The sequence below is a fragment of the Alteromonas sp. H02 genome (genome assembly GCF_059682525.1).
Map to the genome: position 1 here is coordinate 345,765 of NZ_CM185021.1, position 115,343 is coordinate 461,107.

At 50.0% G+C, this 115,343-nt stretch carries 103 protein-coding genes and 1 tRNA gene (2 of these 104 cut by a window edge); 51 read left to right on the forward strand and 53 right to left on the reverse strand.

Going from position 1 to position 115,343, the window contains the following annotated elements; genetic code table 11:
• A protein-coding gene (locus AC566Q_RS01580; protein ID WP_499617326.1) for a hybrid sensor histidine kinase/response regulator crosses the window boundary here: on the reverse strand, window positions 1-1,642 show its 5' portion. The gene continues 1,493 nt to the left of window position 1, outside the view; the window shows 1,642 of its 3,135 coding nt (coding positions 1-1,642); the start codon lies at window positions 1,640-1,642; its stop codon lies off the left edge, out of view.
• Window positions 1,643-1,874: 232 nt separating this feature from the next.
• Between AC566Q_RS01580 and parC the strand changes: the two genes are divergently transcribed.
• From parC to AC566Q_RS01595, 3 genes are all read left to right on the forward strand, one after another.
• Window positions 1,875-4,127 carry a DNA topoisomerase IV subunit A gene (parC, locus tag AC566Q_RS01585; RefSeq protein WP_499612927.1) on the forward strand — a complete coding sequence of 751 codons (2,253 nt, stop codon included), beginning with the start codon at window positions 1,875-1,877 and terminating at the stop codon, window positions 4,125-4,127.
• 158 nt (window positions 4,128-4,285) lie between these two features.
• A complete protein-coding gene (locus AC566Q_RS01590) occupies window positions 4,286-4,828 on the forward strand; it encodes a heme NO-binding domain-containing protein (protein ID WP_499612929.1) in 543 nt (180 codons plus the stop codon).
• Between the two features lie 5 nt (window positions 4,829-4,833).
• A complete protein-coding gene (locus AC566Q_RS01595) occupies window positions 4,834-6,981 on the forward strand; it encodes a putative bifunctional diguanylate cyclase/phosphodiesterase (RefSeq protein WP_499612931.1) in 2,148 nt (715 codons plus the stop codon).
• A gap of 40 nt (window positions 6,982-7,021) precedes the next feature.
• Here the strand turns inward: AC566Q_RS01595 and AC566Q_RS01600 are convergent, their stop codons facing one another.
• The 8 genes from AC566Q_RS01600 to rpe form a co-directional block, all read right to left on the reverse strand.
• Window positions 7,022-7,828 carry a DUF1338 domain-containing protein gene (locus AC566Q_RS01600; protein ID WP_499612933.1) on the reverse strand — a complete coding sequence of 269 codons (807 nt, stop codon included), beginning with the start codon at window positions 7,826-7,828 and terminating at the stop codon, window positions 7,022-7,024.
• Between the two features lie 15 nt (window positions 7,829-7,843).
• Window positions 7,844-9,319, reverse strand: a complete 1,476-nt coding sequence (gene astD / locus AC566Q_RS01605; RefSeq protein ID WP_499612935.1) for a succinylglutamate-semialdehyde dehydrogenase — start codon at window positions 9,317-9,319, stop codon at window positions 7,844-7,846.
• 38 nt (window positions 9,320-9,357) lie between these two features.
• On the reverse strand, window positions 9,358-10,395 hold the full coding sequence (gene astA / locus AC566Q_RS01610; RefSeq protein WP_499612937.1) for an arginine N-succinyltransferase: 1,038 nt from the start codon (window positions 10,393-10,395) through the stop codon (window positions 9,358-9,360).
• Between the two features lie 17 nt (window positions 10,396-10,412).
• A complete protein-coding gene (locus AC566Q_RS01615) occupies window positions 10,413-11,621 on the reverse strand; it encodes an aspartate aminotransferase family protein (RefSeq protein WP_499612939.1) in 1,209 nt (402 codons plus the stop codon).
• 360 nt (window positions 11,622-11,981) lie between these two features.
• On the reverse strand, window positions 11,982-13,142 hold the full coding sequence (locus AC566Q_RS01620) for an HDOD domain-containing protein (RefSeq protein ID WP_499612941.1): 1,161 nt from the start codon (window positions 13,140-13,142) through the stop codon (window positions 11,982-11,984).
• Between the two features lie 111 nt (window positions 13,143-13,253).
• A complete protein-coding gene (locus AC566Q_RS01625; protein ID WP_499612943.1) occupies window positions 13,254-13,907 on the reverse strand; it encodes an anthranilate synthase component II in 654 nt (217 codons plus the stop codon).
• 15 nt (window positions 13,908-13,922) lie between these two features.
• Window positions 13,923-14,930: a tryptophan--tRNA ligase gene (trpS, locus tag AC566Q_RS01630; RefSeq protein ID WP_499612945.1), complete on the reverse strand. Its 1,008-nt coding sequence runs from the start codon at window positions 14,928-14,930 to the stop codon at window positions 13,923-13,925.
• A gap of 25 nt (window positions 14,931-14,955) precedes the next feature.
• Entirely contained in the window at window positions 14,956-15,633 is a 678-nt protein-coding gene (gene rpe, locus AC566Q_RS01635) for a ribulose-phosphate 3-epimerase (protein ID WP_499612947.1), read from the reverse strand.
• A 424-nt stretch (window positions 15,634-16,057) separates the two neighbouring features.
• Between rpe and AC566Q_RS01640 the strand changes: the two genes are divergently transcribed.
• From AC566Q_RS01640 to AC566Q_RS01650, 3 genes are all read left to right on the forward strand, one after another.
• On the forward strand, window positions 16,058-16,777 hold the full coding sequence (locus AC566Q_RS01640) for a TorF family putative porin (RefSeq protein WP_499612948.1): 720 nt from the start codon (window positions 16,058-16,060) through the stop codon (window positions 16,775-16,777).
• A gap of 154 nt (window positions 16,778-16,931) precedes the next feature.
• Window positions 16,932-17,189, forward strand: a complete 258-nt coding sequence (locus tag AC566Q_RS01645) for a hypothetical protein (protein ID WP_499612950.1) — start codon at window positions 16,932-16,934, stop codon at window positions 17,187-17,189.
• Window positions 17,190-17,210: 21 nt separating this feature from the next.
• Window positions 17,211-17,402, forward strand: coding sequence for a DUF2970 domain-containing protein (locus tag AC566Q_RS01650; protein ID WP_499612951.1), 192 nt, complete (start codon window positions 17,211-17,213; stop codon window positions 17,400-17,402).
• Window positions 17,403-17,423: 21 nt separating this feature from the next.
• Here AC566Q_RS01650 and AC566Q_RS01655 read toward each other — a convergent pair whose 3' ends face one another.
• From AC566Q_RS01655 to pilM, 9 genes are all read right to left on the reverse strand, one after another.
• Window positions 17,424-18,281, reverse strand: coding sequence for a Dam family site-specific DNA-(adenine-N6)-methyltransferase (locus tag AC566Q_RS01655; RefSeq protein ID WP_499612952.1), 858 nt, complete (start codon window positions 18,279-18,281; stop codon window positions 17,424-17,426).
• 201 nt (window positions 18,282-18,482) lie between these two features.
• On the reverse strand, window positions 18,483-19,862 hold the full coding sequence (locus AC566Q_RS01660) for an SPOR domain-containing protein (RefSeq protein WP_499612954.1): 1,380 nt from the start codon (window positions 19,860-19,862) through the stop codon (window positions 18,483-18,485).
• Between the two features lie 38 nt (window positions 19,863-19,900).
• Window positions 19,901-20,968 (reverse strand): 3-dehydroquinate synthase, encoded by a 1,068-nt coding sequence (gene aroB, locus AC566Q_RS01665; protein WP_499612956.1) that lies wholly within the window; start codon window positions 20,966-20,968, stop codon window positions 19,901-19,903.
• A gap of 20 nt (window positions 20,969-20,988) precedes the next feature.
• Entirely contained in the window at window positions 20,989-21,504 is a 516-nt protein-coding gene (gene aroK, locus AC566Q_RS01670; protein WP_296044187.1) for a shikimate kinase AroK, read from the reverse strand.
• 290 nt (window positions 21,505-21,794) lie between these two features.
• Window positions 21,795-23,570: a type IV pilus secretin PilQ gene (locus AC566Q_RS01675; protein ID WP_499612957.1), complete on the reverse strand. Its 1,776-nt coding sequence runs from the start codon at window positions 23,568-23,570 to the stop codon at window positions 21,795-21,797.
• A 15-nt stretch (window positions 23,571-23,585) separates the two neighbouring features.
• Window positions 23,586-24,110 (reverse strand): pilus assembly protein PilP, encoded by a 525-nt coding sequence (locus AC566Q_RS01680; protein ID WP_499612958.1) that lies wholly within the window; start codon window positions 24,108-24,110, stop codon window positions 23,586-23,588.
• The gene (locus tag AC566Q_RS01685) at window positions 24,110-24,718 is read right to left on the reverse strand and encodes a type IV pilus inner membrane component PilO (RefSeq protein ID WP_499612960.1); all 609 of its coding nucleotides are present in this window, start codon (window positions 24,716-24,718) and stop codon (window positions 24,110-24,112) included. Before AC566Q_RS01685 ends, AC566Q_RS01680 begins: the two co-directional genes overlap by 1 nt.
• Window positions 24,715-25,296 carry a PilN domain-containing protein gene (locus AC566Q_RS01690; protein ID WP_105936213.1) on the reverse strand — a complete coding sequence of 194 codons (582 nt, stop codon included), beginning with the start codon at window positions 25,294-25,296 and terminating at the stop codon, window positions 24,715-24,717. The genes AC566Q_RS01685 and AC566Q_RS01690 overlap by 4 nt, the downstream gene beginning before the upstream one ends.
• Window positions 25,284-26,354, reverse strand: coding sequence for a type IV pilus biogenesis protein PilM (gene pilM / locus AC566Q_RS01695; RefSeq protein ID WP_499612961.1), 1,071 nt, complete (start codon window positions 26,352-26,354; stop codon window positions 25,284-25,286). The genes AC566Q_RS01690 and pilM overlap by 13 nt, the downstream gene beginning before the upstream one ends.
• Window positions 26,355-26,471: 117 nt before the next feature.
• On the opposite strand from pilM, the gene AC566Q_RS01700 reads away from it, so the two are divergent.
• The 3 genes from AC566Q_RS01700 (at window position 26,472) to AC566Q_RS01710 (ending at window position 32,212) form a co-directional block, all read left to right on the forward strand.
• The gene (locus tag AC566Q_RS01700; RefSeq protein ID WP_348681020.1) at window positions 26,472-27,671 is read left to right on the forward strand and encodes an IS4 family transposase; all 1,200 of its coding nucleotides are present in this window, start codon (window positions 26,472-26,474) and stop codon (window positions 27,669-27,671) included.
• A gap of 154 nt (window positions 27,672-27,825) precedes the next feature.
• Window positions 27,826-30,477 carry a penicillin-binding protein 1A gene (locus tag AC566Q_RS01705; protein WP_499612963.1) on the forward strand — a complete coding sequence of 884 codons (2,652 nt, stop codon included), beginning with the start codon at window positions 27,826-27,828 and terminating at the stop codon, window positions 30,475-30,477.
• A 43-nt stretch (window positions 30,478-30,520) separates the two neighbouring features.
• Entirely contained in the window at window positions 30,521-32,212 is a 1,692-nt protein-coding gene (locus tag AC566Q_RS01710) for an NAD-dependent malic enzyme (RefSeq protein WP_499612964.1), read from the forward strand.
• Between the two features lie 325 nt (window positions 32,213-32,537).
• On the opposite strand, the gene AC566Q_RS01715 is transcribed toward AC566Q_RS01710, so the two are convergent.
• The 8 genes from AC566Q_RS01715 to AC566Q_RS01750 all read right to left on the reverse strand — a co-directional run bounded on the left by AC566Q_RS01715 (window position 32,538) and on the right by AC566Q_RS01750 (window position 40,409).
• Entirely contained in the window at window positions 32,538-33,398 is an 861-nt protein-coding gene (locus tag AC566Q_RS01715; protein ID WP_499612966.1) for an alpha/beta hydrolase family protein, read from the reverse strand.
• 123 nt (window positions 33,399-33,521) lie between these two features.
• Complete coding sequence (argA, locus tag AC566Q_RS01720) at window positions 33,522-34,832, reverse strand: amino-acid N-acetyltransferase (RefSeq protein ID WP_499612968.1); 1,311 nt, start codon at window positions 34,830-34,832, stop codon at window positions 33,522-33,524.
• A gap of 6 nt (window positions 34,833-34,838) precedes the next feature.
• Entirely contained in the window at window positions 34,839-36,221 is a 1,383-nt protein-coding gene (gene argH, locus AC566Q_RS01725) for an argininosuccinate lyase (protein ID WP_499612970.1), read from the reverse strand.
• A gap of 2 nt (window positions 36,222-36,223) precedes the next feature.
• Window positions 36,224-37,432, reverse strand: coding sequence for an argininosuccinate synthase (locus tag AC566Q_RS01730; RefSeq protein ID WP_123327301.1), 1,209 nt, complete (start codon window positions 37,430-37,432; stop codon window positions 36,224-36,226).
• A gap of 14 nt (window positions 37,433-37,446) precedes the next feature.
• A complete protein-coding gene (locus AC566Q_RS01735) occupies window positions 37,447-38,358 on the reverse strand; it encodes an ornithine carbamoyltransferase (RefSeq protein WP_499612972.1) in 912 nt (303 codons plus the stop codon).
• A 1-nt stretch (window position 38,359) separates the two neighbouring features.
• Complete coding sequence (gene argB / locus AC566Q_RS01740; RefSeq protein ID WP_499612975.1) at window positions 38,360-39,151, reverse strand: acetylglutamate kinase; 792 nt, start codon at window positions 39,149-39,151, stop codon at window positions 38,360-38,362.
• On the reverse strand, window positions 39,144-40,163 hold the full coding sequence (argC, locus tag AC566Q_RS01745) for an N-acetyl-gamma-glutamyl-phosphate reductase (protein ID WP_499612977.1): 1,020 nt from the start codon (window positions 40,161-40,163) through the stop codon (window positions 39,144-39,146). Before argC ends, argB begins: the two co-directional genes overlap by 8 nt.
• Window positions 40,164-40,286: 123 nt before the next feature.
• The gene (locus AC566Q_RS01750; protein WP_499612980.1) at window positions 40,287-40,409 is read right to left on the reverse strand and encodes a hypothetical protein; all 123 of its coding nucleotides are present in this window, start codon (window positions 40,407-40,409) and stop codon (window positions 40,287-40,289) included.
• 241 nt (window positions 40,410-40,650) lie between these two features.
• On the opposite strand from AC566Q_RS01750, the gene AC566Q_RS01755 reads away from it, so the two are divergent.
• Entirely contained in the window at window positions 40,651-41,067 is a 417-nt protein-coding gene (locus AC566Q_RS01755) for a methylglyoxal synthase (protein ID WP_499612982.1), read from the forward strand.
• Between the two features lie 7 nt (window positions 41,068-41,074).
• On the opposite strand, the gene AC566Q_RS01760 is transcribed toward AC566Q_RS01755, so the two are convergent.
• The gene (locus tag AC566Q_RS01760) at window positions 41,075-41,467 is read right to left on the reverse strand and encodes an energy transducer TonB (RefSeq protein WP_499612985.1); all 393 of its coding nucleotides are present in this window, start codon (window positions 41,465-41,467) and stop codon (window positions 41,075-41,077) included.
• Between the two features lie 104 nt (window positions 41,468-41,571).
• Here AC566Q_RS01760 and AC566Q_RS01765 point away from each other — a divergent pair, with 104 nt between their 5' ends.
• Both AC566Q_RS01765 and trmL read left to right on the forward strand, forming a co-directional pair.
• Window positions 41,572-42,552, forward strand: coding sequence for an alpha/beta fold hydrolase (locus AC566Q_RS01765; RefSeq protein ID WP_499612987.1), 981 nt, complete (start codon window positions 41,572-41,574; stop codon window positions 42,550-42,552).
• 55 nt (window positions 42,553-42,607) lie between these two features.
• The gene (trmL, locus tag AC566Q_RS01770; RefSeq protein ID WP_499612990.1) at window positions 42,608-43,072 is read left to right on the forward strand and encodes a tRNA (uridine(34)/cytosine(34)/5-carboxymethylaminomethyluridine(34)-2'-O)-methyltransferase TrmL; all 465 of its coding nucleotides are present in this window, start codon (window positions 42,608-42,610) and stop codon (window positions 43,070-43,072) included.
• Between the two features lie 101 nt (window positions 43,073-43,173).
• Here the strand turns inward: trmL and gpsA are convergent, their stop codons facing one another.
• From gpsA to AC566Q_RS01790, 4 genes are read right to left on the reverse strand one after another with little or no spacing between them, the layout of a single operon-like run.
• Window positions 43,174-44,175, reverse strand: a complete 1,002-nt coding sequence (gpsA, locus tag AC566Q_RS01775; RefSeq protein WP_499612993.1) for an NAD(P)H-dependent glycerol-3-phosphate dehydrogenase — start codon at window positions 44,173-44,175, stop codon at window positions 43,174-43,176.
• Between the two features lie 7 nt (window positions 44,176-44,182).
• Window positions 44,183-44,689: a protein-export chaperone SecB gene (gene secB, locus AC566Q_RS01780; RefSeq protein ID WP_499612996.1), complete on the reverse strand. Its 507-nt coding sequence runs from the start codon at window positions 44,687-44,689 to the stop codon at window positions 44,183-44,185.
• Window positions 44,690-44,728: 39 nt separating this feature from the next.
• Window positions 44,729-44,986 carry a glutaredoxin 3 gene (gene grxC, locus AC566Q_RS01785; protein ID WP_105936197.1) on the reverse strand — a complete coding sequence of 86 codons (258 nt, stop codon included), beginning with the start codon at window positions 44,984-44,986 and terminating at the stop codon, window positions 44,729-44,731.
• Between the two features lie 20 nt (window positions 44,987-45,006).
• A complete protein-coding gene (locus AC566Q_RS01790; protein WP_499612999.1) occupies window positions 45,007-45,432 on the reverse strand; it encodes a rhodanese-like domain-containing protein in 426 nt (141 codons plus the stop codon).
• A gap of 345 nt (window positions 45,433-45,777) precedes the next feature.
• Between AC566Q_RS01790 and gpmI the strand changes: the two genes are divergently transcribed.
• The 4 genes from gpmI to AC566Q_RS01810 all read left to right on the forward strand — a co-directional run bounded on the left by gpmI (window position 45,778) and on the right by AC566Q_RS01810 (window position 49,981).
• Window positions 45,778-47,313, forward strand: a complete 1,536-nt coding sequence (gene gpmI, locus AC566Q_RS01795) for a 2,3-bisphosphoglycerate-independent phosphoglycerate mutase (protein ID WP_499613002.1) — start codon at window positions 45,778-45,780, stop codon at window positions 47,311-47,313.
• Window positions 47,314-47,321: 8 nt separating this feature from the next.
• Entirely contained in the window at window positions 47,322-48,479 is a 1,158-nt protein-coding gene (locus tag AC566Q_RS01800; RefSeq protein WP_499613005.1) for a murein hydrolase activator EnvC family protein, read from the forward strand.
• Between the two features lie 125 nt (window positions 48,480-48,604).
• A complete protein-coding gene (locus tag AC566Q_RS01805) occupies window positions 48,605-49,423 on the forward strand; it encodes a divergent polysaccharide deacetylase family protein (RefSeq protein WP_499613008.1) in 819 nt (272 codons plus the stop codon).
• 141 nt (window positions 49,424-49,564) lie between these two features.
• On the forward strand, window positions 49,565-49,981 hold the full coding sequence (locus AC566Q_RS01810; protein WP_123327288.1) for a MerC domain-containing protein: 417 nt from the start codon (window positions 49,565-49,567) through the stop codon (window positions 49,979-49,981).
• Here the strand turns inward: AC566Q_RS01810 and AC566Q_RS01815 are convergent.
• The 4 genes from AC566Q_RS01815 to rsgA form a co-directional block, all read right to left on the reverse strand.
• Entirely contained in the window at window positions 49,978-50,682 is a 705-nt protein-coding gene (locus tag AC566Q_RS01815; RefSeq protein WP_499613011.1) for a glycerophosphodiester phosphodiesterase, read from the reverse strand. The genes AC566Q_RS01810 and AC566Q_RS01815 overlap by 4 nt on opposite strands.
• Before the next feature lie 5 nt (window positions 50,683-50,687).
• Window positions 50,688-51,563, reverse strand: a complete 876-nt coding sequence (locus AC566Q_RS01820; RefSeq protein ID WP_499613014.1) for a DMT family transporter — start codon at window positions 51,561-51,563, stop codon at window positions 50,688-50,690.
• Window positions 51,563-52,429: an archaetidylserine decarboxylase gene (asd, locus tag AC566Q_RS01825; RefSeq protein WP_499613017.1), complete on the reverse strand. Its 867-nt coding sequence runs from the start codon at window positions 52,427-52,429 to the stop codon at window positions 51,563-51,565. Before asd ends, AC566Q_RS01820 begins: the two co-directional genes overlap by 1 nt.
• A 104-nt stretch (window positions 52,430-52,533) precedes the next feature.
• Entirely contained in the window at window positions 52,534-53,580 is a 1,047-nt protein-coding gene (gene rsgA, locus AC566Q_RS01830; protein ID WP_499613019.1) for a small ribosomal subunit biogenesis GTPase RsgA, read from the reverse strand.
• Between the two features lie 88 nt (window positions 53,581-53,668).
• Between rsgA and orn the strand changes: the two genes are divergently transcribed.
• From orn to AC566Q_RS01855, 5 genes are all read left to right on the forward strand, one after another.
• Window positions 53,669-54,214, forward strand: a complete 546-nt coding sequence (gene orn / locus AC566Q_RS01835; protein WP_499613022.1) for an oligoribonuclease — start codon at window positions 53,669-53,671, stop codon at window positions 54,212-54,214.
• Window positions 54,215-54,313: 99 nt separating this feature from the next.
• A tRNA-Gly gene (locus AC566Q_RS01840) sits at window positions 54,314-54,389 on the forward strand.
• A gap of 251 nt (window positions 54,390-54,640) precedes the next feature.
• Window positions 54,641-56,446 carry a tetratricopeptide repeat-containing sulfotransferase family protein gene (locus tag AC566Q_RS01845; protein WP_170308547.1) on the forward strand — a complete coding sequence of 602 codons (1,806 nt, stop codon included), beginning with the start codon at window positions 54,641-54,643 and terminating at the stop codon, window positions 56,444-56,446.
• 238 nt (window positions 56,447-56,684) lie between these two features.
• Window positions 56,685-59,807 (forward strand): TonB-dependent receptor domain-containing protein, encoded by a 3,123-nt coding sequence (locus AC566Q_RS01850; RefSeq protein ID WP_499613025.1) that lies wholly within the window; start codon window positions 56,685-56,687, stop codon window positions 59,805-59,807.
• A 178-nt stretch (window positions 59,808-59,985) separates the two neighbouring features.
• A complete protein-coding gene (locus AC566Q_RS01855) occupies window positions 59,986-60,477 on the forward strand; it encodes a DUF4442 domain-containing protein (protein WP_499613028.1) in 492 nt (163 codons plus the stop codon).
• 165 nt (window positions 60,478-60,642) lie between these two features.
• On the opposite strand, the gene AC566Q_RS01860 is transcribed toward AC566Q_RS01855, so the two are convergent.
• Genes AC566Q_RS01860 through AC566Q_RS01885 form a run of 6 tightly spaced genes read right to left on the reverse strand, consistent with a single transcriptional unit; the run spans window position 60,643 to window position 67,894 of the window.
• Complete coding sequence (locus AC566Q_RS01860; protein WP_499613031.1) at window positions 60,643-61,953, reverse strand: sensor histidine kinase; 1,311 nt, start codon at window positions 61,951-61,953, stop codon at window positions 60,643-60,645.
• Complete coding sequence (locus tag AC566Q_RS01865; RefSeq protein WP_499617329.1) at window positions 61,950-63,284, reverse strand: sigma-54-dependent transcriptional regulator; 1,335 nt, start codon at window positions 63,282-63,284, stop codon at window positions 61,950-61,952. Before AC566Q_RS01865 ends, AC566Q_RS01860 begins: the two co-directional genes overlap by 4 nt.
• A 60-nt stretch (window positions 63,285-63,344) precedes the next feature.
• Window positions 63,345-64,550, reverse strand: a complete 1,206-nt coding sequence (locus tag AC566Q_RS01870) for an ABC transporter permease (RefSeq protein ID WP_499613035.1) — start codon at window positions 64,548-64,550, stop codon at window positions 63,345-63,347.
• Between the two features lie 10 nt (window positions 64,551-64,560).
• Window positions 64,561-65,874 carry an ABC transporter permease gene (locus AC566Q_RS01875; RefSeq protein ID WP_105936181.1) on the reverse strand — a complete coding sequence of 438 codons (1,314 nt, stop codon included), beginning with the start codon at window positions 65,872-65,874 and terminating at the stop codon, window positions 64,561-64,563.
• A 1-nt stretch (window position 65,875) separates the two neighbouring features.
• The gene (locus tag AC566Q_RS01880; RefSeq protein WP_105936180.1) at window positions 65,876-66,592 is read right to left on the reverse strand and encodes an ABC transporter ATP-binding protein; all 717 of its coding nucleotides are present in this window, start codon (window positions 66,590-66,592) and stop codon (window positions 65,876-65,878) included.
• 42 nt (window positions 66,593-66,634) lie between these two features.
• Complete coding sequence (locus tag AC566Q_RS01885; RefSeq protein WP_499613039.1) at window positions 66,635-67,894, reverse strand: efflux RND transporter periplasmic adaptor subunit; 1,260 nt, start codon at window positions 67,892-67,894, stop codon at window positions 66,635-66,637.
• A gap of 809 nt (window positions 67,895-68,703) precedes the next feature.
• On the opposite strand from AC566Q_RS01885, the gene AC566Q_RS01890 reads away from it, so the two are divergent.
• Together AC566Q_RS01890 and ilvN are read left to right on the forward strand one after the other, a co-directional pair.
• Window positions 68,704-70,422 (forward strand): acetolactate synthase 3 large subunit, encoded by a 1,719-nt coding sequence (locus AC566Q_RS01890; protein WP_499613042.1) that lies wholly within the window; start codon window positions 68,704-68,706, stop codon window positions 70,420-70,422.
• Window positions 70,422-70,919 (forward strand): acetolactate synthase small subunit, encoded by a 498-nt coding sequence (ilvN, locus tag AC566Q_RS01895; protein WP_105936177.1) that lies wholly within the window; start codon window positions 70,422-70,424, stop codon window positions 70,917-70,919. The genes AC566Q_RS01890 and ilvN overlap by 1 nt, the downstream gene beginning before the upstream one ends.
• A gap of 24 nt (window positions 70,920-70,943) precedes the next feature.
• Here ilvN and AC566Q_RS01900 read toward each other — a convergent pair whose 3' ends face one another.
• Together AC566Q_RS01900 and AC566Q_RS01905 are read right to left on the reverse strand one after the other, a co-directional pair.
• Entirely contained in the window at window positions 70,944-71,282 is a 339-nt protein-coding gene (locus AC566Q_RS01900) for a hypothetical protein (RefSeq protein ID WP_499613045.1), read from the reverse strand.
• A 244-nt stretch (window positions 71,283-71,526) separates the two neighbouring features.
• Entirely contained in the window at window positions 71,527-72,495 is a 969-nt protein-coding gene (locus tag AC566Q_RS01905) for a hypothetical protein (RefSeq protein WP_499613048.1), read from the reverse strand.
• A 300-nt stretch (window positions 72,496-72,795) separates the two neighbouring features.
• Here AC566Q_RS01905 and tatA point away from each other — a divergent pair, with 300 nt between their 5' ends.
• The 7 genes from tatA to hemB are packed head-to-tail and all read left to right on the forward strand — an operon-like array spanning window position 72,796 to window position 78,396.
• Window positions 72,796-73,032: a twin-arginine translocase TatA/TatE family subunit gene (tatA, locus tag AC566Q_RS01910; protein ID WP_105936174.1), complete on the forward strand. Its 237-nt coding sequence runs from the start codon at window positions 72,796-72,798 to the stop codon at window positions 73,030-73,032.
• Entirely contained in the window at window positions 73,032-73,331 is a 300-nt protein-coding gene (tatB, locus tag AC566Q_RS01915; protein WP_123327274.1) for a Sec-independent protein translocase protein TatB, read from the forward strand. Before tatA ends, tatB begins: the two co-directional genes overlap by 1 nt.
• Entirely contained in the window at window positions 73,332-74,093 is a 762-nt protein-coding gene (gene tatC / locus AC566Q_RS01920) for a twin-arginine translocase subunit TatC (RefSeq protein WP_499613051.1), read from the forward strand.
• Between the two features lie 47 nt (window positions 74,094-74,140).
• Window positions 74,141-74,716 (forward strand): hypothetical protein, encoded by a 576-nt coding sequence (locus AC566Q_RS01925; protein WP_499613054.1) that lies wholly within the window; start codon window positions 74,141-74,143, stop codon window positions 74,714-74,716.
• A gap of 1 nt (window position 74,717) precedes the next feature.
• Complete coding sequence (locus AC566Q_RS01930; RefSeq protein ID WP_499613057.1) at window positions 74,718-75,488, forward strand: TatD family hydrolase; 771 nt, start codon at window positions 74,718-74,720, stop codon at window positions 75,486-75,488.
• A gap of 13 nt (window positions 75,489-75,501) precedes the next feature.
• Window positions 75,502-77,385, forward strand: a complete 1,884-nt coding sequence (locus AC566Q_RS01935) for a sensor domain-containing diguanylate cyclase (RefSeq protein ID WP_499613060.1) — start codon at window positions 75,502-75,504, stop codon at window positions 77,383-77,385.
• A gap of 9 nt (window positions 77,386-77,394) precedes the next feature.
• On the forward strand, window positions 77,395-78,396 hold the full coding sequence (hemB, locus tag AC566Q_RS01940; RefSeq protein ID WP_499613062.1) for a porphobilinogen synthase: 1,002 nt from the start codon (window positions 77,395-77,397) through the stop codon (window positions 78,394-78,396).
• Between the two features lie 19 nt (window positions 78,397-78,415).
• Here the strand turns inward: hemB and AC566Q_RS01945 are convergent, their stop codons facing one another.
• Both AC566Q_RS01945 and rhlB read right to left on the reverse strand, forming a co-directional pair.
• A complete protein-coding gene (locus AC566Q_RS01945) occupies window positions 78,416-79,927 on the reverse strand; it encodes a Ppx/GppA phosphatase family protein (protein ID WP_499613064.1) in 1,512 nt (503 codons plus the stop codon).
• Window positions 79,928-79,946: 19 nt separating this feature from the next.
• Window positions 79,947-81,230 carry an ATP-dependent RNA helicase RhlB gene (gene rhlB / locus AC566Q_RS01950; RefSeq protein WP_499613067.1) on the reverse strand — a complete coding sequence of 428 codons (1,284 nt, stop codon included), beginning with the start codon at window positions 81,228-81,230 and terminating at the stop codon, window positions 79,947-79,949.
• Between the two features lie 99 nt (window positions 81,231-81,329).
• Between rhlB and trxA the strand changes: the two genes are divergently transcribed.
• The 7 genes from trxA to AC566Q_RS01985 all read left to right on the forward strand — a co-directional run bounded on the left by trxA (window position 81,330) and on the right by AC566Q_RS01985 (window position 92,086).
• Entirely contained in the window at window positions 81,330-81,656 is a 327-nt protein-coding gene (trxA, locus tag AC566Q_RS01955; RefSeq protein WP_105936165.1) for a thioredoxin TrxA, read from the forward strand.
• Between the two features lie 521 nt (window positions 81,657-82,177).
• Window positions 82,178-83,566, forward strand: a complete 1,389-nt coding sequence (gene ltrA / locus AC566Q_RS01960; protein WP_499613070.1) for a group II intron reverse transcriptase/maturase — start codon at window positions 82,178-82,180, stop codon at window positions 83,564-83,566.
• A gap of 110 nt (window positions 83,567-83,676) precedes the next feature.
• The gene (locus AC566Q_RS01965) at window positions 83,677-84,714 is read left to right on the forward strand and encodes an IS110 family RNA-guided transposase (RefSeq protein ID WP_105933382.1); all 1,038 of its coding nucleotides are present in this window, start codon (window positions 83,677-83,679) and stop codon (window positions 84,712-84,714) included.
• A 343-nt stretch (window positions 84,715-85,057) separates the two neighbouring features.
• The gene (gene trhP, locus AC566Q_RS01970) at window positions 85,058-86,392 is read left to right on the forward strand and encodes a prephenate-dependent tRNA uridine(34) hydroxylase TrhP (protein WP_499613073.1); all 1,335 of its coding nucleotides are present in this window, start codon (window positions 85,058-85,060) and stop codon (window positions 86,390-86,392) included.
• A gap of 199 nt (window positions 86,393-86,591) precedes the next feature.
• On the forward strand, window positions 86,592-87,857 hold the full coding sequence (gene rho, locus AC566Q_RS01975) for a transcription termination factor Rho (protein WP_105936163.1): 1,266 nt from the start codon (window positions 86,592-86,594) through the stop codon (window positions 87,855-87,857).
• A 107-nt stretch (window positions 87,858-87,964) separates the two neighbouring features.
• On the forward strand, window positions 87,965-89,263 hold the full coding sequence (locus AC566Q_RS01980) for an amidohydrolase (protein WP_499613076.1): 1,299 nt from the start codon (window positions 87,965-87,967) through the stop codon (window positions 89,261-89,263).
• Window positions 89,264-89,269: 6 nt separating this feature from the next.
• On the forward strand, window positions 89,270-92,086 hold the full coding sequence (locus tag AC566Q_RS01985) for an ATP-binding protein (protein WP_499613078.1): 2,817 nt from the start codon (window positions 89,270-89,272) through the stop codon (window positions 92,084-92,086).
• Here AC566Q_RS01985 and AC566Q_RS01990 read toward each other — a convergent pair.
• The gene (locus AC566Q_RS01990; RefSeq protein WP_499613080.1) at window positions 92,031-92,915 is read right to left on the reverse strand and encodes a LysR substrate-binding domain-containing protein; all 885 of its coding nucleotides are present in this window, start codon (window positions 92,913-92,915) and stop codon (window positions 92,031-92,033) included. The two genes, AC566Q_RS01985 and AC566Q_RS01990, sit on opposite strands and share 56 nt — an antisense overlap.
• Before the next feature lie 241 nt (window positions 92,916-93,156).
• Between AC566Q_RS01990 and purE the strand changes: the two genes are divergently transcribed.
• From purE to AC566Q_RS02015, 5 genes are all read left to right on the forward strand, one after another.
• Window positions 93,157-93,642: a 5-(carboxyamino)imidazole ribonucleotide mutase gene (gene purE, locus AC566Q_RS01995; protein WP_123327263.1), complete on the forward strand. Its 486-nt coding sequence runs from the start codon at window positions 93,157-93,159 to the stop codon at window positions 93,640-93,642.
• A 2-nt stretch (window positions 93,643-93,644) separates the two neighbouring features.
• Complete coding sequence (locus AC566Q_RS02000; RefSeq protein ID WP_499613083.1) at window positions 93,645-94,799, forward strand: 5-(carboxyamino)imidazole ribonucleotide synthase; 1,155 nt, start codon at window positions 93,645-93,647, stop codon at window positions 94,797-94,799.
• Window positions 94,800-94,866: 67 nt separating this feature from the next.
• Window positions 94,867-95,343: a copper chaperone PCu(A)C gene (locus AC566Q_RS02005; RefSeq protein WP_499613086.1), complete on the forward strand. Its 477-nt coding sequence runs from the start codon at window positions 94,867-94,869 to the stop codon at window positions 95,341-95,343.
• An 86-nt stretch (window positions 95,344-95,429) separates the two neighbouring features.
• Window positions 95,430-95,900, forward strand: coding sequence for a Dps family protein (locus tag AC566Q_RS02010; protein WP_499617332.1), 471 nt, complete (start codon window positions 95,430-95,432; stop codon window positions 95,898-95,900).
• A gap of 72 nt (window positions 95,901-95,972) precedes the next feature.
• Window positions 95,973-97,040 carry a PQQ-dependent sugar dehydrogenase gene (locus AC566Q_RS02015; RefSeq protein ID WP_499617335.1) on the forward strand — a complete coding sequence of 356 codons (1,068 nt, stop codon included), beginning with the start codon at window positions 95,973-95,975 and terminating at the stop codon, window positions 97,038-97,040.
• 34 nt (window positions 97,041-97,074) lie between these two features.
• On the opposite strand, the gene AC566Q_RS02020 is transcribed toward AC566Q_RS02015, so the two are convergent.
• Window positions 97,075-99,138: a S9 family peptidase gene (locus AC566Q_RS02020; RefSeq protein ID WP_499613089.1), complete on the reverse strand. Its 2,064-nt coding sequence runs from the start codon at window positions 99,136-99,138 to the stop codon at window positions 97,075-97,077.
• Between the two features lie 25 nt (window positions 99,139-99,163).
• On the reverse strand, window positions 99,164-99,475 hold the full coding sequence (locus tag AC566Q_RS02025) for an Mpo1-like protein (RefSeq protein WP_279318888.1): 312 nt from the start codon (window positions 99,473-99,475) through the stop codon (window positions 99,164-99,166).
• Window positions 99,476-99,596: 121 nt separating this feature from the next.
• Here AC566Q_RS02025 and AC566Q_RS02030 point away from each other — a divergent pair, with 121 nt between their 5' ends.
• A complete protein-coding gene (locus tag AC566Q_RS02030; RefSeq protein ID WP_499613092.1) occupies window positions 99,597-100,457 on the forward strand; it encodes a tetratricopeptide repeat protein in 861 nt (286 codons plus the stop codon).
• 34 nt (window positions 100,458-100,491) lie between these two features.
• Here AC566Q_RS02030 and AC566Q_RS02035 read toward each other — a convergent pair whose 3' ends face one another.
• Entirely contained in the window at window positions 100,492-100,908 is a 417-nt protein-coding gene (locus AC566Q_RS02035) for a hypothetical protein (protein ID WP_499613095.1), read from the reverse strand.
• 107 nt (window positions 100,909-101,015) lie between these two features.
• Here AC566Q_RS02035 and AC566Q_RS02040 point away from each other — a divergent pair, with 107 nt between their 5' ends.
• The 5 genes from AC566Q_RS02040 (at window position 101,016) to AC566Q_RS02060 (ending at window position 105,075) form a co-directional block, all read left to right on the forward strand.
• Complete coding sequence (locus AC566Q_RS02040) at window positions 101,016-101,204, forward strand: DUF2065 domain-containing protein (protein WP_499613097.1); 189 nt, start codon at window positions 101,016-101,018, stop codon at window positions 101,202-101,204.
• 113 nt (window positions 101,205-101,317) lie between these two features.
• On the forward strand, window positions 101,318-102,616 hold the full coding sequence (locus AC566Q_RS02045; RefSeq protein ID WP_499613100.1) for an adenylosuccinate synthase: 1,299 nt from the start codon (window positions 101,318-101,320) through the stop codon (window positions 102,614-102,616).
• A gap of 96 nt (window positions 102,617-102,712) precedes the next feature.
• Window positions 102,713-104,095: an aldehyde dehydrogenase family protein gene (locus AC566Q_RS02050; RefSeq protein ID WP_499613103.1), complete on the forward strand. Its 1,383-nt coding sequence runs from the start codon at window positions 102,713-102,715 to the stop codon at window positions 104,093-104,095.
• 36 nt (window positions 104,096-104,131) lie between these two features.
• A complete protein-coding gene (locus AC566Q_RS02055; protein WP_499613106.1) occupies window positions 104,132-104,551 on the forward strand; it encodes a VOC family protein in 420 nt (139 codons plus the stop codon).
• 230 nt (window positions 104,552-104,781) lie between these two features.
• Window positions 104,782-105,075 (forward strand): hypothetical protein, encoded by a 294-nt coding sequence (locus AC566Q_RS02060; protein WP_499613108.1) that lies wholly within the window; start codon window positions 104,782-104,784, stop codon window positions 105,073-105,075.
• A gap of 34 nt (window positions 105,076-105,109) precedes the next feature.
• On the opposite strand, the gene ggt is transcribed toward AC566Q_RS02060, so the two are convergent.
• The 3 genes from ggt to pbp4b are packed head-to-tail and all read right to left on the reverse strand — an operon-like array spanning window position 105,110 to window position 110,682.
• On the reverse strand, window positions 105,110-106,795 hold the full coding sequence (gene ggt / locus AC566Q_RS02065; RefSeq protein ID WP_499613111.1) for a gamma-glutamyltransferase: 1,686 nt from the start codon (window positions 106,793-106,795) through the stop codon (window positions 105,110-105,112).
• Between the two features lie 4 nt (window positions 106,796-106,799).
• Entirely contained in the window at window positions 106,800-108,176 is a 1,377-nt protein-coding gene (locus AC566Q_RS02070; protein WP_499613113.1) for a Na+/H+ antiporter NhaC family protein, read from the reverse strand.
• A 34-nt stretch (window positions 108,177-108,210) separates the two neighbouring features.
• On the reverse strand, window positions 108,211-110,682 hold the full coding sequence (pbp4b, locus tag AC566Q_RS02075; RefSeq protein WP_499613115.1) for a penicillin binding protein PBP4B: 2,472 nt from the start codon (window positions 110,680-110,682) through the stop codon (window positions 108,211-108,213).
• Between the two features lie 345 nt (window positions 110,683-111,027).
• On the opposite strand from pbp4b, the gene AC566Q_RS02080 reads away from it, so the two are divergent.
• The 3 genes from AC566Q_RS02080 (at window position 111,028) to AC566Q_RS02090 (ending at window position 114,823) form a co-directional block, all read left to right on the forward strand.
• Window positions 111,028-112,863 (forward strand): glycoside hydrolase family 3 protein, encoded by a 1,836-nt coding sequence (locus tag AC566Q_RS02080; RefSeq protein ID WP_499617338.1) that lies wholly within the window; start codon window positions 111,028-111,030, stop codon window positions 112,861-112,863.
• A gap of 5 nt (window positions 112,864-112,868) precedes the next feature.
• Complete coding sequence (locus AC566Q_RS02085; protein WP_499613118.1) at window positions 112,869-114,011, forward strand: acyltransferase family protein; 1,143 nt, start codon at window positions 112,869-112,871, stop codon at window positions 114,009-114,011.
• A 77-nt stretch (window positions 114,012-114,088) separates the two neighbouring features.
• Window positions 114,089-114,823, forward strand: coding sequence for a substrate-binding periplasmic protein (locus AC566Q_RS02090; RefSeq protein WP_499613121.1), 735 nt, complete (start codon window positions 114,089-114,091; stop codon window positions 114,821-114,823).
• Here the strand turns inward: AC566Q_RS02090 and AC566Q_RS02095 are convergent.
• A protein-coding gene (locus tag AC566Q_RS02095; protein ID WP_499613124.1) for a M14 family zinc carboxypeptidase crosses the window boundary here: on the reverse strand, window positions 114,820-115,343 show its end. It continues 826 nt past the right edge of the window; only the last 524 of its 1,350 coding nucleotides appear in the window; the start codon falls outside the window, past its right edge; the stop codon is at window positions 114,820-114,822. The two genes, AC566Q_RS02090 and AC566Q_RS02095, sit on opposite strands and share 4 nt — an antisense overlap.

The window sequence follows — 115,343 nt, forward strand, 5'->3', positions numbered from 1 at the left end:
TGTTAAGGATTTGCCGGATACGGAAGACGTCGCCTATTAGTTTTTCCGGTAACGGGCCCAGTTCAAGAATAAACTCCAGTCCTTTCATGTGTGCCGATTTCGACATAATGGTTACCATCTCTTCAATCAAAGAGTTGGGTGAGAAAGGCTGGTTGTTGATTTGCAGTTTACCGGCTTCGATTTTTGAGAAATCCAGCACGTCATTAACAATAGTCAGCAGGTTGTCGGCCGCCGTGTTGATGATCCGCACCTGTTCCATTTTATCCACCGGCAGGGTCAGGTTAGTGAGTTCTTTACTGAAACCTAAAATGGCGTTCAGGGGGGTGCGGATCTCGTGACTCATGTTGGCCAGAAATTGTGACTTAACATTACTGGCTTTAATGGCGTCTTTGCGGGCGATGTCGAGCCGGGCGTTTTGCTCTTCTATCAGCTCCATATTATGGCGCAGTTCGTCGGTGGCCTGGCTGACTTCGTTTTCAAGCTGGCTGCGGCTTTTTTCCATCAGAGCTATTGAAAACAGGCCGGCTTCGCAGAATACCGCCACCTGAAAACAGTAGGTGGTAAGCAGGTTCGAGGGCAAAATACCTACCAGACTAAGCATGCCAACAATGGCGCCGGTGGCCAGAATACCCCAGGCGAAAATAAAATAGCGCGCCGGTTTGTAGCGTTTACCATAGGCTTCAAAACCCGCGGCGATGTAACTGGTAATCGACAACATGCCAATGCCATACACCAGGTTATGCTCCCACACCGGTGGGAAGATATCGATCAGCGTAGCCAGCCCCATAAAGCCCTGTAACCACAAAAAGGCCACAACCATCGGATGCATGGAAGGTGAGTTGGTTTTGGTTTCCAGGAAGATCAGCGAGAAAATACCGGAACTAATGCCTATCAATGAGAATATCAGTGACGTATAGGGAGACAGTAGTGGTGACAAAGTATCGGCAAAGAAAAAATCGATATGACCGCCCCACACAAATTGCCAGACCAGCACGGTAACGATATAAGCCACATAGGCAATCAGGCTTGGCTCACGGGAACCAAAATAGAGCACCAGGTTATAGATGGCCAGGATGAATAGTCCGCCATAAAACAGGCCCCAGATGAGGTTATCCACCTGGCTGATGCGAATTTCGGCCGTCTCAGACATGACATAAATTGGCGCGATCAGGCTGGAAGAATCACTTTGTACGCGAATAAATAGTTCAGCTTCTTCACCAATGGGTATGCTGGTATTAAAGGTCGGCACGCGGTAAAGCTGTTCGCGCTGCAGTTTGCCCTGGTGGCTCTGTGATACCACCTCGTTGTTAATGACCAGGTAAAAATCAACCGTATCGAGCTGACTGAAGTTTAATGAGAATACCCAGTCGGTGTTATGCGAAAGGTTGGACAGTTCAGCATGCAACCACAGGCCTTTATCGCTGAAACCATAGTTGGGGTTATTATCCGCCTGGTAAATAAACTCGTGGCGACGTTTAAGGATTTCGCTAATAGTAAAGGGCGAAGCCTGTTCATGCTGAATAGCGAAGTTGTCGGCCAGCAGCTGGGTTTGTTCGCCGTCATACAGATGCACACCGGCGTGCACTGGCAGGCTGAGCCAGATAAGCAGGAGTAACCAGCGGATAACCGAGAATTTGCCGATCAAAATGTGTGCGCCTTTAAATACAGATGGCGGTTGCCGAACGCTTATTAAACCCTAACTTTGGCTCGTCTGCAAAAGCTTGATTGAATAAGGATTAATCTGCCCGGGGTGACGGCGATGATCTATTGCGCTTCATGGCGGATTCACTCACAATGGGGTGAGATCCATTGCGGCAACTCACACTCCCACGGCGGATTGGTGTAAATAATAAGACGAGAATAAAACAGTACCCATGAGCGACGAAATTACCATTAACCAAGACGGTGTCGAACAGCTCCCCATTCGACGATTTACTGAAGACGCTTATCTGAACTACTCCATGTATGTCATCATGGACCGTGCCTTACCCAACATTGGAGATGGCCTCAAACCCGTGCAGCGGCGGATTATTTATGCGATGTCCGATCTGGGCCTTAGTTCTACAGCAAAGTACAAGAAGTCCGCCCGTACCGTGGGCGATGTACTGGGTAAATTTCACCCTCATGGTGATTCGGCATGTTACGAAGCTATGGTCCTCATGGCGCAGCCTTTTTCCTATCGCTATCCGTTGGTCGACGGGCAGGGCAACTGGGGTGCACCGGACGATCCTAAGTCGTTTGCCGCCATGCGTTATACCGAGGCACGGCTGTCTAAATTCAGTGAAGTACTGTTGTCGGAGCTGGGGCAGGGAACCGTCGACTGGATCCCGAATTTTGATGGGACGTTGAATGAGCCGCAGGTGCTGCCGGCGCGATTACCACACATCCTGCTTAATGGGGTAACCGGTATCGCCGTGGGGATGGCCACCGATATTCCACCGCATAACGTGCGTGAAGTGGCTAATGCCTGTGCCAGATTGCTGGATAACAGCAAAACTGAGTTACAGGAGTTACTCGAGGATATTCAGGGCCCTGACTATCCCACCGATGCCGAAATTATTACCCCGCGCAGTGATATTCGTAAGCTCTACGAGACCGGGCGTGGCAGTATCAAAATGCGCGCTAAGTATCATGAAGAAAATGGCGATGTCGTTATTACTGCACTGCCGCATCAGTCTTCCGGCGCCAAAATTCTGGAACAGATTGCCGGCCAGATGCAGGCCAAAAAGTTACCCATGGTCAGTGATTTGCGCGATGAGTCAGATCATGAAAATCCTACGCGGCTGGTGGTTGTGCCACGTTCTAACCGGGTGGATACCGAACAATTGATGCAGCACCTGTTTGCCACCACTGACCTGGAAAAAAGTTACCGCGTTAACCTGAATATGATTGGCCTGGATGGCCGGCCGCAGGTCAAGGATTTGCGAACTATCCTGAGTGAGTGGCTGGTATTCAGAAAAGATACCGTCACCCGTCGTTTGCAATTCCGCCTGGATAAAGTGCTGGCCCGGCTGCATATTCTTGAAGGTTTAATGATTGCCTTTTTGAATATTGATGAGGTGATTGAAATTATCCGCTTCCACGATGAACCGAAAGCGGAGTTAATGCGCCGCTTTAGTCTGAGTGATAAGCAGGCCGAAGCCATTCTGGAATTAAAACTGCGCCACCTTGCCAAGCTCGAAGAAATGAAAATTCGGGGTGAGCAGGAAGAACTGGAAAAAGAGCGTGACCATCTACAGCAGTTGCTCGGTTCCGACCGCCGTTTAAAAACCCTGATTAAGAAAGAAATTCTGCAGGATGCTGAAACCTATGGTGACGACCGCCGTTCACCTATTGTGGAACGAGCTGAAGCTAAGGCATTGAGTGAGAAAGAGCTGGTGCCAAGTGAAGCCGTTACCGTAGTGCTATCCGACAAAGGCTGGGCACGTTGTGCCAAAGGGCATGATATTGATGCTGAGGCCTTAAGTTATAAGTCAGGCGATAAGTACCTCGCCAGTGCTCAGGGGCGCAGTAATCAGCCAGTGGTATTTCTCGACACTTCAGGGCGGGCATTCTCCTGTGATGCGCATGGCTTACCATCGGCCCGAAGCCAGGGTGAGCCGCTCACCGGTCGCTTTAGTGTGGTGGCAGGCGAGCAGTTTAGTCATGTCGTCATGGGCGCCGATGATGGAAAGTATCTGATGGCCTCTGACGCTGGTTACGGTTTCGTTGGCACCTTTGCTGATATGATTAGTAAAAACAAAGCGGGTAAAGCTTACCTGAACCTGCCGACTGGTGCCAAAGTGCTTGCCCCGCAGCGGGTGGATAACCTGGAGACCGACTGGTGCATGGCCATTTCAAACGAGGGTCGCATGTTGCTGTTTCCATTGCGGGATTTGCCGAGTCTGGGTAAAGGTAAAGGCAATAAGCTTATCAGCATCCCATCGGCCAAAGCACAAATTCACGAGGAATATGTCAAAGTGCTCGCGGTTGTACCGGAAGGCGCGGCAGTAAAAATTACTGCGGGTAAACGGAGTATGACCCTGAGCGCTGACGATCTGGTGCACTATCAGGGCGAACGCGGCCGTCGCGGTAATAAACTCCCCCGCGGGTTACAGCGCGTCGACCAGGTCGATATCGAAATCTAACCAAATCAAGCGCCCTCGCTCCACAGGGCGCGTGATTTTCTGTAACTCGTCTCTCTACAGCTAAGAACTTTAGTCTAAAAATCCTCTTTTATCGGACAAATTCTGTGCGCTTTCAGCGACTTCTTCTACACTTAACCGTGGATTTAGGGAGAGTTTTTATGCTTGGAATCGTGTTTACGTCGCTGGTAGAAATGCTCGAGGAGAATATTTCACCTGAGTTTGCCGATGAAGTGTTGGTTGCGGCTAACCTGGAGAATGACGGTGCCTTTACCGCTGTAGGGTATTATCCCTTCAGTGAGCTACAAAAAATTATGGTGGTGCTGGTCAATAAGACCGGCCGACCACTGAACGCATTACTTTACGATTATGGCAAATATCTGTTCACGGTGTTATCGGCAGGCCATGCCGGGATGATGGCCAACCGCCAATCGGTGCTGGAGGTCCTTGATTGCCTGGATGACGATATCCATGTGCAGGTGAGGAAGTTGTACCCTGACGCCGATCTGCCTTCGTTTAAAGTGCTGGAACGAGCTCCCGATATGATTAAGATGGAATATCATTCCATGCACGATCTTTACGCCCTTGCTGAGGGGCTTATAGACGGCGCAGCCGCATATTTCTCGCAGCGGGTTGAGCATCAGGTGACGCCAACCGAGGTACCGCATACTTATCATATAGACGTTAAATTAATCGCATCGTGAATGATATGTCATCCCCCGCAGCCAGAGTTGCCAGTCTGACCCGACGACTGGAGCGGGAAAAGGCGGCCAGAAAACAAGCCGAAACCCTGCTCACAGAAAAGAGCCGGGCCCTTTATGATGCGCTGACCACAAGTCGTAGCGACCAGGAAAAGCTTGAGCTGGCGCTATGGGCGAGTCAGGAAAGCTATTTTGAGTGGCATGCAGAGGAAGATGTTTTCATCATTCGCTCCTTCGGTTTACGCCAGAAGCAACTGCGTGAAGTTAAACAAAATGCCATCGCCCTGATGCGTCGTGTGCACACAGATGATTTACCTCAGGTACAGCTGGGCTGGTCTATGGCGGTGAATGGTGAAAGCGACGATATCGAACTGATTTGCAGGATCCGTGGGGTGGGTGGTTTTCAGTGGACCCGGGCCCGTGGCAAGGTGCTGGAGCGAGATAGAACCGGTACCGCCACCTACATCGTTGGTATGGCTAAGGATAAAACCCGCGAACATCAGGCAGAGCAGTCTTTTCAGCTAATGGCTTCCGCTTTTTCCAGTTCCAGAGAACCCATGCTGGTGTTGTCTACCAGCCTGCAAATTACCGAGTCTAACGAGGCGTTCAGGCGATTAGCCAGGCTTGGTGATACTGAGACCGCCGAAAAGCTGCGGCTGGATTGCTTTCTCCGCGATGCCAGGGAACCGCTGGAGCGAATTACCCAGACTCGCCAGGAAAGGTTTGAAACCGAGCTCACTACCTGTGATGGTGAGAAAATTACGGTTGACGTTTCTCTGGCGGTTTTTGAAGCCAGGCACCAGACTTCTTCTTACTTAATTGCCACCTTGCGTGATATCAGTGAACGTAAGAAAAACGAACAACGGCTTCGCGTGCTGGCCAATCATGACGATCTCACCGGTTTGAAGAACCGGTTAGGGTTACGCAGTGCACTGGAGAAGTTGGTAGCTGAGGAACAACGTTTCGAATTATCGTTCATCGACCTGGATGGCTTTAAACAAATCAATGATATTGCCGGTCACGAGTTGGGAGATGAGTGCTTACAGGTTGTTACGGGCCTGCTAAAAAAGACGTTTCCCGCCTCCGCTGTAGTCACCCGCTGGGGAGGTGACGAGTTTATTATTGCCTGCCCAGGCTTAGACAAACAGACTTTCCATCAATTTAACAACAAAGCAATTGCATTGTTAGAAAAGCAAATGTTCAGAAGTGGGAAAACCGAACTTACCTTGTCGGCCAGTATCGGTTTAGCCTCCTATCCTGAGGACGCTGATAGCGTCGATTCGATCATTCAGAACGCGGATGTGGCCATGTACCGGGCCAAAACAAGCGGTAAGGGCCGTATCTTTGAATACCACGAGGGCCTGGCTGAACATGTGAAAGAACAGGTTTCCCTGCTCAGTGATTTGCGCAGGACCATTCGCAACCGAGGATTGGAGTTTTATTTGCAGGGCAAATATAACGTAGCTGGCAGCTTGATTGGTGCTGAGCTGTTATGCCGCTGGTTCTCGCCATTACACGGCATCGTTAGTCCTGGCGTCTTCATTCCGCTGGCTGAGCAATACGGTCTGGATATGGATATCGGGCTGGTTGCCCTGGAGTCTGCCTGCGAATATATCAGTATGCTTGAGACCGAACGCATTAGTCTGCCGCTGTCGGTGAATATCAGTGCCAATCAGCTGTTGAGCGAATCCTTTGCTGATAATGCCGCAGCCATTTGTGCTGAGCATTTTGTTTCGCCTGAGCTGGTGGAAATTGAAATTACCGAGTCTATTTTCATTCAGGATGAAACTGCTGCAATAAAAGGACTGGCAGCATTAAAAGCGCATGGATTTATTATCGCGCTGGATGACTTTGGCTCAGGCTTTTCTTCGCTTAGCTATTTGCGCAAGTTTGACTTTGATGTGATAAAGCTCGACCGCAGTCTGGTAAAAGGGATAGATGGCTCTGAACGGGCGCGTTCGCTGTTAAATGGCATTTTTAAAATGCTCGACAGTTTGCGTCTGGAAGTCATTATGGAGGGAATTGATAACGCGGCTTATCTGCCCCTGCTTGAAGCCATAGGTATTAATAATTACCAGGGATTTTTGTTTGAAAAACCGCTCCCTTACGATCAGTTCATACTGAAGCATACTCAGGGTTGGCGCATGGTTAAGTAAACACAGCCGGGAGCCAATCGCCCGGCTGTATTTTACAAGATTAACGTGCGTTAGTACTTTCGAAAATCTTATCGGCAGACGCTTCTACAAAGCCCTGATAAAGCTTGCCATCCGGCATAGTGTAACGCTGGGCAAATTCATAGAAACAGCTGGGAATATTCAGGCTGCCATCGCTGAAGGCCAGATTGTAGTCATCAGCCATAGTTGATGACTGAGCCAGGTAGACTGACTCCCCTCCATTGATTTCTCCACCAGACGTATTTAATACAAAACCGGCTTCTTTGAGCAGGGTGTTTACATCGGCCAGGGTGTCGATGTTGTTCAGGTGGTTCACACTCACGGTAAAGTGATTGGCCCTAAAGCCCCAGGCGGCCAGCCAGCCGGCATATTCAGATTCACTGATGAGCGATTGATATTCCTGGGTGGAAAGCTGCCAGTGACGGCCAGAGTAAAGAAAGTTTTCGGCATCTACTGCGCTGGCCGGCATTTGCTCTACCAGCGCATGGATAATGCGCTGTGTTTCGGCAGAAAACTCATTTACCCGCAGTTCACTGATAAACACTTTAGGCACTGTTGGATCCGGGTGTTCGAAGTGCTGGGCGGTGACTTTTTTTGCTTTAAAGTCGTAGTCGCCCTTCGCTTCGTAACCCAGTGCCAGAAAATGCTCAGCCAAATGAGAGAGGCGGGTTTTATCCAGTGCAAAGGTTCGAAACGCGACGTGGTCGTTGACGATCAGCGGGCTGTTTTCCTCACCGGCCAGCAGCTTATGAATGCGCAGCGCACTGGGAGTAATACTAACGTAATCGTTCCAGAGCGCCGAAAACAGGCTATCGGTTGTCTTATGCATAACGAATTTCTGTCCTTATTCTAATTCTAATCCAGGGCTCAGGGTACCGGGTAAAGTCACTTTATCCAGCTCAACTGAGGCTACAGGGTATGCGCAGTAGTCTGCCGCATAGTAGGCACTGGCGCGATGATTCCCACTTTCACCAATACCGCCAAAGGGCGCAGCACTGCTGGCGCCGGTTATTGGGCGGTTCCAGTTTACGATCCCGGCCCGGATGTGAGCAAAGAAATGCTGATAATCGGCTTCACTGTCACTTAATAGTCCGGCCGATAAGCCAAAGCGAGTGTTGTTAGCCTGGGCAATAGCGGTATCAAAATCGCTATAGCGAATAATCTTCAGTAACGGACCAAAGTGTTCTTCATCTTCCATCGTGTCGGCAATGGTGGTGACATCTAGGATCCCCGGTGTTACTAAGCCCGTTTGCTCATCAAGGTGTTTAAGCGGTATCAGTGCTTTGGCCCCAGCGTCTAACAACTGTTGTTGGGCTGCTACCATTCCTTTTGCTGCGCCTGCGCTGATCATAGCGCCCATAAAGGGCTGTGGCTCAGCGTCGTAATGACCCACCGAAATCTTGCGGGTGGCATTAACCAGGGCTTCTACTAACGCATCACCGGCGGCATTGGCCGGTATAAAAAGGCGGCGGGCACAGGTGCAACGCTGTCCGGAGGTGACAAACGCAGACTGGATAATGTCGTGTACGGCGGCTTTAGTGTCGGCCACTTCAGTAACGATAAGCGGATTGTTACCACCCATTTCCAGTGCCAGGATTTTACCGGGATGGCCGGCAAACTGTTCGTGCAGAATCTTCCCGGTGCGCGAGCTGCCGGTAAAGAACAGCCCATCGATTTGCGGATGTGAAGCCAGCGCCTTGCCGGTTTCCACTTCACCCTGAACCAGGTTTAGAACGCCCGCCGGAATACCTGCCTGTTCCCACAGTTTAACGGTCGCTTCAGCAACTGCCGGGGTTAAATCACTGGGTTTAAACACGACGGTGTTACCTGCGATGAGAGCTGGCACGATGTGGCCGTTGGGCAGGTGCCCCGGGAAGTTATAGGGCCCGAAAACTGCTACCACGCCGTGGGGTTTATGACGAATAAATGCTTTGCCCACCGGCATTGGGTTTTCAACCGTGCCGGTGCGCTCGAAGTAGGCTTTTTCTGAGATGGCAATTTTGCCAATCATGGCGCCAATTTCGGTGGCGGTTTCCCACAGCGGCTTACCGGTTTCCTGTGCAATCAGTGCTGCCAGCTGTTGCTTATTTTCGCCCAGCAATTCGGCAAATTTTTTAATCAGTGACAGGCGTTCTTCAACGGTTTTGGCCGACCATTGAGGAAGCGCCGCGCGGGCGGCGTTGAGGGCGCTGTCTACCTGGGTAGCTGAGGCGGCCTGGCCGCGCCAGAAGGTTTGATTTTTGGTCGGGTCGACCGAAGTAATTGGAGAACCTTCTCCGGCAACCCACTGCCCATTAATAAAATGAATGGCTTGTTGCATGATTTCTGTCCTGATGCTGTTGTAATTATGTATTGATATCAGTTGCGGGGCTTAACGCTCGCGAACCGAATTGAGTCGCCTTCTTCCACGTCTAACGACGCTGCAGCTTTGTGAGAAAGCACTGCCTGGCCGGTCTGTTCATCGAAACTGACATCGGCAACCACCGCTCTGAAATCGGCGATTTTAGTATTGATGATGTAGCATAATTCACCGTCCTGGGCGGCTGACTGGTCGTCAATATGCACAGTGGCACGGCGGCTACGCTGGGCGGTATTAATATGGCTAAGGCGAGCTTCTACCGTTGGGCCACCGTCGAATATATCGACGTAACCGCGGCAACTAAAACCTTCTTCCTGCAATAAGCGCAGCGCCGGTTCGGTTTTCTGGTGAACCTTACCAATAACGTTCTGGGCTTCCTGGCTGAGCAGATTGACGTAAATCGGATATTTCGGCATCAGCTCGGCAATGAAAACCTTATTACCAATGCCGGTCATGTAATCTGCGGTGGGGAAGTCCATGGAGAAGAAGTGCTCCTCGAGCCACTCCCAGAAAGGCGAGCTGCCATTTTCGTCGCTGACGCCGCGCATTTCGGCAATCACGATTTCGGCGAAACGCTCGCGGTGTTCTTCCATAAACAAAAAACGTACTTTGGATAAGAACCGGCCGTTCACGCCCTTACGGGCATTTTCCCGCAAGAACAGCGTGCAGATTTCGCTGACGCCGGTGTAGTCGTTACAGAAGGTGAGGATCTCAACCGTGTTATGGATATTGAGTTCACGGGACGCGTGTACCACCTTACCCAGGTGGTAGTGGTAAAAAGCATCGTCAGTGCCGACCGCGGCTTCGATACCCGTTGTACCGACGACTTCGCCGGTAACGATATCTTCCATAACGAACAGGTAGGATTCATTGCCAGGCGCAGACACATCGCGGCTGAACGCTTCCAGTGACTTACCGATTTTACGCTTGAGCAGGCCTTCGTTGACCGGCAGCGACGTAAAGCCGATGCCGGATTCTTCTGCTACTGCATACAGGGCGTCATAATCACTCGATCGGATAGGGCGAATAATGTACATGAGCAATTCCCGGTTAATTAGCGTGCGGCTACCACGCTCGCAATAGCACGTTCAAAACGAGTCAGACCTTCGGCAATGTCTTCGTCCGGGATAACCAGAGACGGAGCAAATCGAACAACGTTAGCGCCGGCTACCAGACACATCAGTTGTTCCTCGGTAGACGCGTCGAGGAATTTACGTGATTCGCCCTTAAAATCGTCGTTTAAAGCACAACCTAGCAGCAACCCTTTACCACGAATTTCAGCAAACACTTTGTGCTTGGTGTTGATGGTCTCCAGGGTGTCACGGAACAGTTGCTCTTTTTGTTTCACGCCGTTTAGTACCACCGGATCGTTAACAATATCAAAAGTACGTTCGGCCACAGCACAGGCTAACGGGTTACCACCATAGGTGCTGCCGTGAGTACCAGGCTTAAGGTGCTGGGCAATGGCTGTGGTGGTGAGCATTGCACCTACCGGGAAACCGCCGCCAAGTGCTTTGGCTGTGGTCAGGATATCCGGCACTACCTCCAGGCCCATGTAAGCGTAAAGATGGCCGGTACGACCTACGCCTGATTGAACTTCATCGAAAATCAGCAGTGCGTTGTGCTTGTCACACAATTCGCGAACACCTTTAACAAAGGCGGGATCCGGCGAAATGATACCGCCTTCACCCTGCAGTGGTTCCATCATTACCGCACAGGTTTCATCTGATATCAGTGCTTCAAATGCTGCCAGATCGTTGTAATCACAATGCTCTACAGCGCCCGGTTTTGGGCCGAAGCCATCAGAGTATGCTGGCTGGCCGCCTACTGTCACGGTGAAGAATGTCCGGCCGTGGAAGCCCTGAGTGAAAGCGATGATCTTTTGTTTGTGCTCACCATACTGCTCGAGCGCGAAACGACGTGCCAGTTTCAGAGCGGCCTCGTTAGCTTCTGCGCCTGAGTTAGCAAAATAAACGCGCTCAGCAAAGGTATGGTCGGTGAGCTTTTTGGCCAGTCGCAATGCCGGCTCATTGGTGAAAACGTTACTCAGGTGCCATAGTTTCTGACCCTGCTCAGTTAAGGCATTAACCAGCTCTGGGTGACAATGGCCCAGTGCATTTACGGCAATACCGCCGGCGAAATCAATAAACTCGTTACCTGCCTGATCCCAAACTCGCGAGCCCAGACCACGCACCGGTACCATTTTTGCCGGGTTGTAGTTAGGAACCATGACTTGATCAAACATTTCGCGGGTTACCTGCATTTTTTCACCTCTAACTGTTGGTTATCGTCATAAATCCGCGTCATTCAGGCTGGCGTATTTATGGCTTCAATTCATTTTTTAAGCGCTCCAGTATGCCACCTTAAATGGCTGTTGTCTTGTCTATTACCTTTCCTCTAAGGCAGTAAAATCAAGGGGTCTGGCACTTATTGCATAAAAAGTGAATAACTATCCATATATATGAATATGCGGCCGTCGGGGCAATAATATTGGCGGATTCTGCGCCATGCTGGTTATAGTGAGGTTTTTGCCTGTAAAAAAGGCTTTACGGCTGAATGATTATGAATCGGTTGAAAAAGCGCATTTTGGATCTTCGTAATGACTTATTCACCGCTGTTTTGTTCAGAGATCGGTCAGTATAGGGAGCTGATGAAGGGTCTGGCTATGCAGTTTCTGAAGCAAATCGGACTCAATAGCACAGCCCGCGATGAACTTGTTATGTTCGTCATCGAGGAACAGGTTATTGTCTTTTAACATGCGATATTTGGCGTAATAACGGGCCTGTTGCAACACCTGTGTGAGCGGATCAGCATCCTCTGGCAATACGTCCTGCAGCACCTGTTGCATGGCGCTGGTATATCCAACGCGTTTAAATACCATGTATTCAAACAAATGCAGGGCTGCTTTGTCACTGTGCTCATCGATTAAAGGCAGCAATTGATTTGGGTCTGGTACCAACTGAATTAGTGCCGAGTGCAGATTACGTAATTTTGCTTTCTGCGCATGGCGTAAAAAGTCCAGATGCACCTGTTCAAACAAGCGAAAATACAGCTTAATAATAACACTTCGACCCAGTTGGCTAAAAAGGGCCAGGGTGTAGGCGTCAAAGGGTTTTACCTTGTGGCTTTTAGCAATGGTTTCAGCGGTTCTCGCGCATATCAGACTGAACTCCCAGACTTTGTGTTTTATTTGCGGAAACGGATCGCTGATTAGCGGTAAGGTCTGTTTGTATATGAGGGCTGGGATAACCCGCTTTACATTGTCGATACCAATAAAGCTCAGAGCAGTTTTGAGGGTATCTACGGCAACCACATCACCGCGGGCATCGCGGCGTCGGTATTGCGGTTGGTTTACCTGTTTAAGTAGTTCATCAACCAGCCAGGGGATATTTACCGCAATGGCTTCAACTTTGCTGATGGTGGCCGATGGTGTGGCGAGTAAGTCTATCAGGTTGGTAGTATGTTCTGACCAGTTCAACAGGTTTTCACATACATCCTGGGTATCGGCCAGTGTCTGGAGCAGCTTTTTATCGATAACCGTGTGCAGTTGCTGGTTAATTTGTTGCACATAATTGGCCTGGATTTTCGCCGTTTCCAGTTTGTTTTTAATGGCGTCTTTTTCGACTTTTAGCAGCTGACGGCGGGTAAAACTTTGCTCAGACTCGGCGTAACTCACTTCGCCAGGTGCACGACGACCAACCATCGCTTTGGCAAGCTCAGGTGCCAGCAGTAAATAGTTAAATCGTTTAGCAAAAGCTGGTGGGGCTAGTAACCGCTCTACCATTGAAGTCCCGCTCTATCCATGTAATACCCGAACCTTATCTGTTTTGCAATGCTAAGGCTAGGACATGTTTGTGTTTGTTCAGGCAATCAGACCGTTAAAATAACCTGTGCCTTACATCGTATTGTTCAGCGTAACGGACTGACCGTTGAATTCTGATACACAATTGATATCGGCATCTGCTGAGACAACCTTAGCCAGTAGCAGAAAGTTTAGCAGAACCTGATGGCCATACTCGGTAAGTAGTGACTCCGGGTGATACTGAACACCCCATACCGGCAGGTTTTTGTGTTTCACCGCCATAATTTCAGGTGTCTCGCCGTCATCGCTCCAGGCAATTATTTGCAGGCAGTCGGGGATAGAAGCCGGATCGATAACCAGTGAGTGGTAGCGGGTGACCACAAACTGTTGCGGAATATTAGTAAACAGACTGTCGTTATTGTGCTTAACGCCGGAGAGCTTGCCATGGCGAACCTGCAGGGCATTGGTTACTGAAGCGCCGAACACCTGGCCGATAGCCTGATGACCAAGACATACGCCCATGATGGGGATGATACCGGCAAACTGACGGATTACCTCCAGACTGACGCCAGATTCATTGGGTGTGCAGGGGCCAGGCGAGATAACAATTGCCTGAATCTTTGCAGGATCGATATCAGCCACTGTAATAGCATCGTTACGCACGACCTCAAGTTCACAACCCAGCTCCTGAAAATACCTTGCCAGGTTGTGACTAAAGGAGTCGTAATTATCGATCAGTAGTATCAAGGTTTAATCGACTGCTTAGGGCTTAGCGATAAATCCCACTGCTTCGTAGGTAGCCTTGAGTGTGGCGGCCGCACGGACCCGTGCTTTTTCAGCGCCCTGATGCATTACCTCATCAAGATAAGCCCGGTCGGCACGTAGTGTGTTAAATCGCTGTTGTAATGGTTCAATCAGTGCAACCACTGCATCAGCCACGTCAGACTTTAAATGACCATACATTTTATCTTCATAAGCAGGTACCAGTTCGTCCACTGTTTTGCCGGTAGCCAGTGACAGAAGTGTGAGTAAGTTAGTTACCCCTGGCTTTTCTGCCCAGTCAAAATAAATACGCGCCTGCTCGTCTGAGTCAGTCACTGCACGTTTGATTTTCTTGGCAACCTTTTTGGGTTCTTCCAGCAAGCCGATAAAGTTGTTCGGGTTGGTGTCTGATTTAGACATCTTCTTATCCGGCTCCTGCAAGCTCATAATGCGGGCACCGAACTCAGGAATATAAGGCTCCGGAATGCGGAAAGTGTCGCCGTAAATGTTGTTGAAGCGGGTAGCGATATCGCGGGTAAGCTCCAGATGTTGTTTCTGATCTTCACCTACCGGCACTTCATTAGCCTGATAAAGCAGGATATCGGCGGCTTGTAAAACCGGGTAGCTGTAGAGGCCTACATTGATATTGCTGGTATTGCGGGCCGACTTGTCCTTGAACTGGGTCATGCGGTTCAGTTCACCCATTTGGGTAAAGCAGTTTAATACCCAGGAAAGTTGTGCGTGCTCAGGCACATGAGACTGCAAAAACAGCGTACTCCTGGTTGGGTCGATACCACAGGCCAGATACAACGCCAGACCATCCAGACAAGCTTCTTTCAGCTTAGCCGGGTCCTGACGCACCGTAATGGCATGCAAATCCACAATCATATACAGACAGTCGTGTGTTTCCTGCATGGAGACCCACTGCTTCAGCGCACCCATGTAGTTACCCAGGGTAAGCTGTCCGGATGGCTGACAGCCGCTCAATACGATTGGTTTTGCGCTCATTACTTATTTACCTATTCACACTTAGTTACTTAGAAGACACTGTAGCCAGTTCGTCACGCATTTGCTGGATAACTGCGGCATAGTCCGGCTGATTGAAGATCGCTGAACCGGCGACAAACATATCCGCACCGGCAGCGGCAATGGCTGCGATATTATCGACTTTAACTCCGCCGTCAACTTCCAAACGGATGTTTTGCTCAGAAGCATCGATACGAGACCTGACTTCTCTGAGCTTATCGAGCGTACCAGGAATGAATGACTGACCACCAAAACCGGGGTTAACCGACATTAATAAGATGTGGTGCAGTTTATCCATTACATAGTCGAGATAATGCAGCGGTGTGGCCGGATTAAATACCAGGCCCGGCTGACAGCCTTTATCAGCAATTAACTGCAGGCTGCGGTCAAGATGCTGGCTGGCCTCCGGGTGGAAACTGATATAACTGGCACCGGCATCGGCAAACTGAGTAATTAAGTCGTCCACCGGCGAAACCATCAGGTGCACATCGATAGGTGCCGTAATGCCATAGTCACGCAGCGCAGAACAAATCATCGGGCCAAAGGTCAGGTTAGGAACGTAGTGATTGTCCATCACGTCAAAGTGAACCACGTCAGCGCCGGCGTCGAGCACACGCTGTACATCATCACCCAGACGGGCGAAGTCCGCCGAGAGTATCGACGGTGCTATCAGGAATCGTTGCATGATTAACCCTTATAGACGGTGTAGGGAAGCAGAGTAAAGCCGGGCGAGTGATGAGAAGCGCTGTTGTTATGTGATATGTACGACAAAACAAACACTTGGCCAGCGTATTTATTGGGCATTATTTTAACGGATTATCGTAACTGGCAAAAGGTTTTATCTCGCACCTTAACGGTGATTTTGCTTCTTTTTGGTGCAAATTATTGCTAATTGACTGTGCGAAAGCCCTTTTAAAGATTTTTATGCTGTAAAAGTTGTGAATAAAAATGCATTTAAAACAGTGATTTATTAAGTTTATATGGCCCATTTGCAAGTGTCGACACATTGGGCACTAGTTTTGCGTATACCGACATCACAAAAATAAAAATACAGACAGAAAAGTGATTTAAATAAAAACACTTATGCGTGATTTATACGGAGAACACACATGAAATTTAATAAAACACTGGTAATTTTAGCTGTTGTTGGCTCTTGCCTTTCATCACAAGCTGTACTGGCTGATAGCCTGTCTGCTAATGCTAGCGTTGCAAATAATTATATCTGGCGTGGTCTGACTCAGACCATGAACGAGCCAGCAGTATCTGGTGGTATCGATTACGCCAGCGACAGCGGTTTCTATGCAGGCACCTGGGCGTCTAACGTTAAGTACGGTGCAGCAGATAACTTCTCTTACGAGCATGACGTTTATTTTGGTTTTGCTGGTGAGTCTGGTGATATCAGCTACGACGTAGGTTATCTGTACTACAACTACGATGAAGCTGCTGGTTTCGACTTCGGTGAAATCTACGGTACTGTTGGTTATGGCGGTTTCAGCGCAACACTTTACGTGTTAGCGAATGCTGAACCAGATGAAGCGCCTGGTCAGGACTTCGGTTTTGGTTCAACCACTTACATCTCTTTAGACTACGGCTTTGCGCTGGAAAGTGGCACTGAAGTTGGTTTCCACGTTGGTTCACACCAGGGTGACTTTAACGAAGCGTTCAACGGCGTACCTGGCGACTATCGTGATTTTTCAGTATCAGTGGCTAAAGACGGCTTTGCATTCATGATCAGTACAACTGATCTGGATGACGCAGGCGATGAAGACCCGTACGACAACGATGCAATCAAATACACTGTTTCTTACTCGGTAGATTTCGAACTGTAAGAGACCTTTAACACTTTTACAGTGTTTATGTTTTGTGCACGCAAAGGCCACACATTAGTGTGGCCTTTGTACTTTGGGTTAAAATTTTCATTGCCAGATGTAACAGACTGATTATAATTACACCAATGGATTTTATTCTGGAATGGTTTTCAGTATGACAAAGCTAAAGAAAAGCTTGAACTGGCGGGTCGCAGGAGCAGTATTTGCTCTGGCTTTAACCGTGGGCAGTTTTAACCTGAGCGTGGGATCGCCAGAGGCAGATTGTCTGGAAAACCGAGTGGCTAATGTGTTCGATGAAGCTGAGCAAGTCAGTTGGGTCAGTTGGTTGACAGGTCGATCCACATCCTACCGTTTTCATTTTCTCGATCTTCTCGAATTACTGTCACGTCACAAAGGCAAAGACAGCGAGTAGCTGCTCGCTGGTTTAAGCGTTGTGGCAAATAAACCGGGTTTTCTGAAGGTCGTACAAAGCGTACTGGCCAGTGCCTTTGGCGTTCAGAGTCAGCAAAAATACCAGCAGGATTTTTCACAAACAACTATTGCGCCTTATATTGTGGTGGGAGTTATCTTCGTTGTATTGCTGGTACTCGGGTTGATTGGTCTGGTTAACTGGCTCACTCCCTGACTTTGTTTATACCGGTGGTGACTATTCGTCGTCTACCGCGGTGATTGGATACACAGGCTTGTGCTTAAATAATGCAAGCAACTCACTTACCGGCTTACGAGCACTGCCTTTCTGACTGATTGAGCGTTTTACATTCAATGTAGTGATTTGAGCGCCATAGTACATCTGCCGCGTCATCGGTAAATCATGATTTGAAATTAGTACAGGAATGTTGCGTTTAAACGCGGCACGCTGAGCCAGAGTAGCCAGTTTATGCTGACAGGATAAGCTGAACTGCTTGGCCGCGTAGCTGGTGAACAAAGCAGTTTTACTGATCGGCGCGTAAGGCGGGTCGCAATAGATCACGCTGCCTTTGCGTGCGTGCTGAAATACTTTTTCAAACGGTAAACACGTGAACCTGGCTTTTTGCGCTTTTTCGGCGAACACGAACATCTCGTGTTCCGGAAAGTAGGGGCGCTTGTAGCGGCCAAATGGCACATTAAACCGGCCTTTAAGACTATAGCGGCACAAGCCGTTGTAGCCGTGTCGATTCAGATACACGAATAACAGAGCGCGGTAATACTGGTCGCTCGTCTGGTTGAATTCTTCACGCAGGCCATAATAGATTTTTTCGCTGTTATGATGCGGCGAGAAAAAGTCTTTCAGATCATTGATGAGCGGATCAGGTTGCGCTTTTAGCAGATTGTAGAGATTAATCAGGTCCGGATTAATATCATTGAGCACATAGTGCTTAAAGTCAGAGTTGAGAAACACCGACCCTGCTCCAACGAAAGGCTCGATGAGCTTCTTTCCCTCTGGCAGGTGTGCATTGATTTGTTCAACCAGACTGTATTTGCCTCCTGCCCATTTGAGGAAAGCCCGGTGTTTACTGACGGCCATTATGTTGGTAACTACTCACTGACGCTATGATTTTTATTATTGGGGATATTGTGAACAACAGCCACAAAGCCCGGCATCCCGCACCCGGGAAGGTTACCCTTGGGTGGCATTCAACTTTAACGAATCATTGATTGTATCTGTCAGCGCGGATCTCGACAACCGACAATAGCCAGAAATCGATAATTATTAGCGTTTGTGCCGTTAGGGTATACTGGCTATTTCGGCTTTTACCTGGTTACCAGCTTTAACGAATGCTTTGTCGCTGCCAGGAAATTGCGGTAAGGCCTGCAGTTGCTGCTGAGCGGCTGGTAAAGAGGCAGCCGGCGTTGACCACAAAATGACAAACCAGTCACCACCGTAGCGATAGGTTTTATAAATGGTCACCTGGCTGGTGAGCTGATGATCCGTTAAGAAATCCCGGGCCAGCTTCAGGTCTTTCATGCCGGCTATCTGAATCCAGTACTGACCGGCACTGCTGTTGGCCAGTTGCTCATTGGCTACCTCTGCAGGCTCTGAGGAAATTACTGTTTCAGCTGTAGCAGTAACTTGCTGTGGCTGAGCGTTTTGTGCGGTGACGGCTTCTGCCAAAGAAGGTTCAGTTACATCCGCAGCAGTGTCCGGTACCTCTGCAATTAGTTTATCGTTAGCAACCTGATTATTAGTAGGTGCCGGAATCGCTTTAATTGCATCATTAAAGCTGGCCATAACGCGCGGCTGTGCGGCCGGCGCTGCCACTTCCGTTACCGGCTGCTGGTCGCTGGTGTCGGTATTATTCTGCTTTACAATACTCAATGTCCGGGTTGGCTTAATAAGCGCTTCTGGCTCATCGGTTATGTTCTGCGCGGTGCCCGGTTCGTTGCTATCGAGCGGGTCAAACAGGGTGGTCATGGTAGCGCCGTATTGCCAGCCCATAATCGCAACAAAACAGGATAAAAACACCAGCGTAACGCCGATCCAAAGCCAGGGCGAACGTAAACGGTTATCGGTGAGCGGGGGAGCACCTGCTTCTCCGCGTTCCTGACGGTAACGTTCAAAAGCGGCGCGGCGCTCAGCCAGTAATTTATCCACATCACTACTGTATTGCTGGGTAGATACTGACTGACTGCTAATTAACAGCGGAGTGTTGGTATTCTTAGCCGGTAGCCACTCTTTGGCTTGTTCGGCCCAGTCACTTTCACCAAATAGTAGTACATTAAGGTGCTGTTTATTATTGGCAAACCGGCTTTGTAAAACCAAATCCCACAATTCCTGCAGGAAGCTGTTGGGAATGTGTTGCGCCTGAGTGATGGTGATGAGTACCGGTCCATCATGATGATTAAGACCAGCGAGTAATTCATTTAACGGCCGGATATAACTGCCCACTACCTGGCCAAGGAGTTGTTTGCAGAGGGTGCCACGGTAATCCGTAACCTGCATATCCGGCTCGGCGGTAATAAAAGCCAGTTCGGTGTTGTCGGACTGCTGAAAAACGAAGGACTCCAGCGTGCGCTGCTGCTCTGCAATACTGTCTCCGCTGACAAAAATCAGCTGAGACGAGTAATTGACCAGATATTCAAGCCTGCTGTGCAGCTCAGATGCCACGGTAGTTTCCTCATTAAACGGCCAGTTATCTTTCCCGATTAACTTAATACCGCGTCCAGAACAGGCTGGGTAACGTCTTTGGTTACCACCGCTTTGCCAATTCCCTGGGGGATAACAAAGCGGATCTGGCCTGCCTCGACTTTCTTGTCGCGTGCCATATGGCGCATGTAATCAGCCACAGACATACTATCGGGGCCGGCAACTGGCAGCTTAAATTGCTGCTGGAGCGCTTCAATACGACGGGTTTCTGACGGTGTTAACCAATCAAGGTGTTCTGCTGTTTTACAAGCAAGGATAATACCAGCTGCTACCGCTTCGCCATGAAGCCAGTTACCATAACCCTGTTCGGCTTCGATAGCATGGCCGAAGGTATGGCCAAGGTTAAGCAGCGCACGAATGCCGCCTTCACGTTCATCCTGAGCCACAATCTCGGCCTTGATCTGACAGCAACGGAAAATAGCCTTGCCAAGGGCTTCGGGCTCGAGTGATTTGAGATTTTGCTGATTGGCTTCCAGCCAGTCAAAAAATGCAGCGTCATAAATAATGCCGTACTTAATGACTTCTGCCATGCCGGCGGCAAATTCACGCTCTGGCAGGGTGTTAAGCGTAGTGATATCAATAGCTACCAGCACAGGCTGGTAAAACGCCCCAATCATATTTTTGCCGAGGGGATGATTTACCGCGGTTTTACCGCCTACGGATGAATCTACCTGAGACAACAAGGTGGTAGGTACCTGAATAAAAGGCACGCCCCGCTGATAGGTGGCGGCGACAAAGCCGCACAGGTCGCCGATAACACCGCCACCCAGGGCAATCAGCGTGACATCGCGGGCTGCGTTCATTTCCAGCAGGCGGGTCATTACTACTTCAAACTGCTCAAGAGTTTTATATTGTTCGCCATCAGGTAAAGTGATGACATCGGTTTGCTTTTCTCCGCAAGCCGCCAGTACCCGCTCCAGATAAAGGGGGGCTACCGTTTCGTTGGTGACGATAACAGCCCGTTGCCCTTTGATGTAGGGCACAAAAAAGCCGGGCTGTGATAACAGTCCGGCTTCAATCTGAATAGGGTAGCTACGCTCGTCAAGTTCTACGGTTAAGGTTGACACGCCTGTAGCTCCTTTAAATGTTATAACCCAATCTTGCTTATAATTTGGTTAGCAACGGCTCGCGCAGACTGATCGTCGGTTTCTACCACGTAATCAGCCACTTCTTCGTACAGTGGGTTACGCAGTTCAGCGAGGTCTCTTAATACCTTTTCCGGATCATCCTTTTGTAACAAGGGGCGACGCTTGTCGCGCTGGGTACGGGCAACCTGTTTGTCGATAGTGGTTTGCAGATAGACTACAATACCACGCGCTGACAGGCGGTTACGCACTGCTTTGGTCATAATAGAACCGCCGCCAGTGGCCAGCACAATACCTTGTTTGTCAGTTAAATCATTAATGACATTTTCTTCGCGTTTGCGGAATCCATCTTCACCTTCGAGATCAAAGATCCAGGTAATATCTGCGCCAGAACGACGTTCAATCTCCTGATCGGAATCGAAGAACTCGAGGTGTAACTCATCTGCTAAGTGACGACCAATGGTACTTTTACCTGCTCCCATTGGACCAACCAAAAAGATATTACGTTTTTCAGCCATATTTGCTTATTTCACAACTTATCTATGTTAAGGGCAGAATGTTCTGTTTTCCTCAACCACCCGTTCACACGTGCTTATTTTGTCGCTAATAAGCACATACACAAAACCTCGTAAAAATTTCGAGAGCGGGATTATCTCAGTTTCTCAGACCGCTATGCAAGTTTTGTTGCAGGGATTAGGGCGAAAGCGTGAAAAATGAAGCTTAGCCAAAGGATTAAGCGCCAGTTTGAGGGGAGAAAAGACGAAAATTATTGCCTCAGACAGGGATTTCCCGCCTGAGGCATAAAAAATTACAGTGCTTCAGTAACGATTTTGGGCGTTACGAAAATCAGTAGCTCACGTTTTTGATACACGGTTGAGCTATTGCGGAATAATGCGCCAACCACCGGCAAATCGCCAAACAGCGGCACTTTACTCACATCGTTGCTGTTAACCTGTTGAAAGATACCGCCCAGGACAATGGTTTCACCATTTTCTACCAGTACCTGGGTTTTAATTTCCTGCGTATCGATGGCCACGGCATCACCAGTAGCGGTTTGGACGGTTTCACCACGGGTATCCTGGGTAACTATCAAATCCAGAATGATACGGTTATCCGGGGTAATGTGCGGCGTTACCTTAAGGCTTAACACGGCCTTTTTAAACTCTACCGAGGTGGCACCACTGGAAGTGGCTTGTGAATAAGGAATTTCTGTACCTTGTTCAATGTAAGCTTCCTGCTGGTTAGCCACGGTGATACGCGGGCTGGCAATAATTTCACCTTTGTTTTCTGACTCCAGCGCCGATAATTCGAGGTCCAAAATGGTGCCATCAGCCAGACTGGCAATCTGAAAACCGATACTGCCTGCGGCACTGGCCACCGGTAGGTTAACATTCAGGCGATCACCTAACGCCGGCACGTTGCCGCCCGCTATAGTTTCCGCTCCGGAGAGTGAACCTGACACGCCGTTGTCGTCCTGACGGTCAGAGAAACCCCAGCGCACGCCAAGCTGTTCGTCCACGTTATCACGCACGGTTACCATGCGTGATTCGATGAGTACCTGCTTCACCGGGATATCCAGTGATTCAATGACCCGGCGAGCTTCATCGATAGACGCCTGGGTATCACGAACCAGAATAGTATTGGTACGACTGTCTACCGTAACGGTGCCACGATCGGTCAGAATACCACCGCCGCCTTCTTCTGCTTTCAGAATCTGCGATAATTCAGCGGCTTTCGCATAGTTAACCGTAATGCTGGCGGAAGCTAGCGGTGCCAGTTGCGCAACCTGCTGGTCTGACTGCAGTTTTTGGGTTTCACGCTGGGAAAGTTCTTCGCTGGGCGCGATCAATAATATGTTGCCTTCCTGACGCTTATCTAACCCTTTAATTTTTAAAATCATATCCAGCGCCTGATCCCAGGGCACACCGGTCAGGCTAATCGATACATTACCGGTAACGGTATCGGTGGTCACCAGATTAAATCCGTTCACTTTGGCGATAATCTGTAATACCTGACGAACCGGGACGTCCTGGAAGTCGAGGGAAATTGGCTCACCTTCATACTGACTCTTCTCCAGCTTGGCCAGTTGCTCCTGGCTCATAGGGCTGATAGTCACTGTCAGGGTTTTACCGTCTTGTTCTGTGTTGGTCATTACGTTACCGGCGTAATTAAACTCAATACGTGATGAGTCTTTCTCCTGAAAGGTCTCGATAGTGGTTACCTGCGTGCCAAACGCCGTTACATCCAGTTCGATTAATTGATCTTCAGCCAGCTCGGTTGCTGGCAGTGTAAGTATTAACTTACCGTTGGCTTCTATCACCTGAGGTTGCACATCCCGGTTATTCATGGTTAGCGTGGTAACTGCCAGGCCATTAGCGCCACGGGTGAAGTCGATGTCTTTCAGGGTCGACTTAAAGACTTTCTCTGCCTCGGCATTCGGATTAATTAATTGCGGAGATTCCTGAGCTCTGAGCTCAGCGGCAACTACATTAAACAGTAAAAACGTGACCACGGCGCCGGCTACCCAGTAGCGGCGCTTGGTTTGCCGATTTAGTCTTTCGTTAAAGATATATCGCTTAGACATCTAATAATCTCCTGCTCACGACTTCATCGTTAGCGTAGTTTCTTTCTTCTGCCAGCAGCCAGTGCCGTCAGGAACAAGCTCTTCAATAATCACTTTGTCGTTGCCAATACTGATGATTTGTCCGAAGAACAAACCCAGTCGGCTGCCTTTTTTAGCCTGGTAAAGCCCGCCGTCATTGGTTTTAAATAACACCCAGGTGTCACCGTTTGAGCGGAAACTACCGGTGAGTGACAGCGCATCAATGCCGTAGGCTTCAAGAGGCTCACGGGTACGGTTAGCATTTGGCTGTAAACAATTCGCTTTTACCTGAGCAACCACAGGCGCCCGGCTGGCTTTCGGGCGGACAAACGGACTGCGAAATCCTTGTGCGTCGTAGACGAACACCGGTTTTTGTTCAAATTCCGGGTAAGGCTCGATGCTGGGTTTGGTGTTTTGTCTGACTTCGTTGGTGTAAGCCACCAGATCGTCAATATTCGGCGCACATCCAGATGCGGTCAAGGCTACCACTGCGATCCCGAGGAGGCGAGTAAATTGCGACATTACTTACTCTCCTTGTTCTCTGTGTTGGCGGCGCGGTAAGTTTTGGCCAGCAGACTTAAGCGCAAACCGCTCTGATCAGTGTGCACTTCAAAATCGTGCATGGTCACTATGCGCGGTAAGTCGGCCACTTTAGACACGAATTCACCAAAATTGTGATAGCCACCGGATACCTCGATGCGAATGGGTAGCTCAGTGTAAAACTCTTTAGGAATTTCTTTTTCCCAGTTTATCAGCCGAAAAGTAAGGCCCGCGCTGGTGCCTACATAGGTAATATCATCCAACAATCCGGGCGTTTCGTTGCGGGTGGGTAGCGACTTTAACATCGAAGAAAAATCTTCTTCGATTTGCGCCAACTGTTGTTTGTACGCCGAAAGGTTGGCGGCTAGTCGATATTTTGCCTGAAACTGCATTTTTAACTCGGCTTCCTTGGCTTCAGCCTGATCGAGCAAGGGAAGCTTAGGGCTAACAATACCGAAATAGCTGATACCAGACACCACAATCACAATGAATAAAGCAACAACGGTCTTTACCTCAAACGGCCAGATGGCAATTTGTTCAAAGTCGAGGTCGTTAATCTCTTTTAATTTGGCAAAGTCAAACTGCTTCATTTGCCACCTCTTTCTTGCTGTTCTTTTTCCATGGCAACCTGTTCGCTAATCGAAAAGGTCAGGGTAAATTCGCTAACCGCATCAGTGGCGCTGGTGTCTGCCACGATGGATGACAGTTCGCCGGAAGTGAACACTTTTGATGTTTCCAACTGGCGCATAAATTCAGCCAGGCGGTTATTCGACTCGCTGGTGCCGCGTACCTGAATACTGGAGCCGGTGCGCTGCAGCGATGTAAAGCTGACGCCCTGGGGCACTATCCGAGCAAGCTCATCGAGCACCTGAGGGGCCAGGTTTCGGCTACTTTGCAGTTGTTCAATCAGGGCCATGCGTTGCTCGATGGCCGATTTACTTTCTTTAATGCGTTTAATTTCCGCAATCTGACTTTCCAGGGCGGTGATCTGGGTTTGCAGATACTGATTGCGCGAGTTTTGATTACTGATCTGGGTATCGATAATCTGGCCAATAAACCAGAACAGCAAACCGGTCATGATGGCCACAAACGCCAGCACCACAATGTACTGTTGTTTCTGCTGCTGACGGCGTTGTTCGCGCCAGGGCAGGAGGTTTACATGTGCCATCTTGACATCCCCCGGCTGGCCAGGCCTGCAGCAATAGCCAGTAATGGGGCAACCTGCTTGACCTGCTCAGTATTTAGCTTGTCGCTAATTTTGATATTGGTAAATGGATTGAAGACTTCCACCTCAATACCGAGATCCTGCTGCAAGGTATCTACCAGCGCCGGTATAACCGCGCCTGCGCCGGTCACGACGATTTTTTCCGGGCGCTCAGCCTGCATGGTGCTCATGTACATTTGTAAGGCACGATTAATCTGCTGCTGCAGATTTGCCGCAAAAATAGGCAGGGTATCGCTAATCCAGTTGCTCGGCAGTGTATTGTTGATTAACTGCTCTTCAGTGTCTTTGCGGTCCAGCATATGTACTAAAGACAAATCCTGAAGCAGCGAATCAACGCCGAAAGTGTGCTCTTTGGTATAGACAGTCTTGCCATTGTCCCAAATACAAACTTGCAACAGTGATGCCCCAATATTAATGCAACAAATGCGCTGGGCTTCTTCGTCATGGGGGTAAAAGTAATCCACCGCATTTCCCATAGCGTAGGTTTCGACGTCCACCACTTTCGGATCGAAGCTATGTTCACGTACCAGCGTGGAGCGGTTATCTACTACATCACGGTGGGCGGCGGTAAGCAACACGTCCACTTTGCCAGAATGAGTTTCACTTATACCCACTTCCTCGAAGTCCAGGTACACTTCTTCCAGCGGATAGGGGATCAGGCTGTCGGCCTCGACTTCTATCTGGCCTTCCAGCTCATAGTCGGTTTGATCAGGTTCCATATGAACTATTTTACTGATTACGGATGAGCCGGCTACGGCAATGGCTACTGGTTTAATTTTATTCTTAAGTGCCAGGCGAACTTTTCGCAGCGCCACACTCACAGCGTCGAAGTCGGTGATCTCTCGCTCTCTGAATGCCTCTTTAATAATTGGCTCGCAGGCAAACGCGGTTAGCATGTAGTCGCCTTCGGCGCCTTCCAGCACAACTGCCTTGATGCAACGGGTGCCAATGTCGAGTCCGACAATGGGAGGTTGCTTTTTTTTGAACAGCGATTTTAGCATATCAACTGAGTCCTGAGCTATCCCCACGAATAGTAAAATAAAGTCAAAGAGTTAGGGAACATTCATGGCATTTGGTGATCAGATCTTTCGCCAAAAAAAACCAACACAGAAAACACCATGAATGCACGCTCTATATTGAACAATCTTGTCTCTTTTGTCAGCCATAAAATGCATAAAACCCGCAAACAGGCCGTTGTCGCCTGTGTGCGAAGCTTGATTGAGAGCGGTTCGGCCACTGTGACCAGTATGGGGCGCGGTATCCGTTCCAATGCCTATGAGAAACACCGTATTAAGCGGGCTGACCGGCTGTTATCTAATGGTCACCTCCAGCGTGAAGTACCGTTTATCTATGCAATGATTTGCCGGTTATTTTGTACCTGTAAACATCCTGTCATTGCCGTTGACTGGTCAGATTTGGATAAGTGCAAAAAGCACTTTTTACTTCGCGCCGCAATTGTCGTTAAAGGGCGGCCTATTACCCTTTATCAGGAAGTGCATGATAGAAAAGCCAGTGCAAAAGCGACTACACATAGAGACTTTTTAGAGATATTGCACACGCTCTTACCGGATACCTGCCAGCCCATTATTGTCACTGATGCGGGCTACAAATCGCCGTGGTTTCGTGAAGTGCAGGCATTGAGATGGCATATTGTCGGACGTGTGCGAAAGCCACATTCATATTCGCTGGATGGCGGTAATGAATGGCAATCTATCGCTGAGCTTTATCTAAAGGCTACAACACGGCCCAAGCGATTTGATAACGCGCTTATCGTCAAGTCACGACCTTTTGCCTGTACCTTGGTGTTGGTTAAAGAGAAAGCGAAAGGTCGACGAGCGTTTAATGCCAATGGCTCGCGCCAACGGGATACCAATTCATTGAAATATGCTGATGGCGCAAGAGATCCGTGGCTACTGGCGACGTCATTGCCCTACCATCGTCACTTATCTAAACAAGTCATCGATATTTATCGCCAGCGCATGCAAATAGAAGAAGGCTTTCGGGATATGAAAAGCACGCGCTTTGGTCTGGGGTATGAAAATAATCGCAGCACAACCAAGACACGCATTACTGTTCTGGTCTTGCTTACCACACTGGCTTCGTTAGTGGCTGTACTGTTGGGCATGCTATTAGTTGTCAGTAACAAGCATCGACGCTTTCAGGCAAATACCGAAACAAAATCCGTACTATCCTTTCACTTTCTTGGCTTGAGAGCTTTTAACACCTCAATGCGATTTACCCTGCATCAGTGGAAAAAGACGATCCGCTGGCTTGATGAACTCACCGCTGAAGCTTGCATGAGCAAGATTACATGCTAAATTCGTGGGGATCCCTCAGAACTGAGTCTCATTTACTTGCGATAAATTTCTAACATAAGATGTTACTTAAAATTTTTCCATTTAATGGTTCTAATAAATACACTTAGGTATAAAATATAAGTCATTCTGGCAAAAAAGCCCTTTTATTCTTATTGTGAAGTACATCAAAACCTTCTTATTACTCGGATTTGTCGGTGCACTGCTCGGCGGTATTGCACTCACGGGTATATATTTTTATATCAAGCCGGACCTGCCCAGCGTTGCAATCCTCAAGGATGTGCGGCTGCAAACGCCTATGCGCATTTATACACATGACGGCAAGCTCATCTCCCAGTACGGTGTAAAGCGGCGTATACCGGTAACCCTTGACCAGGCCCCGGATCTGCTGCAAAAAGCGATTTTGGCCACCGAGGACAATCGTTTTTACGAACACTTTGGTATTGATCCTATCGGCATCACCCGGGCTTTCATTAACCTTGTCCTGACCGGTGAGAAAAGTCAGGGCGCAAGTACCCTGACACAACAGCTGGCCCGGGGCTTCTTCTTAACCCGGGAAAAAACCTATATTCGCAAAATTAAGGAAGTCTTTATTGCTCTGCACATGGAAACTGAGCTCAGCAAAGACGAGATTTTCGAATTGTATTTAAACAAAGTTGAGTTGGGTCATCGGTCGTTTGGTTTCGGTGCTGCCGCTCAGGTGTATTACGGTAAGCGGCTCGACGAGCTGACGCTGGCGCAAATTGCGACGCTGGCCGGACTGCCCCAGGCACCTTCGGTATTAAACCCGGTAAGCCGCCCACAACGCTCCGTAGAGCGTCGTCGAATCGTGTTGCTGCGTATGCTGGATGAAGGGTATATCACCCGTCAGCAATTTGATGAAGCGGCCAGCGCGCCGGTGACAGCTGAAAAACACGGTGCCGAAATCGAACTGGATGCCCCTTATCTGGCTGACCTGATTTATTCAGAAATGGTGACACTCTACGGCAAGGAAGAAGCAGAAACCGGCGGTTATCAGGTTTACGCCACGGTCTCGTCTGAATTACAGCAAGCCGCGCAAAATGCGGTCAAGCAGAATCTTCACGATTATGATGAACGCCACGGATATCGTGGCGCTGTGGCACGTTTATGGCCACAGGAGCAGAACAGCACGGTACCGAACCCGGAAGAGACATCGACGGAATGCGAAAGTGAGCCACTCTACCCTGACTGGCCCTGTGAAGTCACCGAAGAGACGCTTATTAACCAACTGGATAATGCTGGCGCCTTCGGATTTGTGTTTCCGGTAGCTGTTATCAGTGTTGACGAGCAATCTTTTACCACCCGGGACGTCACCGGCATCGAACGGGTGATTGAATGGGAGGGTATGGACTGGGCCCGGCCGTTTTTAAGCGACAGCCGACAAGGACAACCTCCCTCCGAGGCCTATGATATTGTGAATGCTGGCGACATTGTGTACATCAGGGAACAGGATAATCAGTGGCGTCTGGCGCAGTTGCCACAGGTCAGTGGCGCCTTTGTGGCATTGGATCCCAATGACGGTGCGGTGCAGGCCATTGTCGGCGGTTACAGTTTCTACCAAAGCCAGTTTAACCGGGCTACACAGGCTAAGCGTCAGGTGGGCTCAAACATCAAGCCTTTCGTTTATTCCGCGGCGCTCGATAACGGCTATACCGTGGCCAGTATTATTAACGATGCGCCCATTAACGAGTGGGATGAAGCCACGGGAGTGGCCTGGCGTCCGCAAAACTCACCGGCGGAATATGACGGTCCTATCCGCATGAGGGTAGCACTGGGTAAATCGAAGAACGTGGTATCAGTACGTTTGCTGCGTGGCGTAGGGCTGGATAACACCATTGAACACCTTACCCGGTTTGGCCTCGATAGGGCCGATATTCACCGCGATGAAACCGTGTCGCTGGGTTCAAGTTCCCATACGCCGCTGGAAATAGTGCGTGGCATGGCCACCATTGCTAACGGCGGCTTTCTGATCGAACCTTATTTTATCGACCGGGTACTGAATGAGACCGGTGAAGTGCTGTGGCAAACAAATCCGGTGGTTGCCTGCAACAACTGTGAAGAGAACAACGTTACGCAACAGCAGACGGCCAGCGAGGAAGCGGATATCGAAGCGCTGCTGGCCGCAGAATTAAACCAGTCACTGCCAGCCCGGACTGACAGTGATGAAGTGGTGCCCGCCCCCCAGGTGATTTCGCCTCAAAATGCCTTTTTGGTTGCCGATATGATGCGTACCGCGGTACGAGCCAATGGTAGCTGGAATAAAAAAACCTACTGGCAGGGTACTGGCTGGCGGGCAAGAAACATTCTGCAGCGTACCGATCTGGCCGGTAAAACCGGTACTACCAACGACTCCCGGGATGCTTGGTTCAGTGGTTTTAGCCGCAACCTGGTGGCTACTGCCTGGGTTGGTTTTGATGATATGACCAGGCAGCTGGGTCGTGCTGCTTATAATAATCCGCTGGCCAAGCGCGATCCGGATCGGTTTGGCTGGATGGGTAACGCGATGGTGGGCACCGAGAGCGGTGCCATGGCGGCACAGCCAGCGTGGATTCGCTTTATGCAGGTGGCGCTCGAGGACGAGCCGGAAGAAGCCATGTCAGTACCAGATGATATCGTGCGGGTACGGATTGATCGTACCAGTGGGAAGTTGACCCGGCGCACAGACCATACCACACTATTCGAGTATTTCCTGAGGGGCACTGAGCCGACCGTGTATGTCTTAGATGACGAAGTCATGGATCCGGCTGAGCAGGAAGACTCAACGCCTGACGTAGAGGAAATCTTCTAACGTCTATACTTAAAACAACAAAATAAGAAACTGGTTACTAATAATGTCTGATGACGATAAGCGATATTTGTATATACCGCATGCCGGCCCGTCTTTGCTGGAAACCCCTCTACTGAATAAAGGCAGTGCATTCAGCGCTAAAGAGAGGGCCCGTTTTAATCTTACCGGTCTGTTACCCCCGCGCTACGAAACCATCGAAGAACAGGTGGAACGGGCTTATCTGCAATATAACTCCTTCGATGAGCCCCTGAATAAGCACATTTATTTACGCGCCATTCAGGATAACAACGAAACCCTGTTTTATCGCCTGATCCAGTCGCACATTGAAGAAATGATGCCGATTATTTACACCCCTACCGTGGGTGACGCCTGTGAACAATTCTCCGATATTTATCGCAGTTCACGAGGCTTGTTTATCTCCTGGGAAGAGCGCGACCAGATTGATGATATTGTCCGCAACGCGACTAAACGTAAAGTCAAAGTCATTGTGGTAACCGACGGAGAGCGCATCCTCGGCCTTGGCGATCAGGGTATTGGCGGGATGGGGATCCCTATCGGTAAGCTATCCCTGTACACCGCTTGCGGTGGTATTTCACCTGCCTACACCTTGCCGGTAATGCTGGATGTGGGAACCAACAACGAAAAACTGCTGAATGACCCAATGTACATGGGTGCCCGGCACCCTCGTATTAGTCAGGCGGAGTATGATGAATTCCTCGATTTGTTTATTCGGGCTGTTAATCGACGCTGGCCGGAAGCACTCATTCAGTTTGAAGACTTCGCACAGCCCAACGCAATGCCCCTGTTAAACCGTTATCGCAACGAAGTGTGCTGCTTTAATGATGATATCCAGGGCACGGCGGCAGTCACCTTAGGGACTATTCTGGCAGCATGCCGCATGAAACAAGCGAAACTCTCGGAGCTGAAAGTGGTGTTTGTAGGCGCAGGCTCAGCCGGGTGCGGTATTGCCGAAATGCTGATCCAGCAAATGTGTTCTGAAGGGCTCAGCGATGCAGAGGCGCGTAAGCAAATATTTATGGTCGACCGTTACGGACTGGTAATGGAAGGGCAGGAGGGCCTGCGGGACTTCCAGCAACGCCTGCAACACACTCAGGAAGACATTGCCGGGTGGTCGTTCAGCGGTGAATATCCGGTATTGCTGGATGTAGTTAACTGCGCGCAGCCTGATGTGCTGATTGGTGTGTCTGGTCAGCCAGGTTTATTTACCGAGCATGTTGTACGCGCTATGAAACGACATACCGAACTGCCTATCATATTCCCACTCAGTAATCCGTCTCGCCAGGTTGAAGCCCGCCCGGAACAGGTGATTGAATGGACCGAAGGTGAAGTGGTCATTGCGACCGGCAGCCCCTTTAAGCCTGTCGAGTACGAAGGCAATGTTTACCCGGTTGCCCAGTGTAATAACAGTTATATCTTCCCGGGGATTGGCCTGGGCGTGATTGCCTCAAAAGCACGCTTAATCAGTGACGAGATGCTGATGGCCGCCAGTAACGCGCTGGCCAATGCTTCACCGCTGGCCAATACCGGTGAGGGTGAGTTGTTGCCACCACTGCGTAAGATCTCGGCCCTGAGTCGCCAGATTGCCTTTGATGTTGCCAAGGTGGCAATGCAGCAAGGACTGGCACTGGAGCAAACTGACGACAACCTGTTAGCCAGTATTGAGAAAAACTACTGGCGCGCACAATACCGTCCCTACAAGCGGGTCAGTATCTGATTCTGGCCCGGTTACCGGCTGCGCAGCCGCGCAGTCGGTAAAAACTGTTATCGTTTTGCAACATTTACCCGCCCATTAGCCGCCTGTTTTTCAGCTGTATTCAATTAACTATCTGTAAAATATAGATAAAGTCTGTTTGGCACGGCTCTTGATTGTACTAAAGTGTAATGCACTTGCTTCACTAGGGCATGCATTGCACATTGCTTTTCAGATGTGTCACAACGGCGTCATTCCGGATGGATGAAGCGCTTGTTGTTCCCTTCTTTTGATCCTCAGGGGGCGATGGAGTGCCCCCTCTTTTTTTGTACTTCTATGCGAATTGGGATCAGGAGTGTTTAACGATCCAATTCACAATATCCGGCCAGAACGGCAGTCCGTGTTTCGAGAAGAAACGCATATGACCAAGATGCCCGAGACCATGCTGCGCAGGTTCGATTACTTTACGTGTAACGTTCAGATTTTTATAAACGGTAAGGATATCTTCCATATTGATCTGTGGAGAGATTTGGTCGTCAACCGCGCGTATCCATAATGCCGGCTGGGTAAGCTGATCATAAAATTGCTGTTGGATATGGCTGCCAAACTCAGTTTTGGCATAGCCCTGGCCGTTACACCAGCGCCGCCACTGCGCACCTACTCCCTTCGGCAGCGGTTCGCCCATACCCATCCAGTGTGACTGAGTGCGGCCAAATAACGCGTTGGTCAGCGGAATAAACACATTCATGTAAAACTGTGCCTGGTACTTATAGGCACCGGTAAAATTACGTAAACAACCGGATGAACTGCCGTAAGTAATGATACTGGTCAACTCGGTGGCGTTGGGCATTAGTCCTGCCAACTGACCGCCGGCACTGTGGCCAATAAGGTGCAGTGGCTGGTCGGGATAGTGTTGCTGCAAAAATGCCAGTGCTGCCGGCATGTCTTTCTGGCCCCAGTCCTGTAAGCGAGTTTCGCCCATCACTTTACGGGTTTTAGGAGAGTCTCCAATGCCCCGGTTATCAAAGGTGAGCACGGCAATACCTTGCTCGGCCAAAAAGGTGGCAAAGCGGGTATAGAAACCTTGTTTGATGCCCGTAGCCGGCGCAATCATTACCGCCGCAACGGGCGTCTTTAATGGCTTATAGAGTAAGCCGGATAAAGCAATATCGTCTGTACACTCAATGGTGACAGCGTGGGGAGAAAGCATAAATGACCTTCTGGTCTAACCAGTTTGGGCCAATTATAACGAACTCTTAACAATATGAAAGAGGGGGATTTTGCGGGATACTGCCACTGCAACCGGGGAGCCCGGCTACAGTGCAGGCTACAACTATAAATCGAGGGTATAGACTTTTGATTTACGCTGAAAGTTATACAGTTCTTTCTTTTGAGCCGGCAGCGCATCAACATCCGCCGCCTTGAAACCCTGATCCAGAAACCAATGACCGGTAACAGTCGTTAATACGAAGAGGCGCTGAATACCGGCGGCAATGGCGCGCTCGCGAACTTCATCGAGTATACGCTCGCCACGGTTTTTACCCCGGTAATCGGAGTGGGTTGCTACACAGGCAAGCTCGGCTGAGCCGTCATCCGGATAAAGATAAAGCGCGGCACAGGCGATGATCATGCCGTCGCGTTCTATCACAATAAACTGATGAATTTCGTTTTCCAGTCGTTCCCGGGAACGTTTCACCAATACACCACTTTCTTCCAGCGGTTTGATGAGATTGAGGATGCCGCCGACGTCGTCGATGGTGGCTTCCCGAAGCTGCTCGTAATGGTTTTCCATCACCAGTGAACCGGCACCGTCGCGGGTAAATAATTCCTGCAGCAGAGCACCATCGGTTTCATAACTAACACAGTGAGCGCGAGGAATGCCCGCTGCCACGCTGGTAGTCAGTGCGCGAATGGCCGTGGCTTCGGTCATCAGTTCATCGTCGCGGTGTAACTGTTCAAGCAGGTTTCGCTCGATGGTGCGAATGAGCTTACCGTCTTTACGAAAAATGCCCGAATAGTTGGAAAATACCACTAATTTATCGGCTTCCAGTGCAATAGCGGCCTGAGTTGCCACATCTTCGTGAGACAGGTTAAACACTTCGCCGGTAGAGGAGTAGCCCATTGGCGACAGTAGCACGATAGAGCCATCATTGAGATGGTCGTTAATACCGGTGGTGTCGATACGGCGCACCTGACCGGTGTTTTCAAAGTCCACGCCGTCGAGTACGCCCATGGGCTTGGCAACCACCAGATTGCCGGTACACACACGAATATGCGCACCGTGCATAGGCGAGTTTGGTAAACCCATGGTGAGTAACGCTTCAATATGGCAGCGTACCGAGCCAGCGGCGTCTTTGACGCATTCCAGGGTTTCTTTATCGGTAATACGCACATCGTGACTAAATCGCGCTTCGGTTTTGCGCAAAGCCACTCGCTGATCAATTTGCGGGCGGGCACCGTGCACCAGCACCAGACGCACGCCCAGACTGCTCAGCAGTGCGATATCCTGAATAATATTGGGGAAGTTGTCGTCTTCAATGGCCTCGCCGCCAAACATCAGCACAAAGGTTTTGCCCCGGTGTGCATTGATGTAAGGCGCAGAGCTTCTGAATAGCCCAATACTTTCGTGATGCGATAGCACCATTTGTGATTATCCTAACTTATCCAGTTTTTCCAGTTCTTCATACAGTGCCTTGGTAACAGTTTCAGCACTGGTTCCGCCCAGAATATTGCGCTTATCCACGCCATATTCGAGTTGGAGAACCGGGTAAACATCTTCGTCAATATCACTGCACACTGATTGCAGTTGTGCCAGCGATAAATCTTCAATCGGCGCATCCTGCTCCAGCGCCAGCAATACAACCTGACCAGAAATATCATGCGCCGTTCTGAACGGGATGCCCTTACCTACCAGGTAATCGGCCAGTTCAGTGGCGTTTGAATAGCCCTGGGCGGCGGCAATCCGACAGCGTTCTTCGTTGAGCGCCAGACTGTCGAGCACTTCACAGGCGATACACAGACAGCAATGCCATTGATTCACGGCATCGAAGGCGCCTTCTTTGTCTTCCTGCATATCTTTGTTATACGCCAGAGGCAGTCCTTTCATGGTGACCAGCAGCGCCTGCAAATGACCAAATACCCGGCCGCATTTGCCGCGCAGTAATTCCAGTGCATCGGGGTTTTTCTTCTGCGGCATCAGTGATGAACCAGAGGTCACGCTGTCGCCCAGTTGCAGAAAACCGGCTTCACCAGAGTTATAGAAAATTAAATCTTCAGCCAGACGCGACAGGTGCATCATGCTGGTGCTGGCAGTAAATAGCAGCTCCAGCACGAAGTCGCGATCTGATACCGCATCCAGGCTGTTTAAGCAGGGCCCACTAAAGCCAAGCTGATCGGCGATTTCATGACGATCAACAGGATAGGTTGTTCCTGCCAGCGCACCAGAACCCAGCGGGCACTGATTCATGCGCTCATGTAAATCGTTTAAGCGGCTCAGGTCGCGTTTAAACATTTCCACATAGGCTAAACACCAGTGTGGGAAGCGAATCGGCTGGGCGCGCTGTAAGTGCGTATAGCCGGGAATAATCGCTTGCTGGTGACGACTGGCGGTATGCAGCAGGCTGCGAACCACTGCCGTCACGTCTGCTTTTAAGGACTCAATGTGGGTACGGCACCACAAGCGGAAATCCGTCGCAACCTGATCATTACGACTACGGCCGGTGTGCAGCTTGCGCCCCACATCACCAAGCTTGTCAATCAAGGCTGCTTCGACAAAGCTGTGAATGTCTTCTTCGCCGCTGGCGTTAAAGTCGATTTCACCGGCTTGTGCCTGGGCTTTCAATTCGCTGAGTGCAGCTTCGAGTTGCTGCTGTTCCTCACTGGTCAGCACGCCGGCTTTCGCCAGTGCCCGTGACCATACGATTGAGCCTTCCATATCCTGCGCGGCCATGGCCTGGTCGAACGGCAATGAGTCGTTAACCTGACGGAACATGTTACTGCTGCCGGCAGCGAACCGGCCTCCCCACAATGCCATGATTACTCTCCCTGTTTTTTCAAGGCCGCGATACGGCTTGATAAACTGAACAGGCGGATAAAGCCTTCAGCGTGCTTCTGGTCGTATACGTCGTCGGCACCAAAGGTAGCAAAGTCTTCAGAGTACAGGCTGTTTGGCGACTGACGTTGAGTCACTGTAGCCTGGCCTTTGTAAAGCTTAACCACGATTTCACCGGTCACGTACTTGGCAAAAGAGGCTGCGCCAGCAATCAGGGCGTCGCTCAGCGGCGTAAACCAACGGCCGTCATACATTACGTGAGAGAATTCCAGCGCCAGTTGTTCGCGGTATTTCAGTGAAGCTTTGTCCAGTACCATGGTTTCCAGCGCTTTATACGCTTTCAGCAGTACTGTGCCCCCTGGAGTTTCGTAACAACCACGCGACTTCATACCAACCAGACGGTTTTCAACGATGTCGATACGGCCAACACCGTGGGCGGCAGCCAGATTGTTAAGCTCAACCAGGCCTTCGTACGGTGAAACTTCTTTGCCGTTTACGTGAGTCAGCGCGCCTTCGTTAAACTTCAGGTTGATACGCTCTGCCTGATCCGGCGCTTCTTCCGGATCAACGGTCATGGTCCAGACCTGTTTGCTAGGCTCACACCATGGATCTTCCAGCTCGCCGCCTTCGTGAGAAATGTGCCAGGCGTTGGCATCACGGCTGTAAATCTTGGTGGCAGATGCGGTGGTTTTGATATTACGCTCGGCCAGATAAGCCAGCAGGTCTTCACGGGATACCATATCCCACTCGCGCCATGGCGCGATAACGGCTAAATCAGGGGCCAGCGCGTTGAATGCGCCTTCAAAACGAACCTGGTCGTTACCTTTACCGGTACAGCCGTGGCACAGCGCATCGGCGCCGACTTTACGGGCAATTTCTACCTGCGCTTTGGCGATAACCGGGCGGGCCATGGAGGTACCCAGCAGGTACTCACCTTCGTAAATTGCGCCGGTGGTAATGGTTGGGAAGATATATTCTTTAACGAATTCTTCTTTCAGGTCAACGATGTAACATTCGCTGGCACCGGTGGCGATGGCTTTTTCTTTTAAGCCTTCCAGTTCTTCATCACCCTGACCAACATCGGCCGCGAAGGCAACGACTTCACAATCATAGTTTTCTTTTAACCAGGGAATGATGGCTGATGTGTCTAAACCGCCTGAATAGGCAAGCACAACTTTATTGATTTTGCGCATAATGAGTGTCCTGACTAGGCTCCAAGTAAATGGGTTAAAATAGCGTTTTGGCCGTGCATCCGGTTTTCAGCCTGCTGCATTAACAACGACGCATCGCTGTCCATCAGGCTGCCGGTAATTTCCAGATCGCGGTGAGCTGGCTGACAGTGCAACACGTGGGTTGCGCCGGTCAGTTCCATAAGTGCTTCGTTAACCTGGTACGGCATGAATTTGTCTTTAATGGTTTCAAGTGGCGTGTCATCGCCCATTGATAACCAGGTATCGGTGTAAATCACGTTGGCGCCTTTGGCTGCCGCAACGTCATTTGACTCAATGATTTTTACGCCGGTCTTTGCGGCGATAGCTTTGGCCTGAGCTACTATTGTGGGATCGGCTTCATGCCCTTGTGGCGTAACTACCACCTGATGACAACCCAGCAGTGCGCCCACGATAAGCAGCGAATGGGTAACGTTATTGCCATCGCCCACATAAGCCATGGTCAGGCCTTCACAACTGCCGAATTTTTCGAACAGGGTGAGGTAGTCGGCCAGGCCCTGACAAGGATGGTATTTGTCGCACAGCGCGTTGATTACCGGTACCTTGGCCGCTTCGGCAAAGGTTTCCAGCGTGCTGTGAGAAAATACCCGGGCAACAATGGCATCTGCCCAGCAAGCCAGGTTAGCGGCAACGTCTACTGAGTCCTCACGACCAGCCAGCTTGTTGGACTGACTGTCTAAGTAAACCATGTGTCCGCCTAAACGGTTAATACCAATATCGAAGCTGACGCGCGTACGTAGCGATGGTTTTTCAAACAGGGCAACAATAGACTTGCCCGCCAACGCCTGTGAATAAGCTTGTGGCGCCTGTTTAATTTGTACCGCTAATGACAATAGCTCCTGCATTTGCTCTGGTGTCCAGTTAGCAAACGTCAATAAATCCTGCTTCATTTTATACTCCAGATGTCTGGGAGGCCGGAATTACGCGGGTTCCGGTTTGATTGTCCAATATTGCTGTCAGCGGCGCTGACCAGTTTGCAATGGTTACTGGCTTAGCCAGTTCGTTGGCGGCCTGCATTGCTGCCGCCACTTTAACCAACATGCCGTCTTTGATCACGCCCTTAGCCACTTCTTCATCAAGTCGCGGCTGGTCGAGTTCATGTATCAGTTGTTTGTCGCCATCGAGCACGCCGTCAACGTTTGACAGCAGCAACAAATCGCCGCCCATCAGTTCGGCTATTACGGTGGCTGCCTGGTCGGCATTGACGTTGAGCAAACGCCCTTCGGCGTTGCTGCCAATCGAGCTTATAACGGGCAGAAAGGCGGCGCTGAGCAGCTGATTAAGCAACTCTGGTTTGCCGGCAGCCGGTACGCCCACCGCGCCATACTTTTCATTCAGTACCTTACAATCGGTTATGCCACCGTCCAGCAAAGACAATCCCACCGGTGTGATACCGGCACCAATAGCCAGGCCGCATAAACTTTTATTGGCACTGCCAGCCAGTGCGCCACAAACAAACGGCATTTGTTCATCGGGGGTCACCCGTAAACCGTCAATCTTGGTACTGGTAAGTTGCATGGCGGCCAGTAAGGTTTCGACCAGCGGGCCACCGCCATGGACTAATATTACCGGACGCTGGCTTTGCAGTGTTTTGATCTCAGCCAATAACTGGCCGGCAATCTGAGGATTTTCCAACAGAGCGCCACCCACTTTTATAACCACCGGCGATGATATGTCAGCCATTGATTAATCCCTCGGTCGCCGGCAAACCCAGCGCTAAATTGGCACACTGCATGGCCTGTGAGGCCGCGCCTTTCATCACGTTATCGATGGCACTGGTAATCACGGCATAACCTGATTGCTCGTCGACTTTCCAGTGCAGATCGCAATACGGCGTATGCGCAACATCATCAATTTTAGGGAAACTTTCGCGCAAACGCACAACAGGCTGGTCACCATACACTTCGCTATACAGATTATCCAGTGTCGATTGGCTGGTGCCACTTGTCAGCTTAACGGTAACCGTGGCCAGAATCCCACGTTTAAAATTACCCAGGTGCGGCGTAAAGATGACCGGCGTACCCAGGTGGAGTTCGATTTCCGGCGTATGCCGATGTCCCAGCACCCCATAAGCCTGCAGACTCACTTCATAGAAACTGGTGCCAAGGTTAGCTTTACGACCGGCGCCACTGACACCCGATACCGCATTGATGATCGGACGAACACTTTCATCCAGCAATCCAGCATTGTGTAATGGCTTTAACGCCAGCAATGAGGCCGTAGGGTAACAGCCGGGCACAGCAACAATACTGGCTTGTTTAATGGTATCGGCATTATATTCGGCAAGGCCATAGACCGCCTGGGCCAGGCAATCCTGCGAGGTGTGTGCAAAACCATAGTGTTTGGCAAACACTTCGGTGTCTTTGAGGCGAAATGCGCCAGACAAATCGAACACCTTGGCTTTACCGGCAGATAACTCAGCCATCCAGTCGTGGCTGGCTTCGTGCGGGGTAGCCAGGAATATCGCATCCATCGAATCTGCCAGTTCGGCAAGACGGTGCGGGGCTAAGGGCTCAAGTATGTGTTGGGTAAGGTGCGCGAGGTTACCGTGTAGCTGGGCAATTGTCTTGCCGGCATCCTGACTGTTCTCAGACACTAATACATGCTGCAAAGTCATGTGTGAATGTCCGCTGATTAAACTTACTAACTGCGCCCCGGTATAGCCGCTGGCGCCTATCACTGCTACGTTAAACATAATCTGATCGTTTGAAATTGATGGGTTACAAAATTAAAAAAACACTTTTTACCTTTGTGTTGGTGCTTGTGAGCAGGCCGATAAAACCACAAAGGTAAAAAGTGCGCTACGCATACTAGTGCATTACTTCTTCGGCGTTGATGTACTCCATCGTCGCCACAGGCACTGCATAGTGTAGCCAGCCAGGGGAGAGCTAAACTGTGATAAAGCAACCGCAGGGAGATGCCGGTTGGTTTTAATATTCATGTCCTAATCCTGTCATTTTCTTCCGCTACACTGATAGTTTAGTCAGGCATTAACGATGTGCGGAATCTTAATTGCTGCTAATGATACAATCCTGGCATATTTATGCAATAATTTTGTATAAATATTTAAAAGAAATGAATGCCTATAAGGTTTTTCAACAATTTATGTTGTATTTCTTGCCGGATGTAGCAGGATTTGCCATAGTTCGCCAAAAATCATACAAATAAAAACAGGATATCCCATGACAGCCCGCACTGTTGCTCTGGTCGCCCACGACCATAAAAAAGCCGAATTACTCCAATGGGTCAAGCATCACAAGGCGTTACTGGCTCCGTTTAATCTGGTTGCCACTGGCACAACGGGGAAATTAATCAGTGATGAAACCGGCCTGAAAGTGCATCGTTATAAAAGCGGGCCGCTCGGCGGGGATCAGCAAATCGGGGCGCTGATTGCAGAGAACAAGCTCGACGCGCTGTTTTTCTTTTGGGATCCGCTTAATCCGGCGCCTCACGACCCGGATGTTAAGGCGTTGCTGAGATTGTGTTCAGTATGGAATGTACCGGTGGCCTGTACCCCGGCTACCGCCGATCTGGTGGTCACTTCACCCTTGTTCAGCGATGCTGGACATCAGCGTTTGGTACCGGATTACGGCAAGTAATCGGCAATTAGTCGCTGAGGCTAAACTCCAGCAACACCATTACCCCTTGCACAGCCTGAGCTTTGCCGCCTTTAACGGCTGGTTTATAGCGCCATTTGGCCAATGCTCTGCGAGCCTCGCCGTCGAAGATACTTTTCGGGCTGGCGTCGAGTGCAATAATATCGGTAACGCTGCCATTCTTATCGATGTTGTAAGACAGTATAACCCAGCCTTCCTGGCCGTCGCGGGCGGCCTGAGATGGGTATTTGGGATCAATACGTACAATTAAATTGGATTCGGCCAGCTCAATATCATCAGCAGACATTGTGGGGGCTTGTCGCGGCGGTTGGGTGGCCGCCCATGCAGTGCTACAAAGCGCTATTAACGCGCCTATCCCCAGCATCCTGATTGCTCTGTTCATTCAACTTTCCTTTTTCGTGAATGTAGTCATAACCAAATTTACGTTGCCATCAAGGGGGGATTAATTCAAGCTGAACAGCATTTGGCAACATCGCTGTAAATTCTATGACAGAGCATAACTGGTACCTGTGTACCGAATCCCGGTTAGAACAACAATTCTCAGATTACATTGCGCCGTTCTGGCAGGAGCATGTGACCCTGGGAAGCTTTCAGGGAAACGGCGATATCAGAGTAAGTTATGCCTACTGTGTTCCTGAGCAAGCTAACCAATCGGTGCTTATCAGCTCTGGCCGAATTGAGTCACTGCTTAAGTATAAAGAAGTGATTTATGAGCTTTACCGTAACGGTTTTGCGGTATTTGTGCTGGACCACCGGGGGCAGGGGCTGTCTGGCCGTATGACGGTTAATCCCCACCAGGGATACATCGACGACTTTCAGCACTATGTGGATGACATGTGCCATTTTATCGATGAGATTGTTACGCCACACCAGCGAGGACCGCTAAATCTGCTCTGCCATTCCATGGGCTCAGCTATTGGCGCTCTAACCATCCTGCAACGGCCCACCCAGTTTAACCGGGTGGTGTTTGGCTCACCGATGTTTGGTATTCGGCCGGCTTTACCCGAGTGGCTGGCAAAAGCCTTAATCGGGCTTAATCTCTGTGCTAACTGGCTGCTGCCGGGGAGCTCGGGCTATTTCTTTGGTCAGCGCGATTATCATGCCGATGATTTTACGGTTAACCGCCTCACTGGTAGTAAGATACGCTACCAGTTATTCAGAAACCTGTACGCTGAACAGCCCGAGATTCAGCTAGGCGGAGTAACACCGCAATGGCTTGCCGCGGCGAGTGCCGCCATGTGGCAGGTGGAACAACACGCGCAGCAAATTACTCTGCCTGTGTTGGTTTTCGGTGCCGGAGACGATACCGTGGTAGACAATAAGCGCCAGCAACGGGTAGTAGCGACCATGCCTCATGCCGAATATATTCTGGTAGAGGGTGCACGCCATGAAATTCTGATTGAAACCGATGCCATTCGCCAACCGGTAATGAAACGTATATTCGACTTCTTTAGCGGCGAATTTTGACCGGTTGACCGAAACCTCTCATAATGCCGCCTGACTTGGCGAAGAGTGAACCAACATGCTAGACATCGTGTTATATCAACCTGAAATTCCACCCAATACCGGCAATATTATCCGTTTGTGCGCGAATACCGGTTATGCGTTACACCTTATTGAGCCACTGGGTTTTGACTGGGATGATAAACGGGTACGCCGCGCGGGCTTGGACTATCACGAGTTTGCCGACGTAAAACGCTATGCAAGTTTTGAAGCCTATCTGGCCGAGCGCCAGCCAGTTCGGGTATTTGCCTGTACCACCAAAGGCAAAGCGTTTCATTCTGATGTGCAATACAAAAAGGGCGACGCGCTATTGTTCGGGCCGGAAACCCGCGGATTACCCGATGACATCATCGACTCGTTACCGCCCGGGCAACGGGTGCGTATTCCTATGCTGCCAGACAGTCGCAGCATGAACTTATCGAATGCGGTATCGGTATTTGTGTATGAGTCCTGGCGGCAATTTGGCTACGATGGTGCGCGCTAACAAGTGCATAACTGGCTATGGCTTATTTAGTTCATCAGATAATTTAAGGGGCTACCGGATATTGCTTTGCAATTCCGGTATGAATAACAAGCCTTAGCTTGTTATTCAGATTTTAGCTCTCTGCCTAATAAGGCCAGGGCGGCGTCTTTAGGCGATTTACCTTCGTAAAGTACGGCGTAAATCTGCTCGCAAATGGGCATTTCCACGCCCAGCTTACGGGCCAGAATAACCACTTCTTCGGTGTTACGGTAACCTTCTACTACCTGACCAATTTCCTCCATGGCGTTGTCCACCGAAGTGCCTTTACCTAGCGCAAGACCAAAACGGCGGTTACGGGATTGGTTGTCGGTACAGGTAAGCACCAGATCGCCCAACCCGGCCATGCCCATGAAGGTTTCTGGTTGTGCGCCGGCCTGCACGCCTAACCGGGTAAGTTCAGCCAGTCCGCGGGTAATCAGAGCTGTTCGGGCATTAGCACCAAAGCCCAGCCCATCGGCCAGTCCGGCGCCAATGGCAATCACGTTCTTTACCGCACCGCCAAGTTGCACACCGGTAAAGTCAGGGTTTTTATAAACCCGGAATGAACGGGCGCAATGCAGTTTAGCTGCCATGGCGTCGATAAATTCATCGTCAGTGGAAGACAGGGAAATAGCCGTGGGCAAGCCCGCCGCCATTTCTTTTGCGAAAGTCGGTCCGGATAGCACCGCCAGCGGGTACTTGTCACCCAGTACTTCCAGTGCGACTTCTTTTAGCAGACGACCACTGCCGGGCTCAAGGCCTTTGGTGGCCCACACGATTCGCTGGGAGTCATGCAGTAATGGCGCTAATTGCTCCAGCATGCCTTTAAATGCATGACTTGGTACCACAACCAGAATATCGCGACTTTGCGCAACAGCAGTAGCCAAATCGCTCTCAACCGAGAGCGCATCTGGAAAAGATGCACCGGGTAGGTACCGTTCATTTTGGTGGCTGTCAGCCATAACGGATAATTGTTTGGAGTCTCTGCCCCACAGCACGGTGGGCGTATTATTTCGAGCTAAACAAATAGCCAGAGCAGTGCCGTATGACCCTGCCCCTAAAACGGTAACCGACGCATCATTCATGGGCGTCTTAGGCGTCCAGTTGTTGCTGAGAAGCTTGTGCTTCCTGAGCGCGCTTTTGCATGTAAGCAGCAAAGATCGCGTCAAAGTTTACCGGCGCAAGGTTTAACGGCGGGAAGGTACCGCGATTAACCAGGTTAGAAATGGTTTCACGAGCATAAGGGAACAGCGTGTTCGGACAGAACGAACCCAGCATGTGCGCTTTGTTTTGCTCTGGCATGTCACCAATCATGAAAATACCGGCTTGCTCTACTTCACACAAGAATGCAGTTTCTTCGCCCATAGTAGCTGTAACGGTAACCGACAGAACTACTTCAAACAGGTTGCCATCCAGTTTGTCAGTAGAGGTATCGATGTCCAGTTTGATTTCTGGCTTCCACTCTTTGGTGAAGATACCCGGTGCATTAGGTGACTCAAAAGAGATGTCTTTTGTGTAGATACGCTGGATGTTGAATTGTGGTGCTTGAGCCTGGCCGGCAGCGGCGTTTTCTTGATTGCTTTGGTTTTCTTCAGACATGTTTTTACCTAAATGTAATTTTAAATTTTATAAGAATAATTAGCTGGCCAGCAGTGGATCGAGTTCTTGCTGTCTTTCCAGCGCAAACATATCATCACAACCACCAATGTGTTGGTCGTTAATGAATATTTGCGGCACTGTGTAACCGCCATTTGCGCGCTCGATCATAACATCGCGCAAAGCAGGCTCGGCGTCGATGGCGTACTCAGTGTATTCAACACCTTTTTGCTGGAGCAGGGCTTTTGCCCGGGTGCAAAAGGGGCAATAAGCTTTGGTGTAGATTTCAACTTTACTCACAATAGCGGCCTTTTGATTGATTATTTAGCAACGGGTAAGCCGGCCTGAGACCAGGCGTTCATGCCGCCTTTCAGTACATTTACTTTACTGAAACCGTATTTTGTCATTGCAGCAGCTACGCCACGTGCGCTGTTACCCATGGCACAAACAACAATAATGGGCGTGTCTTTGTATTTTTCAAGCTTGCTGAAGTTCTTTTCACGAACCTCTTCCGGCTTAATCTGCCGGGCACCGGTGATATGACCTGTCTTAAAGTCGTTGGCAGGGCGGGTGTCAAGAACCACTGCATCTTCACGGTTAATCAGCAATGTCATTTCGTGCACACTGACTTCTTTGACAGAGGAAATCAGGCCGCTAACATAGCTGTAAATCAGCATAATAACCAGCGCCAGCCAGATACCCGCCAGAATAATGTTATTGCTGGCAAATTCGATGAGTTGATCCATTACGTCTTCCCAATGCATCGGTTTGTTAAAAAAAGAGTGCAAAGTATATAGAAAAAAACAACAGAAACCAGCTTTGCGCTGCGCAAGCCCAGTTAATACAACGCCAAGCGCGCTAAATTACTGTAGTTTGGTTGGTTAATTCACATTCTCAATTAAACTGATTGAGTTATTTTTCAACATCTGCTCTTCAATCCCACCTCGGGTTTGGTAATATAAATGTATGCCTCGCCCTACGGAACAATCCAAAGCCTGACAATATCGGTACCTAATAATAAGCCGGGCAAGCGGATAACTAACCCGAACAGCATCGCCTGATAAGGGCAACGAAAATTTACAGGAGAACCCATGACGCAATCCAAGAAGACACTGGCACTAATCGTACTCGATGGCTGGGGATATCGTGAGGATGCAGATCAAAATGCCATCCTGGCCGCGAATACGCCAAATCTGGATGCTTTAACCAAAGAGTACCCAAATACGCTAATCAGCGGTTCCGGGCTGGATGTGGGTTTACCCGAAGGGCAAATGGGTAACTCTGAAGTAGGCCATGTAAACCTCGGCGCTGGCCGCGTGGTGTATCAGGACTTTACCAAAGTCACCAAATCCATTGCCGACGGCGAATTTGAGCACAATCCGGCGCTGGTAAAAGCCATTGATGAGGCGGTAAGTAAAGACAAAGCCGTGCATATTATGGGCCTGCTTTCACCAGGCGGTGTTCACAGTCATGAAGACCACATCTTTGCCGCGCTGAAAATGGCAGCCCAACGTGGTGCGAAAAAAGTTTACTTACACGCTTTTCTGGATGGCCGTGATACACCTCCACAAAGCGCTGAAGCGTCTTTGGAAAAAGCCGATGAGGTATTTGCTGAGATAGGCTGTGGTAAAACGGCCACTATCATTGGTCGCTATTTTGCCATGGACCGTGACAAGCGCTGGGATCGGGTGCAGAAAGCTTACGACCTGATCACTCAGGGCAAAGGCGAAGCGACGGCAGAATCGGCGGTCGCCGGGTTAAAAGCCTCTTATGAGGCAGGCAAAAACGATGAGTTTGTGCCACCTACTGTTATTGGCGACAGAGTGAGTGTAGAAGATGGCGATGCCATTGTCTTTATGAACTTCCGTGCCGACCGTGCACGTCAGTTAACCCAGGTGTTCGTTGATAAGAGTTTTGATGGTTTTGAGCTGGCAGTAAAGCCAGAACTGTCGGCATTTGTGATGCTAACCGAGTACTCGGCTGACTTCAATGCACCGGTAGCCTTCCCATCCGAAAAGCTGGTTAATGTGCTCGGCGAGTGGTTGGAAAAGCAGGGCAAAACACAACTGCGTATTTCAGAAACGGAAAAGTACGCCCACGTTACCTTTTTCTTCTCTGGCGGTGTAGAAAAAGAATTCAACGGCGAAGAGCGTATTCTTATTCCATCACCCGATGTAGCTACTTATGATCTACAGCCGGAAATGAACTCAGAAAAACTCACCGACGAACTGGTTGGAGCGATCGAATCTGGCAAGTTTGACGTGATCATCTGTAACTATCCCAACGGCGATATGGTGGGCCATACCGGCGACTTCGATGCGGCGGTTAAAGCCTGTGAAGCGGTCGATAAATCCATTGGGCGTGTAGTTAAGGCACTGAAGAAAACCGGCGGCGAGTGTCTGATCACTGCTGACCACGGTAACGCAGAACAAATGGTAAATAACGAGTCTGGCCAGGCCCACACTGCTCACACCAGTGAGCCTGTACCGTTTATTTACTTTGGTCGTAGTGCTGAGCCTCGTAAAGGCGGCACACTCAGCGATGTAGCGCCTACCATGTTGCATCTGATGGGTGTGGAGCAACCAGAAGAAATGACCGGCAAAACCATTATGACTTTAAAATCTTAAATAGAGATATGCAGCCCGTAGTCGCGTTGCTGAAGAACTGTGCCACCAGCCTTGTGCTGGTGGCATTGTTGTATGGGCTATCGCCTGCTGGTTTTGCCTTAGCACAAAGTGATGACGCCGAACAGGAGCTGGCGGAGCTACAGCAAGAATTAAAAGCCCGGCAACAGGCATTACAGGGTAGTAAAGCCGATGCCAGGGAACTGCAATCAGTACTGGAACAATCAGAAAAAGATATCGGTGCAGTGGCCCGGCGACTCAATAACACCAAAACCGCGTTGGCCGAAAACCGCGACCAGCAGGAAGGCCTTAAAAGCCGGCGTGATGAGCTTGAGCAAGCCATTGCTCAGCAGCAGGAACTGCTTGGTGGTCAGTTAAGAACCGCTTTTATCTCGGGTAACTATGACTATGCCAAAATGGTGTTTTACCAGGAGGATGCAGCACGCTTTGAACGGGTACTGACTTACTACAAATACCTTAATGAAGCCCGACAGAAAGAAATCACTCAGTTTAAGGCGAGCGTCACTGAGCTGGAGCAGGTTAATACCCAGTTGCAAGTCAAGGCTCAGGAATTAAGCGCGTTGCTGAGCGATCAGGAGCGTCAGCAAAATGAACTGGTTGCTCGTCAACAGGATCGCCAGCAAACATTGGTAAAGCTGCGTAGTAAAATTGCCAGCGAAGAAGGCCGGATTGCGCAATTAAGGGAAGCCGAGCAAGCATTGGTAGAAGCCATCGAACGTGCTCAGCGGGCCAGCCAGGTGTCGCAGGAGTTAACCGGCTTATCCGGCGATAAAGGAAAGTTACTAAAACCTGCCAGCGGTACACTTCGGCGTTTATTTGGTAAGCGTCGTCAGGGCCAGGTGCGGTGGAAAGGGATCATGATAGATGGCCGTGAAGGCAGTGCGGTAAAAGCCATCGCTCATGGCCGCGTAATCTATTCTGACTGGCTGAGAGGCTTCGGTCTGGTGACTATTATCGAACATGGTGATGGTTATATGTCGGTTTACGGACACAATCAGGCACTGCTTCGCTCGGCCGGTGATGCGGTGGCTAAAGGCGAGACCGTGGCATTACTGGGTCAGAGTGGCGGTCAGTCGTCACCGAATTTATATTTTGAGATACGCCATAAGGGCAAAGCACTTAACCCGTTACAGTGGCTGGATATTTAGCCTTTTCGTATCGCCTCAGCCAGACCGGTATGGATACCGATAAGGTGGTTGATATTGGTAATTGTGAACCCGGCTGGTATGCTAGCCGCCATAACAATTACAAATAATCAGGGTTAAGTGCGCTCTTGAAACAGCTCGGTATTTATTGCGTTATTGTGTGGGGGATGCTGGTTAGCCAGACAACCACGGCTGCCAGCCTTACAACCGCGCATCAGTCACCCCAGGCACCTGCAGAACTTTATATCATTATTGATGATATGGGCTATCGTGCCACCGACGAACGGGCATTTGCATTGCCTGAATCAGTGACTTTTTCCATTTTGCCTCATACACCGCAGGGCCAGGCCTTTGCCGAACGGGCCCATGCCCAGTCCCGTGATGTAATGCTGCATCTGCCAATGGAAGCGCAATCCGACAAACCGCTGGGACCCGGGGCCATCACCTCTTCGATGTATGCCAACGAGATTACCGCGACCTTCGAGGCTGCTCTTGCCTCAGTACCTTATGCTATTGGCGTTAACAATCACATGGGCAGTGTGCTCACTGCCTCGGGCCAGGCACTACAACCGCTGATGAACGTGATTAAACATACCGGGTTGTTTTTTGTTGATAGTCGCACTACCCGCTTCACTGTGGCACAGCAGGTGGCCCGTGAAAAGCAGATCCCCAATGCCAGACGTCACGTTTTTTTGGATCATGAACAAACCGAAGCCTTTATGAATGAACAGTGGCAGCGGGCGATGGCGCTAACCCGTAAGCACTCAAAAGTGATTATTATTGCTCATCCCCACCCGGGTACTATCGAGTTTCTGCAGAACAAACTGGCTGATCTTCCGGCACAACACTACGCGCTGAAATCGATGCACGACTATTTTGATAAACCAGTTGTGCCACAACGCGAGTACGCCAACAGCGCTCAGGCAAGTGCTGCTGCGCCTAACTAAGCAATCCCCGCCGGAAAGGTTTTAAGCTAATAACCCATGTCATTCGTCGTTTTTTGCCGCTATTTGCATGAAGATCGTTGATGGGATCTTGAAAAAACTCAGGGATGTTATATTATAACATCAGCTGAAGGTAAGGTAGTTATGCAATCACCCATCGACAATCCAACATTTTTAGACCGGCTTGGGATCTGGATCTCGAGCCTGTGTGCTTTGCATTGTCTGGCGATCCCGCTGCTGCCATTGCTGGCTTCCAGTATGTTTGGCCAAACCTGGTTTGAACGGACCATTTTAAGCTTGTCTATTCTTATCGGTAGCGTCGCCCTTATCAGCGGTGCCGTGCGGTACCATGGTAAATACTATCCGCTGCTGCTATTGCTAAGTGGAGGAGTGATTTACTGGTTTAAAGACATGTTTGGTGAGTCCGGCGAGCCCTTTACCATTGCCTTTGGTGCCGGCCTGATTATTCTGGGCCACTGGCTTAATTTACGCTTATGCCGTAAATGCCGTTGTTGTAAAGGTAAAGTGGTTTCTCAGCATCTGGCCAGTAATCACCGCTAAGGTTCTTCCCCGGGGCTAAGCACCTGTCGGGCTAAGTCCGGCACGTTGGTAAAAATCCCATCCACGCCCCAGGCTTTCAGCATCAGCATATCTTCCGGATAATCCACGGTATACACCAGTACTTTTAAACCTGCCTGGCGGGCTTCTCTCACATAAAATTCATCCACTACATCCAAGGCCATATGTAGCGAAAAAGCATCCAGATCGTGGGCGAAACCCAGACCATTTTCGGGGTAGGTAGCAGTAAGCGCACCAATGTTTACCTGCGGCCAGGCGGCTTTGATCTGGCGGATCCAACGGTGATTAAATGAAGAGATAATCAGATTTTCAGCCGGGAAACCGCTCTGAGTCAGGCCCTGATGAATTTTTTCCAGCCAGCTATCCACATTACTCAGGTGTTTAATTTCCACATTGAGCACGGCCTCTGCGGGCAGAATTTCGAACACCTCTGCCAGATAGGGGATCACCTCACCATTACCGGCATCCAGGCTACGTAGATATGAAAGCGGATGGCTGGTTACCATACCCTTGCCGTTGGTGGTGCGGTTTAACCAGCGGTCGTGAATAATAACAATTTCATCTTCGACCTGATAAACATCGAGTTCGATGCCCGTTGCTTGTTGTGTCATGGCCAGTGAAAACGCGGCCAGCGTATTTTCAGGTGCTGCTGCGCTGGCGCCGCGATGACCTAAGATCCACATAACGATTACTCATTGGTGGCAGATGCTGATTTATGGGTGTTTACTGTTTCATATATTGACGCCGAGGTCACTAAAATTCCGCCTAACAGAGTTTGCCAGCCCGGCGACTCATTAAGTAGGATAATGGCAAAAATCACCCCATAAAAAGGCTGCATACAGGCGATTAAGGAGAAAGTTTTAGCGCGCAGGTGAGCCAGACTATTGGCCACCAATGCATGAGGCAGCGCGGTAAATGCGGTACCCAGCGCCAGCAGCAATAACCATACGCTGGTATCCTGTTGCGTGTTTGCTAAGTCACTGAACGGTAGCAGACATAATACGATAATCAGCGTTTGCCAGGCCATAGAACGGGCACCACTGTAGTGAGAAAAGTACTTTCTTAAGGACAGGTTACGTACTGCGTACAGGACCGCCGATATGACACCCAGCCCAACCCCGAGTGTTACGTCGTTATCCAGCGAAACCTCAGGCACAATTAATACTATGCCAATAACAACTACCAGAGCACTCAGCATGTCCTGCCAGGCCAGCCGGGTTTTCTCAAACAGTGGCTCGAGTAATACGGTAATCACCGGAAAAGTGAACATGGCAATCATCCCCACCGAGACACCCGCGTACTGCATGGAAGCAAAATAAGTCGCCCAGTGAGCTGCCATCAGCACGCCCAGCCCAATGGCAATAAAATAATCGAGGCGGCGTTCAAGACGCAGATGCTCTCTGCCAGCCCTGACAAATAAGCACAAGGCCAGACAGGCAAACAAACTTCGCCCCAACGTGATGTCGATGGCGTTGAGCGGGATGATCTTGGAAAAGAGCCCGGTACCGCCTAAAAGCACTACCGCAAGATGAAGGGTAACAAGACTCTTTTTAACGGGATCCATTAATCAGCGGCAGGGACTGTTTTGGTCGCAAAAGGCTGGCCTAACCGGGTAACCTGCTCAAGCGCCAGGTCGGCAAAGTCGACCTTATCCGGCTCAAAACACACTACAATTGTTGAGCCCAGCTTAAACTGACCAAGCTCTTCGCCTTTGGCCAACTCAACGCCTTCGTCGCCTTCGTAACGCCAGTGAGTAACATGTTTACCGGCTGGCGGGGTAACGGTGCCGGCCCACACAGTATCGATACTGGCAACAATGGTTGCACCCACCAGTACAATGGCCATTTTGCCTACAGGTGTATCATAAATGGTGACTACCCGCTCGTTGCGGGCAAACAAACCCGGTACATTTTCGGCAGTTAGCGGATTCACGGAAAACAGATCGCCGGGCACATACACCATGTCGGTAAGCTTGCCCTCAATGGGCATATGGATACGGTGGTAGTCCTTGGGCGACAGATAGATGGTGGCAAACTTACCACCTTTAAATGGCTGTGCCAGATCCGGGTTGCCACCCAGTAAAGCCGATAAGGTAAACTTGTGGCCTTTTGCCTGAATAAGATCTTCGCCAACAATATCACCAAACTGGCTGACGGTGCCGTCTACAGAGTGACACAGCACGTCGTCATTCTCCTCAATAGGACGTACACCGGGCTTTAACGGGCGGGTAAAGAAAGCATTAAAAGTACGGTAGTCCTCTGGCTGCGAGTACATTGCCTCGTCCATATTGACCTTAAACTGTTTAATAAACAGCTTGATTAGCCAGGTAGTCAGGGCGCCTGCTTCGGCGGCGGCCAGCTTACCCACTAACCGGGAGATAAGGTGTTTAGGCAGTACATACTGCAGGTTGACTTTAAACCAATTCAACAAAGTGAATGCTCCTAATTACATGTTGTCTGGCACAGCCTGAGGGCTATTTGCGCCTAATGGTGCCTATTGTAGCCGATTTTGCGGGGAAACATACCAACATAAGGTTATGGTTCATCAGGGTTTGATATAAGACGGTTCGCATATGCCGGGCGCTGCTCGGCCATGGCGGCGATGATCCGATGGTAGTTATCATAGCGCTGCTGATTTATTTTACCCTCTTCCACGGCCTGACGAATGATACAGCCCGGATCGTTGAGGTGTTTACAGTCGCGAAACTTACAGCCGCCCAGGTAATCTCTGAATTCTATAAAGCCCCAGGTAATGCGTTCCTGAGGCAGGTGCCATAAGGCAAATTCACGCACTCCGGGCGAGTCAATCAGCTCCCCGCCAGAAGGAATAGGTAATAATTTTGCGGCGGTCGTGGTGTGTGTGCCTAAACCTGAGTTTTCGGAAATTTCACCCACTAATTCGTCGGCATCGGGCAGTACCTGATTGATGATACTCGATTTACCCACCCCGGACTGACCCACAAACACGCTGGTTTTATCGCGTAAGCGTTCATGCAGCTCAGCAATGCCTTCGCCACTTTTACAACTGGTAAGCAATAACTCGTAGCCAAGCTCCTGGTAGATGGCCAGCGAGGCACTCACGGTTTCACGTTCTTCGTCACTTAACAGCTCGACTTTATTAAGCACCAGTAAGGGCTTGATGTCGGTGTCTTCACAGGCCACCAGATAGCGGTCGATAATGTTCAGCGATAATTCCGGCTTTACTGATGACACCACGATAATCTGGTCGATATTAGCAGCAATGGGTTTAACGCCATCATAAAAATCCGGGCGGGTCAGCACGGTGCGCCGATCCTGTACAATTTCAATAACCCCGCCTATATTTTCGTCGGGGACTTCAGAACGGGCAAACAGCACCTCATCGCCGCACACTACCGACTCGATGGTGCGACGAATATGGCAACGAACCACGTTGCCTTCGGTGTCCTGAACATTGGCTTGTTTACCAAAACGACCAATTACCCGGCCAGCCAGCAAAGAGGATAAATCAGGTGATGATTGCTGTTTGCGAGACAGGCGTTTCTGGCGGTTTGCCGCGACCTGTCGCTTTTGTCGATGGGATAATTTGGGTTTCTTAGCCACGCCGTTCTCGAAGTTTGCGTTTTAGGCTGTGCATGATACCTTTTGTGCACTTTATGTGTCACCTCTTGAGAGAAAATAGGCAAGGTTAATGGCAAAAAACAATGACAACCTGGTGTGGATCGATATGGAAATGACCGGTCTGGACCCTGAAACCTGTAAAGTACTGGAAATTGCCACTATTGTGACGGACCCCCAGCTAAACGTTATTGCCGAAGGGCCGGTGATTGCCGTGCACCAGAGCGATGCAATTCTTGATGACATGGACGAGTGGTGTACCCGGGTACACGGCGAGAGTGGCCTTACTCAGCGTTGTCGTGACAGTGAGTTTGATGAAGATGTCGCGGCGAAGCAAACCATTGCCTTTTTAGCCCAATACGTCGATGCCGGCAAATCGCCTTTGTGTGGCAACACTATAGGTCAGGATCGACGCTTCATGGTGAAATACATGCCTGAGCTGGAAGCGTATTTCCATTATCGTAATGTGGATGTCAGTACCATTAAAGAGTTGGTTCGTCGCTGGAAACCGGAAGCGCTTGATGGATTTACCAAGCAGGGCACTCATCAGGCTCTGGATGATATTCGTGAATCTATCGCCGAAATGCAGTTCTATCGTGAGAAAGTGTTTAGTATTTAAGCATTCAGACAAAAAAACGCAAAAAAATGAAAATAGGTGTTGCACTGGCAAAATAATTTTGTAAAATGCGCACCACTTCAAACGAAGTGCCACTCTTAAGCGGGAATAGCTCAGTTGGTAGAGCACAACCTTGCCAAGGTTGGGGTCGCGAGTTCGAATCTCGTTTCCCGCTCCAATTTCTCATTCAGAGAAGTTTTAAAATCAAAAATAATAGTTTTCAGCAGCCCCAAGGGGTTAGCGACGGCGTCAATGTCGCTCAGCGATTGTCTGTTTAATTCGTTTCACATTCGTTTTGTAAGTGCTACCTGAGAATTCACGCTCTGGGTTCAGCGCTATCACTGGTATGCCTTTCTTGCGCCGTAAAAAGTTAGCTGATAGTCTTTTTCGCCATTATCGTCACAGCGCAATATGTCAGGATATGCCTCCATGCAGCAAGCTACACTACAGCGGCTACTATCTCAGGCTAAAGGCCACATTGCTGCTGGTGAGCCTGCCGAAGCCGTCAAACTGCTATACACACTGGTGCGTCAATACCCTGATTGCTATGAGGGATGGCTGTTGTTCAGCAGAGGCCTGTTTGAAGCCGGTTATGTGAGTGAAGCAGTACAGGTTGCTCACCACGCTGAGCGGGTCGACCCACTGCAGCAGCAATTTCATGGTATTCAGCTTTGTATGCAAAAAGGGCAGCGCAAGGATGCTCAGCAACTCGCCAGAAAAATGCTTGAAGATTACCCATCTCATCCCAGGGCGTGTTTTACGTTGGCGAGTATTGCGTTAGCTGAACAACAGCCGGAACAAAGTATCGATATCCTGGCGTCGGCGGTTACGCAGTTGCCGGCGAATGCCTCCTTGCGTAAATTGCTGTCAGACAGTTATGTCAGCGCGGGACGGTATATATTGGCAATTAATGCCTGTCAGGTTTTAACCATGCTGGACCCTGGTTTCGAGGCACACTGGGCTTTGCTTTGTTTATTGTTGAAATATGGCCAGTACACCGAATTGCTTCAGCAGTGTGAGCAAGCCCTTAGTTATACCTCTGATAATCAGGCAAGGCAGAGTCAGGTGGAGCAGATTCGTGGGCAGGCGTTACGAATTCTGGGGCGCCGGCAGGAAAGTATTGCCAGTTTAAGAGCAAGCTTGAAATCTAATCCACAGAATAGCGAGGCTTGGTGGGCACTGGCCGATTTCAAAAATTACACTTTCACACACGGTGAGAAACAACAACTGGCCAGTCTCATAAAATCTGATTTGCCGGATTTTGTTCGGTGTCAGGCCCTTTTTACTGCCGCGAAAATAAGCGAACAAGGCAACGACTTTGCGCATACCCTGTCGCTTTATAACCAGGCGAACACTTGCAAAGCTCCCCCTCAATATCACCCGGAAGCCATGACCCGAGAGTTTTCAGCATTGCGTCAGGCCTACACTCCAACGGCGCTATCAGTACAGGCCGAATACAGTGCTAACCAGCTCACCCCTGTATTCATTGTTGGATTACCGCGGTCGGGGTCTACGCTTCTGGAACAGATGTTAGCCAGCCACAGCCAGATAGAGGGAACGCTGGAGCAACCAACCCTGCCCGCCATCGAGCGTCGCATGCAGCGCTATGTCAGGCAACATTATAACGCTAGCCTGAATGATTCACTGGAGCAGTTGTCAGCAACTGAACTGACCTCGTTTGGCAGTGCCTATATTGAGGAGGGGCAATTATTTCGTCAGCAGCACTGTCCTTTTTATCTCGATAAACAGCCCTTTAATTTTCGCTATACAGGTCTGATCCACAAGCTCTTACCTCACGCTGTTATTATCGATATGCGACGTAATCCACTCGATTGTGGCTGGAGTCTGTATAAGCAGTATTTTCAGTCGGGTGTGGATTTCAGCTATCGGCTGGCGCATATCGGTGCTGCCTACAATGAGTACGTCGATCTTATGGCACACTGGCAGTCTGTATTGCCTGGCCGGGTGCTTAACGTGCAGTACGAAGAACTGGTGGCTTCACCTGAACAGGAACTTAGGCGTATCTTTCGGCATATCGGCTTAGAGTATGAGTCGGCTTGTCTCAACTTTCACTCTGCCGACAGAGCGGTTCATACTGCCAGTAGTGAGCAGGTGAGATTGCCCGTCAACCGAAATGGTATTGGGACATGGCAAAAGTTTGATCAGGGCCTCAATGCACTAAAAAGCAGCTTAAGACCAGACATTCTTGATCAATGCAGTCATTATTTCGATTAAACTAACAAAATATAGCATGAAGTGCTTATTTTGGCGTGCTGTTGCATTGTTTTGGTGCAGAACTCCTGTTTTATTGGTGCATTCCGCTTGATCTTGTTCCATAGCTAACGGGTAATTTCCTCAAAATTTCACCGATATCAATCTCCTCCGGTGTTTTCGATAATATGGTACAAAGTATGCTGCGCTACTCGTTTGTGATTCTAAAAGCATAATTAAAATAGGTCGTTGAGGAACCACTATGGGTAAAAGCACACATCAACACAATAATAAACGTTCAGCAATTTCGTTATGTATAGCGGCAGCATTAAGCGCTGGGTATTCGAACCATACTTCTGCACAGGAAACGGAAGAAGATCTTAAAGCCGTTGAGGTGATTAACATCACCGGCTCCCGGATCCCAACTGATCCTAATGTACTGTCTTCTGTGCCTGTTCAGTCACTGGACAGTAAAGATATCGCAATGTCCGGTGAACTTAACCTGGCTGATGTGGTTAACGATATTCCGGCATTGATTTCATCACAAACAGCCGAAAACTCAGATACTGGTGCAAACGCATTGAACCTTCGCGGTCTGGGCGGCGAAAGAACGTTAACACTGGTCAATGGTCGTCGTCACGTGGCAGGTTTCCGAGGCACGTCTGCTGTTGATATTGGTACAATTCCACGTGCTCTGGTTGAACGGGTAGAAGTTACCACTGGTGGTGCCTCGGCAGTATATGGTGCCGATGCGGTAACGGGTGTAGTTAACTTTATTCTGAAAGACGATTTTGAAGGCGTACAAATAAATGCCACCGGGGCACTGCCACAAGAATCTGGCGGCGACTCCTATGCATTAGACGCAGCCTTCGGTAAAAACTTTGATGATGACAAGGGTAACATTGTATTGACCCTGTCCTATGAAACCGAAGAAGAGCTGCTACATGGCGACCGTGACTGGTCCAGAAACAATGGACTTTCCTCTATCGTAGCTAACCCTAATGGTGATACACAGCTGCAGCTTGCCAGTGATGTTAGATACTGGCTAACATCAAATGAAGGTTCCATCGCGCCTACCTTTGGTGGCCGTGATGTAACCTATGTCGATATCAACAATAATGGCGTGCCTGACTGTCAGGAATCTCAGGGTGGTCGTGTAGGTTATCTTGCCGGGTGCTGGATTACTAATCCCGATGGCACCGTTAGCGTTAACAGTGATGGCCCAATTTACGATGGGTTATTAAGTAGTGGTGGTGACGGCGCCAAATTTAATTTTGACAACGACACCCTGATGCCAAATACGGATAAAACCATCGTTAACCTCAATGGTAATTATCAGATAACCGATGAATTGAATGCGTTTTTCGAAGCTAAATATGTAAAAGCTGAAACGAATTTTTACGCAGAGTATGACTCCTACTACGATACGCTGTTTATTCTGCCGGATAACCCGTTTATTCCATCAGAACTATCGGCGGTAGTCGACCAGACTGGTGGTTTGTTAATTACCCAGGATGCCATTGGCTGGGATGATGACGAAACCACTTACACCCGGGAAACTCAGCGCTTTGTTGGTGGTTTTACCTGGGATTATGCCTATGATCACTCACTGGAGTTTTCCGTCAACTACGGTCGTTTTACCAATACCACAGAATACTCTGAGCAAATGACAGACCGGGTATTTGCTGCGATGGATGCAACCACTGATGCCGATGGTAATGTGGTGTGTCGTTCAGATTTAGACCCGAATGCCGCCTACGAAATCGATTACTTCGTGGCAGGCAATAATTACGCAAACGGCAACTACTACAGTGACCGTTACTATACCTTTACCCCTGGCGATGGTCAGTGTGCGCCGCTCAATCCTTTTGGTACCTTCGCCGCCAGTCAGGCCGCCCAGGACTTTATTACTGCCAGAATGGAAGATAAGCTGACCATTGAACAAACTGTCATTAACCTAACCGGTGTGGGTCAGTTTGAAGTATTCGAAAGCGTACTGGATGGTCCATTGGGCTATGCTGCAGGTATTGAGTACCGTGAAGAGTCCAGCGATAACCGTCTGGACCCACTGGCTCGCGGTATTTTGCCAGAGGGTACGTCTTACACGGCAGGTCAGCAGGTGAATGAAGTGTCGCCCTGGCTTTACTTCCTGACCGGTATTGATAATGTGCAACAGTTCAATACAGCTGGTGAATACGACGTGATGGATGCCTTCCTGGAAGTTCGTTTGCCAATCTTTATGGACAGAGAATTCGCCTACGAATTTACCGTCGATGGTGCGGTTCGCGTAGCGGACTACTCCACTCTGGGTCAGGCGACTACCTGGAAAGTAGGCTTGTCTTACAGCCCGGTTGAAGAGCTGAATATTCGCGGTACTTACTCGGAAGCGGTGAGAGCGCCAAACATTTCTGAACTGTTTGATCCACAGTTGCCAATTACCGTTAACCTAAACCTTGATCCTTGCGACCCGGCTAATATTGGCGCAGGTACCTCATCACGTGTAGATAACTGTGTAGCCGGACTACAGGCTGCCGGTGTGCCACTGGATGACATTGTTGATGGTGACGGTAACTACATATGGGTTAACCCATTAACCGCACGATTCTCTGGTACGTCAGGCGGTAACCCTGATCTGGATGTTGAGACCGCAGAAACCGTCACCATTGGTACGGTTTACCGCCCCACATTCATCGAAGGCTTAACTCTGTCGGTGGATTACTGGAGCGTGGAAATCGAAGATGCTATCTCGGCTGTGGGCTCGTCTGATATTCTCAATGGTTGTTACGACTCAGCAAACTATCCTGGCCTGGGATTCTGTGATCAGTTTACCCGTCGTGGCGATGGTGGCCTTAACAGCCTGACCACTGGGCAGATTAACTTTGCTGCGGTTGAAGCCGAAGGTTATGACGTGTCGGTTAACTATACCTTTAGCGTCGATGCAAACGACTTTGGGATCAGCGTTGTGGGTACTCGTCAGAATAAGCTGAATGAATACTTCAACCCTACGGATCCCGCAGACGTTGATATTGGTATTGAAGAAATTCGTACTCCGAAAACAGCCGGCAACATTGAGCTAAGCTGGAGCCGTGGCGATCTGAGTATGGCCTTCCAAACCACTTATCAAAGCCGCCAGGCTTATCGTGAAATGGAAGAAGCGCTTGGAATTAACGACTACGAGCAACTCTTTGGCGCAGGAAGCGGTTTCTTCGGGAGCACCGTTATTCATGACGTAAACGTGAGCTATCAGCTTGACGATGGTCTTGCTGTGTTCGGTGGTATTAATAACCTGACTGATGAAATACCTTTTGCCACACAAGAAGCATGGCCAGTAGGTCCGCGTGGGCGTACGTTATTCTTCGGCGTTAACTACACGTTAGCCAATTAATACGCCTCCTTGCTCAACAAAGTTGCCAGTCGCATTTTGCGCCTGGCGGCTATAAGCTATTGATACTAATTACGGCCGACCATTGTAAGATCCTCGGCCGTTTTTATGCGTGGCTTGCTCTTGATTTGTGCGCTAAGAAAACGTAGGCTCTTCTGGTCTAACCAGTTGAGCCGTTTTTATGTCGAGTAATCCCTTAAGGCGCTATGCCGAAAAAGTAAATCATTACCCTGCCTGGCTGAGCAGCCGCCTGCTAACATGGATGTTCCGTTATAAAGTTAAGCTGGCGGGCACTGCGCGGGTGGAGATTGTGTCTACCGACTTTTCTACAGTCACTTTCAGGCAACTAAACTATAAAAAAGTGCAGAATCACATTGGCAGTGTGCATGCCGCGGCAATGGCTTTGCTGGCAGAATCGGCCACGGGCTTTATTGTTGGCTTAAATCTGCCGGGAGATAAGTTGCCGCTGATTAAATCGATGAATCTGCAATACGTAAAGCGGGCAACAGGCGATATGACCGCAGTAGCCTCGCTCAGTGACGAACAGATTAAGATGATGCAACAACAGGAAAAAGGCGAGGTGTTGGTTAAGGTCATCGTCACCGATGCCAACAATATCGAACCTGTGGTGTGTGAAATGCTATGGGCCTGGGTGCCAAAGCATAAAAAGTAAGTCAACACAGGCGGATGCGTCTGCGTTCGACTGAATCCCTTGTTACTGGCAAGCGCTGTAAGCGGCCAAGCCGATATGGCTATCGCTATTGGAAATAGCAGCTTATTTCAACGTGCTAGTTGAGCAGGTGTTTGCTTTAAAATAGTCTCTTTAGATTGTTAAAGTTTAACTGGTGGTTAGTGACGGGAAGGTAACACGCACAGTCAGCCCTCGCTCCTCGCGGTTTTGCAAGGCAATCTGGCCATGGTGGGCTTCCGCAATCTCCCTGCATAAGGCCAGCCCCAGTCCGCTTCCCGAGCTTTTTGTGGAATAAAATGGGATCAGCGCCTGCGACAGCACGGTATCAGACATGCCCTGGCCAAGGTCGCTCACTTCAATAACGGTACGTTGTTTATTGAGGTTAATACTCAGCGTTATATCTTCGCCATGGGAGTCTGATTCATGGGCGTTTTTCAGCAGGTTGATTAGCAGTTGCTCCAGCTGAATGATATCGGCATAGAGTTCGCCTTCACCTTTTTCCTGATAATGAAACGGCCATTGCTGTTGCAACTTAGAGATAAAGGCGACCCGGTTTATCCTTTCTGGTTTAGGCTCGGGCAGTTTGGCAAATTTACCGTATCCCTGCACAAAGTCACTTAAATGCTCCACCCGTTCGGCGATGGTCGAAAAGACCCGGGTAAGCCGGGGCTCATTAAGGTTCTCACTCAACAAGCGCCCACTGTGCAGCATGGAAGACACCGGTCCGATGGAGTTATTCAGTTCGTGGCTGATAATGCGGATCACCTTTTTCCAGACGGCCACTTCCTGTCGACTCAGTTCACGGGTCATTTGTTTAAGAATAAACAGTATGTGATGCTGATTGTTCAATACAAAACGGCCTATGGATAAATGCCAGGTTTCGTTCTCGCCGGTTGAGCATGGCAAGGTAAATAGCCCTTCTCTGGCTTCCCTGAGAGCGGTGGCCGCCGGCGCTGAGACGTTGTTTAGCAAGGCTGATAACGGGAAGCCTTCCAGCCGGTCGCTGGCATCAAAGAAGTCTCTGGCCGCATAGTTACTGAACACTACCTGCTGGTGGTCGTTGAGTAACAGCAGTATTTCAGGGGAGTTCTGTAACACCTTATCGAGCATCAGCTCGCGCTGATGTAACCAACGCTTTTCCTGCCGCAGCTTTTCTGCCGACTCGTTATACAATAAGCATAAATCGCCCAGCGGATCCTTATCGCGATAAACAAGCTGATTTGAGAATTCGCCGTCTTTAAAATTAAGCAGGCCTACTTTTAACGATTCCAGTGAGGTGGAAAGTCTGGTGAGCCCCTTTTTCAATATCAGCAGGCAAACAATGAGAGTGGCAGTAAATAACGCTAGTTTATAGCTGACGTCCCAGTCGAGCAGCCACATCAAAGGTATAAAGGCGATGACAACGGTAAATACGGTGACCGCATAAACCATAAAAAAGGGTGGTAATGGACTTCTCAATATTCAATCCCGAACTTTTTGAGCCGGCGATACAGCGATTGCCTGCTCATACCAAATTCTTTAGCAACCCGGGCAATCACCCCCTCGTGTTTTTCGATTGCAAATTCCAGTGCCTGGCGGGACGGCTCTGCGGTGTTAGGTGTTGTATTGGTTACCGTGGTTGAGCCGGTCAGGGCAAAATCAGCCAGACTAATTTCTCCATCCGGTTTAAGCACCGCCACGCGCTTGCAGGCATTTTCGAGTTCGCGGACATTACCGGGCCAGGGATAGTCGGCCAGGGCCTTTTGCACATCAAGGCCAATCTCGCGACCGGGCAGGAAGTGCTGAATTAACGGCATTACGTCATCCGGGCGTTCACTCAGTGGCGGTAGCCTCAGCTCAATGGCATTGAGCCGGTAATATAAATCCTCACGGAATCGGCCTTGCCGGATATCTGTAGTGAGATCGGCGTTAGTTGCAGAGACTACCCGTACATTCACCCGCCGGGTTTGCACCGATCCCAGTCGTTCAAATTCACCGGTTTGCAGTACTCGCAGTAATTTCATCTGGCCGGCGGGCGAGAGGTTACCTATTTCATCGAGAAATAAGGTGCCCCCATCAGCGGCTTCAAAGCGGCCGATCCGCACTTTTTGTGCACCCGTGTAGGCACCGGGTTCGGCACCAAACAATTCGGCTTCCATTAAATCCGGTGGTAATGCGCCGGCATTGATACTGATAAAAGGTTTGTCTTTTAGAGGAGAGCAAGCCTGTATGAGCTGGGCAATTTTCTCCTTGCCGCTGCCATTAGGCCCGGTAATCAGTACGCTGATGTCGGATTTAGCAACCTGAATCGCCATGTCAGTGAGGCGCTGCATCGCTGCGCTCTGATACACCAACCCAACCCGGGCGGCAGCTTCCCTTGCATCCAGAAAAGCACTTTGTTGCTTTGCCAGCTGGGCGCTCTGGGAGCGGGTTTTGCCCAGCTCAATCAGGTTGGCCACGGTATTCACTAGCTTTTGATCGTCCCAGGGCTTGGCAATATAATCTGCCGCGCCGGCTTTCACCAGTTCCACAGCTTGCTCAAGCTCGGTCCAGGCGGTGATCAGGATCACCGGTAAATGAGGGTTGAGTTCGCGCAAGTCGTTAAATAACTGCTTGCCTTCCTCGCCGGAGGTAGTGTCGGCACTGAAATTCATATCCTGTATAACCAGCGAAATGGCCTGATAATTCACAATTTGCCGCGCTGCCATCGGATTAGTCGCCGTCACCACGGTGTAACCATGAATTTCCAGTAACAGCGACAATGCGTCAAGCACTGCCGGGTTATCATCAACTAGTAGAATTTTATCCATCATTTTCAGTGCTTAATCAGCCTGTTATGGGTTATGTGCCGACACATTGAGACCTTACCGCTAAATACTGCGGGTCGCAACGCTCGGCGAGATTTGGGCTGCGCGCCGGGCCGGAAATATTACCGCTACCAGCGTCATCACCAGTACCATTATTGCTGTACCTGCAACATATTGAAATTCCAGTGCCGGCAGTGAGAAGCGTTGTAATAACTGCTGCCCCATTAACACTGCGGCAGTGCAGCCAATAATCAGCCCGCCGCTACATATCAGGGTATTTTCAACCAGGAAGTAGCGAATAATATCTGATTTGCGGGCACCCAGCGCACGGCGCGTACCAATCTGACGGGTTCGCTTACTGATATTAAACAGCGTAAGACCAAATATGCCCAGTGCGGTAATTGCCACCAGTACAACTATAAGTACCATCAGCATCCGCAGCATCAACGTATCCGAGGCGTTGTACTGGCGCTTATTTTCGTCCAGCGTGATGACATTGGTAAATACCCGTTTGTCGTAGGCCGCTAGTAATTTATCTTCCACCGTCTGCATCACGGCAGCACGCTGACCAGGTTCGGTACGCACAATAATATGCTGATAGGTTTCGGCTTTAATGTAGGGGAAAATCACTACGTTATCGGGCCTATCGTCTTTCAGCCACGGGCCTTTCATCTTGTCGACGATACCGATAATTTTGAATGGCTTGTCACCCATATACATGAGTTTACCCAGGCCGTCGCCATCAGGGTAAGCTTCCTGAACAAAGGTCGAAGAGACAATGGCTACGTTAGGCACTTTGCCCGGATCCTGAGTCACGATAACTTCGTCAGGGGCAAAATTTCGGCCTTCCTTAAGCTTAACACCCAGGGTGTTGAGCATGTGATCGTCGGCAAACAGGTAACCGGCTCGAACGTTACGGCCCGGCTCTGGCGCTGGTTTCAGACCCATACCTGAGGCGCTGCCGGAGCCGCTGAGCGGCACTGCATTACTGAGCGCAGCATCCACCACGCCAGGCAGGTTACGCAGTATGGCTTCGTCTTCCTCAAACTGCTGAGACAAATCCCGATCCTTGCCGTAGGTCATTACGGTTATAGAGAAGATATCCTGCTCCGGATAACCGGTTTCCTGCTGCAGGTACGTCATCCGATCCTGAATGATAAAGGCCGCATTACTAACAATTGCTGTGGTAATGGCGATTTGAATCAGCAGTAGAATCGCTCCCACTTTAGAGCGGCGTAGTGCGTTGATAATGGGTTTAATTTCTAACATCGTGCAGCTCCTATTGGGTTTTAAGGTAAGTGGCAGGTGTGGTGCGGCAAACCAGCCAGGCCGGATAAAGGCCTGCAATCACACAGGCAGAGATGGCTATCACCGGTGCCGACAGCAGCATGGTCAGGTCCATGGTGGCAAGCGGTGAGTAGTACTCCTGAGTAAGGCGTACGCCCCATAAGCCCAATTGAGCGATACCGATCCCCATCAGGCCGCCTATCAGGCCTAACATGGATACTTCAATAATGTGTTGCAAAAAGACCTGACGCTTGCTGGCCCCCAATGCCCGGCGCACACCCACTTCCGGCGCCCGGCGCATAAACTTGGCCAGTAACAGGCCCAGAATATTGGCCAGACACACCGCCAGAAACATAAAGCTCAATGCCACCAGTACCTCATTGTCTTCAGACACCACATTACGGTAATCGAGCCAGGCATTCACATCGCGCAGTCCGTATTCGAGCTGTTCGCGGTTAAAACGGCCAAACTTTTGCTGTTCCGCCATGTAGCTCATCAGGTAATCGCCGTACTGACTTACTGCAGCCTCATCCTCAAGCTGCACCCAGAACTGCAGCCAGAAGATTTCAGACTGGCGTTTATCCTTCATAGAACGGATATTCTGGAACTTCCAGCCGTTGCTGTTCCCCCAGGTATTAATGTCCATGGCTGCAATCAGGCTAAAAGGAATATAAATGCTTTCCTGACTGTTAAAGGCGCCGTTATTCACATCATAAAACTTCATATGCGTTTCCCAGGGGGCAATGACACCGACGATCCGAAAGCTGGTATCGTCGAGATAGATTTGCCTGCCCACGGAATTCTCGCCGCCAAACAGCTTTTGGTTAAGTTCTTCACTGATCACCGCGACCGGACTGGCTGCATCAGCCTGTTCCTGCGTCCAGGCGGAGCCGTAAATGAACGACAAATCAAACAGTGTAAAGAAGTCACTGTGAGTGACCCGGGTATTCTGAATAAACGGGCGAATTTCAGAGTTGTCCAGGTGCACCGTAAAGCCGGTGCGCAGCATCGCTGCTTTATACTGCGGAAAAGGGGCTTCAGCCAGGTTTTTGGCATCCTGATAGGTTAACTGATACGGCAGGTTATCCTCAGACCAGGTATCTTCGCCGTCATCCATGGTTTGTAATTGAGGATGAAATAAACGGCTGCTTTTGTGCTCAATAGGATCCATCGACATCATGTGATAAACCGACAAACTGGTCATGGTAATGCCAATGCCGAGCGCAATAGCCAGCACCATCAAAAAGCTTACCAGCGGGGTACGGCGCAGGCTGCGCCAGCCTAAATCTATATAGTGCAGGAACATATCAGCCTCCTACCACCTGACGATCCGTCTGGCCGGTAACGCCCTGATACAGGGTTAAGTCGGCCACCTGGCCGTCAACAATCTGAATATTGCGGGGCGCCCGGCGGGCCAGTTCAGGGTCGTGCGTAACCATCACAATGGTGGCTCCATCGCGGTTAATTTGTTCCAGCAGTTCCATGACCTGGCGGGCCATCAGGCTGTCGAGGTTACCGGTTGGCTCATCGGCCAGTAAGAAACGGGGCTCACCGGCCAGCGCTCTGGCGATGGCCACACGTTGCTGCTGGCCACCAGAAAGTTGCTGTGGCAGGTGTTTTGCGCGACTGCCGAGCCCAACCTGTTCAAGGCATGACTCGATTCTTTTTTTACGCTCTGCTGCCTTGATACCGCGGTAGCGCAGTGGTACTTCCACATTCTCGTACAAGTTCAGGTCGGGTATAAGATTAAAGCCCTGAAAGATAAAGCCAATTTTTTGGTTGCGTAGATCTGCGCGCTGATTGTCGGATAATCCTCCCACATTTACGTCGTCCAGCATATACTCGCCACTGGTATACGGCTCGAGCATGCCGGCAATGTTTAAAAACGTGGTTTTACCGGAGCCAGAAGGTCCGGTAACTGCAATGAATTCGCCTTCTTTAACCTCCAGGTCAAAATCTCTTAAGGCGTGGGTCTGCACCATTTCGGTTTGATAAACTTTGCTCACATTCTTCATTATTAACATGGGGTATTCCTTTCAGTTAAATACGCTGGTTAGCCGCAAGGCTTAACGTAATAAAATGGACTCGGCTTGTTCAAAGCCCTGATAGCTGGACACAATGATTTGATCGCCCGGCATGGCGCCGGTCAGGATCTCTACTTCACGCATGCTGGTTGCGCCTGTTTCAATGTCGATTCGGCTCGCTACGTCGCCGTTAAGTTTGTAGGCTACATAGCCGCCGGATTGGAGGAAGCTGCCGCGACGAACCTTGAGCACATCGTTACGGTTTTCCAACAATACCCGGGCCATAACCTGCTGGTTCTGACGAATTTGGTTGAGGCTACTTTGATCAAAGCGCACCCGGGTGGTCACTTCCCGCTCGGCGACTTCCGGTGAAATGGCAGACAGTTTACCCATCACGGTCTGACGACCAATTTTCAGCTCAACATCCATTCCCAGACCCAGCTCATTAGCAAAGCTCTCTGCGACGTTTATTTCTGCTTCATAAGCGGTGAGGTCCACCAGCGTCATCAGCGGTTGATTGGCGGTTACCAGAGAGCGTCCGGTAACAAACAGATTGCCCACCACACCTTCTACGCTGGCCGCTATGGTCAGGTTACCAACTTTACGTTGCAGCTCATCAACAACCAGCTGCTGTCTGGCAAGGGTGTTCTCGGCAGCCTGTACTTCAAAGGCCAGTGTGTCTTTGGCCAGGGCGACTTCCTGTTCAGCATGGGTTACGGTGAGTCTGGCGCGGGCCAGCTCATCTTCCGCCTTTTCATAGTCAATCTGACTGATTATATTGGTTTTAATCGACTTGTTGGCGCGGCGGCTTTCGCGCTCCGCAGCTTTGAGTTCTACTTTGGCTAAGTCCAGTTGCTTATTTAACTGCAGCGTCTGGCGGCGGGCATCCAGGGATTTGCGCGCCAGCTCACCTTCAAGTCGTGCCAGTTCAGAGCGTTCCTGCTGTAACTGGTTTTGCAGCTGCGGGCTGTCTACCCGGGCTATTTGCTGACCTTTGCTTACCGAATCTCCTGCCCTTACCAGGAGTGTTACGAGCCCTTCTTCTGGGCTGTACACCTGAGGCGCATTGGCGGCCACAATTCGGCCGGTAGCAGCAATATCACGAACTAAATCACCGCGTTCTACCGTAGCAATTTGCACGCTGGCCCGATCCACAGATTTCGCTGCCGACTCTGTGTTAAGAATGGCGTGAGCAGACAGAGCAATGGCAATCAGTGCTACTGCGATAAAAAATAATCGTTTAATGCTGTTACGTCGTTGGGGCATCACCACAGAATCCTGGGCGCTGGTGTCCTTGATCATTTCAGGCCACCAAGGTTCATTGATTCCAACAGGGTAATGCATGCTGCGGTAATCAGTATCATTGCGGGTACGGCAAGAAAATGAATTAGTAACATAGGATGTTCCTCCTCGAACAGTTACCAGCACAGATACCAGATGCGTGCCATATTTTAACCTTATGTTTTGTATTGACTTTATTGTTTTCAGGTGTCCGTTTTATCAATGCCGGACACTTTAAGTGTCCGGCGCGGACACCTTCGTACACTTAATATGGGCGGATGCTCTGTTCGTTTTGTGTGCAGAAATCCATTACACTGGTACAGTGCTTTGCCGGGTACGGGAATGTGTAGAGGCAGCTGTTGCCCATCGCAGCAGTGGCCCATAAAGCTGTTAATAAGCTATTGCCAAAGGAAGAGCTAAAAAAGCTGAAAAGATTAAACGAAATATTCATCCTAATTTGATGCGGTAAATTAAATTGATTTTTTCGCCGTAATAAATTTGCAAGGGGTTAATTACTAAGCGCTGCAGAGCTGTTTTGATAATTACTTCTGTTAAAATCATGTAAATATAAAAATTTCGTTTTTAGTGGTTTTGATAGTTGAAAATAGGATGTATATCCTACTATATTCACTATTTGGGATATATATCTCACTTTTATTAAGAAAGTTGTTTGATCTTCCCGGTGCCTTCGATATAGTCCGCGTACACGACAACCAAGGTCAATTTACAATCGACTTTCTGTGATTGTCAGCCAAGCAACTTGCTTTAACTAATTCATTGAATTACTTAAATGATTAGTTTGAATTAATGATCCAACAGGAGATAACACCGTGAAGATGATGTCGGGCGCCGCCATGGTGGTGGAAGCGCTAAAAGATGTAGGAGTTACACATGTATTCGGTTACCCGGGTGGTGCCGTTCTTGACATTTATGATGCATTATTTGCTCAGGATGATGTCAAACATGTCCTCGTGCGTCATGAACAGGCAGCTGCTCATATGGCAGATGGTTACGCGCGTTCGACAGGTAAAACCGGTACCGTCCTCGTCACTTCAGGCCCAGGCGCCACCAATACCTTAACGGGTATTGCCACAGCGTATATGGACTCGATCCCCATGGTTATTCTGTCTGGTCAGGTGCCATCGATGCACATCGGTGAAGACGCCTTTCAGGAAACGGATATGGTGGGTTGTTCACGCCCAATCGTAAAACACAGCTTCCTGGTAAAGCGGGCTGAGGATATTCCTGATGCCATCGCGAAAGCTTACTACATTGCTAATACCGGCCGTCCGGGCCCGGTAGTGGTTGATTTACCAAAAGATATTGTGAACGTTATGGAAGAACACCCTTATGTGTTCCCTTCGGATGTCACCATGCGTTCTTATAATCCAACCGTACGCGGCCACATGAAGCAGGTGAAAAAAGCCGTTGCTTCACTTAAAAAAGCAGAGCGTCCGGTACTTTACGTAGGTGGCGGTGCCATTACAGCGGAAGCGTCTGGCTTAGTTACCCAACTGGCTGAGTTATTACAAGCGCCGGTAACTTGCACGCTGATGGGGCTTGGTGCATTCCCAGGCACTCACGAACAGTTCGTCGGCATGCTGGGCATGCACGGCACGCTCGAAGCTAACAAAACCATGCACAACTCAGACTGCATCTTAGCGCTGGGTGCCCGTTTTGATGACCGTGTTACCAATAATGTCGAAAAATTCTGTCCGCATGCAGATATCATTCATGTGGATATTGATCCGGCATCGATTTCCAAAACGGTGAATGCCCATATCCCGGTGGTTGGCTCAGTAGAAACTGTGCTGGAACAAATTTTAAACCTGTTAACTCCTGAAGAATTGCCAGAGCAGAAAGCTAAACTGGCTGACTGGTGGGAGCAAATCACTCAGTGGCGCAGCCGTAAGTGCCTGAGCTTCGAACAGGGTGAGTCGGTAATCAAACCGCAAAAGGTTATTGAGTCACTGTACAAACACACCAATGGTGAAGCCTACGTCAGCTCTGATGTAGGTCAGCACCAGATGTTTGCTGCACTGTATTACCCCTATGATAAGCCGCGTCGCTGGATCAACTCCGGTGGTCTGGGCACTATGGGCTTTGGTTTGCCTGCTGCGATGGGCGTGCAATTTGCCCATCCGGATGCCACTTCGGTGGTAGTGACCGGTGACGGTAGTATCCAGATGAACATTCAGGAACTATCTACCTGTTTGCAATACAACCTGCCGATTAAAATTATTTCTCTGAATAACCGTGCACTGGGTATGGTTCGTCAGTGGCAGGATATGATTTACAAAGGGCGTCATTCCCATTCTTATATGGATTCCATGCCCGACTTCGTCAAATTGGCCGAAGCGTATGGCCACGTGGGTATTAAAGTTGATTCGCTGTCGGAATTGGACGCCGCCATGGAGAAATGCTTTAGCATTACCGATCGTCTGGTATTTATGGATATTGCAGTTGATCAGAACGAGCACGTATACCCCATGCAAATTAAATACGGCGCAATGGATGACATGCGTTTAAGTAAGACGGAGAGAACCTGATGAAAAGAATTATTTCAGTATTAATGGAAAACGCGCCAGGTGCACTGTCGAGAATTGTTGGGGTGTTTTCTCAGCGCGGTTACAACGTAGATTCTTTATGTGTGGCACCAACCGAAGATCCGAGCCTGTCTCGCCTGACCATCATTACCCACGGCGATGACAAGGTGATTGAGCAAATTACCAAGCAGGTGAATAAGCTGGTGGATGTGCTCAAGGTGATCGATTTATCAGAAAATGCGCACATTGAACGGGAAATGATGCTGATTAAAGTTGCAACCCGTAACGAAGCTATTCGAGCCGAGGTGAAGCGCAACGCCGATATTTTCCGCGCCAATATCCTTGATGTATCGTTAAACAACTACACCATGGAAGTAACCGGTACCACAGATAAACTGGATGCCTTTGCGACAACCATGGCGCAGTGCACCGAAATTATCGAGTCATCGCGCACTGGTGTGTGTGGCCTGGCCCGTGGTGAGCGCGCCCTGCGCCCTTAACCATCCAAGCATTAAAAAGCCTGGCTAACTAGCCGGGCTTTTTTGTACCTGAAACTGGTGGTTAGGTAATGCAAGCCTGTGGTGTTTGCGGGGATCCCGAAACTGGCTGTAATCCTGACGTTGCTGACCGCGAATGGCCAGCACAATGAGTGCCACAGAGAAGAAAGAAAAAAACACACCGAGGTGACTTTCGTCAAACCGGGCACTGAGCTGTGGCTGAGGTGTGTAAAACAGGGGCGGACTCTGATAACCGAAGCTTTGCTGGTATTGTAAAAGGAGTTCGTCGTGATCCGGTTGTAACGCCGACGCTGGCAGGGAAAGACCGAGGCAAAATAACAGTTTAATGCAGCTTTTAAATAGCACTGATGCCCCTCCTTGTTGCGTATAGCGATTAATAATTAATCAGTCCAATTGGTCTATTAAACCCAATTCTGGGTTTGTGAGCAAGGGGCTGGGGACTATATTTATTACGAAATGACATAAACATAGAGTAATACACTGATTTCATGTTGTTTTATTTTTAAGCTGGTATAGCGATAAAGCATCAGGCTTAAAGTAAACATTATGGTTTGAGCTTAACCATCAGCAAGCGGCGCACTATGGCCAATTACTGTCGGCCGTAGTAAAACTCAAAGCGCATGGCGACCCCGTAAGAGGGCTTAAAGTCTTCTTTGCGAAGCCATATTACGAACGGCTCAAGTTCAAAATAAAGCCACGAGCGTAAGTAGTTAGTGCGCCACCGAGCACTGGTGTAGACCTCGTTGAGGTGGTGGTTGGGTTTGGTCAGGCCTTTGGTCACAAAGGTATACAATATCGCACTTTCCTGGGTGAGTGGCCGCAGGTATTGCATTTCATATCGCCAGAACCAGTCTTCAAAGCGGTCGCGGTAATAGTAACGGTTATTAAAGCGCAGATATTTTTCATCGGTCAGCAGGTAGGTGAAATCCAGCCCGAGCTCGGCACCAAGCTCATCCCGGGTGTAATAGTACAGTTCGGCGTCGTAATCCATCTTCAACACATCGGTAAAGTGATACTCGCTTTCGTACTGACTTTTTGCAAACAGCTGGCCCCGTCTTCCGGCACCGATACGGTGAGAAACAGGCGAGTCCTGTTCTTCCTGATAGCGCAGCGATAGGGTGGTGGAGTCGCGGTTTTCGTTCACCGCATCCCTTGCTGCACGGATGGAGTCCTGACGGTCGTAGCTTTCGTCATCAGACAGCATTAAATCTACGCGGTCTTTCAGAGCCGGTAATTTTACCCTGACCCGGAAGCGAAAATCCTGGGCCGCCAGATCGCGGGTACGGGGCTCCCAGCCAAACCGCACTCTGCCTTCAGCCCTGGCATTTTTATGCTCGTCACTATCTGCCAGCGCAAAAAACTCGTCAAGACGTTGCGCTGTGTAATCCATGGACTCACTAAAATTACTGTGCCAGCTGTCCAGCCAGCTTTCTGTGACCGGCGGACTTTGCTGCGGCTTATCCCGTTCAACCGATGTGTCATCAGACTGACCGAGAGCCTGACTACTCACCCATAACCCAAGGAGCAGCAAACTGGCGAGTTGCCTGCATTTAAACAAGATGGCCAGTTCCTTTTATTGTAAGCGTGTCTATTTCGGACATTGGTAGTTAAGCACCTGACTTCCATGAAAATGCTTGTCACTGATTAAATTAGCTTGCGCGATAATGGCGGTGGCTGCAAATAAAATTTTCGTAATTCGCCGCCACAGATCTGACCTGCGATTTTTTTGGCTGGCTGACTAATCAATACTGGCTTATCGTAAATAGCTCGGTAGAATATCCTGATTAATCGATAAAAGTGCTGTTTGAATTGACAGTCGATGGCATACTGTAGTCATTGATGTAAGCAAGAGGTTTTTATGGGCAATATTGGTTGGGTACAACTACTCATCGTGCTGGTAATTGTTGTGCTGTTATTTGGTACCAAAAAATTAAAAGGCATTGGTTCGGATTTAGGCGGAGCAATTAAAGGGTTCAAGAAAGCCGTGTCTGAGGAAGACGCTGACTTTAAAGAGCCGCAGTCTAAAGTGGAAGAAAAGCCAAAGGCCGGTAGCGAATCTGTTAAAACAGAAAGCGAAACTAAAGAAAAACACTAATGTTCGATATTGGGTTTTGGGAAATCCTGTTAATCGGTGTATTAGCGCTTGTTGTGCTGGGGCCTGAACGGCTGCCCGGTGCTATGCGCTCTACTCTTAAAACAATTCGAAGCGTTAGGAACGTGGCCAGTGGGTTCAAGGAAGAAGTCGAGCATCAATTGCGGGTTCACGAGTTGCATGAGAATTTAAAAAAAGCGGAACAACAAGGGCTCAAGGATTTGTCTCCGGAGTTGAAAAACAGCGTTGACGAACTCAAAGAAGCTGCCGAATCTGTTCAAAAACCGTATAAAAAGCCATAAATGTCTGAAGAAAATAGTCTTATATCGCATCTGATTGAGTTGCGCTCACGGTTGCTGCGCGCTGTCCTCAGCGTATTTTTGGTATTTGCTTGCCTGGCTTATTTTTCCAACGATCTTTATCAGTTGCTGGCTCAGCCGCTGTTACGGACGTTACCGGTGAATTCATCCATGATTGCGACAGATGTCGCGTCGCCTTTCTTCGCACCTTTCAAGTTAACCATGGTGCTGTCGTTTTTCATTGCAATCCCTTATGTGCTATTTCAGATTTGGGGCTTTGTTGCGCCGGGGCTGTATCGCAATGAAAAGAAGCTGGTTGCACCGCTGCTGTTTTCCAGTACTTTACTGTTTTATGCAGGTATGGCGTTCGCCTATTATGTGGTGTTTCCAGTCGTTTTTGCATTCTTTACCTCGGTGGCCCCGGAAGGCGTAACGGTTGCTACCGATATCAACAGTTATCTTAATTTTGTATTAAAGCTGTTCTTTGCTTTTGGCGTGTCATTTGAAATCCCCATTGCCATTGTGCTGCTGTGCTGGACTGGCGTAACAGATGCCAACAGCCTGCGTGAGAAGCGTCCTTACGTTATTGTTGGGGCATTCGTGATTGGCATGCTGCTGACACCGCCGGATATTATTTCTCAGTCGTTACTGGCTATCCCAATGTGGATATTATTTGAGTGCGGTGTGGTTATTGGCGCACTATATAGTCGCGATGACGAAGATGAAAACGAAGAAGATGAAAAAGAGTCCGCCGCGAAGGACTAAACTGTTCATAACAAATGGCCTGAGACAATAAACAAAGGATGCCAGCCATGAAAAAACTGCCCGCTTTGATTTTACCTGTTGTGCTGTGGCTGGTATCGGTAAGTACCTATGCCGACAACCTGCTGCAGGCCCTGGCATCCTGTAAAGCCATCGACAATGACTCCCGCCGCCTTGCCTGTTTTGATGCCATTCAATCCCCGGCTCTTGAGCGTTTAACCGTATCCAAGAATAATCAGAGAACTGGGCAAAAACCGGCCGTCACCGGCAGAGAAAAGGCAAGTGATAAGCAGGCTGCAAACATCTCTGAACAAGCCCGGTTCAGGCGCGAAGAGGGCAAACAGACCCCGCCGCGTGGTCAGGCGCCAGCCGACTTTGGTTTACCACCAAAGACCGTTGAAGAAGAGATTGATGAAATCACCGCCACTATTTCACAACTTAGTGAGACTGCCCGTGGCAAACTACTTATTACCCTCGATAACGGTACTCAGTGGCAACAAAAAGATAGTCAGCCTATGCAGCTCGATATCGGGATGGAAGTGACTATCGAAAGCGGTTTTCTTGGCGCTTTCTTTTTGAGTCATGACGGCGTTAACCGTCGAATTAAAGTCAAGCGGATCCGATAACATGACCTGGTTTGATGCCGGGGTAAATATGTTCGATGCGCGTATGCCCGTCGAACAGACCATAGAAGATGCCCTTGCTGCAGGCGTTTCCAGACTCTGCCTGATCACCACCCATCCTAATGAATGGCAGCAGGCTGAAGATTACTACCAACAGTATCCGCAGCAGCTCTGCTATACCCTCGGCGTTCACCCACACAATGCTAAAGATGCCCGTCCGGAACACTGGCAGGAATTGCGGGTAAGAGCTAAACAGCCCGGCGTCGTTGCAGTGGGGGAGTGCGGTCTGGATTTTAACCGTGACTTTTCGCCCCGTGATGTGCAGCGCGCGGTGTTTGCTGAACAATTGGTGCTGGCTGTTGAGCTTAATAAGCCGGTATATTTGCATGAAAGGGACGCCTTTGCCGATCAGTTGGCTATTCTCGAACCGTATAAAAGTAAGCTGGCAGGCGGGATTGCTCATTGTTTTACCGGTACCATTGAGGAAATGCGGGCTTACCTGGCGCTGGGGCTATACATAGGGATTACCGGTTGGGTGTGTGATGCAAAACGTGGAGAGTCACTGCGAGAAGCGCTACGCGAGCTGCCTGCACAGCGGCTTATTCTGGAAACCGATGCGCCCTATCTGTATCCTAAGGATCGGAAGCCGAGACAGCGCAATAATGCGCCGGCCTATTTGCCGCATATCGGCCAAACTGTCGCTCAGATCAAAACGCTGAGTGTTGAACAGGTACAAAATATCAGCTTTAACAACGCCAAACAGTTATTTGGCTAACAGAGCGAATAGTATGCAGTTTTTTGCGTCAACCAAACTGGTTACAGAAAAGTGGTTATTTATTTTAACCAGCCTGTTGGTTGTGGCGGTGCTTATTGTTATCACCCTGTCTGCGCAGGATGATTCACAACACAGCTTTACACCTCAATTGTATACCGCTGAAACTGCATCCCCCCCAGGCACGCTGAAGGCGTTGTATTCTCATACAGACATGAACTGGCAGCCGGTTACCAACCCGGTTAGCTTTGGTTATACCGGTACGCCGCATTGGGTGACCTTTTCGCTGGCTTCGGCAAATCTGAACGGACAACCTTCCTACATTGAAGTTGGTTATCCGCTGTTGGATAACATTGATGTGTGGATTGTGCAAGATGATGCGCAATACCTTCTGTCTGAGGGTGACAGCAAACCGTTTAACCAACGTCAGTTACGGTATAACAACTTCTTATTTGCTTTGCCGGAAAATAACCTGCCCGCAGAAGTATTTGTGCGGGTGGAATCTTCCAGTGTGGTTAAGTTGCCGGTTAAGATCTGGCAGCGCGAGGCGTTTAGCGAATATACCGCCAATACCAATTTAATCATGGGGTTGTTTTTTGGCCTGCTGCTCGCCATGGGGCTGAGTAATTTGTTTTTCTTTTTTACGACGCGTAATCTGACTTTCTTATTTTACACAGGTTATGTGCTTTGCCTGGGACTTACACTGGCAAGCATGCATGGATTTGGTTACAAATACCTATGGCCTGAACAGGTCTGGTTCCAGAGTCAGGCGGTAAGTTTTCTGGCCAGCGCAACCTTATTTTTCGCGGTCATCTTTTCAGGATCGTTGTTAGAAGTCAGGCAACACAGCCTGTTATTTACCAAATGTTTCAGAGCTCTGTCAGTATCGTTTCTGGTGTTAACCGCCAGCTCATTGTTACTCGACTATGTAATATCGATTACAGTATTTCTGGTGCTTCTGACAATCACTGTGATCTTAATTATGGGCGTGGCCATCTGGTTTGCCATGCGCCGTATTAGCATTGCCGGTTATTACGCGCTGGCATGGAGTGCTTTATTAATCAGCGCCTTATCGGCCAGCCTCGACAACCTCGGGATACTGAATATCAGCATCCCGTCGCAGGTACTCCTGGTGTACGGTGCCACCATTGAAGCCCTGATGTTATCGTTTATTCTCGCTATCAGTTACAGTCGGCAGCGCGATCAGATGATGCAGGCAAAGGAGCAGGCGCTTGAGCAACAGCGCGAAGCGGTGTCGGCTAAGCAAGAGCTTATTGAGCTCCAACAGCGAGCTCAGGATGAGTTGGAGTACAAAGTGCAGGAGCGTACTTTGGAGCTTGAAATTGCGCTGCGGGAGCTGTCTGATGCTAACCGCGAGCTGGAAAAACTCAACACCATCGACCCGCTCACCGGCATCCGAAACCGCAGACACTTTAACAAGCGCTTACAAGCTGAAGGGCGACGCAGCCGGCGAGAGCAAACACCGCTGGCACTGGCGATGATAGACATCGACCACTTTAAACAAATTAACGACCAATACGGTCACAGTGTTGGCGACACCTGTATACGCCATGTGGCACAAACGTTACAGAGCTTACTTAAGCGCCCGTCCGACGACGTGTGCCGCTACGGTGGCGAAGAGTTTGCTATTATTTTGCCTAACACCGAGACCGAGGGGGCCGGTCAGCTGGTAGAGTCGATTCGTCAGCAGTTAGCCGAGACCCCTTGTATTATCGATAATGAAAGCATTTCACTAACCCTGAGTGGCGGTGTTGCCAGTGCAATTATTTCCCATGAAGATGCCGAAACAGAATTGCTTAAACTGGCCGATGAAAGGCTGTATGCCGCTAAACAGGCCGGTCGAAACCGGGTTGTTGCTACCTCAGTTAAACCACATTGAGACAAAACTATGAGCTATTCACAATATCTGCCGCGCCGCATGCGTCGTTTACGTCGCACCGAGGGATTACGCGCGATGGTTGCCGAAAACCAACTCACTGCTGCCGATCTTATTTACCCGGTATTCGTGCTGCCTGGGAGTAACCAGCGCGAAGCTGTGCCTTCCATGCCCGGCGTAGAAAGATTATCCATTGATCTGTTGGTAGAAGCAGCTAAAGAGGCCTATGAGCTGGGGATCCGCAGTCTGGCGTTATTCCCGGTTACGCCGATGGAGAAAAAGACCCTGTGTGCCAGTGAGGCCTTCAATGCCGACGCTATCGCACAAACTGCCATTCGCACACTGAAAGCCGAATTACCGGAAATGATGCTTATTTCTGATGTCGCGCTCGACCCGTTCACATCCCACGGGCAGGATGGCCTGATTGATGAATACGGCTATGTGATGAACGACGAAACGGTCGAAATTTTAATTAAACAGGCGTTATCACATGCCGAAGCCGGTGTGGACATTGTCGCTCCGTCGGACATGATGGACGGCCGCATCGGTGCCATTCGTGATGCGCTGGAAGAGGCCGGGTTTGTCCATACCTGCATCATGGCCTACGCCGCTAAGTATGCGTCTGCTTACTACGGGCCTTTCCGCGACGCGGTCGGCTCTGCAGCAAATATCAAAGGCGGTAACAAGAAAACCTATCAGATGGATCCGGCTAATAGCGATGAAGCCATGACTGAAATTGCACTGGATCTGGAAGAAGGCGCTGATATGGTCATGGTTAAGCCGGGCATGCCTTATCTTGATATCGTGCGTCGCTGTAAGTCTGAACTGGCAGTGCCAACCTTTGCTTATCAGGTGAGTGGTGAGTATGCCATGCACGTGGCGGCTTTCGACAATGGCTGGCTTAACCGTGAGCAGGTTATCCTGGAATCTCTGCTGGCCTTCAAACGCGCCGGTGCCGATGGCATTTTAACTTATTTTGCACCGGAAGCGGCCCATCTGCTGCAAAACCGCTAAGCTACCTGACGGGCTGGCCCTACCGACAGGTCAGGTGCCAGCCTGCTTTATGTTGTAACCAGGCTTCGTTAACCAGTTCCGCATTAATCAGAGGATGTTCCTTGAGCCATTTCGCCGGAAACGTCAGCGTCCAGTCGAGGCCGTCGACTTTCAGCTCAATGGCTGGAATATGTTGCTGATGGCGGCGTAAACACACAACCACTGCGATCCGTAGGATCCGCAGCAAACCTTCCATCATGGGCTTTACGTCCTCGTGATACAAGGCAAAAGGTTGCAAATCGATAGCCTGTCGATGGCCGCCCACCAGGTCTCTGATAGCGGCACGCTGTAAGCGGGTGTAACCAGGTAAATCTATATAGTTAAGAATATAGGCACCGTGTTCATGGTGTTTTTTGTACTCAATATGCAAGCCAATTTCGTGCAGCATGGCGGCCGCATCCAGCACCGTTTCGGTGTCCAGATGACAAAACGTCGATTGCTGACAGAGCTGCTTACACAAATTGATTGCCAGTTGCTTTACGTTTACCGCATGGGGCTTATCAATATGGTATCGACGAATGGCGGTATTTAATGTCTGGGTACGGCGGTCGTTATGTTTAAGGTTGTCGAGCATGCCATAAATCAAACCCTCGCGGAGCGCACCACCGGAAATATTCATGGTGCGGATTTTTAACCGTTCAAACAAAGCCAGCAAAATAGTCAGGCCACTGGGGAAAATAGGCTGTCGATTAGGCTCAAGACCATCGATCACCAAGTCTCTCAGGCTGCCACAGTCAATACACTGCTGCCTGAGGTTATACAGATAGTCAATCCGGATAGCATCGCTGATCCCCTGTTTTACCAGGATTTCGGTGATCGCCTGTGGCGTACCAGAGGCGCCCAGACAGTTCTGCCAGTCAAAGCAAAGGAAAGCATCGGCAACCGGGTCAAGCAGTTCGTCGGCGGCTTCCTTGGCGCGCTGGAAGTTGGCTTCAGAGAGATCGCCATCGAGGAAATAGCGCTCCATAAAAGTCACACAGCCCATATCAAGGCTGACCATATGGATCGGCTGCATGTCATTGCCGATGATAATTTCGGTGCTGGCTCCGCCAATATCAATCACCAGAGAGTTGCCCTGATTAGCCGACGTATAAGCAACGCCAAGATAAATCTGTCGGGCCTCTTCTTCGCCGGGGATTACATCGAGCTGGTGACAGAGGATTTTCTCTGCTTTGTCGATAAAGGTCTGAGCATTAACTGCCAGGCGTAAAGTCGCAGTGGCAACAATTCGGATGTTAGAAGCCGGAATGTCCTGTAATCGCTCAGCAAACGTCTGCAAGCAATCCCAGCCCCGTTGCATGGCTTCTTCACTTAACACCATGTCTTTGTCGAGACCGGCCGCCAGGCGTACCTTTTGTTTTACCTTTCCGATGATCTGTACGCTGCCATTGACAACATGTACAACCACCATATGAAAGCTGTTCGACCCGAGGTCTACGGCGGCGTAGTATTCGCCGAGAGTCTCGGCGTAAAAATCGGTTTGAGGCTGCATAACGTTTTTTACTGCGATATTAATTCTTTTTATGCTGTGGGCGCTTACCTGAGCTTCTACCTGAGTTATTGCGACGCGAAGACGGGCGACGGTTTTGGCGACGCTGACGCGGTTTCGGTGGCTTAATATCTTCAAGCAAAGCATCTTGCACATATTCCGTAACCGGAATCGCATGCTGAATGTAACTTTCGATGCCCGGCAAATTGAGCGCGTATTTTTCACAGGCAAAGCTAATTGCCACACCGCTCTTTCCGGCCCGCCCGGTACGACCAATACGGTGTACGTAATCTTCCGGGTCGTCGGGTAGGTCATAGTTGAAAACGTGGGAAACGGCTTCGATATGCAGGCCTCTGGCTGCGACATCGGTGGCAACCAGAATGTCCAGTTTGCCGCTGGTAAAGTCTTCCAGAATACCCAGGCGTTTTTTCTGCGGTACATCGCCGCTCAACAAACCGACCCGGTGACCGTCGGCTTCAAGCCAGTCGGCAACGCGCTCACAGCCATGCTTGGTGTTAGAAAATACAATGGCTTTGTCCGGCCATTCTTCTTCCATCAGGGTTAGCAGCAGCTTTATTTTATCGTCGTCTGACGGGTAAAATAATTCTTCGGAAACGCGACTGGCGGTCATTTGCTGCGCTTCAACCTGTACGTGAGTAGGATTGTTCATATGCTCGTAAGCCAGTTCCTGCACACGGTAGCTTAGCGTGGCTGAGAACAGCATGCTCAGGCGTTCGGCGGCAGGCGGCATACGACGGAATAAAAAGCGAATGTCCTTGATGAAGCCGAGGTCGAACATACGATCGGCTTCATCGAGCACGGCCACCTGAATATTATTCAGCGAAAACACGCCTTGTTTATAATAATCCAGTATGCGGCCTGTCGTACCTATAACGATATCTACCCCATCCTGCAAAGTTTCGCGTTGACTTTGGTAACCTTCGCCCCCATAAATGAGAGCAAGTGAAAGCCCTGTATGCTTACTAAGCAGTTCTGCATCATTGTAAATTTGTACGGCAAGTTCCCGTGTAGGTGCCATAATAATGGCTTTTGGCCCTTCCTTTTCACCGTCAGGATTTGGTTCCCGGCTCAAAATGTGGTGGAAAGTTGCGACCAGAAATGCCATGGTCTTACCCGTTCCGGTTTGGGCCTGGCCGGCTATGTCATTACCTTCTAATAATGGAGGTAAGCTTAGCGCCTGAATTGGTGTACAATGCGTAAAATTTGCAGCATTTAAGGCATCAATGACTTTGCCATTGATGGGTAAATCGGAAAAATGTGTTTCGGTTAAATGAGTTGTTTGCATAGCTTATAGCTTATCAGTGCTTGCATTAAAAGACAGTTTCTATATAACACTTATGGTAGAGCTGAACAATTCAGCGACAGACCAATTACGGAGAAAAGAATGAGCGACAAAATTATCCAGTTGACTGACGATAAGTTCGAAGCAGATGTTATCAATGCTGAAGGTCCTGTGCTGGTTGACTTCTGGGCTGAATGGTGTGGCCCGTGTAAAATGATTGCCCCTATTCTGGAAGAGGTCGCAACCGACTTTGAAGGAAAGTTAACAGTTGGCAAGCTGAATGTCGATGAAAATAATGAAACTCCGCCGAAATACGGTATCCGTGGTATCCCTACGTTATTGCTGTTTAAAGGCGGTAATGTTGCAGCCACTAAAGTGGGTGCACTGTCAAAAGCGCAGCTGACTGAGTTTTTGAACGAAAACATCTGATACGGTGAAAATCGTCCTGAGAAAACCGGCTAAGGCCGGTTTTTTTGTATCGTGCGCCGGGCATGGCGCGTAGTGCGAAAGCACTGTTCGATTCATTGTGGTGGTGAGTCGATGACTTGGAGGTGAAAGTCCTCTGCACACCCGGCAAGGGGAAGTGCTAGCCGAACGGCAAGGGTGTTCATCGCGAGGTGAAATCTGAAGGAAGCCGAAGGCAAAATGCTGGCCTGACGAACAGGAAGCGGTTTAGGCGTTGTTGCAGGGTGAGGTGGCGATTATCACTAAAGCCCAATACTTGCACGGAATGCAGCAACGTAAAGCCGACAGGCATAAGCAGGAAGGTCGCGCGAATTACCCCGGGAGGTCTGGTGTTCTGCCTCTGATTTTTTTTTAAACAGTGTGCTACTGACATCGAGAGATGTTGGGATGGGATATCAGAAGTCAGCCGAGGCCGTAGTAGTGCTAGTAAACCGATAGCATGAAGGGCTGAACATAATTAACCGTGATTAGGACACTGTTACTCGATGTCGATTAATGATGCACAAGCGCAGAATACTGCGGCCAGTGAGTGCGATGACGGGCGGTACCCGTCGGGATACGCCACGGGTGCTGAAATTGACACGGCGGTCAGTGGGCGAACGAAAGCGGAACCATCGGTGACGATGGAAGCAGTGACAGACCGAGCCAATATGATGTTGGCCTATCAGCGGGTGGTGGAGAATAAAGGCGCAGCGGGTGTTGATAACCTGAGCACGCTGGATTTAAAACCGTGGTTGAAACAGCATTGGCAAGGTGTGAAGGTCTCACTGACAGAGGGCAGCTATCTGCCACGGGCCATCCGTAAAGTGGACATCCCGAAACCGAATGGCGACGTCAGGACGTTAGGCGTCCCAACGGTGGTAGACAGACTCATCCAGCAAGCGATAGCACAACGGCTAAGTCCGTTGGTGGAACCGCACTTCTCCCATTCCAGCTACGGATTCAGACGAAACCGCAATGCATGGCAAGCCGTGCAACAAGCACAGCAATACATACGTAGCGGAAAACGGTGGGTCGTAGACATAGATTTGGAGAAGTTCTTCGACCGGGTAGACCATGACATTTTAATGTCGAAACTGGCGAACCTGATAGAAGATAAACGGCTGTTGAAACTCATCCGCCGCTTCCTTGAAGTGGAAATGATGGACAACGGCCAGCGAGTAACACGGGACAGAGGCATGCCACAAGGCGGCCCACTATCACCATTGCTATCAAACATCCTGCTGGATAGCTTAGACAAGGAATTAGAGCGACGAGGCCATAGCTTCTGCCGCTATGCTGATGACTGCAATATTTACGTGAGCAGTCAGAAAGCAGGCGAGAACCTACTGGCCGACATCACCGACTTCCTGTCAGAAGAGCTGAAGCTGCAAGTCAATGCCGATAAAAGCGCGGTAGCCCGGCCATGGGAACGTAAGTTCTTAGGCTATAGTTTTACCTGGCACAAAGAGAGCCGGGTGAAAATAGCTGCGCAAAGTGTAAATCGTTTCAAGGATAAAATCCGCGAAATGACCACCGGGCATTGTTCACGCTCAGTCAGTGAAACGATTAAAGCATTAACCCCAGTGCTTCGAGGTTGGATAAGCTACTTCCGCCTGACAAAAGTCAAAGGCGTGCTGGAGGAACTGGACGGTTGGATACGACGAAAACTCCGCTGTTTGCTATGGCGGCAATGGAAACGCGTATACACCCGGGTCAGAAACTTAATGAAGGCAGGCATTGACGAGAATCGGGCATGGTGGTCATCGACCAACCAACGAGGCGCATGGTGGAATGCGGGGGCTAGCCACATGAACCAAGCCTTCAGGAAAGGGTGGTTCGATAAAATGGGGCTGGTGTCACTGCTGGATTGTCACCGACAGTTCCAGTGTTAATATGAACCGCCGTGGTACGGAACCGTATGCCCGGTGGTGTGAGATGTATGGACTCCCTTCCCTGAAAGGGGTACGGTCTTAATTGTCAAATTAGCCAAAGGGGTCCATACATGATTAAGAATACAATTATTGCAATTGACCTTGCAAAGCATTCCTTTCAGGTTTGCAAGTTCAACAGTGACGGAAAAATTGATTATAACAAAGCAATGAGTCGTAAAGCATTGATAGCACTTCTGGGAAACCATGTGTCAGCGTTAGTGGCAATGGAAGCCTGTGGTGGCTCGAATTACTGGGCGCGTTTAGCGAGGCGGCATGGTCATCAAGTAAAAATCATTCAGCCTCGCGCAGTAAAAGGGCTGCAATTAAAGCAAAAAACAGATAAAAATGACGCCTACGCTATCGGTATTGCGGCTCAATTACCTCATATAAACTCTTGTGGCATCATGGAGGAAGATGAACAGGGTCTTCAGGCCCTGGAGCGGGTGCGAATGCTGCAGTTGGAGCAAAGGACGGCGTTGGCAAACCAGATACGAGGACTGTTGACGGAATTCGGGATTGTGATAGCAAAGGGGTTAAATCATTTAGTCACTGCGCTGCCTGACATTTTAGAAGATGCAGAAAACGGCTTGCCGATGAATTATCGTCAGGCTTTGGCTGCGCAGTCACAAATGTTACAACTCTATACGACTCAAATAGAAAGTTATGACAGGCTCATAGCAGAACACACGCGGCATAATCCTGTTTGCCAGAAATTAAGTAAACTCGAAGGCGTAGGCCCTTTGATTGCTTTGGGGTTAACCGTTCGATTGGGAAATGCGACAGAGTTCAATACAGGCCGGGATGCATCAGCATGCATAGGTTTGACACCGAAGCAGCATTCGACCGGCGGTAAAGAGCGATTGGGACATATTTCTAAAAACTGTGCAGATAAAAGATTGCGAAGTTTGCTCTATCAGGGAGCAATGTCGGTAGTGAATAAAGCAGTATCCAGAGAGCCTAAGACTGTGAAAGAGCAGTGGCTGAAGGCGTTAGTTGACCGAAGGGGAAAGAAGGTTGCTGCCATCGCGTTAGCAAATAAAACGGTGAGAACCGCTGTTGCTCTAATAAAGAATAATGACGATTACAATCCGATACTGTTAGCAGCCTAAGAGTTAGTAAATCAACAAATTGCGAAAATAAATGGTAAGACCAACCAGCAGAATTCAGCCAGTCCTCTCAAGTGACTAAACACTGTGTGTGAGAATTGAACTGTTGGTGCGTATACATCGAAGGGCAGGAGTAGCTCTCCATTTAAAGCCCGTATATAAGAGCGCATCTACTACTAATTTTTCAAAAGATGTTGATTACTTCAGGGAGTCCATATAAGAGGACGGGAGTTGTAAAACTCCCTCCTACTCGATTGAAATACGCTTTATTTGATCTCGGTTAATACCCTTGCTGCACAGGTTGGTTAAGCTTCAGCGGCTTTTTTAAACCGGTCACTTTAACGTTATGCGAAAACCTGAATTACTGTCACCCGCCGGGTCGATGAAAAACCTGAGATACGCACTGCACTATGGCGCCGATGCGGTGTATGCCGGCCAGCCCCGTTATTCTCTGCGAGTGCGTAATAACGAATTTACCCTGGCCAAATTGCAGGAAGCCCGGGATTACACCAGTGCTCATCATAAGCAGCTGTATATCGTTAATAATATTGCACCACACAACACCAAGTTAAAAACCTTCGTGCAAGACCTGGCGCCGGTGGCTGAGTTACAGCCCGACGCTATGATTATGTCGGACCCGGGCATTATAATGCTCACTCGCGAGCATTTTCCTGACTTACCAATTCACCTCTCAGTACAGGCCAATGCCGTGAACTGGGCGGCCGTAAAGTTCTGGCAGCAACAGGGGATCAAGCGGGTTATCCTGTCGCGGGAACTGGGCTTAAACGAAATCGAAGAAATTCGCCAGCGTTGCCCGGATATCGAGCTTGAAGTGTTTGTGCATGGCGCTTTGTGTATGGCCTACTCGGGACGTTGCCTGTTGTCCGGCTATATCAATAAGCGGGATCCTAATCAGGGTGCCTGCACTAATGCCTGTCGCTGGGAATATAAAGCGGAAGCGGCAGTGGATAATGAAGTAGGCCAGTTTATTCCTGCTCGTGATGCCGTTGAGCCAACTCTGGGTACAGGCACGCCTACTGACCAGGCATTCTTATTAACCGAACCCCAGCGCCCCGATGAACCTATGCCCGCCTTTGAAGATGAGCATGGGACTTACATTATGAACTCCCGCGACTTACGGGCAATTCAGCATGTTCAGCAGCTGGTGGAGATTGGCGTGGATTCGCTGAAAATAGAAGGGCGTACCAAGTCGTTTTACTACTGCGCACGGACCGCTCAGGTTTATCGTAAGGCTATTGATGCGGCGTGGCGAGGCGAAGCATTCGATGCCGACTGGTTCCTGGAACTGGAGCACCTGGCTAACCGCGGTTATACCGATGGGTTTTTGCAACGGCATAACCACCAGGACTATCAACAATATGCCCGCGGTAATTCAGCCAGTGATACCCGTCAGCTGGTGGGAGAGGTAACCCATGGTGACAGCGACTGGTGGTACGTGGAAGTGAAGAACCGCTTCAGCGTTAGCGACAAACTGGAAGTGATGACGCCGGCCGGCAATACCGAGATTGCCCTTGATACCCTGCGCTCCCAGCAGAATGAGACGGTAGTGGTCGCACCGGGCAGTGGTTATAAAGTTAAGATCCCGGCGGTTGAGGGATTCTCACCTGAGATGGCCATGCTGTTACGCTGTATTGAGCAACCACAGTCGGTGCGGGCATAGAGAAAAAAGGGCTGTGAGGGTTTCGCAATCTTTTTTTAACATTTGCGGGATTTAGTCTGGACGATAGTAAAATATGGTGCTACCTTTACTGAGTCTAGGCTTGCCTGACATCCTTACTAGCCCGTCTCCGGGCTCAAGCACTATTCTTATTAATTAACGAATTTCCCTAAAAGACGTTCAAGCACAAAGACCCACCAGTATGAATCTAACGGAACTTAAGAATAAGCCAATCAGCGAATTGGTCGCCCTTGCCGAAGAAATGGGCCTCGAAAATATGGCCCGCGCGAGAAAACAAGACATTATTTTCTCGATTCTAAAATCCCACGCAAAAAGTGGCGAAGACATTTTTGGCGACGGCGTACTGGAAATCCTCCAGGACGGCTTCGGCTTCCTGCGCTCTGCTGACTCTTCTTATCTTGCGGGGCCAGATGATATTTATGTTTCACCCAGCCAAATCAGACGCTTTAACCTGCGTACGGGTGATACCATCGCCGGGAAAATTCGCCCGCCGAAAGACAGTGAGCGTTATTTTGCCCTGTTAAAAATCCGCGAAGTTAACTTCGACAAGCCAGAAAACTCCCGTAATAAAATCCTCTTTGAAAACTTAACCCCACTGCACGCAAATTCACGTTTGCGCATGGAGCGTGGTAATGGTTCATCAGAAGATATTACCGCCCGTGTACTGGACCTGGCGTCACCGATTGGTAAAGGTCAACGTGGTCTGATTGTGGCACCACCGAAAGCGGGTAAAACCTTATTACTGCAAAACATCGCACAATCCATTGCGGCTAATCACCCCGATTGTGAACTGATGGTGTTGCTGATTGACGAACGTCCGGAAGAAGTTACCGAAATGCACCGTCTGGTGCGTGGTGAAGTGGTTGCCTCTACCTTTGATGAACCCGCCAGCCGCCACGTCCAGGTTGCTGAAATGGTTATTGAAAAAGCCAAGCGCCTGGTTGAGCACAAAAAAGACGTGGTTATCCTGCTGGATTCAATCACTCGTCTGGCGCGTGCCTACAACACGGTTATTCCATCATCAGGTAAAGTACTTACCGGTGGTGTGGATGCCAACGCACTGCACAAACCAAAACGTTTCTTTGGTGCTGCCCGTAACGTGGAAGAAGGTGGTAGCTTAACCATCATCGCAACTGCACTGATTGATACCGGCTCTAAAATGGATGAAGTTATCTACGAAGAGTTTAAAGGTACCGGTAACATGGAACTGCACCTTAATCGTAAGATTGCTGAAAAGCGTGTATTCCCGGCTATCGACTTTAATCGCTCAGGTACTCGCCGTGAAGAGTTACTTACCGGTCAGGACGAGTTACAGAAGATGTGGATCCTGCGTAAGATTGTGCATGAAATGTCAGAAATCGACGCCATGGAATTCCTTATCAATAAACTTTCCATGACCAAGACCAATGATGAGTTCTTCGACGCGATGAAGCGTCAGCGAAGTTAATCATTAGTTTATATTTTACTAAAAACCGCTGCCTGACAGCGGTTTTTTTTTGTGATTTTTGATCAGAAGGGGTAGTGTAAAGTTATTGTAATTTTATGGATAACATTATGCGTCGCGTCGTACTTGCTGCTCTGCTACCTCTTTTTTCCCTGCCTGTTTTTGCTCAGTCCGGTGAAGTGGATCGGTTGGCCAATGAGATTGAGAGTGAGGTCATCAGCTGGCGCCACCATTTGCATGAATATCCTGAGTTATCCAATCGTGAATTTAAAACTGCCGAGTACGTGGCCCGGCATCTGCGCTCGCTAAATCTTGAGGTGCAAACCGGTGTCGCTAAAACCGGCGTAGTGGCAATTCTGGACAGCGGCCGGCCTGGCCCGGTGGTTGCGTTACGGGCCGACATGGATGGCTTACCGGTACCTGAGGAAAATGATCTGCCCTGGCGTTCTACACAGCGCGGCGAATACAATGGTAATGACGTGCCGGTCATGCATGCCTGTGGTCATGATACCCATATGGCCATGCTGATGGGGGCGGCTTCGGTATTAACTTCAATGAAAGATAAGCTGCATGGCAAGGTGAAGTTTATTTTCCAGCCTGCGGAGGAAGGCGCGCCCGCTGGTGAAAAGGGCGGAGCCGAAGTAATGGTGCAGGAAGGCGTATTAAAGAGCCCGGATGTGGACGTAATTTTCGGCCTGCATATCAGCGCTAATAACGATATCGGCACGGTGAGCTATAACCCTGGCGGTACCATGGCGGCGGTAGACCCTTTCAAAATAGTCATCCACGGTAAGCAGGCTCATGGCGCTTACCCGTGGAAGAGTGTCGACCCCATCACCACTGCTGCACAGATGATCATGTCACTGCAAACCATCGTCAGCCGTGAACTGAAAATCATTGATGATGCCGCAGTGGTAACCATTGGTTCCATCCATGGCGGTAACCGCTCGAATATCATTCCTAACGAAGTTGAGCTGGTTGGTACTATTCGTACCCTTAACCATGCCGCGCGGGAACACGTTTACGAGGCGATGGCTCGTAAGGTTAAGGGCATTGCCGACAGCATGGGCGCTAAGGCCGAGCTCACCCTGCCACTGGATTATAATTACCCTATTACCTATAACGACCCGGAACTCACCGCGCAGATGATCCCAACAGTGGAACGCACGGCGGGCAAGCAAAATACCATACTGGCTAAGCCGGTCACCGGTGCCGAGGACTTTTCTTTCTATCAGGAAAAAGTGCCGGGGTTATTTATGTGGCTGGGCGGCAAACCCCTTGATGTATCTGTGGAAGACTCGCCGGCCCACCATACGCCGGAGTTTTATGTCGACGATGCCGGGATGAAACTGGGTGTACGGGTACTCACCAATCTGACTCTCGATTACATGGATGCTAACGCAGAATAATTCCCTATGGAAAACAGGTTGCTGCAGGCGCTTGCTCTGGCGCTGGCCGGAGTTGCGGTTAATCTAATCCCTGCCCCGCTGGAAACCGGCGGGGTGGTGTTTTTTGGTGGTGGTTTCGCTATCGCTGCCGCCTTATTGCTTTCTTTTTCCCTTACACTGGTGGTGTCTACTGCCGTCTATGCTGTGTTGCTGGTGCATGGCAACGACCCATTTATGATCGCCTTTCTGGCGGTGCAGCCTTTGCTGATAAATGCATTGTCGAACAAAGCGGATGCGCTGAGTCCGTTGAAACTGGGTATTGGTTGGTGGAGCGCGCTGATTTTGCCCGTTTATATCGTGTTTGCTTATGCAACCTACAGTGGCTCTCCTACCATGGCCTTTACGGCTTATTCTATTACCTGGATAAGCGGCATTTTTTCCTGTTTGTCTGGCCATTTATTGTTTATGACGCTGCTGCGTTATCTGCCGGCAGGCAACGAACTTCACTTTAATGTAGAAACCCTGTTCCGCTACATGTTTGCTACACTGTTTTTCTTTGTTGTACTGATAATGACTTATGTACATGTCGGCCAGTTACAACGCCAGCAGGCGCAACAATTAACCTTATACATGACTCAGCGGGCGCAAGTGATGAGTACCGAGCTAAGCCGTTTTCTCGATGGGCATGCCGGCGCTATAAGCAATACAGCCAGGTCGATGGCGATTGCGCAGAAGCACGGTGCGCCGTTACCGGCCATCGCTGATGAAACACTGTCTAACCTGGCTCAGGAGTTTCCCGAGTTTCTCACTTTTTTGATTGCCGATGAAAAAGGTGCCATTACCCATTCTTACCCGACTAACCTGCTGAGCCGGGCAAAGCGACTGAATCAGGCGGTAGTGACTGAGCGCGAATATTTCATTCAGGCCATGCAGACCGAGTCGACCTTTGTATCGCAGGCGTTTCAGGGGCGGGGTTTTGGTAACGACCCCATTGTAGCCATTGCCAGCCCGCTCTACGACGGAGGAGGCAACCTTAGGGGGATCCTTGAAGGTTCGCTCAATCTCAGCAGCTTTATTGAATATGACAGTCGTAATTTAGCCGGATTTTGGACGATTTACCGGGATGAGGCCGGGAAAGTGGTTTATGCTTCGCCGGAGCTCCGGCTCGAGGCCTTGCAGCGCCCTGACTTGCCAGATTGTGAACAGGACAGTTGTTTTTTCCGCCAATCTGCGCTGTCGCGGGATTGGTTTATTGCACAATCGCGCGATCCAATCTCGGGCTGGACGATAACCATGTTGTTTGAAAACAGCAGCTATATGGCTATGAGTACGGACTATGTGCGCTGGGCGCTGTTTCTGCTTCTTGCGTTGGGGCTGGTAGGGATTATTGTTGGTGGACGAGTGGCGCAGATTTTTGCCCGGCCGCTGCGCGAATTAATGAAAACCTTCGCCGGGTATTCTCCGGAGTCACCGGTGCCAATGTCCTCATTCAGCCACAATCGCCTGCAGTTGAAAGAAATATCCGGGTTAGCGATAGAGTTTAGCGAGTTGGGAGAGCGTCTTGTGAGTGCTTTTAACGAGCTTTCCACCTCGCGCCAGCGTCAGCGGACGCTCAATGAAGAACTTGAAAAGCTCAACCTCACCCTCACTGAACGGGTAGAGGAGAAGACGGCCTCGTTAATTCAGGCGCTGGCCCAGGCCGAGGCGGCCAACGTCTCGAAATCTCAATTTCTGGCCAATATGTCCCATGAGATCCGCACGCCAATGAACGGTATTCTGGGCACCTGTGAAAATCTCCTTGAGCAATCCTTACCAGATGATGTCAGGCGGCGAATTCAGGTTATAGTGCAGTCGGCCAATAACCTGCTGCTGATCCTCGACAGCATTCTGGACTGGTCGAAGATTGAAGCGGGTAAAATGAAAGTGACCCGCCATCCTTTTTCACCACAACATATAATTCCGGCTTGTGCCGAAATTCATCGTCAGGCAGCCAGTCGAAAGCAGATCAACCTCGAAGTGGTTTGGGATGAAAGCATACCGTCTTTTCTGCTCGGCGATGCCGGCAAGATAAGTCAAATCTTAAATAACCTGCTAAGTAACGCTGTGAAATTTACCGCGATCGGCGGGGTTGTAATTAAGGTCTCGTACCAGGATGGCGAGCTCGTAATGGTGGTCAAAGACTCCGGTATTGGTATTAAAAAAGCGGAGCAGCAGACGATCTTCGAACAATTTGTTCAGGCCGATGGTTCAAGCTCCAGGCAGTTCAGCGGCACCGGGCTGGGTTTGTCGATTACCAGCAAACTGATTGATTTAATGGGCGGTACCATCGAACTTAACAGTGAACAGCAACAGGGCAGTGAGTTTATTGTTAAATTACCATTGCCCACGTCTGCCCAGGTAGAGCAGGCGCCGGAAGAGGTTGTGCTAACACTTCCTGAAGGCTTAAAAATCCTGGTGGTGGAAGACAATGACATTAATGCTGAAATTATTCTCGATATGCTCAAGGATGCAGGCGTTAAATGTCTCCGTGCCAAAAACGGCGCTGCGGCGCTGGAAGTCATCCCTAAAGTTGATTTTGATTTGGTGTTAATGGATTGTCAGATGCCGGTGATGGATGGCTTTTCTGCAACCCGGGCGATCCGCGATTTACCTGGTGACAAATCCGGCATTCCTATTATTGCCCTCACTGCCAATGCGTTTGACGATGATCGCAAAGCTTGTCTGAGTGTCGGTATGAATGATTATTTAAGTAAGCCGGTGCGACGCACCAGCTTATTTACCATGTTGATCAAGTACGTGGGTTATCAAGCAGTGACTGACGAAACGCCTGGGCCGAGAGACTGATTGGGCGGCGGCGGTTGGTCACCACCTGCCAGGTACTTTGAATCGGGAAGTCGGTGATATTAAGTACTTTAACGCTGTCGATAGCTGACTGATCGAGCGTATGCTGGGATAGCACCGCCAGGCCTAAACCGGCAGAAACGGCCAGGCGAATCGCCTCGTTACTTTCAATTACCATAGAGTTGCGCAACTGCACATCGTGCTTATCGCAGTACTCATCCAACGTGCGGCGGGTACCACTGCCTTTCTCTCTGAGCAGGAACTTGGCGTTTTGCAGCTCGGCTAAACGGCAGTTATCCGGGCCATCGTAATCTGGCGGGGCAATGACAACGAGCGGATTGGCCAGAAACGGTTCGCAGACCAAGTCGTCATCTTCGGGCGGATAGGTGAAAATATACAGGTCATCACGATTTTGCATCAGACGCTCGGCAATTTGCTCGCGGTTACCCACGGTAAAGCGTACATCGATATTAGGATGTTGTTTGCAAAACGGGCTGAGCATTGGCGGAATGATGTATTTGGCAGTGGTCACTACAGCCAGTTTAAGTGAGCCAACTTCCACTCCCTGCAAGGCGCTGATCTGGCTTTTCAGTTTGTCCTGTGAAGATAAAATCTCCTGAGCGCAGCGGTATACGGCAGCACCGGCTTCTGTGAGTTGCACGCTGCCCTGAAAGTGCTCAATCAGGGGCAGACCAATAATACTGTTTAGTTTTTTAAGCTGAAGTGACACGGTAGGCTGTGATAGTTGCAGGGCATTGGAGGCGGCGGTTACTGAACCGCAATCAACAACCTGCTGAAAAACTTCAAGTAGTCTGAACGTCAATGTATTCATAAAGCATCCCATTATAGCGTTTGTCTAAAAATATACTAAAAACTCATTTATCTCTATCTATATTTGCCGGGCTGCGTTGAAACTGGGGAAATATCCGTTTACAGGCAGTTTGTAATTGACCACAAATAGATGCTTACTATGGGCAAACGGGCCAAAATGAGCTAATATCGGCCGCTTTTCAAGCACTGCTCAACCATGAGTTAAGCGGATTAGTAAACGCAAAGTCTGTGAGGACGGCAAAATGGCGAAAATCGCAATTGTGATGGGGTCGACATCGGATTGGCCAACAATGCAAAACGCGGCAGTAATGCTCAAACAATTCGGTGTTGAATTTGAGGCACAGGTTGTCTCGGCACACCGTACTCCTAATCTGTTAGTCGAATTTGCCGAACAGGCAGAGCAAAATGGGTTTTGTGCCATTATTGCTGGCGCAGGCGGGGCCGCCCATTTACCAGGCATGATTGCCGCTCATACTCACTTACCGGTATTTGGCTGCCCGGTGAAGTCTAAAGCATTAAATGGTCTGGATTCATTACTGTCCATCGTACAAATGCCCAAAGGCGTAGCGGTTGGCACTCTGGCGATTGGCGAAGCGGGTGCGGCAAATGCCGGCTTGCTGGCTGCTCAGGTCGTTGCTTTACAGGACCCGGCAGTCCGTGAAGCAATTATTGCTTTTCGCCAACAACAAACTGACACGGTTTTAGCAAACGGTAAACTGGAGCTGTAACAATGCAGGTGCTGGTATACGGTGCCGGACAGCTGGCACAGATGATGTATCTTGATGGCGCGCCGTTGGGCATTAAAGTTATGGCGGTGGATGTTAGTAATAACGCTGTGGTCCACCCGGTCAGTAAAGCGCCGCTCGATTATACCCTTGAGCAGGCTATTGAACGGGCAGACGCGCTGACTGTTGAGTTTGAACATGTCCCTGAGACCTTATTAGAGCAGGCCGAAGCATCCGGTAAACTACACCCCGGGATCGACGCTATCCTGGTGGGAGCCGACCGGGTACGTGAAAAGCAACTGCTGAGCAGCCTGTCTATCCCGAATTGTCCTTATCAGGTTGTCGATGACCTGGCGCAACTGGACAGCTGTGTTGATAACCTCGGTGAACGGCTGATAATCAAAGCCAGCCGTGACGGCTACGATGGCTATGGTCAGTGGCGCTTAAAAGCAGCCAGTGAGTTACCGGCGCTTAAGTCTCAGCTAGCTGAGCTTGATCTGAAAGCCGTGCCGCTGGTGGTAGAGAAGATGCTAAATTTCGACCGCGAGGTATCGCTGATTGGCGCTCGTAGTCCTGGTGGTGAAGTGGTTGTTTACCCTCTGGCAGAAAACCTTCATCACGAAGGGCAGCTTCATGTTTCGGTGGCGCCGGCAAGTGCAAGCACTGCTGCATTAAACGACCAGGCCAAAGACATCTTTACCAGGCTGGTTAATGGTATGGACTATGTTGGTGTACTGGCGGTTGAGTTATTCCAGTGTGGCGACGAGCTGCTGGTTAATGAATTGGCACCGCGGGTACATAATTCCGGGCACTGGAGTCAGGCAGGTTCACCTACCAGTCAGTTTGAAAATCATTTAAGGGCTGTGCTTGATTTACCTTTAGGTCTTGCCTGTAACACTGGGGGCGAAGCAGCGGTTAGTGCAATGATTAATATTATTGGTTGCGACGACCATCAGATGGCATTATTAAGCGTGCCGGGTGTGCATTTCCACTGGTATGGTAAGTCCGTGCGTCAAAAGCGCAAAATGGGTCACATCAATGTGACGGCATCGAGTTACGCTGAGCTGGGCAGCAAACTGCAAAAGCTCAGTGAATACCTTTCGCTGGCGAATTTCCCCTGTCTGGTCGATGAAGCGAGCAGGCTGACTTCAGTAAGCTAAAATAACCATCAGGACCTCACTCGTTAGTGGGGTCTTTTTTTGTTGTAAAGTAACAGGAGTGACAACAATGATTAACCGTTACTGGCAATGTCTGGTACTGGCGCTGGGCTTGCAACTGGCTTTACCTGCCGGGGCGAAGATGGAGCACGGTGTTATGGTGCACAACGCTAATGCCCGGGCGACCTTTGCCATGGCAACCACCGCTGCCGTCTACCTTACTCTGATGAATCATGGCGAGAGTACCTTTACCTTAACCGGTGTGAGTGTGCCGGCAGACATTGCCAGCGAAGCACAGATCCATACCACGGTGATGGAAGGCGACATGATGAGGATGCGACAAGTAACCGATGGCATCGATGTGGCGCCTGACAATATGGTTGAATTTAAGCCCGGCGGCTACCATGTAATGCTTATGGGGCTGATTAACCCCCTGACCAAAGGCAATAAGTTTAACCTGACGCTGCATTTTGCTGATCAGCAAAGCAAAACGGTAGAGGTTACCGTGGGTGAGCAGGGAAAACAGGGTGGACATCACCACCACTGACAACGGGTCGCTGTAAAAAGAATGTAATCCAAATCAGTGCATTATTGCTATGAATACTATAATTGGAACAAACCAAGGAGTTTATGATGAGCAAGATTGATATCGGTATTGCAGAAGCAGATCGCGAAGCGGTTGCCCATGGCTTAAAAAAATTACTGGCAGATTCCTACACCCTGTATCTGCAAACGCATAATTTTCACTGGAATGTAACGGGCCCGCAATTCCGTGAATTGCACCTGATGTTTGAAGAACATTACACTGAGCTCGCTGTCGCGGTAGATGATATTGCCGAACGGATCCGCACCCTGGGTGTTGCCGCGCCTGGTACTTACAAAGCATTTGCCGAACTCAGCGCAATTGAAGAAGTAGAAGGTGTACCGGAAGCCAGTGAAATGGTGCAGCTACTGACCCACGCTCATGAGCAGGTAGTGAAAACTTGTCGTGAAGCGCTTAAAGTTGCCCAGCAGGCTGATGACGAGTCTTCCGTAGCCCTGATCTCAGACCGGATGCGCGTGCACGAAAAAACCGCATGGATGCTACGCGCGATGGTGCAATAACACAATTTAAAACATCAAGAGACGATCATGAAGCGACCTCAATATAAGGTTGCAACGTTTACAGCACTGGCTATGGCCGGTGCTGTTGCGTTTAGCAGCCAGGCGACAGAAACACTGCATGTAAACGAACTTGCCAGCGGGCTGGACCATCCGTGGGGCATGGCTTTTCTGCCCTCCGGTGAGATGCTAATTACTGAACGAAGCGGTCAGATTCGCAAGTTCAATTTTGCCACCGGGCTGAGTAAACCCTTAAGCGGCGTTCCCAAAGTCGCTGCCGATAATCAGGGCGGTCTGCTGGACATCACTGCCGATCCGGATTTTGCCGATAACCAGACGGTGTATTTTTGTTATTCGCGGCCCACCGACGGTGCTAGCAGTTCCAGCGTAGCCAGTGCCAAGCTCAACGGTACCAGTCTGACCAACGTGAAAGATATATTTGTGGCCGATTCGGTGGTGAATAATGGTTTCCACTTTGGTTGTCGCCTGGCTTTCGATAATGACCAGCACCTGTTCGTCTCGCTGGGTGACCGCTATAAGTACATGAAAGAAGCACAGAACACCGACAATCACTTTGGCAAGATTGTACGCATTAAGCGTAATGGTGATGTGCCCGGTGATAATCCGTTTGTAGAGGGTGATGCCCCGGAAGTGTTCAGTTACGGCCACCGTAATGTCCAGGGCTTAACCGTGCACCCGCAAACGGGCGAAGTATGGGCCATGGAACACGGTCCGAAAGGTGGAGATGAGGTAAACCTGATCAAAGCCGGTAACAACTATGGCTGGCCGGAAATTACCTATGGTATTGATTACAATGGCAGTATTATTTCCGATAAAACTGAACAGGAAGGCATGGAGCAGCCCGTTCTATACTGGGACCCATCCATCGCCCCAAGTGGCATGACGTTCTATGCTTCCGATGTATTTAAAGACTGGCAGGGCGATTTGCTGGTGGGCGCGCTGAAGTTTCGCCACTTGCGCCGCATTAGTTTTAATGAGGCCGGCGAAGTGGAGTCACAAACCGAGTACCTGCGCGACCGTAACGAACGGATCCGCGACGTCGAAGTGGGTCCCAACGGTCTGATTTATCTGTTAACCGATGAAAGTAACGGTAAGTTACTGCAGATAACTCCGGTTAACTAGTAAAAAGGGCTACCGAGGTAGCCCTTTTTTCATTCTACTCGGCCCTTGTTTCCGGCTCGGTACGATAGCGTTCGAACCATGCGAGGATATTGCCGACTTTCTGGATAAGCCGTGACGGTTTTGAGGCGATGCCATGGGATGCGCCAGGCAGGCGCAACATGGCCGAGTCTACACCACGCAGCTTCAGGGCCTGATAAAACTGTTCAGACTCACTGATTGGCGTGCGGTAATCAGACTCACCCGTTAGCAGCATGGTTGGCGTGGTCACGTTACCTACCAGTGATAAAGGGGAGTGGGCCCATAAATGGTCCGGGATTTCCCAGGGCATGCCCGGCATCCAGTACTGTGTAAAGTAGCGATAAGCATCAGCAGTTAAGGCAAAGCTCATCCAGTTGATTACCGGCTTGGCAACCACTGCGGCGGCAAATCGGTCGGTCTTACCAATTGACCAGGCGGTCAGTACGCCGCCACCGGAGCCGCCGGTGATGAACAGGTTGCTGGTATCAATAAAGCCTTTGGCGATGACGCCATCTACTACGTCCATTAAATCGTTAAAATCTTCTGACGGATAGTTGTGATGAATTAAGTTGGCAAAGTCCTCGCCGTACGAGGTGCTGCCGCGCGGGTTCGACCATACCACCACATAGCCTTTGGCAGCCATTAACTGAATCTCGGCACTGAAGTTCGGGCCGTAGGCAGTGTGCGGGCCGCCATGTATTTCCAGAATCAGCGGGTATTTTTTGTCAGGTTCGAAGTCTGGCGGTGTAATCATCCAGGCATCAATAGGGCGTTCATCCACCGTAGACGTTACTGTTATGGCTTCAATCGCCGGCATATTCAGGTGACCGAGCACATCTTCATTGAGAGCGGTTAACCGGGTTACCTTGCCGCGGCTTTCGCGCATAAACAAATCTGCCGGCGTTGAGCCATCGGAGCTGACAAAAGCCAGCGCGCCATTATCGGCCACTGCAAACTCGCCTGAAGTGTAAGGGCGCCCAAGCGACTGACCACTCAAGGCGATGTTGAGCTTATCCATGTCGCCATCGAGCTCGACAGCGGCCACTTTGGTTTGTCCGGCATCCTGATAACTGACGTATAACTCATCGCTGTCTTCGCCCCAGGCAAACTGTCCGGTAGTGCGGTCGAAGGATTCGGTAAGGTTAGTCAGCTTGCCGTCTTTCATACGCATTACCCATAAGTCGCTGCTCTGGAAGCTTAACTTGCGGTCAGTGGTGTGTTTAAACGCCAGGTACTTGCCGTCCGGGCTTAATTGCGGGGTGCTCTCCGGGCCTTCAAGGCTGGTGATCTGCGTAAACGCTCCCGAAGCAATATCCAGAGTATAAATATCACTGCTCATCACTTCCATGGCGTAGTTGTCGCTGGGGTTGGCAGAAAAGTACAACTGTTTGCCATCGTTTGAAAAGCTCAGATCGCCATTGAGCGGATAATCGGTAAACGTTAGCTGGCGGGGGGTACCACCTTCTACCGGTAACAGATAAATCTGATTAAAGCCGCCCGGTACGTAACCCGCACCATCAGAGCGGTAGTTGAGGTCATCAATAAACTTACCGGTTTCAGCCCACTTTGCCCTGGCCGGTTTGCCTGGCATATCGGTAAACAAGGGTTTATCTGCTTTCGGGGTAAACTGGGTAAATGCCAGCGATTGTCCGTCTGGCGACCAGACGACATTACCCGGCGCATAGCTCGTATTGGTTAACAGGGCGTCTTCACCGCTGTCGAGGTAGCGCACATAAAGTTGTTGTGAGCCCGAGCGGTCAGACAGATAGGCCAGCTTGGTGCCGTCGGGAGAAAGTACCGGGCTGCGCACACTGGCATGCTCAGCAATCAGCGGGCGATGCTGACCACTCTTTACTTCTACCTGCCATAAACTGATGTGCATACGATCGTTCATAATATCGTTGCTGCGACGCTCATAAATAATGTGTTTGCTGTCGGGGGTAAACAATGGTGATGCTGCATACTCCAGGGCAAACACGTCCTTGTAATCAAAGGTGGTGGGGGCGCTGTTATCGGCCGCCGCGCCGGCTGACAAGCCCAGCATAACGCTGGCTGCCAGAGCTTTTATGGTGTTATTCATTATTGTTTTTCCTTGCTTACTGTCGTCAGAATTTTATCCTGCCAAGCAGGATATCTTTATACATGACCCAGTCTCCCATTAAGCTGTACAAGGGATAACGAAAGGTCGCAGGTTTGTTGTGCTCAAATTTAAAGTGGCCGAGCCAGGCAAAGCCATAACCGGCTACCGGAAGTAACCATAGCAGCATTAACTGCCCGGTAAATAAACTCAATATCAGCAGGGTGAGTACCAGTGTTGAACCGATAAAATGCAGTCGCCGACAGGTTACATTCTGATGTTCACTCAGGTAGTACGGGTAAAATTCCCGGAATGAAGTAAAGCGTTTTGTTGTTGTCATCTTATCGCCTTAGTAATTTGTCAAAGATAGTGTAGCATTTGTATTTTAAGGACTTGTAATTAAGGCCAGCGCGCCCATATTCATAACCACAATCGAACGAAAGCAAACAGGCGAAATAAGCATGCAGCAATTGATGTCGAACAACATCGTGGATTTAACGGTAGAGAACTTTCAGCAGATCATTCTGGAAGTATCTAAAGAGAAAATCGTCTTAATCGACTTTTGGGCCGAAGGCTATGAGCCTTGCAAAGAGTTATCGCCGATTCTGGAAAAAATTGCCGGTGACTATCCGGACACCCTGTTACTGGCCCGTGTTGACTGTGAGCGTGAGCAGCAGGTCGCCGCTCAGTTCGGCATTCGTAATCTGCCTACTGTAATGGTAGTTAAAGACGCGCAGCCCGTAGATGGCTTTGCCGGTATGCAGCCGGAAACCGAAATTCGCGCCATGTTGGGCAAATACCTGCCCAGCCCGGAAGATGAATTTCTCGCCAAAGCTGCCGAGCTTATCGCCAGCGGTGACTACAGCGGCGCTTTCCCCATGGCAAAGCAAGCCTACGAAATTAACCCGGACAATGTCGATAGCAAATACCTTTATATTGACTGCCTGATTGAAACCGGCGCAGTGCCTGCAGCAAAAGAACTGCTGGCAGAGATAAAGCTGGTGGATCAGGATCAGCGTTATCATACCCTGCAGGGCAAAGTGGAACTGGCTGAACAGGCCGCTGATACGCCCGAGATCCGTGCGTTACAGGAACAGGCTGCAGCCAATCCGGATGATTTACAGGTGAAGGTGGATTTAGCCGTAGCGCTTTATCAGGTACAGCGTTTTGAAGAAGCGCTGGAATTGCTCTATGGCGTGTTGTTGAAAGACTTCGGTTTTGGCGAAGCGAAAAAGCTTATCCTCGATATTATCAATGCCCTGCCGGATGGCGATTCACTGAAGTCTGGTTATCGTCGTAAAGTATACAGCTTGATGTACTAATATAAAAACGGCTCAGGGCTGTCATTAAGGCAGCTCAGGGCTGGTATCCCTCTTCTCTGAGCCACTTTATGGCGTCCAGGTAGTTAGTAAAGTACTCACGCTTGTAGGCCTTTAAAATCGGATCGTCCGATTTCATCTGCGGATGAGTGCGTTCCAACTGGGCGTGCTTTATGTGATTGGTATCCACCACATAGGCTGCTCTTTTTAAGCCATTGCGGATATTGTCAAAAATACCTTCCCGCACGATACCCTGGCACTCGGGGGTGCTCATCACCCAGCGCCGGCAATCTACAATGGCTGCCCAGTTGCGCTGTTCAAACTGCCTGGCGATGGGCGCCATCTCATCATTCAGCATAGTTGCCATACCCACATCCCACGCTCCGGTGGCATATATCTCCAGTATGTTATTTGAAACAGTCAGGCTGTACTGACCGAGGTTAGGGAATAGCATGTACTGTGCTTAGTGATTTGTCGTACTTAATTATAACTCGCCCGGCGTCGCATGCGGTGATTTATTTGCTATAGTGCGGGACAAACATACGCATTTTTGAGACAACTATGCCAAATTGGTTCTGGGCGGCACTGGCTATGGTAATGATCGTTGAGGGTATCGGGCCTTTGCTCATACCAAACCGCTGGCGGCAATATCTTAAGCAAGTAGCCGAATCAGAGCCCAGCCAATTGCGTCAGATTGGCGGCACTCTGGTGGTGATTGGCTCAGTTTGTTTATACTTTATAGTGAATTAACGCTAAACAGGCCAAATATTCACTGGTCAGCTGAATATTTGTGCATAAAACAGATGATCCAGTGGCCTTAATTTTGATAGAATCCACGCCTAATTTTTTAACATACTCGACTCATGGCTAAAAATATTGTGGTCCTTGGCACCCAGTGGGGTGACGAGGGAAAAGGTAAAGTAGTAGATCTGCTTACTGACCGTGCAAAGTATGTTGTTCGCTATCAGGGCGGACACAATGCAGGTCACACACTGGTAATCGACGGTGAAAAAACCGTTCTGCATCTAATCCCATCCGGCATTCTGCGCGAAAACGTTACCTGTATTATTGGTAACGGCGTGGTACTGAGCCCGGAAGCATTAATGACTGAAGTCTCCATGCTGGAAGAGCGCGGTGTCCCAGTGCGTGAACGCCTGAAAATCAGTGAAGCTTGTCCGCTTATTCTGCCTTACCACGTAGCGCTTGATGTTGCGCGTGAAAAAGCCCGTGGTGCCAAAGCTATCGGCACTACTGGTCGCGGCATTGGTCCGGCTTATGAAGATAAAGTATCCCGCCGTGGTTTACGGGTTGGCGATCTGTTCAATGCCGAAGATTTCGCTGCCAAGTTAAAAGAAGTGCTGGATATCCACAACTTTACGTTAACCCAGTATTACGGCGAAGAGCCGGTTGATTTCGATAAGACCCTGGGTGATGCCATGGCGGTTGCTGATATCCTGCGTGCGATGGTGGTTGATGTGACCGATGAACTGGATAAAGCCCAGAAAGCCGGCCTGCCTATCATGTTTGAAGGCGCACAGGGCACGCTGCTGGATATCGACCACGGTACTTACCCGTACGTTACGTCTTCTAACACCACAGTTGGTGGCGTAGCAACCGGTGCTGGTTTTGGTCCATTGAACCTCGATTATGTGTTGGGTATCGTTAAGGCTTATACCACTCGTGTTGGCTCTGGTCCTTTTCCTACTGAGCTGGAAGATGAAGTAGGCCAGCACCTGGGTGTGAAAGGCCACGAATTTGGCGCTACTACCGGTCGTAAACGTCGCACTGGTTGGTTTGACGCTGTAGCCATGAAGCGCGCGGTACAAATCAACTCTATCACCGGTTTCTGTCTGACCAAGCTGGACGTACTGGATGGTCTGGAAACCCTGCAAATCTGTGTCGGTTATAAAGATAAAGACGGTAACGTAAAAGACGTTCCGCCCATGGCTGCTGATGGCTATGATCTGGTGACGCCGGTTTATGAAGAAATGCCAGGCTGGAGCGATAACACCTTTGGTGTTACCGATTATGATTCGCTGCCTCAGGCTGCTAAAGACTACATTGCTCGTCTGGAAGTGATCACCGGTGTACCGGTGGATATTATCTCTACCGGTCCGGACCGAAACGAAACCATTGTGATGCGCCATCCTTACGATGCATAAAAACGGTAAAAGATTAAAAACCCCGCTTTCGCGGGGTTTTTTTATTGCTGTGAAATAGTGCTAGTATGAAGACATCGTACCTGTAGGAGTTGTTTCGTGAGTATAGCACCGGGCGCCATCGTGTCAGTTTTTGAGCGTTTACAGCAGTCCTATGTGCTGGGCAAAACCAAAACCTTTGCCTGGCGAAAGGCGCAACTAGAAGCCTTGCAGCGCATGCTCAGCGAAAACGAAGCGGCGTTTGTTGAGGCCCTTAATGCCGATCTGGGTAAAAGCGAAGCAGAAGCTTTTACCACCGAAATTGGTTTTTTACTGAGTGATATACAGCACACTAAGAAACACTTGCGGCAATGGATGAAGGCCCGCAAGGTCAGTACGCCTTTGTTGGCACAACCGGCCCGCAGCTCCCTGCAACCCGAGCCACTTGGTACTGTGTTGATTATTGGCGCCTGGAATTACCCGGTACAGCTCACGCTGGCACCCTATGTTGCGGCACTGGCGGCCGGTAATTGTGCGCTGCTCAAACCCTCTGAACTGGCGCCCGCCAGCTCTGCACTGATGGCCAGCCTTATTCCTCGGTATCTGGATGGTGATGCGGTGGCGGTGGTCGAGGGCGATAAGGACGTTGCCAGCGAATTACTCTCGTTGCCCTTTGATCATATCTTTTATACCGGCGGTGAAGCCGTGGGTAAAATTGTCATGGCGGCGGCGGCCCAAAACCTTACGCCGGTCACTCTTGAGCTGGGGGGGAAAAGCCCGTGTGTGGTAGACGCCAATACTGATATCACCACCACTGCGCGGCGAATCGTATGGGGGAAATGGACCAACGCCGGTCAAACCTGTATCGCACCTGACTATGTTTTAGTTGAGCGCAACTGTGCCGACGCGCTCATCGATAAGCTTGGTAAGGAAATCACCCGCCAGTTTGGCAATCAGCCATTGCAAAGCAAGGATTACGGGCGCATTGTTAATGAGCGCCATTTAACGCGATTAAAGCAATACACCGAAGGGCATGAGATAGTGATTGGTGGCCAGCTCGATGAGGCGCGAAGGAAACTAGCACCCACAGTGATTTTAAATCCGGATATCGACACGCCGGTCATGCAGGAAGAAATTTTCGGGCCGGTTCTGCCGGTTATTGAAGTCAGCAGCGTCAGCGAAGCTATCGATTTTATAAAGCGTCGGCAAAAGCCGCTGGCGGCGTATTTATTCAGCGAATCTCAGAGTATTCAGCAGCAATTTGTTGATGAGGTCAGTGCCGGTAGTGTGTGTATCAATGACACCATGATGTTTATGGCGAACCCGCAACTGCCCTTCGGCGGAGTGGGCAATAGCGGCATGGGCCGCTACCATGGCAAGTTTGGCTTTGATACTTTCAGTCATCTCAAAAGCGTGATGCAACGCAGTTTCTGGTTTGATGTGGCTATTCGTTACGCGCCTTCAAGTGCCCGAAAGCGCTTTTTACTTAAAAAATTACTTTAGTTTAATGTTCAACAACGACGAAGGAGCCGTATCGTCATGCCTCAACCTTTTCATTTAGCCATTCCGGTCGACAACCTGGATAAAGCCCGCGAATTTTACGGGCAGTTACTCGGCTGCAAACAGGGGCGCAGTGATACGCAGTGGATAGACTGGGATTTAGCCGGACATCAGCTGGTAACGCATCTGGTTAAGGCCATGCCGTCCGCGCCGGATTATAATGCCGTGGATGGTCACAGTGTACCGGTACCGCATTTTGGCGTGGTGCTAACCATGGATGACTGGCAGGCCCTGGCCGATAAACTCACTGCTGCTAATATAGAGTTTGTCATTAAGCCGTATGAGCGTTTTAAGGGGCAGGCCGGTGAACAGGCCACCATGTTTTTTATGGATCCGGCGGGCAACGCGTTGGAGTTCAAGGCATTTGCCGATATTAACCAATTGTTTGCGACAGATTAAGCTCCCTTTAGGTACTTGCCCTATAATGCGAACTGATTGTTAATTTTGGCGATTTGTAATAATTTAAATATGGTATCCGTGACGCCGGAGGGTAAACTGCGTCACAGAGTTGCTTAGCCCCACAGGCAAAAAGTGACTCAGTTAAAGACAGATAAATTAACTCAGCAGTAGTCAATGCACCAGGTGTTATGCTGAACCTATAACAACAATAATAACCGACAGGATTTATCGTGATTGAAGAAGTCGTCGCTCAGGCTGGCAAAGGGTTTTTCAGGGGAATTGGTTTTCTCGTAGCGGAGTTGCTGTTCTGGCGGTTGTGCTACATCGTTGGCTGGCCGGTTTGTAAAATCCTCACCCTTGGTCAGTACCCCAGACGAGTTGAGCGCGAGCGAGCCATTTTTCGCCAGGAAAAAGCGCATACGGGTTTTACCTGCGCGGCTACCGGCTTACTCATTCTGCTTGTTTTAGTGGTTATTTACTCCGGATACTGGCCTTCGAGCTTCCCAGGCTTTGCTTCTGAATAGCCTGAAGCCGCTGGCCCCAGGCTATTACCTATTTTTATTTTACGGACTGCACTACCGCTTTACCCCGCCCACGGGCTTCGGAAGCGGCCGATAGTTTGCCGTTTTGTTGCATGATCAGGTGCAGATCGCCAAAGTTACTCTCTTTTATGTTGTAGCCCATGTCTTGCAGCGTATTCAGTGTAGCCGGGTCGAACCCTTCATGTACGCGGATCTGATCCTCCGGCCATAACTGGTGATGGAAACGAGGCAGGTTTACTGCTTGTTCTGCAGTTAAATCGTATAGCAGCGTATTAAGAATCGACAGCGTTACTGAGGAAATAATCGTGGTGCCACCGGGTGAACCTGTCACCAGCTTAACCTGTCCGTCCTCGAGCACAATAGTGGGCGTCATGGATGAAAGCATCCGCTTGTATGGCTCAATAGCATTAGCTTCCCCGCCAATCGCGCCGAAGAAATTTGGCACACCGGGTTTGGCACTGAAGTCATCCATTTCGTCATTCAATAAAAAGCCCGCGCCTTCAGCCACAACGCCGGCACCAAAGCTCAGGTTTATGGTTGTAGTGTTCGCTACCGCATTGCCCCACTGATCTACAATAGAGAAATGGGTGGTGTCCTCACTTTCGTGAAGTCCGGGTTTGATTTGTGGGGTAGCCGAAATGGCTGTCAGGTTAATTTCCTGCGCTCGCTCGGCGATATAGTCTGGCGCAATTAACTTCGGTTGTGGGACGGCGAAAAAGCCCGGGTCGCCGAGGTATTCAGCGCGGTCGGCAAACACTCGTTTACCGGCTTCACTCACCAGATGCAGATAAGGCGCTGAATTATGCGCGGGTAATACATTTGTTCTGGTCACGTTGTCGACCATGCCGAGCCATTGGGCCACCGCGATACCGCCAGAACTAGGCGGTGGGGCTGTGACAACCTGATAGCCGCGCCATTCAAACTTAATCGGTGTGCGCCATTGGGCGTGATACCGGGTTAAGTCTTCATGACTGATTAAGCCTCCATTGGCCTGCATGTAGCTAACAATATGATCGGCCGTTTCGCCCTTATAAAAACCGGCCGGCCCGTTATCACGGATGCGACTTAAAGTGGCCGCAAGCTCAGGCTGTTTAAATAACACGCCTGCTGTGGCGGCTTCGCCAAAATAGTTGGCAAAGTTGGTTTCAAGGCCGCGTTTTTCAACGCGGTTAATGTAGCGACTTACCCGACCTGCCAGTTTCTCCGGGACTTCAAAGCCCTCACTGGCATAGGTTACTGCAGGCTGAACCAAGCGTTGCCAGGGTAATTTTCCGTACTTCTGATGGGCAGCCCACATCCCGGCAACAGTGCCGGGTATACCTGAGGCCTTGGCGCCAAACAATGAGTCGGTAGGGTGTACATCGCCGTTGTCATCGAGGTACATGTCACGGGAGGCTCCCGAAGGTGCCATTTCCCGGTAATCGAGGAAATCGGCACTGCTATCCATGTAAATGGTCATAAATCCGCCGCCGCCGATATTGCCTGCCTCGGGGTAAGTTACCGCCAGAACAAATTGCGCCGCGATGGCCGCGTCTACCGCATTACCGCCGTCCTGCATGACTTCGAGAGCGACCCGGGCCGCGAATTTATCGGGCATGGCAACCGCATACTCAGCAGTACTGGCCGGTGTAGTTGTGACCTGTTCGGAGGTTGAACAGGCAGTAAGAGCAATGATTAAGGCACTTATTAACAGATATCGCATGAAACTAACCCACCATGATTAAACTGGTTATGACATAAAGGACTAAGGTTAATGCACCGCCGGTCAGGGCATAGGGCATTTGCGTGCGCACGTGCTCAAGCAGGTCGCAGCCTGAGGCAATCGACGAAACGGCGGTGGTATCGGATATCGGCGAGCAGTGATCGCCAAACACGCCGCCGCCCAGAATGGCACCGATGACCAGCGACGGAGGCAGGCCGAGCTGCTGTATCAGCGGCACGCCAATAGGGATAAGAATGGCAAAAGTGCCCCAGGAAGTACCGGTAGTAAACGACATAATGCCGCCGGCTAAGAACAGCATGGGGACAATCAGGAATAAAGGTAAGTACTCACCAACTATACCAGCAACAAACAGACCGGTTCCCAAAACCTTTAAACTGCCTCCGAGGGTAAGCGACAGTAATACGATAGTGACTAAAGGCAGTAATTCACCCATGCCTATAAAGCCTACATCTACCGCTTCGTGATGGGTAAAGCGTTTAGAAAATACCAGCATCAGGTACGCCACAGCGGTGGCCAGAATGGTTGCATACAGTACCGACTTACTGCCGCTGCCCTGAGAGAGTACGCCATTGCCGGTCCACAGCATAAAGCCAACCATGCTCACTATCATGGTTAGGATGGGGATCACCATATAGCCGGGTTTAGTAGCCGCTGCGGCAGAAAGCTGCTGCTGATTGCTCTCTAACTGTTGTTCTGCTTTGGCCATCGGGCCGTGCACTTTGTCGGCAAACACGGTGTAAGCGGCGATGAGCAGCGCAATGATGGCGTAGAAGTTAAAGAATACCGAGCCCCACAGAATACTGGCTGATGAGGCGGGCAGTTCGTAAGTATCGAGCATGCCAAGCACAAACGCGCCCCAACCATTGAGCAAAATAAGAATACAAATTGGCGCACTGGTGCTGTCGATAAGATATGCCAGACGGGCACGGCTCATGCCAAACTTATCAAATAAGCCGCGGGCAAAAATACCGGCTGTTAGTACGCTAAGGTTAGATTCAATGAAAACAACGATACCGGTAAGCATGGTAAGTCCACCCACCTGGCGACGACTTTTTGCGACCCCGCGTTTAGTGAGCCAGTCTACCGTAGCGGTTACGCCGCCTGAGTCACGAATATAAGCCAGCAGCGCGCCTACCAGAACGCTGAATAATAAAATTCGGGTATTACCGGCGCTGGTGGCTACCTCTACCACCCGTTCGATGGAAGTAATCGGTGCCAGCAACAGGCTATCTGTGCCGGCGGTGAGGAGGATCAGTGCCTCAGCACTGAGAACCGCCATCAGCAATGCCATAATGACCTCTTTCTTCCAGAAAACGATCACAATGGCGATGACTGGTGGAATGATGGAAACCCAATCCATACGAATGAACCCTTGTTGTTTTTATGTCGTTATTTTAATTGGCCTGTTTGTTCAGAATTGCTTCGTAGACCAGTGAAACGATGCTGCCGTAGCGGCCGGTTTCAAATTGCTTACCGGTAAATTGCAGCTTTTCTTCGTCTTCTTCCACAATGGGCGAATGGCGCGCGTTGGTCAAGAGGATGACGGCCAAATCAAGGGCTGGGTCGATAACAGTTGCCGTGCCTGTCCAACCGGTGTGGCCAAATGCCAGATCGCTGGCATAAGGGCCGAAGTGCCAGCGGTTGGTGCCATTAGCCGCCCGGCGCCAGCCGAGCCCATAGTGCCAGAAGCGATTATCTGGTTTGGTGAAGGCATTTATTACATTGCTGTCGAACAAATGTGTTTCACCGTACCCCCCGCCGTTTAACAGCATTTGTGCCATGACGGCCAGTTCATCGGCAGTGGAGAACAACCCGGCATGACCAGATACACCCTGCATGGCATAAAAGGCTTTTTCGTCGTGAACTTCTCCCTGCAGGGTATATTCACGGATATTCGGAAACGTGATCCGGCCGTCGCGGGTATTCCCACGTAGTTCGGTGGCGGCAAATTCGCCTTTGTGGTGACCTTTCTGCAGCGGGTTGAACAGCGTATTTTTGAGCCCCAGCGGCTGATACAGCCACTCTTCACAATATCGGTCCAGAGGCATGCCAGTAATGCGCTCCACAATCAGACCAAGCAGCATAAAGTTAACATCACTGTAGGAGGCGCTAAGCCCATTGCTGATTTCAAAGGGGGCCTGGGTGATCAGCAGCTCGCTGGTACGTTGGCGGGACTGGGAATAAAAGCGTTTGCCCAACGGGTTTTCCGGGTCGTAAAAAGCAATGCTTGGCGAGTAGCCGGACTGATGAGACAGCAGGTCGCTAACCCTTCTTGCCTCTCGTCCTGCCCCCTGATATTCCGGCAGATAATGTTTTATGGGCTGCGTCACATCGAGCTGACCGGTTTCCACCAGATGCATCAGTGCCAGCGTGGTGGCAAACATTTTGGTGTTGGAAGCCAGGTCAAAAATGGTATCGGTACGCATCGGTTGCGGGCTGGTCAGCGGCAGACCGTCCTCGTCGTAGCGCTTCTGGTATCCATAGGCTGTGCGTTTAATAATTTCGCCTTCTTTGACTATCAGTAACACCGCACCCGGAAAGCCTTCAGCGACTTCCTGTCTGATGAGCTCGTCTACTGCGGTAAAGTGGTTCTGGTATGCCTGAGTGTTGTCTTTTAATTCAGGATAGGGTACCTGAATATGCAACTGCGCTTCGGCCGGTTCTATATTGCTCACGGCCAGGGTATTGATGCCGGTTCGGGTGCGGCGGGCCAGGGAATAACGATAGGTATTGTCGGCAGCAAACTCCTCATCCAGCGACAGTACCTCGCCGTTCACCGACACCGTCGCCGAAGCTGGCAGGTTACTCTCAATGATCAGTTCGCCGCGACCGGCATAGCTTTTAAACGCGAAGCGGTCTTTAACAAAGGCGCGCCTGGATGGCTTAAGGTCTGGCAACAGCGCATCTATCTGACCACGCCGAACAGTGGGCAATTCACTTTCTGCGGTGGCAATAGCCAGCTCACGCTCTTTTTCATAACGGTTAAACAGGGCGTCTTTTTGCTCCGGGAAATACTTATCGAGTAAAGCAAACACGGCGGCCGTGGTCCGGCTATCAGGCTCACCACTGACATGCCAGGGCAGAAAGTGCATCTGAAATGCGGAAATGGCATTGAGGGTACTGGTATCGGCGATACCGGTTTCGATGACGCCATAACCATAAGCGCGCAGTGCACTTTGCAGTAAACCGATACTGGCCGGCTGCTCGTTAAAGGTTTTCCAGTAGTTGGCCAATGTTTCATTATCATACCAGGCGCCAACACCAGCCTGATATAACTCAAACCATGGAAAGCGAGGACCGGGATCGTTCTTGCGGTCGAAAGCGATATCCGAATGACCGACAACCGCAGTGGGTTCGATATCCGGGTGTCTGGCAATAATGTCTTTTACCAGCTCAATAACTACTTCGATTTGGGCCGGGTCGTAATCCGGAAAAAAGCATAACCGGTTTGAGCCATGCTCGGCCAGTGAGGGGGCCATATCGCCGTCGCGCTCACATTCCGGCACATTGACTATCTCGATGCCAATGGAGTGGTCATTTAAGCCGGTACGCCCCTGCCAGTAACTTTTTCCGGCATGCCAGGCACGCATGTTTTCGTCGACTAACTGGATTATTCTGGGCTTGCCGCCGGGATCGCTCGGATCATTGGATTCAGGGATAAGGTAGTGGGAGCTTAAACCGCCTTCATCAACCAGCGCTGTGACTGAGCGGGCATAGTCAATTGCCGTAAAGTGTAATACCAGTGATTTTACCCGCTCGCCATAATTAGCCGAGGGCATTTCAATTACCCGTCGACTGCTACAGCTAATTAAAAGCAGTGCACAAAGTGTCCATAACAAAACACCGCGAAAACTTCGGCTGGTCACAATCTTTCCTCTACTCTTTGGTTTATTTGTTGGCCGGGCGATTGCCTGAGGCACAGACGCTTACATTACTCAAACTACCATACTCGAAAGGCTTGTGCATAATAAAATATTCCTATTGTGTGGTGTGGAGTTGAGCGCTTTTTGGCAACTGTTAATTGTTGGTTAAGCGCTTTTATACAGGCATCTTCGTGTGTTTTTGTTTGCGACTCTGGTTGATAGTGGTAAGCCTTAATGGCTTTGATAAACAAAGATTAAAAATGTCAGGGTGGAATAATTTATTTTTTGTGGTCGCTGGGGTAAGCTTGGTTATCGACGTTGATGCATTTGGAAAGGGCCCTGATAGTGATGCGTACTAAAGCCGTACTGGTGAGTTTACTTGTAATGTTAACCGTAGGCTGCTCCGGCGGGCAGGACAGTGAGTTTATGCTGGGCCAGAAGCTGATGCTGGATATGCGCTACTACTGCGCCGATGGTACGCCAGCGGAAAGTTGTAAAACGCCGGTTACCACCTTGCTTCCTGAGTTTGCCGAAATTATTCGTCAGGGCCAGATTGGCGGGGTGATCCTGTTCGCTGAAAACCTCGACAACAGCCAGCAGATTATCGAGCTAAACTATGCCATTCAGCAGTTGGCTAAAGAGGAAGGTTTACCGCCACTGTTTATTGCCATCGATCAGGAAGGGGGCCGGGTTGCGCGGTTGCCGGATAAAGTGGCAACCCGTTATGTTGGCAATATGGCGATTGGTGCAACCTACCCGCTGTATAACACTACCTTTGCAGAACGGGTGAATAAAGGCATTGCTAAAAGCATTGGTCAGCTTGGGTTTAACGTAAATTTCGCCCCCACTGTGGATGTTAATGTCAATGCTGATAATCCGGTTATTAATGTCCGGTCTTACGGTGAAGACCCTCAAATGGTGGCAGAGCTTGGCGCTGCGGCCGTGGCCGCGTTACAGAGTGAAAATATTCTCAGCGCCCTGAAGCATTTTCCCGGTCATGGCGATACTCATACCGACAGTCATACCGGTCTGCCTCGGGTTGATCACGATCTGGCCACCGTGGAAGCGGTTGATTTACTGCCGTTTCGCTATGCCATTGAGCAGGGGCAGGCTCCGGCAATGATAATGACTGCACACATTCAGTACCCATTGCTTGATGACACCCGTTTTAAGGCACTCGACGGTGAGGATACCCTGGTACCAGCCACCCTCTCGCACAAAATTCTCACCGGTATACTTCGAAATAAAATGGGCTACCAAGGCATGATTGTGACCGATGCGCTGGATATGGCTGGTATTGCACACTATGTGGACCATAAGAACGCGGTGATAAAAACCTTTAATGCCGGGGCGGATATTGCATTGATGCCTTATGCGGTGCGTAATCCACAAAGTCTCAGTCGTTTTTGGGAGCTCTACAAGCAGTGGGTGCAGGCTATGAGCAGCGGAGACATTGACCGCCAGCAAACCCAGTTGTCGGTTAAACGTATTTTGCAGGCCAAACAGCAGTTTGAGCTTGATGAGTTTACTAGCAAGCCGCTGGCGGAACGGATTAAAAGCGCTGTTGATACGCTGCCTGGGGAAGAAAACCAGCGCACCGAAATGGACCTGGCCAGGGCCGCACTAACCCAGGTCTATAATCGTGGTGTGTTGCCACTCAGAGGGAGTCGCTTTTATATAGTCATGCCCGACGAGGCACGTTGCATGGCGATGACAACAGCTTTATTAAAGCTTCAGCCAGGTTTGCAACTCACCTGCGATGCATTAACCGGTATTGATCCTGCAAAAGCCTTGCCCGACATGAATGATACCGATGCTGTGATTGTGGGCGATATTACGCCCCAACACAGCCTCGCTGAAATGGGCGGCATGGCAGACCTGAGCGCCTGGCGCAACCGGCCGGATAAAAACACTCAGGAAGCCTGGGTAAGACGACTGTTGGTCAGCGCCGGTGAACAATCGGTTAATGCGGTATTCATTGCGCTCAGAGCGCCCTATATTATTTCGGATTATCGTCACCTTGCTGGCGCCGCCGTGGCTACCTTCGGTTATAACGTCACCGTAACAGGTGCAGAAGAGAAAGGTACAGTTCGCGCTCATGGTGCAGTTTTTACCGCGCTGGCAGAAGGCTTACTCGGGCGTTCGCCGATGCCGGGTAAGTCGCCTGTCACCATCGACGAGTAGGGCACATGACGGCGCGTATTAGTGCTCTGGATGCCTTGCGGGGGCTGGCTATCATCGCCATGGTGCTGGTTAATAATCCGGGCTCGTGGCAGGCTATTTATGCGCCGCTAAAACATGCTGAATGGCATGGCCTGACCCCAACCGATGTTATCTTCCCGGGCTTTATCTTTGTGATGGGCGTTACCATTGCAATCCATTTACCCCGGGAGCTAACCCGCCTGAACAGTACGATGGCTGTAGTCAGAAACACTACCAGCCGGGCTATCACTCTAATTCTGCTGGGCTGGGGGTTGTATTTGTGTTGGTATAATACCGGGAGTCCCGGATATAGCTGGTTTGAACAACGCTTTCTGGCGCTGCGTTTTGCCGGCGTATTACCCCGGCTCGGTGTGGTTTACTGGCTCACCGTGTTGCTCATCCTGGCGGTATCCTGGCGCTGGGTTGGTGTGCTGGCGATTGTATTGCTGGCAGGATACTGGGGCGCCATGGAGTGGATCCCTTATGCTGACGCCAGCGGTGGGATTTATCAGGGCCGCTGGGAATTTGGTAACAGCCTTGCCGCTTATCTTGATCATCAACTGCTCGGGGCCAATCATGTTTATTATTCTGATGCGACCCCATTTGCTTTTGACCCAGAGGGGATCCTGTCAACCCTGCCTGCGGTAGTGACCTGCCTGACCGGTGTCTGGGTGGGGCGTTACGTCCTGGTACAACACGGCTGCCCGAATAAACTGATGATACTGGCTCTGGCCGGCATCTGTGCCGGTTATGGCCTGGCGGTCATCAACCCTATAAACAAAGCGCTTTGGTCGCCCACTTTTGTGCTGGTAACCAGTGGCATACTAACCATCCTTTTTTGGCTCTGTATCCTGTACGAACGTAAAGCTGGCCCTTTACCCAAAGGGCATCCGCTATTAGTTGCCGGCACCAATAGCATCGCCTTTTTCATGTTATCTGGTATTCTCGCCCGGGTACTGCTTATTATTAAAGTTGACGGTGTTTCTCTGAAAGGTCATGCCTGGCGATTTATGGAAGCGCTCCCTCTGCCTGCGGAAATGGCTTCGCTATTGTTAGCATCAGTTTTTCTGATAATCTGCTATTACCCAATTAAGCTTATGTATAATAATGGTTTTTTCTGGCGGATTTAAACGCTGGTAAGTCCACATCCGGGTAGATCCGGTGCAATAATCATCTCACACCGTTAACGCAAACACAGGGAAAGACGTTGCGCGACTTGTTAATCTTTATATTGGCGGTTTGTCTGTATGCGGTGGGCTTTATGGCCCGCAGTGAAGAGCCTTTCGATCTGGCCGTTACGGTTGACTGGAAGCCTTACTTGTATATCAATCAACAGGGCGAGCCCGATGGCGAAGATTTACGTTTACTGCGCCGCACGCTTCAACGGCTCGGCTATGAGCTGAATGCGCAGCGGCTACCGGAAAAGCGTCTGGCGCTGGAGCTTAAACAGGGCGAAGTTGACGTGATCCTTGGCGCTGCCTATACGAAGGCCCGCGAAGCCCATAACTTCTACTCAATGCCCTATCGTAAGGAAACCATCGTATTTGGCTTCAGGTTTTCCCGTAATCCCTATTTCAGTGACGTCAATGTCAGCTCTTTGCTGCAACAAAATTATCTGGTCGCAGTCAATAAAAGTGGCTGGTTTGGCGAAGACTTCCAGCGTAAGGCGCTCGATGCTCACGATCGCTACCTGATCCACGCGGAAGGGACGATGCGGCGCATGCAGCTGTTGAAAATGGGGCGCGTGGATGCGGTGGTTGGCGATCAGAAAGTACTTGAAGCTGCTGCACAGCAGCTGGGTATTGACGACTTCAAGGTGTCCAAACAGGTGATACATGAAACCCGGGTGCACTTTCTATTTAGCCGCAACCGGGTAGATAAGGCGTTTATGCAGCGCTTTAATCAGGCGCTGGTTGCCGAGCTGACCCGGCAGACCTTTTAGAGATTAATCATTTTGCCGTTTAACACGGCCCGTTGTTTGCCCTCGCTATCCTGCATTATCCAGAAAGCGTCTGCACCGGGATATAAGGTGGAATAGGCGGGCGGCTCAGGCAAACATAACACCGGCAAGCCGCTGAGATTATCAAGCAGCGAACTATCACCGGTAAAAACACTGAAGCCCTGTTTAAGTAGCGCCAGGTAATCAGTCTCTGTTAGCACCATAGGGCCGTCGAGTTGATAGGCTTTTACCGGCAGTATGGTGGTCTGGTAGGCGCTGATATTGGTAAAGCCGGCCTGACCCGACAGGTCGCCGATATGTTTTACCGTAGCGCGGCCCTGCTTATCTCTATTCACACTGATATCCGCCACGTAATCATGGCTGGCGCAGCGCTGCGCAACCCGGGAAAATTTAATATCGACCAGACCATCTTCAACATTATCGGGAATGCGGTAATAGTCGGCCAGGGATTTTTGCTGATACAAATTACCTAATAAAGCCTCCAGCGCACTGTGCAAGCCAA

Bases quoted from the DNA above. Each gene is read 5' to 3' on its own strand.
- AC566Q_RS01620 (WP_499612941.1), bottom strand. From the start codon at position 13,142: ATGGTAGAGCGGTTACTAGCCCCACCAGCTTTTGCTAAACGATTTAAC.
- orn (WP_499613022.1), top strand. From the start codon at position 53,669: ATGGCAAAAAACAATGACAACCTGGTGTGGATCGATATGGAAATGACC.
- AC566Q_RS01790 (WP_499612999.1), bottom strand. From the start codon at position 45,432: ATGGATCAACTCATCGAATTTGCCAGCAATAACATTATTCTGGCGGGT.
- AC566Q_RS02035 (WP_499613095.1), bottom strand. From the start codon at position 100,908: ATGCTATTCCCTAACCTCGGTCAGTACAGCCTGACTGTTTCAAATAAC.
- AC566Q_RS01985 (WP_499613078.1), top strand. From the start codon at position 89,270: ATGGAAAACAGGTTGCTGCAGGCGCTTGCTCTGGCGCTGGCCGGAGTT.
- AC566Q_RS01595 (WP_499612931.1), top strand. From the start codon at position 4,834: ATGTCATCCCCCGCAGCCAGAGTTGCCAGTCTGACCCGACGACTGGAG.
- AC566Q_RS01880 (WP_105936180.1), bottom strand. From the start codon at position 66,592: ATGTTAATAATGAAGAATGTGAGCAAAGTTTATCAAACCGAAATGGTG.
- gpsA (WP_499612993.1), bottom strand. From the start codon at position 44,175: ATGAATGATGCGTCGGTTACCGTTTTAGGGGCAGGGTCATACGGCACT.
- argH (WP_499612970.1), bottom strand. From the start codon at position 36,221: ATGGCATTGTGGGGAGGCCGGTTCGCTGCCGGCAGCAGTAACATGTTC.
- secB (WP_499612996.1), bottom strand. From the start codon at position 44,689: ATGTCTGAAGAAAACCAAAGCAATCAAGAAAACGCCGCTGCCGGCCAG.
- trhP (WP_499613073.1), top strand. From the start codon at position 85,058: ATGCGAAAACCTGAATTACTGTCACCCGCCGGGTCGATGAAAAACCTG.
- AC566Q_RS01965 (WP_105933382.1), top strand. From the start codon at position 83,677: ATGATTAAGAATACAATTATTGCAATTGACCTTGCAAAGCATTCCTTT.
- AC566Q_RS02015 (WP_499617335.1), top strand. From the start codon at position 95,973: ATGGCCGGTGCTGTTGCGTTTAGCAGCCAGGCGACAGAAACACTGCAT.
- AC566Q_RS01925 (WP_499613054.1), top strand. From the start codon at position 74,141: ATGAAAAAACTGCCCGCTTTGATTTTACCTGTTGTGCTGTGGCTGGTA.
- AC566Q_RS02055 (WP_499613106.1), top strand. From the start codon at position 104,132: ATGCCTCAACCTTTTCATTTAGCCATTCCGGTCGACAACCTGGATAAA.
- AC566Q_RS01600 (WP_499612933.1), bottom strand. From the start codon at position 7,828: ATGCATAAGACAACCGATAGCCTGTTTTCGGCGCTCTGGAACGATTAC.
- AC566Q_RS01810 (WP_123327288.1), top strand. From the start codon at position 49,565: ATGCAATCACCCATCGACAATCCAACATTTTTAGACCGGCTTGGGATC.
- AC566Q_RS02010 (WP_499617332.1), top strand. From the start codon at position 95,430: ATGAGCAAGATTGATATCGGTATTGCAGAAGCAGATCGCGAAGCGGTT.
- rho (WP_105936163.1), top strand. From the start codon at position 86,592: ATGAATCTAACGGAACTTAAGAATAAGCCAATCAGCGAATTGGTCGCC.
- argB (WP_499612975.1), bottom strand. From the start codon at position 39,151: ATGGCTGACATATCATCGCCGGTGGTTATAAAAGTGGGTGGCGCTCTG.
- AC566Q_RS01760 (WP_499612985.1), bottom strand. From the start codon at position 41,467: ATGAACAGAGCAATCAGGATGCTGGGGATAGGCGCGTTAATAGCGCTT.
- pilM (WP_499612961.1), bottom strand. From the start codon at position 26,354: ATGCTAAAATCGCTGTTCAAAAAAAAGCAACCTCCCATTGTCGGACTC.
- AC566Q_RS01735 (WP_499612972.1), bottom strand. From the start codon at position 38,358: ATGAAGCAGGATTTATTGACGTTTGCTAACTGGACACCAGAGCAAATG.
- AC566Q_RS01710 (WP_499612964.1), top strand. From the start codon at position 30,521: ATGTCTGATGACGATAAGCGATATTTGTATATACCGCATGCCGGCCCG.
- AC566Q_RS01990 (WP_499613080.1), bottom strand. From the start codon at position 92,915: ATGAATACATTGACGTTCAGACTACTTGAAGTTTTTCAGCAGGTTGTT.
- AC566Q_RS01820 (WP_499613014.1), bottom strand. From the start codon at position 51,563: ATGGATCCCGTTAAAAAGAGTCTTGTTACCCTTCATCTTGCGGTAGTG.
- trxA (WP_105936165.1), top strand. From the start codon at position 81,330: ATGAGCGACAAAATTATCCAGTTGACTGACGATAAGTTCGAAGCAGAT.
- AC566Q_RS01690 (WP_105936213.1), bottom strand. From the start codon at position 25,296: ATGGCACATGTAAACCTCCTGCCCTGGCGCGAACAACGCCGTCAGCAG.
- ilvN (WP_105936177.1), top strand. From the start codon at position 70,422: ATGAAAAGAATTATTTCAGTATTAATGGAAAACGCGCCAGGTGCACTG.
- ltrA (WP_499613070.1), top strand. From the start codon at position 82,178: ATGTCGATTAATGATGCACAAGCGCAGAATACTGCGGCCAGTGAGTGC.
- AC566Q_RS01645 (WP_499612950.1), top strand. From the start codon at position 16,932: ATGACAAAGCTAAAGAAAAGCTTGAACTGGCGGGTCGCAGGAGCAGTA.
- purE (WP_123327263.1), top strand. From the start codon at position 93,157: ATGGCGAAAATCGCAATTGTGATGGGGTCGACATCGGATTGGCCAACA.
- gpmI (WP_499613002.1), top strand. From the start codon at position 45,778: ATGACGCAATCCAAGAAGACACTGGCACTAATCGTACTCGATGGCTGG.
- AC566Q_RS01945 (WP_499613064.1), bottom strand. From the start codon at position 79,927: ATGCAGCCTCAAACCGATTTTTACGCCGAGACTCTCGGCGAATACTAC.
- AC566Q_RS02040 (WP_499613097.1), top strand. From the start codon at position 101,016: ATGCCAAATTGGTTCTGGGCGGCACTGGCTATGGTAATGATCGTTGAG.
- AC566Q_RS01680 (WP_499612958.1), bottom strand. From the start codon at position 24,110: ATGTCGCAATTTACTCGCCTCCTCGGGATCGCAGTGGTAGCCTTGACC.
- AC566Q_RS02005 (WP_499613086.1), top strand. From the start codon at position 94,867: ATGATTAACCGTTACTGGCAATGTCTGGTACTGGCGCTGGGCTTGCAA.
- hemB (WP_499613062.1), top strand. From the start codon at position 77,395: ATGAGCTATTCACAATATCTGCCGCGCCGCATGCGTCGTTTACGTCGC.
- AC566Q_RS01875 (WP_105936181.1), bottom strand. From the start codon at position 65,874: ATGTTCCTGCACTATATAGATTTAGGCTGGCGCAGCCTGCGCCGTACC.
- AC566Q_RS01755 (WP_499612982.1), top strand. From the start codon at position 40,651: ATGACAGCCCGCACTGTTGCTCTGGTCGCCCACGACCATAAAAAAGCC.
- tatC (WP_499613051.1), top strand. From the start codon at position 73,332: ATGTCTGAAGAAAATAGTCTTATATCGCATCTGATTGAGTTGCGCTCA.
- AC566Q_RS01865 (WP_499617329.1), bottom strand. From the start codon at position 63,284: ATGGATAAAATTCTACTAGTTGATGATAACCCGGCAGTGCTTGACGCA.
- AC566Q_RS01850 (WP_499613025.1), top strand. From the start codon at position 56,685: ATGGGTAAAAGCACACATCAACACAATAATAAACGTTCAGCAATTTCG.
- AC566Q_RS01750 (WP_499612980.1), bottom strand. From the start codon at position 40,409: ATGAATATTAAAACCAACCGGCATCTCCCTGCGGTTGCTTTATCACAG.
- argA (WP_499612968.1), bottom strand. From the start codon at position 34,832: ATGGTGCTATCGCATCACGAAAGTATTGGGCTATTCAGAAGCTCTGCG.
- AC566Q_RS01935 (WP_499613060.1), top strand. From the start codon at position 75,502: ATGCAGTTTTTTGCGTCAACCAAACTGGTTACAGAAAAGTGGTTATTT.
- AC566Q_RS02045 (WP_499613100.1), top strand. From the start codon at position 101,318: ATGGCTAAAAATATTGTGGTCCTTGGCACCCAGTGGGGTGACGAGGGA.
- AC566Q_RS01715 (WP_499612966.1), bottom strand. From the start codon at position 33,398: ATGCTTTCTCCCCACGCTGTCACCATTGAGTGTACAGACGATATTGCT.
- AC566Q_RS01845 (WP_170308547.1), top strand. From the start codon at position 54,641: ATGCAGCAAGCTACACTACAGCGGCTACTATCTCAGGCTAAAGGCCAC.
- AC566Q_RS01870 (WP_499613035.1), bottom strand. From the start codon at position 64,550: ATGTTAGAAATTAAACCCATTATCAACGCACTACGCCGCTCTAAAGTG.
- AC566Q_RS01800 (WP_499613005.1), top strand. From the start codon at position 47,322: ATGCAGCCCGTAGTCGCGTTGCTGAAGAACTGTGCCACCAGCCTTGTG.
- tatA (WP_105936174.1), top strand. From the start codon at position 72,796: ATGGGCAATATTGGTTGGGTACAACTACTCATCGTGCTGGTAATTGTT.
- tatB (WP_123327274.1), top strand. From the start codon at position 73,032: ATGTTCGATATTGGGTTTTGGGAAATCCTGTTAATCGGTGTATTAGCG.
- AC566Q_RS01655 (WP_499612952.1), bottom strand. From the start codon at position 18,281: ATGGCCGTCAGTAAACACCGGGCTTTCCTCAAATGGGCAGGAGGCAAA.
- AC566Q_RS01815 (WP_499613011.1), bottom strand. From the start codon at position 50,682: ATGTGGATCTTAGGTCATCGCGGCGCCAGCGCAGCAGCACCTGAAAAT.
- astA (WP_499612937.1), bottom strand. From the start codon at position 10,395: ATGTACATTATTCGCCCTATCCGATCGAGTGATTATGACGCCCTGTAT.
- AC566Q_RS01615 (WP_499612939.1), bottom strand. From the start codon at position 11,621: ATGCAGGTAACCCGCGAAATGTTTGATCAAGTCATGGTTCCTAACTAC.
- rpe (WP_499612947.1), bottom strand. From the start codon at position 15,633: ATGCAACGATTCCTGATAGCACCGTCGATACTCTCGGCGGACTTCGCC.
- AC566Q_RS01700 (WP_348681020.1), top strand. From the start codon at position 26,472: ATGAATGCACGCTCTATATTGAACAATCTTGTCTCTTTTGTCAGCCAT.
- AC566Q_RS02085 (WP_499613118.1), top strand. From the start codon at position 112,869: ATGACGGCGCGTATTAGTGCTCTGGATGCCTTGCGGGGGCTGGCTATC.
- AC566Q_RS02030 (WP_499613092.1), top strand. From the start codon at position 99,597: ATGCAGCAATTGATGTCGAACAACATCGTGGATTTAACGGTAGAGAAC.
- AC566Q_RS01885 (WP_499613039.1), bottom strand. From the start codon at position 67,894: ATGATCAAGGACACCAGCGCCCAGGATTCTGTGGTGATGCCCCAACGA.
- AC566Q_RS01765 (WP_499612987.1), top strand. From the start codon at position 41,572: ATGACAGAGCATAACTGGTACCTGTGTACCGAATCCCGGTTAGAACAA.
- AC566Q_RS01930 (WP_499613057.1), top strand. From the start codon at position 74,718: ATGACCTGGTTTGATGCCGGGGTAAATATGTTCGATGCGCGTATGCCC.
- rhlB (WP_499613067.1), bottom strand. From the start codon at position 81,230: ATGCAAACAACTCATTTAACCGAAACACATTTTTCCGATTTACCCATC.
- AC566Q_RS01855 (WP_499613028.1), top strand. From the start codon at position 59,986: ATGTCGAGTAATCCCTTAAGGCGCTATGCCGAAAAAGTAAATCATTAC.
- AC566Q_RS01980 (WP_499613076.1), top strand. From the start codon at position 87,965: ATGCGTCGCGTCGTACTTGCTGCTCTGCTACCTCTTTTTTCCCTGCCT.
- AC566Q_RS02020 (WP_499613089.1), bottom strand. From the start codon at position 99,138: ATGAATAACACCATAAAAGCTCTGGCAGCCAGCGTTATGCTGGGCTTG.
- aroK (WP_296044187.1), bottom strand. From the start codon at position 21,504: ATGGCTGAAAAACGTAATATCTTTTTGGTTGGTCCAATGGGAGCAGGT.
- AC566Q_RS01640 (WP_499612948.1), top strand. From the start codon at position 16,058: ATGAAATTTAATAAAACACTGGTAATTTTAGCTGTTGTTGGCTCTTGC.
- trpS (WP_499612945.1), bottom strand. From the start codon at position 14,930: ATGAGCGCAAAACCAATCGTATTGAGCGGCTGTCAGCCATCCGGACAG.
- ggt (WP_499613111.1), bottom strand. From the start codon at position 106,795: ATGCGATATCTGTTAATAAGTGCCTTAATCATTGCTCTTACTGCCTGT.
- AC566Q_RS01590 (WP_499612929.1), top strand. From the start codon at position 4,286: ATGCTTGGAATCGTGTTTACGTCGCTGGTAGAAATGCTCGAGGAGAAT.
- AC566Q_RS01685 (WP_499612960.1), bottom strand. From the start codon at position 24,718: ATGAAGCAGTTTGACTTTGCCAAATTAAAAGAGATTAACGACCTCGAC.
- AC566Q_RS01730 (WP_123327301.1), bottom strand. From the start codon at position 37,432: ATGCGCAAAATCAATAAAGTTGTGCTTGCCTATTCAGGCGGTTTAGAC.
- parC (WP_499612927.1), top strand. From the start codon at position 1,875: ATGAGCGACGAAATTACCATTAACCAAGACGGTGTCGAACAGCTCCCC.
- astD (WP_499612935.1), bottom strand. From the start codon at position 9,319: ATGCAACAAGCCATTCATTTTATTAATGGGCAGTGGGTTGCCGGAGAA.
- AC566Q_RS02025 (WP_279318888.1), bottom strand. From the start codon at position 99,475: ATGACAACAACAAAACGCTTTACTTCATTCCGGGAATTTTACCCGTAC.
- AC566Q_RS02000 (WP_499613083.1), top strand. From the start codon at position 93,645: ATGCAGGTGCTGGTATACGGTGCCGGACAGCTGGCACAGATGATGTAT.
- trmL (WP_499612990.1), top strand. From the start codon at position 42,608: ATGCTAGACATCGTGTTATATCAACCTGAAATTCCACCCAATACCGGC.
- AC566Q_RS01675 (WP_499612957.1), bottom strand. From the start codon at position 23,570: ATGTCTAAGCGATATATCTTTAACGAAAGACTAAATCGGCAAACCAAG.
- AC566Q_RS02080 (WP_499617338.1), top strand. From the start codon at position 111,028: ATGCGTACTAAAGCCGTACTGGTGAGTTTACTTGTAATGTTAACCGTA.
- AC566Q_RS02070 (WP_499613113.1), bottom strand. From the start codon at position 108,176: ATGGATTGGGTTTCCATCATTCCACCAGTCATCGCCATTGTGATCGTT.
- argC (WP_499612977.1), bottom strand. From the start codon at position 40,163: ATGTTTAACGTAGCAGTGATAGGCGCCAGCGGCTATACCGGGGCGCAG.